This window comes from Curtobacterium sp. NPDC090223, from assembly GCF_044746585.1.
Lineage (GTDB): Bacteria > Actinomycetota > Actinomycetes > Actinomycetales > Microbacteriaceae > Curtobacterium.
In genome coordinates, this window is record NZ_JBIVCN010000004.1 from 392472 (window position 1) to 502233 (window position 109762).

Annotated in this window: 124 protein-coding genes and 3 tRNA genes (2 of these 127 only partly in view); 72 read left to right on the top strand and 55 right to left on the bottom strand. The window is 71.7% G+C overall.

Annotated features, from left to right (window positions below; all coding sequences use genetic code 11):
• The 9 genes from ACIPJY_RS11950 to ACIPJY_RS11990 form a co-directional block, all read left to right on the top strand.
• Positions 1 to 1651, top strand: partial view of an N-acetylglutaminylglutamine amidotransferase gene (locus tag ACIPJY_RS11950; RefSeq protein ID WP_400464203.1) — the 3' portion only. Its footprint begins 146 nt before the window's first position; only the last 1651 of its 1797 coding nucleotides appear in the window; the start codon falls outside the window, past its left edge; it ends in the stop codon at positions 1649 to 1651.
• Positions 1648 to 3531: a S9 family peptidase gene (locus tag ACIPJY_RS11955; protein ID WP_400464201.1), complete on the top strand. Its 1884-nt coding sequence runs from the start codon at positions 1648 to 1650 to the stop codon at positions 3529 to 3531. The genes ACIPJY_RS11950 and ACIPJY_RS11955 overlap by 4 nt, the downstream gene beginning before the upstream one ends.
• A 188-nt stretch (positions 3532 to 3719) precedes the next feature.
• Positions 3720 to 4436 carry a GntR family transcriptional regulator gene (locus ACIPJY_RS11960; RefSeq protein ID WP_400464198.1) on the top strand — a complete coding sequence of 239 codons (717 nt, stop codon included), beginning with the start codon at positions 3720 to 3722 and terminating at the stop codon, positions 4434 to 4436.
• Positions 4437 to 4646: 210 nt separating this feature from the next.
• Positions 4647 to 5666, top strand: coding sequence for a sugar phosphate isomerase/epimerase family protein (locus ACIPJY_RS11965; protein WP_400464195.1), 1020 nt, complete (start codon positions 4647 to 4649; stop codon positions 5664 to 5666).
• The gene (locus tag ACIPJY_RS11970; RefSeq protein ID WP_400464192.1) at positions 5663 to 6616 is read left to right on the top strand and encodes a 3-hydroxyacyl-CoA dehydrogenase family protein; all 954 of its coding nucleotides are present in this window, start codon (positions 5663 to 5665) and stop codon (positions 6614 to 6616) included. Before ACIPJY_RS11965 ends, ACIPJY_RS11970 begins: the two co-directional genes overlap by 4 nt.
• Positions 6617 to 6633: 17 nt before the next feature.
• On the top strand, positions 6634 to 7395 hold the full coding sequence (locus ACIPJY_RS11975) for an SDR family NAD(P)-dependent oxidoreductase (protein WP_400464189.1): 762 nt from the start codon (positions 6634 to 6636) through the stop codon (positions 7393 to 7395).
• Positions 7396 to 7459: 64 nt separating this feature from the next.
• On the top strand, positions 7460 to 8848 hold the full coding sequence (locus ACIPJY_RS11980) for an MFS transporter (protein WP_400464186.1): 1389 nt from the start codon (positions 7460 to 7462) through the stop codon (positions 8846 to 8848).
• Positions 8845 to 10548 (top strand): dihydroxyacetone kinase family protein, encoded by a 1704-nt coding sequence (locus ACIPJY_RS11985; RefSeq protein WP_400464183.1) that lies wholly within the window; start codon positions 8845 to 8847, stop codon positions 10546 to 10548. Before ACIPJY_RS11980 ends, ACIPJY_RS11985 begins: the two co-directional genes overlap by 4 nt.
• Positions 10545 to 11294 carry a triose-phosphate isomerase family protein gene (locus ACIPJY_RS11990; protein WP_400464180.1) on the top strand — a complete coding sequence of 250 codons (750 nt, stop codon included), beginning with the start codon at positions 10545 to 10547 and terminating at the stop codon, positions 11292 to 11294. The genes ACIPJY_RS11985 and ACIPJY_RS11990 overlap by 4 nt, the downstream gene beginning before the upstream one ends.
• Here ACIPJY_RS11990 and ACIPJY_RS11995 read toward each other — a convergent pair.
• The gene (locus tag ACIPJY_RS11995; protein ID WP_400464177.1) at positions 11291 to 11971 is read right to left on the bottom strand and encodes an SDR family NAD(P)-dependent oxidoreductase; all 681 of its coding nucleotides are present in this window, start codon (positions 11969 to 11971) and stop codon (positions 11291 to 11293) included. The genes ACIPJY_RS11990 and ACIPJY_RS11995 overlap by 4 nt on opposite strands.
• 174 nt (positions 11972 to 12145) lie before the next feature.
• Here ACIPJY_RS11995 and ACIPJY_RS12000 point away from each other — a divergent pair, with 174 nt between their 5' ends.
• The 3 genes from ACIPJY_RS12000 to ACIPJY_RS12010 are packed head-to-tail and all read left to right on the top strand — an operon-like array spanning position 12146 to position 13519.
• Positions 12146 to 12328 (top strand): hypothetical protein, encoded by a 183-nt coding sequence (locus ACIPJY_RS12000; protein WP_400464174.1) that lies wholly within the window; start codon positions 12146 to 12148, stop codon positions 12326 to 12328.
• Positions 12329 to 12348: 20 nt separating this feature from the next.
• Entirely contained in the window at positions 12349 to 12888 is a 540-nt protein-coding gene (locus ACIPJY_RS12005; protein ID WP_400464172.1) for a MarR family winged helix-turn-helix transcriptional regulator, read from the top strand.
• 25 nt (positions 12889 to 12913) lie between these two features.
• Positions 12914 to 13519, top strand: a complete 606-nt coding sequence (locus tag ACIPJY_RS12010) for a TetR/AcrR family transcriptional regulator (protein ID WP_400464169.1) — start codon at positions 12914 to 12916, stop codon at positions 13517 to 13519.
• 81 nt (positions 13520 to 13600) lie between these two features.
• On the opposite strand, the gene ACIPJY_RS12015 is transcribed toward ACIPJY_RS12010, so the two are convergent.
• The gene (locus ACIPJY_RS12015; protein WP_400464167.1) at positions 13601 to 14725 is read right to left on the bottom strand and encodes a Gfo/Idh/MocA family protein; all 1125 of its coding nucleotides are present in this window, start codon (positions 14723 to 14725) and stop codon (positions 13601 to 13603) included.
• Positions 14701 to 15501, bottom strand: coding sequence for a sugar phosphate isomerase/epimerase family protein (locus ACIPJY_RS12020; protein WP_400464164.1), 801 nt, complete (start codon positions 15499 to 15501; stop codon positions 14701 to 14703). Before ACIPJY_RS12020 ends, ACIPJY_RS12015 begins: the two co-directional genes overlap by 25 nt.
• Before the next feature lie 218 nt (positions 15502 to 15719).
• On the opposite strand from ACIPJY_RS12020, the gene ACIPJY_RS12025 reads away from it, so the two are divergent.
• The 5 genes from ACIPJY_RS12025 to ACIPJY_RS12045 all read left to right on the top strand — a co-directional run bounded on the left by ACIPJY_RS12025 (position 15720) and on the right by ACIPJY_RS12045 (position 20969).
• Positions 15720 to 17021, top strand: coding sequence for an MFS transporter (locus tag ACIPJY_RS12025; protein ID WP_400464161.1), 1302 nt, complete (start codon positions 15720 to 15722; stop codon positions 17019 to 17021).
• A gap of 14 nt (positions 17022 to 17035) precedes the next feature.
• Complete coding sequence (locus ACIPJY_RS12030; RefSeq protein ID WP_400464158.1) at positions 17036 to 18262, top strand: MFS transporter; 1227 nt, start codon at positions 17036 to 17038, stop codon at positions 18260 to 18262.
• Between the two features lie 24 nt (positions 18263 to 18286).
• Positions 18287 to 18826, top strand: coding sequence for a cysteine hydrolase family protein (locus ACIPJY_RS12035; protein WP_400464155.1), 540 nt, complete (start codon positions 18287 to 18289; stop codon positions 18824 to 18826).
• 122 nt (positions 18827 to 18948) lie between these two features.
• On the top strand, positions 18949 to 20265 hold the full coding sequence (locus ACIPJY_RS12040; RefSeq protein WP_400464152.1) for a carboxylesterase family protein: 1317 nt from the start codon (positions 18949 to 18951) through the stop codon (positions 20263 to 20265).
• A 122-nt stretch (positions 20266 to 20387) separates the two neighbouring features.
• Entirely contained in the window at positions 20388 to 20969 is a 582-nt protein-coding gene (locus ACIPJY_RS12045; protein ID WP_400464149.1) for a TetR/AcrR family transcriptional regulator, read from the top strand.
• Positions 20970 to 21023: 54 nt separating this feature from the next.
• Here ACIPJY_RS12045 and ACIPJY_RS12050 read toward each other — a convergent pair whose 3' ends face one another.
• On the bottom strand, positions 21024 to 21644 hold the full coding sequence (locus tag ACIPJY_RS12050) for a GNAT family N-acetyltransferase (protein WP_400464146.1): 621 nt from the start codon (positions 21642 to 21644) through the stop codon (positions 21024 to 21026).
• A gap of 131 nt (positions 21645 to 21775) precedes the next feature.
• On the opposite strand from ACIPJY_RS12050, the gene ACIPJY_RS12055 reads away from it, so the two are divergent.
• Positions 21776 to 22216, top strand: a complete 441-nt coding sequence (locus ACIPJY_RS12055; protein ID WP_400464143.1) for an NUDIX hydrolase — start codon at positions 21776 to 21778, stop codon at positions 22214 to 22216.
• A gap of 5 nt (positions 22217 to 22221) precedes the next feature.
• Here the strand turns inward: ACIPJY_RS12055 and ACIPJY_RS12060 are convergent, their stop codons facing one another.
• The 3 genes from ACIPJY_RS12060 to ACIPJY_RS12070 all read right to left on the bottom strand — a co-directional run bounded on the left by ACIPJY_RS12060 (position 22222) and on the right by ACIPJY_RS12070 (position 23561).
• Positions 22222 to 22908: a hypothetical protein gene (locus tag ACIPJY_RS12060; RefSeq protein ID WP_400464140.1), complete on the bottom strand. Its 687-nt coding sequence runs from the start codon at positions 22906 to 22908 to the stop codon at positions 22222 to 22224.
• Complete coding sequence (locus tag ACIPJY_RS12065; RefSeq protein ID WP_400468182.1) at positions 22905 to 23090, bottom strand: hypothetical protein; 186 nt, start codon at positions 23088 to 23090, stop codon at positions 22905 to 22907. The genes ACIPJY_RS12060 and ACIPJY_RS12065 overlap by 4 nt, the downstream gene beginning before the upstream one ends.
• A gap of 99 nt (positions 23091 to 23189) precedes the next feature.
• Positions 23190 to 23561, bottom strand: a complete 372-nt coding sequence (locus ACIPJY_RS12070; protein WP_400464134.1) for a VOC family protein — start codon at positions 23559 to 23561, stop codon at positions 23190 to 23192.
• A 33-nt stretch (positions 23562 to 23594) separates the two neighbouring features.
• On the opposite strand from ACIPJY_RS12070, the gene ACIPJY_RS12075 reads away from it, so the two are divergent.
• Complete coding sequence (locus ACIPJY_RS12075; RefSeq protein WP_400464131.1) at positions 23595 to 24230, top strand: nucleoside/nucleotide kinase family protein; 636 nt, start codon at positions 23595 to 23597, stop codon at positions 24228 to 24230.
• 76 nt (positions 24231 to 24306) lie between these two features.
• On the top strand, positions 24307 to 25140 hold the full coding sequence (locus ACIPJY_RS12080) for an SDR family oxidoreductase (RefSeq protein ID WP_400464128.1): 834 nt from the start codon (positions 24307 to 24309) through the stop codon (positions 25138 to 25140).
• A gap of 169 nt (positions 25141 to 25309) precedes the next feature.
• Here the strand turns inward: ACIPJY_RS12080 and ACIPJY_RS12085 are convergent, their stop codons facing one another.
• The 4 genes from ACIPJY_RS12085 to ACIPJY_RS12100 form a co-directional block, all read right to left on the bottom strand.
• Entirely contained in the window at positions 25310 to 26575 is a 1266-nt protein-coding gene (locus ACIPJY_RS12085) for a CynX/NimT family MFS transporter (RefSeq protein WP_400464125.1), read from the bottom strand.
• Positions 26572 to 27312, bottom strand: coding sequence for an HAD hydrolase-like protein (locus ACIPJY_RS12090; protein ID WP_400464122.1), 741 nt, complete (start codon positions 27310 to 27312; stop codon positions 26572 to 26574). The genes ACIPJY_RS12085 and ACIPJY_RS12090 overlap by 4 nt, the downstream gene beginning before the upstream one ends.
• Positions 27313 to 27529: 217 nt before the next feature.
• Positions 27530 to 28225 (bottom strand): endonuclease NucS, encoded by a 696-nt coding sequence (gene nucS, locus ACIPJY_RS12095; protein ID WP_123655101.1) that lies wholly within the window; start codon positions 28223 to 28225, stop codon positions 27530 to 27532.
• Between the two features lie 9 nt (positions 28226 to 28234).
• Entirely contained in the window at positions 28235 to 29554 is a 1320-nt protein-coding gene (locus ACIPJY_RS12100) for an MFS transporter (RefSeq protein WP_400464119.1), read from the bottom strand.
• A 54-nt stretch (positions 29555 to 29608) separates the two neighbouring features.
• On the opposite strand from ACIPJY_RS12100, the gene ACIPJY_RS12105 reads away from it, so the two are divergent.
• Positions 29609 to 30718: a LacI family DNA-binding transcriptional regulator gene (locus ACIPJY_RS12105; protein WP_400464116.1), complete on the top strand. Its 1110-nt coding sequence runs from the start codon at positions 29609 to 29611 to the stop codon at positions 30716 to 30718.
• 140 nt (positions 30719 to 30858) lie between these two features.
• Here ACIPJY_RS12105 and ACIPJY_RS12110 read toward each other — a convergent pair whose 3' ends face one another.
• Positions 30859 to 32169: an MATE family efflux transporter gene (locus ACIPJY_RS12110; RefSeq protein ID WP_400464113.1), complete on the bottom strand. Its 1311-nt coding sequence runs from the start codon at positions 32167 to 32169 to the stop codon at positions 30859 to 30861.
• A 125-nt stretch (positions 32170 to 32294) separates the two neighbouring features.
• Positions 32295 to 33653 (bottom strand): uracil-xanthine permease family protein, encoded by a 1359-nt coding sequence (locus tag ACIPJY_RS12115; RefSeq protein WP_400464110.1) that lies wholly within the window; start codon positions 33651 to 33653, stop codon positions 32295 to 32297.
• A 91-nt stretch (positions 33654 to 33744) separates the two neighbouring features.
• Between ACIPJY_RS12115 and ACIPJY_RS12120 the strand changes: the two genes are divergently transcribed.
• The gene (locus ACIPJY_RS12120) at positions 33745 to 35709 is read left to right on the top strand and encodes a M13 family metallopeptidase (RefSeq protein ID WP_400464107.1); all 1965 of its coding nucleotides are present in this window, start codon (positions 33745 to 33747) and stop codon (positions 35707 to 35709) included.
• Positions 35709 to 36647, top strand: a complete 939-nt coding sequence (locus tag ACIPJY_RS12125; RefSeq protein ID WP_400464104.1) for a serine hydrolase — start codon at positions 35709 to 35711, stop codon at positions 36645 to 36647. Before ACIPJY_RS12120 ends, ACIPJY_RS12125 begins: the two co-directional genes overlap by 1 nt.
• A gap of 28 nt (positions 36648 to 36675) precedes the next feature.
• On the opposite strand, the gene ACIPJY_RS12130 is transcribed toward ACIPJY_RS12125, so the two are convergent.
• The 10 genes from ACIPJY_RS12130 to ACIPJY_RS12175 all read right to left on the bottom strand — a co-directional run bounded on the left by ACIPJY_RS12130 (position 36676) and on the right by ACIPJY_RS12175 (position 42097).
• Positions 36676 to 36867: a hypothetical protein gene (locus ACIPJY_RS12130; RefSeq protein WP_123655108.1), complete on the bottom strand. Its 192-nt coding sequence runs from the start codon at positions 36865 to 36867 to the stop codon at positions 36676 to 36678.
• Between the two features lie 32 nt (positions 36868 to 36899).
• Positions 36900 to 37322, bottom strand: a complete 423-nt coding sequence (locus ACIPJY_RS12135) for an MFS transporter permease (protein WP_400464101.1) — start codon at positions 37320 to 37322, stop codon at positions 36900 to 36902.
• Positions 37319 to 37744: an Asp23/Gls24 family envelope stress response protein gene (locus ACIPJY_RS12140; protein WP_400464098.1), complete on the bottom strand. Its 426-nt coding sequence runs from the start codon at positions 37742 to 37744 to the stop codon at positions 37319 to 37321. Before ACIPJY_RS12140 ends, ACIPJY_RS12135 begins: the two co-directional genes overlap by 4 nt.
• 203 nt (positions 37745 to 37947) lie before the next feature.
• Positions 37948 to 38511, bottom strand: a complete 564-nt coding sequence (locus ACIPJY_RS12145) for a hypothetical protein (RefSeq protein WP_400464091.1) — start codon at positions 38509 to 38511, stop codon at positions 37948 to 37950.
• Entirely contained in the window at positions 38508 to 39098 is a 591-nt protein-coding gene (locus ACIPJY_RS12150; RefSeq protein WP_400464088.1) for a DUF6286 domain-containing protein, read from the bottom strand. The genes ACIPJY_RS12145 and ACIPJY_RS12150 overlap by 4 nt, the downstream gene beginning before the upstream one ends.
• 8 nt (positions 39099 to 39106) lie before the next feature.
• Entirely contained in the window at positions 39107 to 39421 is a 315-nt protein-coding gene (locus ACIPJY_RS12155) for a hypothetical protein (protein WP_400464085.1), read from the bottom strand.
• The gene (locus tag ACIPJY_RS12160) at positions 39418 to 39609 is read right to left on the bottom strand and encodes a hypothetical protein (protein ID WP_400464082.1); all 192 of its coding nucleotides are present in this window, start codon (positions 39607 to 39609) and stop codon (positions 39418 to 39420) included. The genes ACIPJY_RS12155 and ACIPJY_RS12160 overlap by 4 nt, the downstream gene beginning before the upstream one ends.
• Positions 39606 to 40073 carry an Asp23/Gls24 family envelope stress response protein gene (locus ACIPJY_RS12165; protein WP_400464079.1) on the bottom strand — a complete coding sequence of 156 codons (468 nt, stop codon included), beginning with the start codon at positions 40071 to 40073 and terminating at the stop codon, positions 39606 to 39608. Before ACIPJY_RS12165 ends, ACIPJY_RS12160 begins: the two co-directional genes overlap by 4 nt.
• Positions 40074 to 40233: 160 nt before the next feature.
• Complete coding sequence (locus tag ACIPJY_RS12170) at positions 40234 to 41403, bottom strand: helix-turn-helix domain-containing protein (RefSeq protein ID WP_400464076.1); 1170 nt, start codon at positions 41401 to 41403, stop codon at positions 40234 to 40236.
• 31 nt (positions 41404 to 41434) lie between these two features.
• Complete coding sequence (locus ACIPJY_RS12175) at positions 41435 to 42097, bottom strand: DUF4232 domain-containing protein (RefSeq protein WP_400464073.1); 663 nt, start codon at positions 42095 to 42097, stop codon at positions 41435 to 41437.
• Between the two features lie 111 nt (positions 42098 to 42208).
• Between ACIPJY_RS12175 and ACIPJY_RS12180 the strand changes: the two genes are divergently transcribed.
• Positions 42209 to 42505, top strand: coding sequence for a hypothetical protein (locus ACIPJY_RS12180; protein WP_400464070.1), 297 nt, complete (start codon positions 42209 to 42211; stop codon positions 42503 to 42505).
• 33 nt (positions 42506 to 42538) lie between these two features.
• On the opposite strand, the gene ACIPJY_RS12185 is transcribed toward ACIPJY_RS12180, so the two are convergent.
• Positions 42539 to 42958 (bottom strand): NUDIX domain-containing protein, encoded by a 420-nt coding sequence (locus tag ACIPJY_RS12185; RefSeq protein WP_400464067.1) that lies wholly within the window; start codon positions 42956 to 42958, stop codon positions 42539 to 42541.
• Positions 42959 to 42966: 8 nt separating this feature from the next.
• On the bottom strand, positions 42967 to 44283 hold the full coding sequence (locus ACIPJY_RS12190; protein WP_400464064.1) for a glutamyl-tRNA reductase: 1317 nt from the start codon (positions 44281 to 44283) through the stop codon (positions 42967 to 42969).
• A gap of 67 nt (positions 44284 to 44350) precedes the next feature.
• Here ACIPJY_RS12190 and hemE point away from each other — a divergent pair, with 67 nt between their 5' ends.
• The 11 genes from hemE to hemL all read left to right on the top strand — a co-directional run bounded on the left by hemE (position 44351) and on the right by hemL (position 54006).
• Positions 44351 to 45454 (top strand): uroporphyrinogen decarboxylase, encoded by a 1104-nt coding sequence (hemE, locus tag ACIPJY_RS12195; protein WP_400465162.1) that lies wholly within the window; start codon positions 44351 to 44353, stop codon positions 45452 to 45454.
• Entirely contained in the window at positions 45451 to 46767 is a 1317-nt protein-coding gene (locus tag ACIPJY_RS12200) for a protoporphyrinogen/coproporphyrinogen oxidase (RefSeq protein ID WP_400464061.1), read from the top strand. Before hemE ends, ACIPJY_RS12200 begins: the two co-directional genes overlap by 4 nt.
• A gap of 95 nt (positions 46768 to 46862) precedes the next feature.
• A complete protein-coding gene (locus tag ACIPJY_RS12205; protein ID WP_123655123.1) occupies positions 46863 to 47117 on the top strand; it encodes a hypothetical protein in 255 nt (84 codons plus the stop codon).
• The gene (locus ACIPJY_RS12210; protein ID WP_400464058.1) at positions 47114 to 47572 is read left to right on the top strand and encodes a phage holin family protein; all 459 of its coding nucleotides are present in this window, start codon (positions 47114 to 47116) and stop codon (positions 47570 to 47572) included. Before ACIPJY_RS12205 ends, ACIPJY_RS12210 begins: the two co-directional genes overlap by 4 nt.
• A 49-nt stretch (positions 47573 to 47621) precedes the next feature.
• The gene (locus tag ACIPJY_RS12215) at positions 47622 to 47858 is read left to right on the top strand and encodes a DUF3618 domain-containing protein (RefSeq protein WP_123701067.1); all 237 of its coding nucleotides are present in this window, start codon (positions 47622 to 47624) and stop codon (positions 47856 to 47858) included.
• Positions 47859 to 47927: 69 nt separating this feature from the next.
• A complete protein-coding gene (hemQ, locus tag ACIPJY_RS12220; protein ID WP_400464054.1) occupies positions 47928 to 48686 on the top strand; it encodes a hydrogen peroxide-dependent heme synthase in 759 nt (252 codons plus the stop codon).
• A complete protein-coding gene (locus ACIPJY_RS12225) occupies positions 48683 to 49918 on the top strand; it encodes a ferrochelatase (protein WP_400464051.1) in 1236 nt (411 codons plus the stop codon). The genes hemQ and ACIPJY_RS12225 overlap by 4 nt, the downstream gene beginning before the upstream one ends.
• A complete protein-coding gene (gene hemC / locus ACIPJY_RS12230) occupies positions 49915 to 50874 on the top strand; it encodes a hydroxymethylbilane synthase (RefSeq protein ID WP_400464048.1) in 960 nt (319 codons plus the stop codon). Before ACIPJY_RS12225 ends, hemC begins: the two co-directional genes overlap by 4 nt.
• A 35-nt stretch (positions 50875 to 50909) precedes the next feature.
• Positions 50910 to 51686, top strand: a complete 777-nt coding sequence (locus ACIPJY_RS12235; protein WP_400465159.1) for a uroporphyrinogen-III synthase — start codon at positions 50910 to 50912, stop codon at positions 51684 to 51686.
• The gene (gene hemB / locus ACIPJY_RS12240) at positions 51683 to 52675 is read left to right on the top strand and encodes a porphobilinogen synthase (protein WP_400464046.1); all 993 of its coding nucleotides are present in this window, start codon (positions 51683 to 51685) and stop codon (positions 52673 to 52675) included. Before ACIPJY_RS12235 ends, hemB begins: the two co-directional genes overlap by 4 nt.
• Entirely contained in the window at positions 52675 to 54006 is a 1332-nt protein-coding gene (hemL, locus tag ACIPJY_RS12245) for a glutamate-1-semialdehyde 2,1-aminomutase (RefSeq protein WP_400464043.1), read from the top strand. Before hemB ends, hemL begins: the two co-directional genes overlap by 1 nt.
• A gap of 211 nt (positions 54007 to 54217) precedes the next feature.
• Here the strand turns inward: hemL and ACIPJY_RS12250 are convergent, their stop codons facing one another.
• The 5 genes from ACIPJY_RS12250 to ACIPJY_RS12270 form a co-directional block, all read right to left on the bottom strand.
• Complete coding sequence (locus ACIPJY_RS12250; RefSeq protein WP_400464040.1) at positions 54218 to 55003, bottom strand: ABC transporter ATP-binding protein; 786 nt, start codon at positions 55001 to 55003, stop codon at positions 54218 to 54220.
• A complete protein-coding gene (locus tag ACIPJY_RS12255; protein ID WP_400464037.1) occupies positions 55000 to 56355 on the bottom strand; it encodes a hypothetical protein in 1356 nt (451 codons plus the stop codon). Before ACIPJY_RS12255 ends, ACIPJY_RS12250 begins: the two co-directional genes overlap by 4 nt.
• Before the next feature lie 2 nt (positions 56356 to 56357).
• Entirely contained in the window at positions 56358 to 57026 is a 669-nt protein-coding gene (locus ACIPJY_RS12260; protein WP_400464034.1) for a GntR family transcriptional regulator, read from the bottom strand.
• A gap of 88 nt (positions 57027 to 57114) precedes the next feature.
• Positions 57115 to 58092, bottom strand: coding sequence for an acryloyl-CoA reductase (locus ACIPJY_RS12265; protein WP_400464031.1), 978 nt, complete (start codon positions 58090 to 58092; stop codon positions 57115 to 57117).
• A gap of 219 nt (positions 58093 to 58311) precedes the next feature.
• Positions 58312 to 59340 (bottom strand): 6-phosphofructokinase, encoded by a 1029-nt coding sequence (locus tag ACIPJY_RS12270; protein ID WP_400464028.1) that lies wholly within the window; start codon positions 59338 to 59340, stop codon positions 58312 to 58314.
• Positions 59341 to 59414: 74 nt separating this feature from the next.
• Between ACIPJY_RS12270 and ACIPJY_RS12275 the strand changes: the two genes are divergently transcribed.
• From ACIPJY_RS12275 to ACIPJY_RS12285, 3 genes are all read left to right on the top strand, one after another.
• A complete protein-coding gene (locus ACIPJY_RS12275) occupies positions 59415 to 60365 on the top strand; it encodes a DNA-3-methyladenine glycosylase family protein (protein ID WP_400464025.1) in 951 nt (316 codons plus the stop codon).
• A gap of 116 nt (positions 60366 to 60481) precedes the next feature.
• Entirely contained in the window at positions 60482 to 61234 is a 753-nt protein-coding gene (locus tag ACIPJY_RS12280; protein WP_400464022.1) for a M23 family metallopeptidase, read from the top strand.
• A gap of 79 nt (positions 61235 to 61313) precedes the next feature.
• Entirely contained in the window at positions 61314 to 61493 is a 180-nt protein-coding gene (locus tag ACIPJY_RS12285) for a hypothetical protein (RefSeq protein WP_400464019.1), read from the top strand.
• A 74-nt stretch (positions 61494 to 61567) separates the two neighbouring features.
• Here ACIPJY_RS12285 and ACIPJY_RS12290 read toward each other — a convergent pair whose 3' ends face one another.
• On the bottom strand, positions 61568 to 62158 hold the full coding sequence (locus ACIPJY_RS12290; RefSeq protein ID WP_400464016.1) for a hypothetical protein: 591 nt from the start codon (positions 62156 to 62158) through the stop codon (positions 61568 to 61570).
• 139 nt (positions 62159 to 62297) lie between these two features.
• Here ACIPJY_RS12290 and ACIPJY_RS12295 point away from each other — a divergent pair, with 139 nt between their 5' ends.
• Genes ACIPJY_RS12295 through ACIPJY_RS12305 form a run of 3 tightly spaced genes read left to right on the top strand, consistent with a single transcriptional unit; the run spans position 62298 to position 64224 of the window.
• Positions 62298 to 62981 carry a YceI family protein gene (locus ACIPJY_RS12295; RefSeq protein WP_400464013.1) on the top strand — a complete coding sequence of 228 codons (684 nt, stop codon included), beginning with the start codon at positions 62298 to 62300 and terminating at the stop codon, positions 62979 to 62981.
• Entirely contained in the window at positions 62978 to 63493 is a 516-nt protein-coding gene (locus ACIPJY_RS12300; RefSeq protein WP_400464010.1) for a sigma-70 family RNA polymerase sigma factor, read from the top strand. Before ACIPJY_RS12295 ends, ACIPJY_RS12300 begins: the two co-directional genes overlap by 4 nt.
• Complete coding sequence (locus ACIPJY_RS12305) at positions 63490 to 64224, top strand: anti-sigma factor family protein (RefSeq protein WP_400464007.1); 735 nt, start codon at positions 63490 to 63492, stop codon at positions 64222 to 64224. The genes ACIPJY_RS12300 and ACIPJY_RS12305 overlap by 4 nt, the downstream gene beginning before the upstream one ends.
• A 155-nt stretch (positions 64225 to 64379) precedes the next feature.
• On the opposite strand, the gene ACIPJY_RS12310 is transcribed toward ACIPJY_RS12305, so the two are convergent.
• Positions 64380 to 64847 (bottom strand): MarR family winged helix-turn-helix transcriptional regulator, encoded by a 468-nt coding sequence (locus ACIPJY_RS12310; RefSeq protein WP_400464004.1) that lies wholly within the window; start codon positions 64845 to 64847, stop codon positions 64380 to 64382.
• A gap of 115 nt (positions 64848 to 64962) precedes the next feature.
• Here ACIPJY_RS12310 and ACIPJY_RS12315 point away from each other — a divergent pair, with 115 nt between their 5' ends.
• Together ACIPJY_RS12315 and ACIPJY_RS12320 are read left to right on the top strand one after the other, a co-directional pair.
• Complete coding sequence (locus ACIPJY_RS12315; RefSeq protein ID WP_400464001.1) at positions 64963 to 68520, top strand: bifunctional proline dehydrogenase/L-glutamate gamma-semialdehyde dehydrogenase; 3558 nt, start codon at positions 64963 to 64965, stop codon at positions 68518 to 68520.
• Positions 68521 to 68527: 7 nt separating this feature from the next.
• A complete protein-coding gene (locus ACIPJY_RS12320) occupies positions 68528 to 69253 on the top strand; it encodes a tyrosine-protein phosphatase (protein ID WP_400463998.1) in 726 nt (241 codons plus the stop codon).
• Between the two features lie 13 nt (positions 69254 to 69266).
• Here the strand turns inward: ACIPJY_RS12320 and ACIPJY_RS12325 are convergent, their stop codons facing one another.
• On the bottom strand, positions 69267 to 69908 hold the full coding sequence (locus tag ACIPJY_RS12325) for a hypothetical protein (protein ID WP_400463995.1): 642 nt from the start codon (positions 69906 to 69908) through the stop codon (positions 69267 to 69269).
• A 32-nt stretch (positions 69909 to 69940) separates the two neighbouring features.
• Positions 69941 to 70138: a hypothetical protein gene (locus ACIPJY_RS12330; protein ID WP_400463992.1), complete on the bottom strand. Its 198-nt coding sequence runs from the start codon at positions 70136 to 70138 to the stop codon at positions 69941 to 69943.
• A 576-nt stretch (positions 70139 to 70714) separates the two neighbouring features.
• Between ACIPJY_RS12330 and ACIPJY_RS12335 the strand changes: the two genes are divergently transcribed.
• Together ACIPJY_RS12335 and ACIPJY_RS12340 are read left to right on the top strand one after the other, a co-directional pair.
• On the top strand, positions 70715 to 71146 hold the full coding sequence (locus ACIPJY_RS12335) for a hypothetical protein (protein WP_400463989.1): 432 nt from the start codon (positions 70715 to 70717) through the stop codon (positions 71144 to 71146).
• An 11-nt stretch (positions 71147 to 71157) separates the two neighbouring features.
• The gene (locus tag ACIPJY_RS12340) at positions 71158 to 71358 is read left to right on the top strand and encodes a hypothetical protein (protein ID WP_400463986.1); all 201 of its coding nucleotides are present in this window, start codon (positions 71158 to 71160) and stop codon (positions 71356 to 71358) included.
• A 39-nt stretch (positions 71359 to 71397) separates the two neighbouring features.
• Here the strand turns inward: ACIPJY_RS12340 and ACIPJY_RS12345 are convergent, their stop codons facing one another.
• The gene (locus ACIPJY_RS12345) at positions 71398 to 71730 is read right to left on the bottom strand and encodes a hypothetical protein (RefSeq protein ID WP_400463984.1); all 333 of its coding nucleotides are present in this window, start codon (positions 71728 to 71730) and stop codon (positions 71398 to 71400) included.
• A gap of 61 nt (positions 71731 to 71791) precedes the next feature.
• On the opposite strand from ACIPJY_RS12345, the gene ACIPJY_RS12350 reads away from it, so the two are divergent.
• Positions 71792 to 72403, top strand: a complete 612-nt coding sequence (locus tag ACIPJY_RS12350) for a hypothetical protein (RefSeq protein WP_400463981.1) — start codon at positions 71792 to 71794, stop codon at positions 72401 to 72403.
• Between the two features lie 36 nt (positions 72404 to 72439).
• Here ACIPJY_RS12350 and ACIPJY_RS12355 read toward each other — a convergent pair whose 3' ends face one another.
• Genes ACIPJY_RS12355 through ACIPJY_RS12365 form a run of 3 tightly spaced genes read right to left on the bottom strand, consistent with a single transcriptional unit; the run spans position 72440 to position 74438 of the window.
• Positions 72440 to 73222 (bottom strand): YqjF family protein, encoded by a 783-nt coding sequence (locus ACIPJY_RS12355; RefSeq protein WP_400463978.1) that lies wholly within the window; start codon positions 73220 to 73222, stop codon positions 72440 to 72442.
• Positions 73219 to 74049: a nitroreductase family protein gene (locus tag ACIPJY_RS12360; RefSeq protein WP_400463975.1), complete on the bottom strand. Its 831-nt coding sequence runs from the start codon at positions 74047 to 74049 to the stop codon at positions 73219 to 73221. The genes ACIPJY_RS12355 and ACIPJY_RS12360 overlap by 4 nt, the downstream gene beginning before the upstream one ends.
• Before the next feature lie 17 nt (positions 74050 to 74066).
• Positions 74067 to 74438, bottom strand: coding sequence for a hypothetical protein (locus ACIPJY_RS12365; protein WP_400463972.1), 372 nt, complete (start codon positions 74436 to 74438; stop codon positions 74067 to 74069).
• A gap of 82 nt (positions 74439 to 74520) precedes the next feature.
• Here ACIPJY_RS12365 and ACIPJY_RS12370 point away from each other — a divergent pair, with 82 nt between their 5' ends.
• Positions 74521 to 75519, top strand: a complete 999-nt coding sequence (locus ACIPJY_RS12370) for a DUF418 domain-containing protein (RefSeq protein ID WP_400463969.1) — start codon at positions 74521 to 74523, stop codon at positions 75517 to 75519.
• 39 nt (positions 75520 to 75558) lie between these two features.
• Here ACIPJY_RS12370 and ACIPJY_RS12375 read toward each other — a convergent pair whose 3' ends face one another.
• From ACIPJY_RS12375 to ACIPJY_RS12400, 6 genes are all read right to left on the bottom strand, one after another.
• The gene (locus ACIPJY_RS12375; RefSeq protein WP_400463966.1) at positions 75559 to 76275 is read right to left on the bottom strand and encodes a hypothetical protein; all 717 of its coding nucleotides are present in this window, start codon (positions 76273 to 76275) and stop codon (positions 75559 to 75561) included.
• An 11-nt stretch (positions 76276 to 76286) separates the two neighbouring features.
• Positions 76287 to 77693 (bottom strand): hypothetical protein, encoded by a 1407-nt coding sequence (locus ACIPJY_RS12380; protein ID WP_400463963.1) that lies wholly within the window; start codon positions 77691 to 77693, stop codon positions 76287 to 76289.
• Positions 77686 to 77976 carry a hypothetical protein gene (locus ACIPJY_RS12385; RefSeq protein WP_400463960.1) on the bottom strand — a complete coding sequence of 97 codons (291 nt, stop codon included), beginning with the start codon at positions 77974 to 77976 and terminating at the stop codon, positions 77686 to 77688. The genes ACIPJY_RS12380 and ACIPJY_RS12385 overlap by 8 nt, the downstream gene beginning before the upstream one ends.
• Positions 77973 to 78791, bottom strand: coding sequence for an ABC transporter ATP-binding protein (locus ACIPJY_RS12390; RefSeq protein WP_400463957.1), 819 nt, complete (start codon positions 78789 to 78791; stop codon positions 77973 to 77975). The genes ACIPJY_RS12385 and ACIPJY_RS12390 overlap by 4 nt, the downstream gene beginning before the upstream one ends.
• Before the next feature lie 4 nt (positions 78792 to 78795).
• Positions 78796 to 79059, bottom strand: coding sequence for a hypothetical protein (locus ACIPJY_RS12395; RefSeq protein WP_400463954.1), 264 nt, complete (start codon positions 79057 to 79059; stop codon positions 78796 to 78798).
• Positions 79060 to 79215: 156 nt separating this feature from the next.
• The gene (locus tag ACIPJY_RS12400) at positions 79216 to 79653 is read right to left on the bottom strand and encodes an Lrp/AsnC family transcriptional regulator (RefSeq protein WP_400463951.1); all 438 of its coding nucleotides are present in this window, start codon (positions 79651 to 79653) and stop codon (positions 79216 to 79218) included.
• Between the two features lie 213 nt (positions 79654 to 79866).
• Here ACIPJY_RS12400 and ddaH point away from each other — a divergent pair, with 213 nt between their 5' ends.
• Positions 79867 to 80772, top strand: coding sequence for a dimethylargininase (ddaH, locus tag ACIPJY_RS12405; RefSeq protein ID WP_400463948.1), 906 nt, complete (start codon positions 79867 to 79869; stop codon positions 80770 to 80772).
• Positions 80772 to 82001, top strand: coding sequence for an ornithine--oxo-acid transaminase (gene rocD, locus ACIPJY_RS12410; RefSeq protein ID WP_400463945.1), 1230 nt, complete (start codon positions 80772 to 80774; stop codon positions 81999 to 82001). The genes ddaH and rocD overlap by 1 nt, the downstream gene beginning before the upstream one ends.
• A gap of 159 nt (positions 82002 to 82160) precedes the next feature.
• Here rocD and ACIPJY_RS12415 read toward each other — a convergent pair whose 3' ends face one another.
• Positions 82161 to 83159, bottom strand: coding sequence for an NAD-dependent epimerase/dehydratase family protein (locus ACIPJY_RS12415; protein WP_400463942.1), 999 nt, complete (start codon positions 83157 to 83159; stop codon positions 82161 to 82163).
• A gap of 79 nt (positions 83160 to 83238) precedes the next feature.
• On the opposite strand from ACIPJY_RS12415, the gene ACIPJY_RS12420 reads away from it, so the two are divergent.
• A complete protein-coding gene (locus tag ACIPJY_RS12420; protein ID WP_400463939.1) occupies positions 83239 to 84249 on the top strand; it encodes an aldo/keto reductase family protein in 1011 nt (336 codons plus the stop codon).
• Positions 84250 to 84481: 232 nt separating this feature from the next.
• Here ACIPJY_RS12420 and ACIPJY_RS12425 read toward each other — a convergent pair.
• The 3 genes from ACIPJY_RS12425 to ACIPJY_RS12435 form a co-directional block, all read right to left on the bottom strand.
• Positions 84482 to 84554: transfer RNA gene (locus ACIPJY_RS12425), tRNA-Phe, on the bottom strand.
• Position 84555: 1 nt separating this feature from the next.
• Positions 84556 to 84632, bottom strand: a tRNA-Asp gene (locus ACIPJY_RS12430).
• A gap of 53 nt (positions 84633 to 84685) precedes the next feature.
• Positions 84686 to 84758 (bottom strand) — tRNA-Glu (locus ACIPJY_RS12435).
• Positions 84759 to 85059: 301 nt separating this feature from the next.
• Here ACIPJY_RS12435 and ACIPJY_RS12440 point away from each other — a divergent pair.
• Both ACIPJY_RS12440 and ACIPJY_RS12445 read left to right on the top strand, forming a co-directional pair.
• Positions 85060 to 86346, top strand: a complete 1287-nt coding sequence (locus ACIPJY_RS12440) for a M23 family metallopeptidase (RefSeq protein WP_400463936.1) — start codon at positions 85060 to 85062, stop codon at positions 86344 to 86346.
• A 32-nt stretch (positions 86347 to 86378) separates the two neighbouring features.
• Positions 86379 to 87800, top strand: coding sequence for an NlpC/P60 family protein (locus ACIPJY_RS12445; RefSeq protein ID WP_400463933.1), 1422 nt, complete (start codon positions 86379 to 86381; stop codon positions 87798 to 87800).
• Positions 87801 to 87929: 129 nt separating this feature from the next.
• On the opposite strand, the gene ACIPJY_RS12450 is transcribed toward ACIPJY_RS12445, so the two are convergent.
• Positions 87930 to 88421 (bottom strand): inorganic diphosphatase, encoded by a 492-nt coding sequence (locus ACIPJY_RS12450; protein ID WP_070417329.1) that lies wholly within the window; start codon positions 88419 to 88421, stop codon positions 87930 to 87932.
• A gap of 50 nt (positions 88422 to 88471) precedes the next feature.
• Here ACIPJY_RS12450 and tilS point away from each other — a divergent pair, with 50 nt between their 5' ends.
• From tilS to ACIPJY_RS12525, 15 genes are all read left to right on the top strand, one after another.
• Positions 88472 to 89491 carry a tRNA lysidine(34) synthetase TilS gene (gene tilS, locus ACIPJY_RS12455; protein WP_400463929.1) on the top strand — a complete coding sequence of 340 codons (1020 nt, stop codon included), beginning with the start codon at positions 88472 to 88474 and terminating at the stop codon, positions 89489 to 89491.
• A gap of 19 nt (positions 89492 to 89510) precedes the next feature.
• Positions 89511 to 90062: a hypoxanthine phosphoribosyltransferase gene (gene hpt, locus ACIPJY_RS12460; protein ID WP_123655162.1), complete on the top strand. Its 552-nt coding sequence runs from the start codon at positions 89511 to 89513 to the stop codon at positions 90060 to 90062.
• Between the two features lie 115 nt (positions 90063 to 90177).
• Entirely contained in the window at positions 90178 to 92166 is a 1989-nt protein-coding gene (ftsH, locus tag ACIPJY_RS12465) for an ATP-dependent zinc metalloprotease FtsH (protein ID WP_400463926.1), read from the top strand.
• Positions 92167 to 92172: 6 nt separating this feature from the next.
• Entirely contained in the window at positions 92173 to 93057 is an 885-nt protein-coding gene (folP, locus tag ACIPJY_RS12470) for a dihydropteroate synthase (RefSeq protein ID WP_400463923.1), read from the top strand.
• Positions 93054 to 93437, top strand: coding sequence for a dihydroneopterin aldolase (gene folB / locus ACIPJY_RS12475; RefSeq protein ID WP_400463920.1), 384 nt, complete (start codon positions 93054 to 93056; stop codon positions 93435 to 93437). The genes folP and folB overlap by 4 nt, the downstream gene beginning before the upstream one ends.
• Entirely contained in the window at positions 93434 to 94012 is a 579-nt protein-coding gene (folK, locus tag ACIPJY_RS12480; RefSeq protein ID WP_400463917.1) for a 2-amino-4-hydroxy-6-hydroxymethyldihydropteridine diphosphokinase, read from the top strand. The genes folB and folK overlap by 4 nt, the downstream gene beginning before the upstream one ends.
• A complete protein-coding gene (locus ACIPJY_RS12485) occupies positions 94009 to 94488 on the top strand; it encodes a DUF3180 domain-containing protein (RefSeq protein ID WP_123655167.1) in 480 nt (159 codons plus the stop codon). Before folK ends, ACIPJY_RS12485 begins: the two co-directional genes overlap by 4 nt.
• 18 nt (positions 94489 to 94506) lie before the next feature.
• Entirely contained in the window at positions 94507 to 95028 is a 522-nt protein-coding gene (locus ACIPJY_RS12490) for a PH domain-containing protein (RefSeq protein ID WP_400463914.1), read from the top strand.
• Between the two features lie 9 nt (positions 95029 to 95037).
• Positions 95038 to 96810, top strand: a complete 1773-nt coding sequence (locus tag ACIPJY_RS12495; RefSeq protein WP_400463911.1) for a PH domain-containing protein — start codon at positions 95038 to 95040, stop codon at positions 96808 to 96810.
• Positions 96807 to 97499, top strand: coding sequence for a Rossmann-like and DUF2520 domain-containing protein (locus ACIPJY_RS12500; protein WP_400463909.1), 693 nt, complete (start codon positions 96807 to 96809; stop codon positions 97497 to 97499). The genes ACIPJY_RS12495 and ACIPJY_RS12500 overlap by 4 nt, the downstream gene beginning before the upstream one ends.
• Positions 97500 to 97713: 214 nt before the next feature.
• The gene (gene lysS / locus ACIPJY_RS12505; protein WP_400463906.1) at positions 97714 to 99243 is read left to right on the top strand and encodes a lysine--tRNA ligase; all 1530 of its coding nucleotides are present in this window, start codon (positions 97714 to 97716) and stop codon (positions 99241 to 99243) included.
• Between the two features lie 28 nt (positions 99244 to 99271).
• A complete protein-coding gene (locus tag ACIPJY_RS12510; RefSeq protein ID WP_400463903.1) occupies positions 99272 to 99475 on the top strand; it encodes a hypothetical protein in 204 nt (67 codons plus the stop codon).
• Positions 99476 to 99532: 57 nt separating this feature from the next.
• Positions 99533 to 99685: a hypothetical protein gene (locus ACIPJY_RS12515; protein WP_400463901.1), complete on the top strand. Its 153-nt coding sequence runs from the start codon at positions 99533 to 99535 to the stop codon at positions 99683 to 99685.
• 52 nt (positions 99686 to 99737) lie between these two features.
• Positions 99738 to 99869 (top strand): hypothetical protein, encoded by a 132-nt coding sequence (locus ACIPJY_RS12520; RefSeq protein WP_400463898.1) that lies wholly within the window; start codon positions 99738 to 99740, stop codon positions 99867 to 99869.
• Between the two features lie 336 nt (positions 99870 to 100205).
• On the top strand, positions 100206 to 101267 hold the full coding sequence (locus tag ACIPJY_RS12525; protein WP_123655174.1) for a sigma-70 family RNA polymerase sigma factor: 1062 nt from the start codon (positions 100206 to 100208) through the stop codon (positions 101265 to 101267).
• A 137-nt stretch (positions 101268 to 101404) separates the two neighbouring features.
• Here ACIPJY_RS12525 and ACIPJY_RS12530 read toward each other — a convergent pair whose 3' ends face one another.
• Positions 101405 to 102337, bottom strand: a complete 933-nt coding sequence (locus ACIPJY_RS12530; RefSeq protein ID WP_400463894.1) for an NAD(+)/NADH kinase — start codon at positions 102335 to 102337, stop codon at positions 101405 to 101407.
• Positions 102338 to 102408: 71 nt separating this feature from the next.
• On the opposite strand from ACIPJY_RS12530, the gene ACIPJY_RS12535 reads away from it, so the two are divergent.
• Both ACIPJY_RS12535 and ACIPJY_RS12540 read left to right on the top strand, forming a co-directional pair.
• Complete coding sequence (locus ACIPJY_RS12535) at positions 102409 to 102888, top strand: Clp protease N-terminal domain-containing protein (protein WP_400463891.1); 480 nt, start codon at positions 102409 to 102411, stop codon at positions 102886 to 102888.
• A gap of 286 nt (positions 102889 to 103174) precedes the next feature.
• Positions 103175 to 105697, top strand: coding sequence for an ATP-dependent Clp protease ATP-binding subunit (locus ACIPJY_RS12540; RefSeq protein ID WP_400463888.1), 2523 nt, complete (start codon positions 103175 to 103177; stop codon positions 105695 to 105697).
• A 91-nt stretch (positions 105698 to 105788) separates the two neighbouring features.
• Here ACIPJY_RS12540 and ACIPJY_RS12545 read toward each other — a convergent pair whose 3' ends face one another.
• Positions 105789 to 106241: an SRPBCC family protein gene (locus ACIPJY_RS12545; RefSeq protein ID WP_400463886.1), complete on the bottom strand. Its 453-nt coding sequence runs from the start codon at positions 106239 to 106241 to the stop codon at positions 105789 to 105791.
• 75 nt (positions 106242 to 106316) lie between these two features.
• On the opposite strand from ACIPJY_RS12545, the gene ACIPJY_RS12550 reads away from it, so the two are divergent.
• Positions 106317 to 106859, top strand: coding sequence for an amino-acid N-acetyltransferase (locus ACIPJY_RS12550; RefSeq protein WP_400463883.1), 543 nt, complete (start codon positions 106317 to 106319; stop codon positions 106857 to 106859).
• Between the two features lie 108 nt (positions 106860 to 106967).
• Here the strand turns inward: ACIPJY_RS12550 and ACIPJY_RS12555 are convergent, their stop codons facing one another.
• The gene (locus tag ACIPJY_RS12555) at positions 106968 to 107231 is read right to left on the bottom strand and encodes a hypothetical protein (protein ID WP_400463880.1); all 264 of its coding nucleotides are present in this window, start codon (positions 107229 to 107231) and stop codon (positions 106968 to 106970) included.
• Between the two features lie 22 nt (positions 107232 to 107253).
• Between ACIPJY_RS12555 and ACIPJY_RS12560 the strand changes: the two genes are divergently transcribed.
• Positions 107254 to 107619: a hypothetical protein gene (locus tag ACIPJY_RS12560; RefSeq protein ID WP_400463877.1), complete on the top strand. Its 366-nt coding sequence runs from the start codon at positions 107254 to 107256 to the stop codon at positions 107617 to 107619.
• Positions 107620 to 107637: 18 nt separating this feature from the next.
• Here the strand turns inward: ACIPJY_RS12560 and ACIPJY_RS12565 are convergent, their stop codons facing one another.
• The gene (locus tag ACIPJY_RS12565; RefSeq protein WP_400463874.1) at positions 107638 to 108072 is read right to left on the bottom strand and encodes a hypothetical protein; all 435 of its coding nucleotides are present in this window, start codon (positions 108070 to 108072) and stop codon (positions 107638 to 107640) included.
• 116 nt (positions 108073 to 108188) lie between these two features.
• Positions 108189 to 108395, bottom strand: coding sequence for a cold-shock protein (locus tag ACIPJY_RS12570; RefSeq protein WP_123655181.1), 207 nt, complete (start codon positions 108393 to 108395; stop codon positions 108189 to 108191).
• A gap of 282 nt (positions 108396 to 108677) precedes the next feature.
• Here ACIPJY_RS12570 and ACIPJY_RS12575 point away from each other — a divergent pair, with 282 nt between their 5' ends.
• Positions 108678 to 109061 (top strand): SseB family protein, encoded by a 384-nt coding sequence (locus tag ACIPJY_RS12575; protein WP_400463871.1) that lies wholly within the window; start codon positions 108678 to 108680, stop codon positions 109059 to 109061.
• Between the two features lie 36 nt (positions 109062 to 109097).
• Here ACIPJY_RS12575 and radA read toward each other — a convergent pair whose 3' ends face one another.
• Positions 109098 to 109762 carry the 3' portion of a DNA repair protein RadA gene (radA, locus tag ACIPJY_RS12580; RefSeq protein ID WP_400463868.1) on the bottom strand. It continues 697 nt past the right edge of the window, so 665 of the gene's 1362 nt are visible here — the last part of the coding sequence; its start codon lies beyond the right edge, outside the window; it ends in the stop codon at positions 109098 to 109100.

Here is a 109762-nt window from a genome sequence, read left to right on the forward strand (position 1 = left end):
GCTGTCCATCGTCGACCTGTCGACCGCCGGTGCGCAGCCGATGGTCGTCACGCGGCTCGGACTGACGATCGCCTACAACGGCATGGTCTACAACTACCGGCAGCTCCGCGACGAGCTGCACGGCAAGGGCCACCGGTTCGACTCGACCTCCGACACCGAGGTGATCGTCGCGGCGTACGCCGAGTGGGGCACGGCCTTCGTCGACCACCTCATCGGGATGTTCGCGATCGCGATCTGGGAGCACGCCAGCGGACGGCTCGTGCTGGCCCGCGACCGGCTCGGCATCAAGCCGCTCTACGTGGCCGAGGTCCCCGGCGGACTCCGGTTCGCGAGTTCCCTGCCGGCGATCCTGGCGGGGAACGGTCCCGGCGGCAGCGTCGACACCGCGGTGGACCCGGTCGCCTTCGCGTCGTACATGAGCTTCCACTCGATCGTCCCGGCACCGCGCACGATCCTCTCCGGCGTCGGCAAGCTGCCGCCCGCCACCGTCCGGGTCGTCGAACCGGACGGCACGGCGACCGACACCACCTACTGGGCGCCCCGCTTCGAACGGGACCCCGCCAGGGCCGACTGGTCGGACCAGGACTGGGAGCAGGCCTTCATCGACTCCCTCCGTACCGCGGTCGAGCGGCGCATGGTCGCCGACGTCCCGGTCGGCGTGCTGCTCTCCGGCGGGATCGACTCCTCGCTCGTGGTCGCCCTGCTCGCCGAGGCCGGCCAGCAGGACCTCGCCACGTTCAGCATCGGCTTCGAGTCGGCCGGCGGTGAGTCCGGCGACGAGTTCGAGTACTCCGACCTGGTCGCGCAACACTTCGGCACGGACCACCACCGCATCCGGATCCCGTCGTCGCGGCTCCTCGACGGCATCGACGGTGCCGTCGCCGCGATGAGCGAACCGATGGTCAGCCACGACTGCGTCGCGTTCTACCTGCTCTCCCAAGAGGTCTCCCAGCACGTCAAGGTCGTCCAGTCCGGACAGGGCGCCGACGAGGTCCTCGGCGGGTACGACTGGTACCCGCCGCTCGCGGACGTCCCGCGCGCCGACGCCGCCGAGGCGTACCGGTCGGTGTTCATGGACCGCAGGTGGTCGGCGCTGCAACCGATGCTCGGGGAGCGCTGGCGCAGCGACGACGACACCCCTTCGGCCTTCGTGGACGCGTCGTTCGCGGTGCCGGGCGCCGAGACGAGCGTGGACGCCGCACTCCGCAGCGACACGATGACGATGCTCGTCGACGACCCGGTGAAGCGCGTCGACAACATGACGATGGCCTGGGGGCTGGAAGCACGGGTCCCGTTCCTCGACCACGAGTTCGTCGAGCTGGCCGGAGCCATCCCGCCGGCGCTCAAGCTCGCCGACGGCGGCAAGGGCGTGATGAAGCGCGCCGCACGTGGGATCGTGCCGGACGCCGTCATCGACCGGTCGAAGGGGTACTTCCCGGTGCCCGCGATCCGGCAGCTCGAGGGCCCCTACCTGGAGCGCGTCCGCGACGCGCTCACCGCGCCTGCGGCCCGGGAACGCGGGCTGTTCGACCCGGGTACGGTCGAGCGGATGCTCCAGGACCCGAACAGCACACGGACCGAGATCGGCGCGAACGCGCTCTGGCAGCTGGGCCTCATCGAGATGTGGCTGCAGCAGCAGGGGGTGCGGTGAACCAGCCGGGAGGCTCCGCTCCCGTCGTCCCGCCGGCGGCGGTCCGGCAGACGGACACCACCAGGACCGCGGTCGGTCTGGGCGAGCAGCTCACGGCCGCATGGGGGTCGTGGGGCCCGACCATGACGCGGAACGCACGCCGGGTGGCGTTCGTCAGCGACCGGCACGGCACGCCGGAGGTCTTCGTGCAGGACGTCGTCGTCGACGGTCCCCAGCCCGAACCCGTCCGGATCACGCTCTCCGACGACCCCGTCATCCGGGTCACGTGGTCCTCCGATGGCGAGTGGCTGGCCGTCGCGATCGCGACCGACGGCGGTGTCAAGCAGCAGGTCTGGGTCGTCCGGCCCGACGGCACCGACGCCGCGCAGATCGCCGGGTCCCGCTACCAGCACGCCGAACTCGGCCCCTGGAGTCGCAGCGGGCACCGCGTCGTGATCACACTGCCCTCCACCGAGGCCGACCAGCCCGCACGCTCCTACCTGGTCGACCCGGTCTCGGGCGACCGCGGTGACCTGGCGGTCGGCGAGCTCATCCACATCCTCGACCTCTCGGTGGAGGAACGCCTCGTCGTGCTGCGCGACGGGCAGCGCGGGCACGAGTTCGTCGTCGTCGTGGACCGCCTCACCGACGAGAGCCACCCGCTGCTCATCGACCCGCCGTCCGGGTCCGCGGAGATCGCGTTCCTCCGCCCGTCACCGGCGAGCGAGACCAGCCCGCTCGTGGCCTACGTGGCGACCGAGGCCGGCGCACCCCGTCGGCAGCTCATCGCCCAGCCGGTCGGGCCGCACGGCTGGCGCGGGAAGCCCCGGCTGATCATGGGCCGGCCGGACGCCGAACTCGAGTTCCTCGACGCCGACGACGCCGGCCGGACGCTGCTGCTCGGCTGGAACGTGGACGGCCGCAGCGAACTCGACCTCATCAACACGCACTCCGCCTCCCGGACGCCGGTGCCGGACCTGCCCGGGTACGTGGTCACCGACCCGGTGCTCAGCCGCGACGGCCGGAGCGTGATCCTCACCGTCGAGGGACCCACCCGACCGCGTGAACTCTGGCGCCTGGACACGAACGAGCTGACCTGGAGCCGGGTGACGGACGTCCCGACGCTGCCCCACGCCACGCTCGTGGAACCGACGCTCGAGCGCTTCGCGGCGCGGGACGGCCTCGAGCTGACGGGGTGGCTCTACCGGGCGTCCGTGCCCGGCGCGGCGATGGTCCACCTGCACGGGGGGCCCGAGTCGCAGGAACGCCCGACCTTCTCGCCCCAGCACCAGGCGCTCGCCGCGGCCGGCATCACCGTGTTCGCGCCGAACATCCGCGGGTCCTCCGGGTACGGCACCGAGTTCGTGCACGCCGACGACCTCGGGCTGCGCTGGAACGCGCTCGCCGACGTCGTGGACTGTGCGCGGTGGCTCGTCGCGAACGGGCTCGCCGACCGGGAACGCGTCGCGGTCGAGGGCCGTTCCTACGGCGGCTACGCCACGCTCGCCTCGCTCGCGTTCACCCCGGACGTGTTCGCGGCGGGGGTCGCGGTGTGCGGCATGAGCGACTTCGCGACGTTCTACCGGGACACCGAGCCGTGGATCGCCTCCGCGGCCGCGACGAAGTACGGCCACCCCGTGGACGACGCCGACCTGCTCGCGTCGCTCTCGCCGATGCGCGCGGTCGACGACGTCACGGCGCCGCTGCTCGTCGTGCACGGCGAACTCGACACGAACGTCCCCATCGGCGAGGCGCACCAGGTGGTCGCCGCCCTGCGCGAGCGGTCCCACGACGTGGAGTACCTGGAGCTCGAGGGCGAGGGCCACGAGTACCGCCGCGCCACCTCGCGCGAGCGGCTCGTGCGGCACATGGTCGAGTTCCTGGCCGCCCGCCTCGGGTAGCGCGGCGCGCGGCCTGCACCTGCGCCCGCCCGCCCGCACCTGCGCCCGCCCGCAGCGTGCGAGGCTCCGTACACCGTGCGAGCCGCGCGCCCTGCCACAGTGTCCGGAGCCTCGCACAGTGCGGAGTCGCCTCGCACCGTGCGAGGTGCGCAAGGGCGGCGCGTCGTCGATTCTCTAGGATCGAGGGTGTGACGACCACGGTGCCCGGCTTCCACGCGCAGCCCATCACGCAGCGCGGCCTCCGTGACCGCGTCTACGACCGGGTGCTCGACGTCCTGATGGGCCACGACGTCGAACCCGGGATGCGCCTGTCGATCGACGGCCTCGCCCGGACCCTCGGCGTCTCGCCCACCCCGGTGCGCGAAGCCCTCGTCCAGCTCGAACGGACCGGACTCGTCGTGCGCGAGGCGAACAAGGGCTACCGCGTCGCACCGCCGCTCGCCGGCGACCAGCTCGAAGCCCTCTTCGACGCCCGGCTCATCGTCGAGAGCGGTGCCGTCGAGCTCGCGGCCCGCGGGGACGTCGCCGCGTTGCGGGAACGCCTGGGTGCGGCGCTCGCGGACCAGGCGGCCGTCGCCGAGGAGATCGCGACGATCGGGGTCGGTGCCGCGTCCGAGGAGTTGATGGCCCGGTTCTTCCGGAGCGACTGGCAGTTCCACCAGCTCGTGTTCGACGCCGCCCGGAACCCGTTCCTGCTCGAGATGTCCGAGATCATCACGACGCGCGTGCACCGGATGCGGCAGATCGTCGAGGGTGGTGGCGACGACACGGACCGCGCTGTGCACGAGCACCGCGCGATCCTCGACGCGCTCGCCGAGGACCCCGGATCGGCCGTGGCCGCGATGCGTGTGCACATCGACGCCGTCCGGTTGCGGTCGCGGGCCGACGCGTCGCACGCGGGCTGACCCTCCGCCCGCGTGCGTTTCATGAGGGCACGGACGCCCGTACCGAGGTTCGGGTCAGCGGTACGGGCGTCCTGATCCTCCGAGCCCGATCTCCTTCGGAGCCCCCGTACGGGGGGTTTGGTCGAGATGGTTGCGCTCTGCCGTGGAGCATGTATCTTTCCTATAGGAAAGAGGTTCATCGCCGAACCGCGACATGCAAGGGAGCATTCCGTGAACCACGTACAGGACTGGGTCCAGCAGGACTGGGACACCGCGACCTGGACCGCCGAGACGTGGCCGATCGCCGCGTGCCTGCACGGCTTCCCCGCGGTCGGTCCGGACGGCGTCGCCGTGCACGACGCCGCACCCGAGGTCTGGGACGACATCCTCGGACAGGTCGCCGCCGCGGGCTTCTCGCTCGCCGAACTCGCCGACAGCCACATCCGCCCCGCCGACCTCGAGGCATCCCGCCGGGACGAGTTCCTCGCGATCGCCGCATCGCACGGCATCGGCATCCCGTCCGTGCACCTGCAGCGGAAGAGCGTCATCCAGCCCGGGCACGAGGAGGACAACCTCGCCTACGCCCACCGCACGATCGACGCCGCCGCGGAGTGGGGCATGCAGGTGTTCTCGACCGGGCTGCACCAGCCGTTCAACGAGGCCCAGCAGCGGGCGCTCTGGTTCTGGACGGCGCAGGGGCCGAAGGACCCGGACGACCCGGAGGTCTGGGCCGCCGCGGTCTCCCGGCTCCGCGAACTCGGCGAGCACGCCGCCTCGGTCGGGCTGCCGATGGCGCTCGAGCTCTACGAGGACACCTACCTGGGCACCGGTGACAGCGCCGTCCGCCTGGTCGAGGAGATCGGCCTGGACAACGTCGGGCTGAACGCCGACGTCGCCAACCTCATCCGCCTGCACCGCCCGGTGGAGGACTGGAAGGAGCTGTTCGCGACGACCATGCCGCACACGAACTACCTGCACGTGAAGAACTACACGCGGGACGAGGCCGCCGACGGCAGCTGGGCGACGAGCGCGCCGAGCACGATGGAGACCGGCCTCATCAACTACCGGCAGGTGCTGCGCGATGCCGTGGCGAAGGGCTTCCGCGGCATCCTCATGACCGAGCAGTACGGCGGGGACAGCCTCGGCGTCTGCGCCACGAACCAGCAGTACATCCGATCCGTCCTCGCGACGACGAAGCTCGGCGGGACCGCCGTGACCGCCGGGACGACCACCGAAGGAGCAACCCGATGAGCACCCTCGACATCGCCGTCGTCGGATCCGGCTACATGGGCGGCGGGATCGCACAGGTCCTCGCCCTCGCCGGCCACACCGTCCGGATCGCGGACGTGTCCGCCGAGATCGCCGCAGCCAACCGCGCGCGGCTCATCACCGAGACGGAGCAGTTCGTCGCCGACGGGCTGTTCCCCGCGGACGCCGTGGCGCGCGTCGACGCACACCTCAGTGCCGCCGACTCCATCGAGGAAGCGGTCGCCACGGCCGACTTCATCGAGGAGGCCGTCCCGGAGAAGCTCGAGATCAAGCACGACACCCTCCGTCGGATCAGTGCGGCTGCGCGACCCGACGCGGTCATCGGGTCGAACACGTCGACGATCCTGATCCAGTCCCTCGCCGAGGCCGTCACCGGTCCGGAGCGCTTCCTCGGGGTGCACTTCTCCAACCCGGCACCGTTCATCCCCGGCGTCGAGCTCATCCCGCACCCGACGACGAACGACCACGCGGTCGAGGTCGCGGAGACCGTCGTCGCCGCGACGGGCAAGCAGTCGGCGCGCGTGAAGGACGCCACCGGCTTCGTGCTGAACCGCCTGCAGTACGCCCTGTTCGAGGAGGCGACGAAGATCGTCGACGAGGGCATCGCGACCCCCGACGACATCGACACGATCGTCCGGACGACCTTCGGGTTCCGTCTGCCGTTCTTCGGCCCGTTCGCGATCGCGGACATGGCCGGGCTGGACGTCTACGCGTTCTGCTTCGAGTCGCTGCAGACCCGTTGGCCGGAACGCTTCGCGACCCCGTCCTCGCTGCAGCAGCACGTCGACGCCGGCGAGCTCGGCACGAAGTCCGGTTCCGGCTACCTCGACGTGCCCGCCGACCGGACGCCGGAGCTCGTCGCCTACCGCAACCGCGCCTACGTCGCCATGCAGAAGCTCCTCGACGAGCTCGGCCCGGCACCGATCCACTGAACCCGGAGGGAACGACCATGAGCAACCAGAGCAAGACCGTCGTCCTCACCGGAGCAGCGTCACCGCGCGGCATCGGCCGTGCCACCGCGCACCACCTGGCCGAGGCCGGCTGGGACGTCGGCGTCATCGACCTCGACGACGACGCCTCGAGGGCGGTCGCTGCCGAGATCCGTGAGCAGCACGGCGTCCGGGCCGTCGGCGTCGGCGCGGACGTCGCGGACGAGTCCGCCGTCCGGGCCGCCTTCGACACGATCGAGGCCGAGCTCGACCCGATCGTGGCACTCGTGAACCTGGCCGGGGTCTCCTCGGCGCACGCGTACCTGGACCTGCCGGAGGGCGAGTGGCACCGCGTGCTCTCGATCAACCTCGACGGCGTGCACTTCGCGAGCCTGCGGGCCGCGGAGTCGATGGTCCGGAACGGTTACGGCCGGATCGTGAACCTGTCGTCGGTGTCCGCGCAGCGCGGCGGCGGGACGTTCAGCAAGACGCCGTACACGGTCGCCAAGGCCGGGGTGATCGGGCTCACGCGCGGCCTCGCCCGCGAGCTCGGCCCGCAGGGCGTCACCGTCAACGCGATCGCCCCCGGGCCGATCGACACCGACATCATGGGCGGCACGCTCACCGAGGAGCGGAAGACCGCGATGGCCGCCGACGGCGTGCTCCCGCGCATCGGCACCCCGCGCGACATCGCCGCCGCGGTCACCTACCTGATCAGCGAGGACGCCGGGTTCGTCACGGGCCAGACGCTCAACGTCGACGGCGGCCTCTACATGCACTGACGCATCGCCGCTGCGCCGACCGTCACCCCCACCGAACAGCACCGTGCTCGCAAAGGAGCGAACCGTGTCCCTCCCCAACGCCCCCGCGCTCGGGTCGACCAACGACCCCGGCCTGCAGTCCGCCATCGCCAAGGCGACGAAGCACCTCATGCCGATGCTCGTCATCCTGTACTTCGTCGCCTTCCTCGACCGCACCAACGTCGGCTTCGCGGAAGAGGCGCTCAGCGTCGACCGCGGCATCTCCGACGCGGCCTTCGCGCTCGGCGCCGGCATCTTCTTCATCGGCTACGCGATCTTCGAGATCCCCTCGAACCTGCTCCTCAAGCGGTTCGGCGCCCGGTTCTGGCTCGCCCGCATCGCGATCACGTGGGGCATCGTCGCCGCGCTGTTCGCGTTCACGACGAACGACACCATGTTCATCGTGCTGCGGTTCGTCCTCGGCGTGACCGAAGCGGGCCTGTTCCCCGGCGTGATCATGTACCTGTCGGAGTGGTTCCCGAACAAGGTCCGCGTCCGGATGTTCGCGATCTTCTACCTGGCGCAGCCGTTCTCGCAGATGATCGGCGCACCGCTGTCCGGCGGTCTCCTGAGCTTCGGCGACAAGGCGACGCCCTTCCACGGTTGGCAGGTGATGTTCGCGGGCGAGGGCATCCTCGCCGTGCTCGCCGGCATCGCGGCGCTGGTGTTCCTGACGAACAGCCCCCAGCAAGCGAAGTGGCTGGAACCGGGGGAGAAGCAGTCCCTGACCGCGGCGATGGCCCGGGAGGACTCCGCACGCAGTGAGGACGGCCCGAAGGGCATCTGGCGGGCGATGGCGAGCGGCCGCGTCTGGTACTTCACGATCATCTACTTCTGCCTGCAGGTCGCGGTCTACGGCACCACGTTCTACCTGCCGCAGCAGGTCTCGTCCCTCCTCGGGCAAGCGGTGGGCTGGCAGGTCGGCCTGGTCTCGGCGATCCCGTGGCTGGTCGGACTCGTCGCCTGCTACCTCGTCGGGTCGCGTGCGGACACCGTCGGTCGTCGGCGTCGCTGGGGAACGATGTTCTACATCACCACCGGGCTGTCGATCCTCGGGTCGGCGTGGGCCGGTGCGAACGGCCAGCCGGTCCTCGGCATCGTGTTCATCACCCTGGCGGTCGCGAGCTTCCTTGCCGTCGGACCGATCACGTGGGCCTACCCGACCGCGTTCCTGACGGGGGCAGCGGCCGCCGCCGGGATCGGGCTGATCAACTCGCTCGGCAACCTCGGCGGGTTCGTCGCCCCGATCATGCGCACCGCGATCAACGAGGTGGTCCCGACCGACAGCGGCGCCTTCGGGATCGTCTCCCTCGGGGTGCTGGCGTTCGTCGCCGCCGTGATGATCTTCTGCACCAAGTACTTCCGGGGGTCCCGCGCCGACGACCTCCTCGACACGAGCCACGTGCGCACGACCGATGCGGAGGCAGGACGATGACCCGACTGTTCAACGACCCGGCGGACTTCGCCGACGAGGCGGCGGACGGCTTCGTCGCCGCGAACCAGGCCTGGGTCCGACGCGTGCACGGCGGTGTCGCCCGCGCGACCGCCAGCCCGGACGGCACGGTGGCCGTGGTGATCGGCGGTGGCTCCGGCCACTACCCGGCCTTCGGCGGCCTGGTCGGACACGGCCTCGCGGCCGGTGCCGCGATGGGCAACCTGTTCGCCAGCCCGAGCGCACAGCAGGTGGCCGCCGTCGCCCGCGCGAGCGAGCACGGCGGCGGGGTGCTGCTGTCCTACGGCAACTACGCCGGCGACGTCCTCAACTTCGACGCCGCCACCCGCGCCCTGAACGACGAGGGCATCGACGTCCGCACCGTCCGGGTGACCGACGACGTGACGTCCGCGCCCGCGTCCGAGATCGAGCGGCGCCGCGGCATCGCGGGTGACCTCTGCGTGTTCAAGGTCGCCGGTGCGGCCGCCGAGCGCGGGGACTCCCTGGACCAGGTCACCGCGATCGCGAACCGCGCCAACGACCGCACGCGCAGCTTCGGCGTCGCGTTCTCTGGCTGCTCCCTCCCCGGCGCCGACGAGCCGCTGTTCACCGTGCCAGAGAGGCGGATGGCCATCGGCATGGGCATCCACGGCGAGCGGGGCATCGACGAGACCGAGGTGCCCACCGCGTCCGGGCTCGCGTCGATCCTGGTCGAGAAGCTCCTCGGGGAGCTGCCGGACGGCGTCGAGGTCCGGGGCGCGCGGGTCGTCCCGATCCTGAACGGGCTCGGGTCGGTGAAGTACGAGGAGCTCTTCGTCGTCTACGCGACGGTGCAGCGGCTGCTCGAGGACGCCGGTGTCGTCATCGTGGAGCCCGAGGTCGGCGAACTCGTCACGAGCTTCGACATGGCCGGGGTCTCGCTCACCCTGTTCTGGCTCGACGCCGAACTCGAGGAACTGTGGGCAGCACCGGCGGACACCCCCGCGTACCGGAAGGGCGGCGCCGTCCCGCAGGAGCGCCTCCCCGAGGACGTCCTCACCGCGGACGTCGCGGCACCCGTCGGCCCGGCATCGGAGGACTCCCGTGCGTTCGCCGCCAGGATCGCCACCGCCCTCGGCACGGTCCGGCAGGTCCTCGACGAGCACGCCGACGAGCTCGGGCACATCGACGCCGTCGCCGGCGACGGCGACCACGGCATCGGCATGCAGCGCGGATCGGCCGCCGCCGACGCCGCGGCCGCGGACGCCGTCGCGCGCGGCGCCGGAGCCGGCACCACCCTCGCGATCGCCGCGGATGCCTGGTCCGACAAGGCGGGCGGCACGTCCGGTGCGATCTGGGGTGCCGGCCTGGAGGCCATGGGTCGCGTCATCGGGGACCAGGAGCGCCCGGCACCGGCCACCGTCCAGGGCGCGGTGCACGCCGCCGTCGAGGCGGTCCTCGCCTTCGGCGCGGTCGTGGGCGACAAGACCATGGTCGACGCCATCGTCCCGTTCGACGACGTGCTCGGCGACCGGATCGACGGCGGCTCCCCGGTCGCGGAGGCCTGGCGTGCCGCGGCCGACGCCGCTCGCGAGGCGGCCGACGCCACGGCCGGCCTGCTCCCGAGGATGGGCAGGGCCCGCACGCACGCCGAGCACGCGGTCGGCACGCCCGACCCGGGGGCGGTGTCGTTCGCGCTCATCGTCGACGCGGTCGCGCCGTGATCACGATCGGCGTCTCGTTGAAGACGTACCTCGGCCACGCGCAGACGATCGCGTGGGCCGAGGCCGTCGCCGACATCGCGCGCGACCACCCGGCGGTGACCAGCGGCGCGGTCGAGCTCTTCGTGGCCCCGACCTTCCCGTCGCTCGTCCCGGTGCGGGCAGCGCTGGCGGGATCGGGCGTGCTGCTCGCTGCCCAGGACCTGGCGGAGGAGGACGCGGGGCCGTTCACCGGCGAGGTCTCCGGCGCCGAGCTGGCCGAGATCGGGGTCGACCTCGTCGAGATCGGGCACGCCGAGCGCCGGTCCCTGTTCCACGAGGACGACGCGACGGTCGCGCGGAAGGTCCGTGCGGCGTTCCGCAACCACCTGCGGCCGCTCGTCTGCGTCGGGGAGGCGACCCGGGCCTCCCGTCCGGCCGCGATCGAGGACGTGACCGGACAGCTCGACCGGGCCGTCTCGCCGGATGCCGCCGGTCCCGTCGTCGTTGCCTACGAGCCGGTCTGGGCCATCGGCGCTGCCGAGCCCGCGCCGGACGACCACATCGTCGGCGTCCTCGCCGGCATCACGGAGCACCTCGAGCGGCGGCCGGAGCTCGCCGGCTCCGTCGTGGTCTACGGCGGCAGCGCCGGACCGGGGCTGCTCACCCGTGGGCGGGGCCGCATCGGCGGGCTCTTCCTCGGGCGGTTCGCGCACGACCCCGCCGCGGTCCGGACGATCCTCGACGAGGCGCTCGCCCTCACGCGCTAGATCGTGACGGAGCCGAGCACCCGGTGCGCGATCGAGATCGACTCGCCCGACACCGCGGACAGCGGCGAGGACAGGAACGCGACGAGGTCGGCGATCTGCTCCGGGCTGGACTCGCCACCGGAACCGCGCTGGACCTCCGTCGCCGGCTCGTCGGTGACCGTCCCGGGGTTGACCACGTTCACGGTGACACCGGTGCCAGCGAACTCGTCGGCGAGGTTCTTCGCGATGACGCTCACGGCCGTGTTGCGGAGGGATGCGGTGATGTTGCCGGAGAAGTAGGCGTTCTGCCCGCTCACCACGACGACCCGACCGAAGCCCTCGTCCCGCTGGCCGGGGAGCACGGCGTTCGCGACCCGGAGGAACCCGAGGGCCTTGCCGTCGATCGCGGACGCGATCTGCTCCGGGTCGGACTTCTTCGCGGGGTCGAGCGTGCCGGCGCTCGGGGCGGCCGTCACGACGAGGACGTCGATGCGCCCGTGCTGCTCGAGGACCGCGGCGACACCGGCGTCGACCGAGGCCTGGTCGGCGGTGTCGATCGCGACGCCGTCACCGCCGGCGCTGCGCGATGCCACGACGACGGTCGCCCCTTCGGCCCGGAGCCGGTCGGCGACGGCGCTGCCGATGTAGCCCCTCCCTCCGACGACGAGCGCGACACGGTCCGTGAGCTGGAGATCCATGCCCCCGACGCTATCCCCGCGCGCTCGCCGAGCACCCGTTCGTACACCGCTCTGTACAGTTCACTGCGCGAAACGTACATCCGCTGAATCGTTCATTGCGTGAATGGTTCATCTTCTGAAAGACTTCCCTCGTCCAACCCGGACACGTAGGCGATCAGGAAAGTGGAAGACGACATGCGCAGCACGTACCACGGGGCTCAGCGGAACCCCCGCCTCTTCGGCTCCCACCCCCGCGTGGGCCTGACCGCGCCGGCTGTCATCGCGGCGTACGTCAACGCACGCGTCGAGGACCCGTCGCTCCTGTCCCAGCAGACCGAGCCGTCCTACGCGGACTTCTTCACCGTGCCGCAGGCCTGACAACCGGAGTTCATGACCACATGCCGTTGACCGTCGTCCGCCGCGAGCACGTCCACCTCTACGCTCACGAGCCCCGCTCCACCGCTGCGAAGGGCGCCGTCGACGCGCTGCTCAAGCTGCAGCACGCCGAGGACCGGCAGATCGAGCAGGCCCGGACCGAGAGCGGCCTGTCGAAGAACGAGTTCCTCGCCGTCCGCTACATGCTGCAGGCGCACCGCGACGGTCGCGCGATGGGGCCGAAGGACCTCGCCGTGATGCTCACGGTGTCGAACGCGTCGGTCACGAAGATCGTGGACGGTCTGGTCGAGAAGGGCGACCTGGTCCGGACGGCCCACCCCACCGACCGCCGGGCCCAGGTGCTCGAGCCCACGGAGCAGGCCGCGGCGAAGATCGACGCCTCGTACGCGCGCTTCCACGAGATCGTCGTCGAGGTGCTCGACCGCCTGCCGGACGCCGACAACGAGGTCGTCGCGAGCGCACTCGGCGAGATCGTCGACGCGCTCACCCGGGCGGTCCCGGAGCCCGCTGACGAGTACACGGTGGACGACACCAGCGCCTGAAACCTTCCAGCGGTAAGTTGTCTGCATGACCGCCGCCGAGGACGCCGACACCGCGCCCCGGCGCGGGTACCGCAAGGGCGCCGAGCGGCGGGTGCAGATCCTCGACGAGATGATCCGCATGGTCGCGGAACAGGGCGTCGACGCATCCTCGCTCCGCTCCGTCGCCGAGGCGCTCGGCATCACGCACGCCGCACTCCGGCACTACTTCCCGTCGCGGGACGAACTCCTGCTCGCCGTCTACCGCGAGCACGAGGTCCGCGAGCAGGGCGCCCCTGACCGGCTGGAGTCCGCGATCGGGGACATGCGGGAGAGCGCCGGTCGGAACCGGGAGATCCCGGGCCTCGTGCAGCTCTACACGACGCTCTCGGCGGACGCCGTGAGCGAGGGCCACCCGTCCACCCGGGAGTTCATGCGGGAGCGGTTCGCCCGGCTGCGGAGCGAACTCGCCGACCTCATCCGGCGCGACCAGGAACTCGGGCGCATCCGGGCCGACCTGGACCCGACGGACCTGGCGTCCCTCAGCATCGCGGCGTCGGACGGGCTGCAGGTCCAGTGGTTGCTCGACCCGGACGCGGTGGACGGCGAACGGGTCCTGAGCCTGCTCGAGCACATCGTCCCGCCGGCGGACTGACCCGAGCACCCCGTCGTCCCCGGGAACGCCGGAACGGCCGGCTCCGGGAGAGGAGCCGGCCGTTCCGGTGGTGCTGCGCCGTCAGGCGGTGAGGACCGCGGCCGCGGGGTCGAAGTCCTCGGGGAGCGGCGGGATGTCGGCGACGGTCGACGTGATGTCGACGGCCGACCCGTTCGCCGCGGCGTCGCGGATGCCGAGCAGCACGTCGAGGACGTGCAGCGCGGTCGCACCGGAGGCGCGCTCGGGGCGGTCCTCCGCGATCGCACGAGCGAGCTCGACGACACCGGTGCCACGGCCCCAGGTGGAACCGACGGCGCTGATCGTCTCCGGCTCGTCCTGGCCGTAGCGCCAGAGGGTGGAATCGCCCTCGAACGTGTTCGGGTCCGGGAGCGAGATCGTGCCGAGCGTGCCGTTGATCTCGACGAAGCCCATGCGCGGGAGCGCGTGCTGGAACGAGAACGTCGACTGGGCGGACTGCCCGCCGGCGAACTCGATGAGCGCCGCGTGGTGCGTGGGGACCTCGACCGGGAACGTCTCGCCCGCGCGGTCGCCGGACGCGATGGTCCGCCGGTCGAGCGACTTCGACGAGACCGCCTGCACGCGGGTGGCGGCACCGAGGGCGTGCACGAGCGTGGTCACGTAGTACGGGCCCATGTCGAACAGCGGACCGGCACCGGTCGCGAACAGGAAGTCCGGGTTCGGGTGCCACGCCTCGGGGCCGGGCACGTGGAACATCGTCGTCGCGGTGAGCGGCTCGCCGATGTCACCGCGGGCGATGGCCCGGAGCGCCGTCTGGATGCCGGCGCCGAGCACGGTGTCCGGCGCCGTGGCGACGCGGAGGCCCTTCGCCTTCGCCGACTCGAGCACCGCAGCGGCGGAGTCGTGGTCGGTGGCGATCGGCTTCTCGCTCCACACGTGCTTGCCGGCGTCGATGATCTGCTGGTCGACCTCGGCGTGTGCGGCCGGGATCGTCAGGTTGATGACGATCTGCACGTCGTCACGGGCGAGGAGTTCCTCGACCGTGCCGGACGCCGCGACCCCGTAGGCGGACGCCTGCGCGGCGGCCCGGTCGAGCAGGACGTCGGCGACGAAGCGGACCTCGACGTCGGCGAACTTCGTCAGGTTCTCCAGGTACTGCGTGGAGATGTTGCCGGCACCGATGATGCCGATCCCGACACGACTCACTTGTCGTTGTCCTTCAGCCATGCGAGCGACTCGGTGATGCCCTCGAAGACGTCGCCCTTGTACGCGTCGAACTCGACGACGCGGATGGCGTTCGGCGCGGCGGCGAGGATCGCCGGCACGTCGACGTCGCCCTGGCCGGCGGGCGTCTGGTTCTCGAACGCACGCTGCAGCGCCTCGGGGACGATGAGGGCGCTCTCCGAGGAGGGCAGCGCGGTGCGGATGTCGCCGTCGACCTTGCCGTCCTTCACGTGGATGGCGACGACGCGGTCACCGAGCGACTGCAGCACGGCGGGGGCGTCAGCGCCGCCGACGGTGGCCCAGAACGTGTCGAGCTCCAGGACGGTCTCCGGGCTGATCTGCGAGACGAACAGGTCGTAGACGGTGCGACCGTCGACCTTGTTCGTGAACTCCCACTGGTGGTTGTGGTAGCCGAACTGCAGGCCACGGGCGGTCGCCTCGGCGGTGAGCACGTTGACGCGCTCGGCGATCTTCGCGACGTCGTCGGCGGTCTGCCAGCGGTCCGTCGGGATGAACGGGTCGATGACGGTGTGGATGCCGAGGCGCTCGGCGGCGTCCCAGATCGGAGCCGTGTCCTCGGCGTCGATGACGGCGACGTGGCCCGACGGTGCCTGCAGGCCGGTCGCGGCGAAGGCGCGCTCGAGGTCGGTGGCGCGCTCGACGAACGCGTAGGGCTCGACGTTCTCGTAGCCGATCTCGCGGACGCGGGCGATGGCGGCGTCGAGGTCTTCGGCGATGGCGTCGCGCAGCGAGTACAGCTGCACAGAGGTGGTGGGCATTGCAGAGGCTCCTTCGATCCTGGCTGGGGTGGTGCCGACCCGCCGGGACGCGATGCTCCGCGGCGAGACCGATCACGACGCTACACGGAAAACCATCCGCTGTGTAGTTTTTGCTGCGCCGTGTTTCGTCGGGCATCGCCATGTCATGACGTCTCGATGTATGCTCGCCTCTGTCAAAACCTTGCCATACAAGGTTTTCATCGACTCAAGGAGGCGTCATGAGCACACCCGAACCCGCGGAGACCCCGGTCCTGCTGCACCCCGAAGAGGGCATCACCCAGCCGGTCAGCACCATGCGGGTCGGGCTCGGCTACCAGATCGCGCTGTTCCTCGGACAGTTCGGCCTGTTCGTGGCGCTCATGGCCCCGGTCTACGTCAGCATGCAGCTCAAGGCCGAGGCGCTCGTCGGTTCGGACGCCGCCAACGTCATCGGATCGGTCCTGCCGATCGGTGCGTTCGGTGCGCTCATCATGAACCCGCTCGCCGGCGCGCTGTCCGACCGGACCCGCACCCGCTGGGGTCGTCGTCGCCCGTGGATGCTCACGGGTGTCGTCGTCTTCGCGATCGCCCTGGCGTGGATCGCGTACGCACCCGACACCACGCAGCTCACCCTCGGCTGGCTGCTCGCCCAGCTCTCGGCGAACACGGTCCTCGCCACCCTGACCGCGAGCTTCGCGGACAACGTGCCGCAGTTCCAGCGCGGGAAGTCGTCGAGCATCATCGCGCTCGCGCAGAACATCGCGGTCCTCGCCGGCACCTACCTGTCGGTGTTCTTCGTCGCGAACCTGCCGGTGCTGTTCATCGCGCCCGGCATCCTGGCGATCATCCTCGTGGTGGTCTACGCCGTCGTGGCTCGAGACGACCTGCCGACCTACAAGCTCAAGAAGTTCACCTTCCTCAACCTGGTCTCCTCGTTCTGGACGAACCCGATCAAGAACCCGGACTTCGCGTTCGCCTGGTGGTCGCGCTTCCTCATCATCTTCGCGACGTTCATGTTCACGACGTACCGCCTGCTCTACATGAAGGAGCACATCGGCATCACGAGCGACAAGCAGGCCACCGCGGCCGTCGCGTTCGGTGTGCTGCTCTACACGATCGCCCTGCTCGTCAGTGCGGCGCTGTCCGGCTGGCTGTCCGACCGGCTCGGGCGTCGCAAGGTCTTCGTCGGCGGGTCCACCGCCCTGTTCGCGATCGGGCTCGTCGCCCTGGCACACGCCGACACCGTGCACGGGTTCTACGTCGCCGAGGTCATCATGGGCTTCGCGTACGGCATCTACTCGGCCATCGACACCGCCCTGGTGGTCGACGTCCTGCCGAACGCGGACCGCCCGGGCAAGGACCTCGGCGTGATCAACATCGCCAACGCGCTCCCGCAGTCGCTCGCCCCGGCCGCGTCGCTGTTCTTCCTGAAGTTCGGGACCAGCGGCTCGCCGGACAACTACGAGTTGATGTGCTGGGCCGCCGGGATCGTCGCCATCATCGGTGCGCTCGTGGTGATCCCGATCAAGCGCGTGCGCTGATACGTTCTGGCGTCATGACGCACGCGCCGGTCGACGTCGACCAACGCCACCTCGCCCGCTGGCGGAACGCGATCATCGTCGCGTTCGGCCTCGGTGGCATCAGCCTCGCCGCCTGGGGCCCACGCCTGCCGGAGATCCGTGCCGAGCTCGGCGTCGACACCGGCACCATCGGCCTGATGCTCGGCGGCGTGACGATCGGCTCGATCGGCGGGCTGCTGTCCGCGGCGCCGCTGCTCCGGCGGTTCGGCGGTCGGAGCGCCCTGACCGCCGTCGTCGTGCTCGTCCCACTGGCCATCGCCGTGCTCGGCCTGGCGGCCGCGCTGCACTCCGTGCCGCTGGCCGCGGTCGCGTTCGTCGTCGCCGGCGCCGGGATCGGCTCGCTCGACGTGATGGCGAACGTCGAGGGCACGGCCATCGAGGCGCTCGCGGGGCGCACGCTCCTCCCGTTGATGCACGCTGCATGGTCGGGAGGCGCGGCGCTCGGAGCCGGGATCGCCGCACTGTGTTCGGCACTCGGCATCACGGTCTCCACCCAGTTGGTCGTGGAGGCCGCGGTCCTGCTGGTGGTCGGCGTGGTCGCCATGCGCGCGGTGCCGGACGGCACCCGCGCCGAGGACCACGACGACACGCTGACACCGGGGCAGCGCATCCGCGCCTGGGCCAGGGGCTGGGCGGACGTCCGCCTGCTCATGATCGGCGTCGTGATGCTCGGCGTCGAGCTCGGCGAGGGGTCCGCGAACAACTGGCTCGCGCTCGCCACGACCGACGGGCACGGGCAGTCGGCGACGATCGGGGCCCTGTTCTTCACGGTGTTCGCGGTTTCCGAGGCGGCGACCCGCGTCTTCGCCGGGCCCGTGGTGGACCGGCTCGGCCGGGTCCGCACCGTGCGCTGGACCACGGCGCTCGGCATCGTCGGGGCGATCCTGTTCATCGTCGGCGGCTCGTGGTGGATCACCCTCATCGGCGTCGTGCTGTGGGCGGTCGGCGTCTCGATGGGCTTCCCGCTCGGGATGTCCGCGGCGGCGCAGAGCGGACCGAACCCGGCCGCCCGCGTGAGCGTCGTCGCGTCGATCGGGTACTTCGCGAACTTCGCCGGGCCGCCGGTCATCGGCGCGATCGCCGAGCACGTCGGCGCACTCGGCGCGCTCTGGCTCGTCGCGGTCCTCTTCGTCGCCGCGTTCGCCGCGTCCGGCTCCCTCCGTCCGGTCCCGGCGGCCACGGACCGAGCCACATCGCAGTGACGCCGGAACGGCGATACTCATGGGATGACCCGTGCTCTCGTCCTCGTCGACATCCAGCGTGACTACTTCCCCGGCGGGGCGTTCCCGCTGGTCGAACCGCTCGCCGCAGCCGCTGCCGCACGCGCGGTCCTCGACGCGTTCCGTGCATCCGGTGAGCTCGTCGTGCACGTCTTCCACGTCAGCACGGACCCGGACGCGACGTTCTTCCGGCCGGGGACGACCGGTGTCGACTTCCACGAGCTGGTCGAACCCGCGCCCGGAGAGACCGTGCTCGAGAAGCACCGTCCGAACAGCTTCATCGACACGGGCCTCCAGACCGTCCTCGACGACGCCGGCGTCTCGGAGCTCGTCATCGTCGGGATGATGAGCAGCATGTGCATCGACTCGACGACCCGGGCCGCGCACGAGCTCGGGTACACGTGCACGGTGGTGTCCGACGCGTGTGCTGCACCGGACCTGCGGTACGGGGACACGGTGGTCCCCGGGGCGAGCGTGCACGCCGCGTTCATGGCGGCGCTGGACGGCAGTTTCGCGACCGTCGCCAGCAGCAGCGCCGTCGCCTGACACGGCGCACCGGGCGGGGCGCGAGCGGCCGCGGGACGCGAGCCGGCGCCGGACGCGAGCCGGCGCCGGACGCGAGCCGGCGCACCGGGCCCGCACCGAGCCTCCAGGGCTAGCGTGGCCGGGTGAGCGACGACGGAACCAGGACCTTCGACAGCCCCGCCGGACGCATCCGCGGATCGCTCGACGGTGACGTCGTCCGCGTGCTCGGCGTCCCGTACGCGCAGGCGGACCGCTTCCGCCCGCCGCAGCCGATGCCCGTCTTCGACGACGTGTTCCACGCCGACTTCCCGGCCCCGGTCGCACCGCAGCCCGCTGCGACCGTCGTCGACCAGCTCCTGCACGTCATCGAGGCCGAGGTCGACGAGCGCTGCCAAGCGCTCTCGATCACCATCCCGGCGGACATCGGCGCGGACGAACGGCTGCCCGTCATGGTGTGGATCCACGGCGGCTCCTACGTCATCGGCGGGGGCGACGTGCCGATCAACGACCCGTACAACCTGGTCCGCGAACAGCGCGTGATCGTCGTCACGGTCACGTACCGGCTCGGGGTGCTCGGTTTCCTCGGTGACGGGGAGCGCACCCCGGCGAACCTCGGGCTGCTCGACCTCGTCGCGTCACTGCGCTGGGTGCGGGAGAACATCGCGGCGTTCGGCGGCGACCCGGACCTCGTGACGCTCTTCGGCCAGTCCGCCGGGGGCGACGCCGTCGCGCACCTGATGATCAGCGACGGCGCCGAGGGGCTGTTCCGTCGGGCGATCGTGCAGAGTGCGCCGCTCGGACTCTCCCGGAACCGCGCGCGCATGAACCGCGCGATGGTCGACGCGGTCGGCGTGGTCACGGAGGACACCCCGCTCGAGGACCTGCTCGACCGGCAGGCGCTCGGTACCAAGGTCGCTGCTCCGTACGGCCTCCGCGGCGGGATGCCGTTCGGCACGCAGTACGGTCACGCCCCGCTGCCCGCCGAACGTGACCTCGCCGACGCGTGGCGCCGGGTCGCTCCGCGGATCGACGTGCTCATCGGCTCGGCATCGGACGAGGCCGGCATGTACGTGCCGGTGATCCCCGTCCTGAAGCGCATCGTTCGGCACCGGGTGCCGCGCGCACTCGTGCGGTGGTGGCTCGTCCGCCCGCTGACCGCGGTGATCTACGGGCGGGACGCCCGCGCGTTCGCCGCTCGGCACCGCGACGCCGGCGGGAACGCGACCGTCTACCGGCTGCTCCGCGGTGCCACCGTCCGGCCGACGGGTGCGGTGCACATGAGCGACCTGCCGCTGATCCTCGGAGGCAAGGAGGCCTGGGCCGGCAGCCGGTTCGTCCCGGAGCGGGACTGGGCCGAGGTGGAGCGGCGCGGGCCGCGCGTGCGCGCGATCTGGGCGGAGTTCGCCCGGACCGGCCGGGTGACCGCGGCGGACGACGAGACGCTGGTGTTCGAGCGCTGACCCTGCGGGGCGCCGCCCGGGCCCGTCCCGGCGCCGCCCGGGCCCGTCCCGGCTCCGGGCGGCTGCGAGTCCCCAGAACGGGCGGTCGCGCCGCACCCCGGCCGCACCGGACAATCGACGTCATGCCCGCGTCCGACCACGACCTCCGCGCCCGCATCGTCGCCGCCGGCATCGCCGCGTACCGCGAGGCCGACTTCCACGACGTCGGCCCCACCGATGTCGCGCGGCTCGCCGGCATCTCCGAGAGCGAGCTCCGCCGCGTCTTCCCCCTCTGGGAGCTCTTCGTCGTGGCCGTCGTCGACCGCTGGAACAACGGCGTGCGCCGGACCCTGTGGGCGCTCGCCGAAGAGCACGGCGCGGTCGCGTACGTCCGCGCCCGCCTGGAGTCCGGGATCGAGGACCCGGCACTCGTCCGACTCCGCATCGCCGTGATGAGCGCCGCCTCGAACCCCTCGCACGCCGCGGCCGGCTGGTTCCGCGGGCAGTACACGCGATCGTTCGAAGACCTCACCCTCGCACTCGCACGGGACGTCGTCGCCGGACGCGAACCGCGGGGCACGTCCCCTCGGCACGGCGCCGAGCAGCTCTTCGCCCTCTTCGAGGGACTGCAGCTCCAGGCGATGCTCCGCGACGACGTCGACCTGCTGCCGGGCTTCGACCGCGCGGTCGCACGGATGCGGGTCGGCTGGGGCGCCGGCGTCTGACCGGGGCCGGCGTCGTCGTCTGACGGGCGCCGGCGTCGGCGTGACCGGGGCCGGTCAGAAGTCGAGCCGCATCACGTACCGCCGCGCCGTGGGGTGCGTCAGCTCCCGGAAGCCCGCGGCCACGAACGCCGACCTCGGGCCCACGAAGAGCTCACCCCAGACGTCCTCCTTCCCGGGCGCGAACTGCATCGGGTAGCCCTCGACCGCGCTGGCGCCGTTGCGTTTCGCGTGCTCGACGGCGCCGAGGACCAGCGCGCGGCTGATGCCCTGCCGACGGAACCCCTTCCGGACGACGAAACACGCGATCGCCCACACGCGCTCGTCGGTGCGGTCCTCGTCGCGTCCGGCCCACGCCACCCGGGTCCGCCGCAGTCGGACGAACGCGGGTCGTGGCTCGACAGCGGCCCACCCGACGGGTTCGCCGTCGCGGTAGGCGACGATGCCGGTCGTGTCGCGGGCATCGGGGTCGTCGCAGCCGACCTCGGCCCGGAAGCGCCGGGTGCGCTCGTCGTTCGGCATGTCGGTGAACTCACGGTCGAACGTCTTCAGCCACTGGCAGTGGCACGTCGCGGGGTCGCCGCGCTCGCCGAACACGAGATCGAGGTGCTCCCACGAGACCTCGTTCGCGGGGCGGAACGTGACCGCTCCGTCCTGGGTCCTGACCGTCGTCGCCATCGCGCGTCGCCCCTTCCCGCGCCGTCCGCGCTCGGATGGCGCTCACGATAGCGCGTCGGGTTCCGTCAGGACGGCCTGGAGGCCCGGCGCGGCATGCGAGCGACGGGTCGCCTTGCTGGGATGGTCGGGTCATGGAGTACACGGAGTACGACACCAGGGTCGCTGCGTACGGCGTGGTCACGCACGAGGGACGGGTCCTGCTCGCGATGCAGCGGTTCCCGGAGGCGGGGACGTGGGCGCTGCCCGGCGGCGGCGTCGAGTACGACGAGAGCGTCGAGCAGGCCGTCGTCCGCGAGTTCATGGAGGAGACCGGGCTCGAGGTCGCCGTCGACGGGCTGCTCGGCGTCCGCCACCACCTCGTCCCCGCGGAGCGACGGATGCACGAGAACGGTCGGCCGATGAAGGCGCTGCAGGTCGTGTTCCGCGTGACGATCACGGGCGGCGAGCTGCGGGACGAGGCGGACGGCTCGACGGAGCGGGCGGACTGGATCACGATCGCCGACCTCCCGCACCACCGGCACGGTCTGATCGTCCCGATCGCCCTCGGGTGGGCGGGCGCCATCGCCCCCTGAGGCCGTCAGGCGCAGACGCGGTCACGCTCGGGTGCCTCGACGACCCATCCGAGGCCGCGCAGTTGTGCGGCGACATCCCGCGGATGCTCCCGCGCGACGAGTGCCGCCTGCGTCGAGGCCCACCGAGCCCGCCCGCTGGCGATGACCGAGCGCCATCCGGGCACCGTGTCCACGCCGCACTCCTCCGCGAGGAACGCCAAGAAGTCTTCGATGGACGGCCGGAACCGGGTGCCGCCGACCGGGAAGTGCAGTGTCGACAGGCGTGACGGGTCTCGCTGCCGTTGGCCGGCGGCGGACGCCGTTGCGAGCATCGTGGTGAAGGCGCCGCGCTCGGCATGGACGTGCCAGTGCGCGACAGGTGCGCCGGATCCTGAGCGCACGTACTCGAGTCGCGCCAAGGGCTCGCGGTCCGGACGCATCAGCAACCGGAACTGTGACGTGTCTGTCCGGAACCGCGCGGTGGCCGGTTCGATGGAGAGTGTGAACCGCACGTCGAGATCGGCGACCGCGGCTCCGTCTACCCGCAGCGGGATCGTCGAGTGCTCCCCGTCGTCACGCCTGGTACGGACGAGGACCGTGCTGCCCGAACGTCGTTCGAAGAAGTGCACCCCATGGTCCGGGAGCACGCCGTCGATCAGCTGCTGGAGATCGCGCACGAACCCGAAGGCCGTCGCGGCCGTGACGGTTCTCACCGTGCGTCGTCGAGCTCGAAGTCGATCGCGTCGAGTTCGGCCTCGGCCTGCCACTCGTCACCCTGGAGTTCCCGCAACTCCATCACGGGTGCGAACCCCCTGTCGTCGAGACCCCAGTACTGCAGGATGAGTGCTCGGCGCTCGCGGAGCGCGACTGCTCTCGTCGGGTCGGTCTTCGTCATGCGCATCGTCTGCTCCTTCTTCGTCTGTGGCGAGAAGCTAGATCGGTCGCATTCCAGAGCGCAACCTCCCCGTATACGACATGTCGAGCGATGGACGGGTCACTCCGCGATCACGCTGAAGACGTTGCCGGAGGGGTCCGTGAACCACGCGATGAGCGGGCCGCCCTTGCGGTTGACGCCCTTCTCGTCGGTCATGCCCTCGTAGTGCAGGAACTCGACGCCCTTCGCGGCGAGCTCGTCCACCGCGGCGTCGACGTCGGGCACGGGGAAGTTCAGGACGGTGAACGACGCCGGCTCGTGGCCGGGGCCCTTCGGGTACGCCAGGACCCACCGGCCGCCGCCGAGCTGGATCGCGAGCATGCCGTGGTCCTCGGTCACCTCGAGCCCGAGGACGTCCGTGTAGAACGCCTTCGCCTCGGCCGGGTCACGAACGGAGAACCCGCTGAACGCCTTCGTCGCATCGATGCTCATGCCGACAGTGAACACCTCTGGGAGGATGGGGGCGTGCGCGCGGAGGGAACGGTCGAGCAAGCCGTCGAACGAGCGGTCGAGCTGGCGTCGTCGCGCCGCGCGGTACTCGGCATCGCGGGGGCCCCGGGCGCGGGCAAGTCGACCCTGGCGCGACGGATCGTCGCCGCCGTGGACGAGCGTCTCGGCGTCGGCACCGCCGTGCAGGTCCCGATGGACGGCTTCCACCTGGCGAACGCCGCACTCGACGCGCTCGGCCGGCACGATCGCAAGGGTGCGATCGACACCTTCGACGCCGACGGCTACGTGGCACTCGTCCGACGGCTCGCCGCGGCGCAGGAGTCGGTCGTCTGGGCACCGGACTTCGACCGCCGTGTCGACGAACCCGTGGCGGGCAGCATCGCCGTCCCGCGGGACACCCGGCTGGTCGTGTCCGAGGGCAACTACCTGCTCGACGACACCGCACCGTGGAGCAGCCTGCTGACGCTGTTCACCGAGACGTGGTTCTGCGCCGTGGACGACCGGGTCCGCGTCGACCGTCTGGTCGGGCGGCACATGCGGCACGGACGCGACCACGAGGCGGCCCGCAGCTGGGCGCTCGAGGTCGACGGTGTGAACGCCGCACGTGTCGCGCCCACGGCGACCCGAGCCTCCTGGACCGTCCGGACCTGACCACCCGCGGGCCGTGACCCGACCACGCACCACCTGCGGGTCGCGACCCGGACCGCGCACCACCGAGAGGACCACCATGACCATCGCCATCACCGGTGCGACCGGCAACATCGGCGGCGCCGTCGCCCGCTCCCTCGCCGCGGACGGGGTGCCGTTCCGGATGATCGTCCGGGACGCCTCGCGCGCCCCGGACCTGCCCGGTACCGAGGTCCGGACGGCGACCTTCGCCGACGCGGACGCTGCTCGCGCGGCGCTCGACGGTGTGGACACGCTGCTCATGGTCTCCGCGGCCGAGGCCGAGGACCGGCTCCAGCAGCACCGGACCTTCGTCGGCGCTGCCGCGACGGCCGGGGTCCGGCACGTCGTGTACACCTCCTTCGCGGGTGCCGCTGCGGACGCGACCTTCACGCTCGGGCGCGACCACTGGGCCACCGAGCAGGCGATCCGGGCGACGGGGATGACGCACACGTTCCTCCGGGACAACTTCTACCTGGACTTCGTGGAGGACCTCGTCGGCGAGGACGGCGTGATCCGTGGGCCGGCGGGGGACGGCGCGATGGCGGCGGTCGCGCGCGCGGACGTCGCCCGGGTGGCGGCGACGGTGCTCGCGGACCCCGCGGCGCACCTCGACCGGACGTACGACCTGACCGGCCCCGTGGCGATCACGCTCGAGCAGGCGGCCGCGATCGTGAGCGCCGAACGCGGGACGACCGTGACGTACCACCCGGAGACGGTGGAGGAGGCATACGCCTCGCGGGCGCGGTGGGAGCCGGCGCCGTGGCAGGCCGACGCGTGGGTGAGCACCTACACGGCCATTGCCGAAGGGGCCCTGGCGACGGTGTCGGGCGACGTCGAACGGGTCACCGGCCGGGCGCCGATGACCCTGCAGGACGTGCTCCGCGCGGGCTGAGGCGCGTCACCGTGCACGGTGCTTCCCATCGCGCCCGCGCTGGGAAGTGGAATCGCGCGTACGGGGTCGGAAGGACCGACCCCGTACGCGCGAAACGACCCCTTACGCGCGAAACGACCCCTTACGCGCGAAACGACTTCCTCCGCGCGACCGGCCTCCCGCGGGGCGGTCAGGGGACGCGGCGCGCGGCCAGCGTCCCGACGACACCGAGCACCAGGACCGCCACGAGCACGACCAGCAGCGGCGCGGTCCAGTCCCCGGTCGCACCGTGCAGCGCACCGGCGACGATGGGCCCCGCCGAGCCGATCAGGTACCCGCCGCCCTGCACGAACGCGGACATCCGGCGGGCGTCGTCGTCGTTCGACACCAGCCGCACGATGATGATGAAGATCACGGTGATCCCGCCGCCCTGGGCCGCACCACCGAGGATCGACCAGAGCAGCCAGAGCTGAGGCGCGAACAGCAGTCCGAGGGGCATCGCGAGCCAGAGGAACGCGACGAGGGACAGGATCGCGCGGGGACGCCACCGTGCGGCGAGCACCGGGACGCCGAGCGCACCGACGACCGCGAGGATCTGGAACACCGACGAGCTCGCCCCGGAGGACGCCTTCGAGAAGCCGATCTCGTCGTGCAGCAGCGTCGGGATCCAGGCGGTGAGCGCGTAGTAGGAGAACGCCTGCCCGCCGAACGCCAGCGTCAGCCCGATGGTCACCCAGAGCGCCGGGCGGCGGGACGGTGCCGCAGCAGGCGCGTCCGGCGTCGAACCGGGCAGTCGGATCGCACCCGTCCCGAGCACCTGGTCGATCGGCCCGGTGACGGGGAGCGGCTCAGCGGGCGCGCCGACGGCCGGCCGGAGCCACGCGGCGCGGGGCCCGACGGCGTACGACCAGGCGAGTCCCGCGACGACCGCGAGGACACCCCACACCGCGATCGCGACGGGCCAGCCCCACACGCCGGCGATCGGCGCCGTCCCGAGCGAGGTCGTCATCGACCCGACGTTGAGCGCCGACGTGTAGACGCCGGTCACGATGCCGACGCGCTCGGGCGAGGTGTCCCGGCGGATGACGACGGGGATCACGACGTTGCCGATCGTGATCCCGATGCCGATCACCGCGGTGCCGATCAGGAGCGCAGCGGCACTCGGGAGCGACCGGACGACCGTGCCCGCGAGCACGATCACCAGCGAGAGCGACAGCGCCCGCTCCGGGGTGGCCTTCGCGATCACCCAGCTGGCGAGCGGGGTCGCCAGGGCGAAGCAGAGCACGGGGATCGTGGTCAGCAGCCCGGCGACCGTGGAGGTCAGACCCAGGTCGAGCCGGATGTCCCCGATCACCGGCGCCGGGGCCACGATCGGCCCGCGCAGGTTCAGTGCGACGAGGACGATCGCGACGGGCAGCACCCAGCCGGCGCGCCGGACGACCGTTGCACCGCTCACGGACGAGCAGCGGCGTCGGCGGCGGCCTCGGCGGCGGCTGGCGAGCTCGACGGCTCCGTCGCGCCCGTCGCGTCCGTCGAGCCCGGCAGCAGGATCGGCAGCAGGTCGAGCGGCGTCGCGGCGGAGGCGATGGTGCCCTCGGCCTCCGCGGGGGAGCCGTAGCCCCACTCGGCGAAGACCACCGGGACGCCGTGCACCGCCGCGCCCTCGACGTCGTGCAGCCGGTCGCCGACGAGCACCGGGCGCGAGATGTCGAAACCGCGGGCGTCGAGCCGCTTGAGCGCTTCCTCGACGACGTCGGCCTTCGAGGACCGCACCTCGTCGTCGCTCGCGCCCGTGATGATGTCGATGTCCCCGGTCAGGCCGTAGTGATCGAGGATGTACGTCGCCGGGGTCTCCGGCTTGCTCGTCGCGGTCGAGATGGGCAGCCCCGCCTGGTGCAGGGTGCGGAGCACGACGTCGATCCCCGCGAACATCGTCGAGTCGAGGGCGCCGTGCGAGAAGTAGTGCTCGCGGTAGACGGCGAGCGTGCGGTCAGCGAGTTCCTCGTCCATGCCCATCGCGATGCGGAACGTGTCGAGGATCGGCGGGCCGACGAACGACATCAGCGTCGCGTGGTCCGGGACGGGGACGCCGACCTGGCGGAACGTGTAGGTCAGGCTCTCCAGGATGCCCGGCGCCGAGTCGCTGATGGTTCCGTCGAGGTCGAAGAGGATGGCGCTGAACGGGCTTGTCATGACGTACCCACCCTAACCGGGGCGGTGGACGGGACCCACCTGTGGGTCGTGGCACCCGTGGCGGAGCGGACCCGGGCCTCCAGGCCGGTGCGTTCCTTCCCATCGCGCCTGCGGTGGGAAGTGGGATCGCGCGTAGCGGGTCCGAAGTTCCGACTGCCGACGCGCGAAACAACTGCCCACGCGCGAAACGACCCACCACCCCCGCGCGCCGCCTCGCTCAGAACAGGCGGGTGTGCCCGCCCTCGATGCCGCGCATCGCGTCGTAGTCCAGGACCAGCACGCGGATGCCGCGGTCCTCGGCGAGGGTGCGCGCCTGCGGTGCCACCGTCTGCGCGGCCAGCACGCCCTGCACCGGGCGCAGCAGCGGGTCCCGGTTCATCAGCTCGAGGTACCGGGTGAGCTGCTCGACCGCGTCGATGTTGGCGTTGCGCTTCATCTCGACCGCGACGCTCGCACCCGCGTCGTCCCGCGCCAGGATGTCGACCGGCCCGATGGCGGTCATGTACTCGCGGCGGACCAGGGTGTGGCCGTCCCCGAGGAGCTCGATCTGCTCCGACAGGAGCTGCTGCAGGTGCGCCTCGACCCCGTCCTTGACGAGGCCCGGGTCGACGCCCAGGTCGTGGCTCTCGTCGGCGATGACCTCGTAGATCGAGACGACGAGCTTGTCCTGTGTCTTCTTCTGCGTGACGGTCCAGACCTGCTCGATGCCGTTCTCGGCCTGCTCCTCGGAGGGGTCGCCGATCTCGATCGAGCACGGCGGGCTCATCCAGTTGAGCGGCTTGTAGCTGCCGCCGTCCGAGTGGACGAGCAGCGAGCCGTCCGCCTTCAGCATGAGGAGCCGGGTCGCGAGGGGCAGGTGTGCCGACAGGCGACCGGCGTAGTCGACGGAGCAGCGGGCGATGACGAGACGCACCCCGGAAGCCTAACCGGCGTCTGGCCGGGTTCCGGACGTCGCCTTGTCGGCCTGGAGGCCCGGCTCGACTCCGCCGCGTGGGTCCCGCCCGCCGCTGGCCGGGTCCACCGCCCCGGCGGTCGCGCCCGGCGTCCGCTCGCGTGCCGCACCCGATGCCAACCCGGCCGCGATGATGAACACGAACACGATGAGCAGCCCGTTCAGCAGCCCGAAGTGCTCGCCCACGAGCCCGATGATCGGCGGTCCGGCCAGGAACGCCACGTACCCGATGGTGGCCACGGCGCTCACCCGGGCGGCCGCCGTGCGGGGGTCGTCGGCGGCGGCGGACATCCCCATCGGGAAGCCGAGGCTCGCGCCGAGTCCCCAGAGCACCACGCCGACGATCGCGAGCGGCACGCTCGGGACGAAGATCAGCATGCCGAGACCGACGACGGCGACCGCGGCGCTCGTGCGGAGCACCGGGACCCGGCCGAACCGGTCGATGAGGGGACTGCCGGCGATCCGACCGACGGTCATCGCGGCCAGGAACACGGTGAGCACGGCGGAGCCGCCGTCGTTGGCGAGCCCGTGCCCGTCGATCATGGCGAGGGGGAGCCAGTCGTTCGCGGAGCCCTCCGCCAGGGCCATGCCGAGGACGATCACGCCGATGAGCAGCGTCGACGGCTGCTTCCAGATCGCCCAGCGGGAGACCGGCAGCGTGACGGGGCTGGTGTCGGTCGGTTCCGGGTCGGACACCCGCTCGTCGCCGAACCACCGGACGACCGTGGTCAGGGCGATGCTGGTGACGACACCCAGGACGATGAAGTGCAGGGCGACGGGGACCTCGAAGCGCTCGGCCAAGGCACCGAGGCCGGCGCCGGCCAGGGTCCCGACGCTGAACGCTGCGTGGAACAGCGGCATGATCGTCCGGCCGCCGAGGCGTTCGGCGGTGGCGCCGGTGACGTTCATCGACACGTCGCACAGGCCGTTGCCGAAGCCGAACGCGATGAGGCTGATCCAGATCGCCGCGAAGCCCCAGCCCGCGCTGACCGAGATGCCCGCCATCACCAGGCCGAGCGCCAGGCAGGCGGCGGCGATCTGCACGCCGCGCTTGGCACCGAGTCGACCGACGATGTGGCCGGCGAAGGTGAGCCCGGCGATCGAGCCGACGGACATCCCGACGACGAGCAGGCCCATCTCGAGGGTGCTGGCGCCGAGTTCGTCGCGCACGCTCGGGATGCGCCCGAGCCAGGTGGCGATGTCGAGCCCGGAGAGCGTGAACACGACGAACACCGCGTTGCGCCAGGCGCGGGTGCTCGGTGCGGTCCAGGTGGGTGACGCCGTCGTCATGGGAGTTTCCGATCGAATCGATTCGAGTGAGGTTCTCGGATACGCTAACCGGCGATGGACGACACGGCAACAGACAGCGGCGAGTCGGGCGCGGCCCGGACGGCACGGCCGACGCTCGTCGCCGTCGCGCGTGCGGCGGGGGTCGCACCCTCGACCGCGTCCCTCGCCTTCAGCGGCAGCGGTCCGGTGTCTGAGGAGACCCGGGCCCGGGTCCTCGCCGCCGCGGCCGCACTCGGGTACGACGGCCCCGACCCGCGCGCCCGTTCGCTGCGGCGCGGGCGCTCCGGTGTGATCGGCGTCGTGATGGACGAGCGCCTCAGTGACGCCTTCCGCGACCCGGTCAACGTCCTGACGCTCGACGGCATCGCCGAGGTCGCGGGTGAGGCCGGGGCGTCCCTGCTCCTCGTCCGCAGCCCCCTCGACGACGAACGCGGCGCGGGGCCGCTCGTGGACGCCCCGATGGACGCGGTGGTGCTCGTCGGCTGCAACGTGCGTGTCGACCCCGCGGTCGCCGTGCTCCGGCGTCGCGGCATCCCGGTCGTCGCGATCGAGGCCGACGACATCGAGGGCGCCGTCCCCATCCAGCTCGACAACCGTGAGGCCTCCCGGCGCGCATCGGCGTTCCTGCGGGACCTCGGGCACACCTCGGTCACGGTCGTGACCCTGCCGCTCGACGCCAAGCGGCAGCGCGGTCCGATCTCGCCCGAACGGTTCGACGCGGGCACGGCGTTCACGACCATGGAACGGCTCCGTGGTGTCCGCGGGGTCTTCCCGGACGCCGTCGCGATCGAGGCCGGCGGCAGCTCGGTGGAAGAGGGCCGTGCCGCGGGCGCCGCGCTCTTCGGCCCGGACGGCAGCCGCCCCACCGCGGTCGTGGCGCAGAGCGACCTGCTCGCGGTCGGGGTGATCTCCGCCGCGCTCGAGGCTGGGCTCCGCGTGCCGGAGGACGTCAGCGTCGTGGGCTTCGACGGCATCCAGGTCGACGACAGCCTGTTCCACCGCTCCCCGATCCGGCAGCTGACGACCCTGGTGCAGCCGTTCGTGCAGAAGGGGCAGGCGGCGGCACGTGCTGCGCTCGCCATGCTCGAGGGCGCCGCACCCGCACCGGCGTCCTTCCGCTCGGAGCTCCGCATCGGCGACACGACGGCCGCGCCGCGCGCGTAGCGCCGCCCGCCCGCCCGCCTCCCGCCGCCCGCCGCCCGCGGCCCGCACTGTGCGAGGTTGCGGACACGGTGGGACCCCGCGCGCCTCGCACAGTGTCCGGAACCTCGCACACTGCGGTGCGCCCGCCCTCGCCCCCGCGCTCAGCGCGCCATCGCCACCGCGATCCACCCCGGCCGGTGCGCCCGCACCCCGAGCGTCACCGCGCGCACGCCGATGTACCCGAACGAGAACACCGCCCAGAGCGCCGCGAGCCCGTCCCCGAACAGCCAGAGCAGCGGCAGGTACACCACCAGGTTCACCCCGCCGGCGATGGCCAGGTAGCGAGCGTCCCCGGCGCCGATGAGCACCCCGTCCAGCACGAACACGTACCCGGCGATCGGCATCCCCGCGGCGATGAGCACGAGCACGACCGGCAGCGACGACCGCACCGCCGCGGAGTCCGAGAACACCGGCCCGAGCACCCCGCTGACCGCCAGTGTGAGTACCCCGAGCACCACCCCGCCCGCGATGCCGAGCACCACGAGCCGTCTGGTCACGAGCCGTACCCGGTCGACGTCCCCGGCGCCGAGCGCGTGCCCGACGAGCGCCTGCCCGGCGATCGCCAGCGCGTCGAGGGCGAAGGCGAGCGTGCCGAACACCGTCAGCCCGACCTGGGTGGTCGCGAGCCCCGTGGTGCCCAGCCCGGCCGCGACCGCGATGGTCGCGAGCATCGCCACGCGGAGCGACGCCGTCCGGAGGAACAACCACGCCCCCGACCGCAGCGCGCGCGCCACGCCGGACGCACCGGGCCGGAGCGGCGCACCGACCGACCGCGCGGCCCGCACCGCGATGACCACGTACACCGCCGCCATCGCCCACTGCACGATCACGGTGCCGGCGGCGGAGCCCTCGACACCCCACCCGAGCCCGTAGATCAGGAACGCGTTGAGCAGCCCGTTCGCGACGAAGCCGATCGTCGCGACGACCAGCGGGGTCCTGGTGTCCTGCAACCCGCGGAGCAGTCCGGTGGACGCCGTCACGACCAGGATCCCCGGCAGGCCGACGAGCGAGACGAGCAGGTACGCGGTCGCGGCGCTTGACACCGGGGCCGCCGCACCGAAGAGCGACACGAGCGGCCCGGCGAGCGGCCACCCGACCAGCGCGAGCACGACGCCGAGTCCCAGGGCGAGCCACATCCCGTCGATGCCGGCGTGCACGGCGCCGCGCCGGTCCCCGCCGCCCAGGGCACGGGCGACGGCCGGCGTGGTCGAGTACGCCAGGAACACGAGCAGCCCCGTGACGGTCTGCAGCACGGCGGCCGCCAGCCCGACGGCCGCGAGCGAGGTCGCCCCGAGGTGCCCGACGAGCGCGGTGTCCGTCATCAGGAAGAGCGGTTCGACGACGAGCGCGCCGAGCGCCGGCAGCGCCAACCGGACGATGTCGCGGTCGACGGCGCGGCGGGACGATGGCATCAGGACATCATGCCGCGGACCGGCGGTCAGCGGTCACGTCCGACCGGACGGGAGGCCCTGGTCGCCCCGCCCGCGCACGGTGCGTGGCGCGTGGGTCCGGACCACGGCCTCCAGTCCGGTCCGTGTCAGTCGGCGCGCGGTTCCGCCGGGACGCCGCCGGTGGCGGCGTGCGCCGACTCGGACGCCGGCGACGCCGACTCGGACGCCTCCGGCGTCGCCGGGTCGGTCCCGCGGGCGCGACCGACGAGGTCCATCAGGTGGTACACGACGATCGCCGCGACGGTACCGACGATGATGCCGCCGAAGCTCGCCTGCCCGAACGAGAACGTGAAGTCCGCGATGCCGATGATGAGCGCGATGCCCGCCGTCAGCTGGTTCTTCGGCTTGGAGAAGTCGACGCGGTTCTCCACCCAGATCCGGATGCCGATGACGCCGATCAGGCCGTAGAGCGCGGTCGTCGCGCCGCCGAGCACCCCGGCGGGCACGGACGAGATGACCGCGCCGATCTTCGGGGAGAGCCCGAGCATGACGGCGACGATCGCGGCGACCCAGTACGCGGCCGTGGAGAACACCCGGGTGGCGGCCATCACGCCGATGTTCTCGCCGTAGGTCGTCGTGGCGGACCCACCGCCGACGCCCGCGAGCACGGTCGAGATGCCGTCGGCGAAGAGTGCCCGACCGGTGAGCGGCGTGAGGTCGCGGCCGGTGAGCTGCCCGACGCCCTTCACGTGCCCGACGTTCTCGGCGATGAGCGCGAGGACGACCGGCACGAACGCCAGGTAGATCGCGAGCTGCGACGGGTCGAACGCCGGCGCCGTGAACTCCGGCAGACCGATCCAGGCGGCGTCGCCGACGGCGGAGAAGTCCACCTGTCCGCCGATGAGCGCGGCGACGTACCCGATGACGACGCCGATCACGATGGAGAGCCGCCCGATCAAGCCCTTGAACAGGACGGTCACCAGGATGATCGCGAGCAGCGTGATCAGCGCGACGACGGGCGCCTTGGTGAAGTTGTCCCGCGCCGCCGGAGCCAGGTTGAACCCGATGAGCGCGACGATCGCCCCGGACACGATCGGCGGCATCAGCCGGTCGATCCACCCGGCGCCGGCGAGGTGCACGACGAGACCGATCACCGCGAGCAGCGCACCGACGACGATGATGCCGGAGAGCGCCAGCGGGATCCCGCCGATCTTCGTCGCGGCACCGATGGGCGCGATGAACGCGAACGACGAGCCGAGGTAGCTCGGCAGGCGGTTCCCGGTGATGAGCAGGAACAGGATCGTCCCGATGCCGCTGAAGAGCAGGGTCGTGGACGGCGGGAACCCGGTGAGGAGGGGGACCAGGAACGTCGCACCGAACATCGCGACCACGTGCTGCACACCGAGCCCGATCGTGCGGCCCCAGGTGAGGCGTTCGTCCGGTGCCACGATCGTCGTCGCCGAGACGGTCGCGCCGTCTCCGTGCAGCTTCCACGGGAGTCCCATGCGACGACCGTACCGGCAGCCGTGCGCCCGTGACGGCGCCGGTCGGGGTCCCGGGGTGGACGCCAGGGGGTCGGTGACTATCGTGGAACGCATGACCGACGTCGCAGGCACCACCGGAATCCAGACCGACGAACTCGATGCCACGGTGCAGCCGAAGGACGACCTCTACCGGCACGTGAACGGGCAGTGGATCCGGGCGACGCCGATCCCCGACGACAAGGCGCGCTACGGGTCGTTCACGGTCCTGGCAGAGGCGGCCGAGGTCGCCGTCCGGGACATCATCGAGCGCTCCCAGCAGGCCGCCCCCGGCACCGAGGAGCGCAAGGTCGGCGACCTGTTCACCTCGTTCACCGACGAGACCGCCCTCGAGTCCCTCGGCACCGCGCCGATCGAGCCGCTCCTCGCCGAGATCGCCGCGATCGAGACGAAGGACGAGGTCGTCCGGATGGTCGGTCGGTTCGAGCGCCTCGGCCTGCCGAGCTTCATCCAGCTCTTCGTCGACAACGACCCGGGCGACCCCGAGTCCTACGTGGTGTTCCTCGAGCAGTCCGGGCTCGGCCTGCCCGACGAGTCCTACTACCGCGAGGAGCGCTTCGCCGACATCCGGGACAAGTACCGCGAGTTCGTCGGCGCGATGTTCCCGCTCGCCGGCTACGACGAGAGCGCGGACCGCACCGAGCACGTGATCCGGCTCGAGACCGAGCTCGCCGGCAAGCACTGGGACAACGTCGCCACGCGCGACAGCCAGAAGACGTACAACAAGCTGCCCTGGGCCGAGGTCGCGGCGCTCGCGCCCGGCGTCGACCTGCAGCTCTGGTGGGAGGCGATCGCCGCGCCGGCCGGTGCGTTCGAGACCGTGGTGGTCCGCGAGCCGTCGTTCCTGACCGGGCTCGCCGAGCTGCTCCGCGACGAGAACGTGAGCACCTGGAAGGACTGGCTCGCCTGGCAGGTCATCCGCGGGTCCGCGCCGTACCTGACGAGCGCCTTCTCGGCCACGAGCTTCTCCTTCTACGGCACCGCCCTGACCGGGGCGCCCAAGCAGCGCGAGCGCTGGAAGCGCGGCGTCTCGCTGGTCGAGGGAGCCATGGGCGAGGCAGTCGGTCGGATCTACGTCCAGGAGCACTTCGACGAGACCTCGAAGGTGACCATGGACGACCTCGTCGCGAACCTGGTCGAGGCGTACCGGCAGAGCATCACGGCGCTCGAGTGGATGACCGACGAGACCCGCGCCCGCGCGCTCGACAAGCTCGACAAGTTCACGCCGAAGATCGGGTACCCGGTGAAGTGGCGCGACTACTCCGCCCTGCCCGTCGCCGCGGACGACCTGCTCGGCAACGTGCGCGCGGTCGCGAGCTTCCAAGTCGACCGCGAGCTCGGCAAGATCGGCAAGCCGATCGACCGCGACGAGTGGTTCATGACCCCGCAGACGATCAACGCGTACTACAACCCTGGCTTCAACGAGATCGTGTTCCCGGCCGCGATCCTGCAGTTCCCGTTCTTCGACGCCGGCCGTGACGCCGCGGCGAACTACGGCGCGATCGGTGCCGTGATCGGCCACGAGATCGGCCACGGCTTCGACGACCAGGGCTCGCAGTACGACGGCGACGGGCGGCTCGAGAACTGGTGGACCGAGGCCGACCGCCTGGCGTTCGAGGAGCGCACGAAGGCTCTCATCGCGCAGTACGACGCGCTCGTGCCGACCGAGGTGCCGGACGGCCACGTCAACGGTGCCCTGACGATCGGCGAGAACATCGGCGACCTCGGCGGGCTGTCCATCGCGTGGAAGGCGTACCTGCTCTCCCTCGACGGCCAGGAGCCCGCGGTGATCGACGGCCTGACCGGCGCCGAGCGCTTCTTCCTGAGCTGGGCGCAGGCCTGGCGGATGGCGATCCGTCCGGAGGAGGCGGCGCGTCTGCTGACGATCGACCCGCACTCGCCCACCGAGTTCCGCTGCAACCAGGTGGTCAAGAACATCGACGTGTTCTACGACACCTTCGGCGTGACCGAGCAGGACGCGATGTACCTCGACCCCGCCGAGCGCGTCTCGATCTGGTGATGGTCGAGCCCGACGCGGCACCGTCCTCGCGGCGGCGACGCCACGACGGTCGTGCCGCGGCGGGCGACCGCGCGCGGGGTCGCCACCGTGGCGGCGGCGAGGACCGGTTCTCGGCGACGGTCGAGGCGCTCGGCGCGCTCGCCTTCGACGGCGCGGGCGTGAGCGCCTCCGTGATCGACACGTCCAGCGGCAAGGCGCTGCTCGCGATCGACGACCGACTCGTGCAGCCCGTCGCCGGGCTCGGCCGGGTGCTGCTCCTCATCGAGGTGGCCGCGCGGCTCGAGGACGGTCGGCTGCACGGGGACCGGCTGCAGCGGATGGCACGGGACACGGCCACCGGGCCGGGCCTGTGGCAGTTCCTGCAGGAACCGACGATGCAGGTGTCCGACCTCGCCACCCTGGTGGGCGCGACGGCGGACGCGTGGGCGACGAACGCCCTGCTGTCGACCGTCGGCATCGACGCGGTCCGGGAACGTGCCGAGTCCCTCGGGGTCGAGCGCTCGGCGTTCATCGACCGCGTCCGGGACCGCCGTGGTCCCGACGACGCACCCGACGTGGCGGTCGCGGCGACCGGTGAGCTCAGCTGGGTGATGCGCGGCCTGGCCCTCGGGGAGGTCGTCGACGAGGGCGTGTCGAACCGGGTGCTCGGGTGGCTGTCGCTCGCCGGGGACCTCACGCTGGTCGCCGGGGCCTTCGGGCTCGACCCGTTCGCGCACCGGGCACTCGACCACGGGCTGCAGGCGGTCGCCGTGACCGGATCGGGCCCCGGCGTCCGTGCCGAGGCCGGCGTGCTGCGCGGACCGGGCTCGTCGGTGAGCTACGCGGTGACCGTGACGTTCGACGACGAGACCCTCGACCGGCGGCTGGCTGTCGTCGAGGCGATGCGGACGATGGGCACCGAGGTCCTGGACGCCGTGCACGTGGTCGCGACCCGCTGAGACGCGGGCCCGCGCCACGGACGCCGCCTCAGCGGTGCTTCTTCGCGGCCTTCGCGATCTTCTTGCCGAGCTTCTTCCGCGACTTGCGGGCGTGCGGGTCGTTCCACATCTTCCGGGCGGTCTCGCCCTTCGACTGCTTGATCACGGGGCGGTTGGCCCGGGATCCGAACCAGAACGCGACGAGCACGATTGCTCCGATGACGATGATGCGGTTGCGCATGGTGTTCCCTTTCGGTGTCGGACCCCGGCCGGTCAGCCGGTGATCCGTCGGAGGAGGTCGGTGATGATGGGCCCGACGTCGCCGGCCCGGTCGGCGGAACCGATCGCGACGGTGACGAGCGGGTAGACCGTGACCGCGAGGGTGACGACCACCGCGAGGACGACCGGTACCCACGCCGCCACCGTACGTCGCCGGGTCACGGCGAGGATCAGCAACGCGAGCACCACGATGCCGCCGAGGACGGTCACGAGGGTGACGCGGACCACCGGGAACGGCACGAGCCCGGCCGTCGTGGCCGTCACACCGCCCAGGAAGCCCACGAGCGGCAGGAACCCGGCGACGAACACCAGGACGACGACGAGGACCCCGACGACCGTCGCGACCCAGACGCCCCTGGCCCGCGGCGGGCGCTCGCGGGCGAACCGACGGCCGCCGCGGCCGGACCAGACGGTCACGAGTCCGCGGGTGCGTCGTCGAACGGCCCGTGCACGTCGGTCACGCGCACGTCGACGCGGACCGGGAGCGTCGCGAGCTGCCCGAGGGCGTGCCCGACCTGGGCCCGGACCTCGTCCGCGACGGCGGTGACGTGCTCCGGGTAGGTGACGACGAGCGACACCCGGACGTCGAGCGTCCCGTCGGTGTCGTCGACCTGCACACCGGGCGCCGATGCCGAACGGCCGAGCCGGGAACGCAGCTGGTCGGCGGCCCGGTCCAGGAGCCCGCCCAGGTGGTGGACGCCGTCGACCCCGAGCGCGGTGGTCGCAGCGGTGCGTGCCGCGACGTCGAGCGGGCTCGCGTCCTCGGGCAGTGGTGTGGTCAGGGACGCCGGCAGCGTCACCTCGGTCACCGACGTGCGTGCGTGTGTCTCGTCCTGCATGGTCTCCTCCTCGGTCCGGACAGCCGACGACGGGGCACCCGGATGCGGCTGCCCCGTCGTCGTCACTGCGGTCGCGCTGGTTCTTGAAGACGTCCTTGACGTCCTCGCCGGTCTGCTTGACGCTCGCCCGGAGCGCTCGTTGCAGTCGTGTGGGTGGTGGAGCGCGACGGCCTGGAGGCCGTGGTCGCCCCCGGCGGGCAGCGTCAGTGGACGCGGCTCGCCTTCGCGAGCACCGAGCGGGTCCCGCCCGTCAGGTGCACGAGCACGGGGACCGAGCGGCCGAGCGTGCGGTCGAGGACCGCGAGTGCGCGGTCGACGGCGTCGAGCACGGCGACGGCGTCGCCGCCGCGGCGCACGGCGACCCGGATGCGGGCGGCACGCTGCCGACGGACCTGGAAGACGTCGACCTTGGACCCGACGACGTCACGGACGTCGCTGAGCTCGTGGTCGACGACGTCCCGGACCAGGGCGACGTTGATCGTGACGGCGTCGTCCCCGGAGCGCTCGCGGACGGCGACGGACGTGCCGCCGCGGCCTCGGGTGAAGACCCAGACGAGCGCCAGGACGATGACGACGGCGCAGGCGACGGCGACGATCCAGAGCGAGGCCGCGGGGACGTCGAGGCTGCGGGGCAGCTCGAGGTACGGGCGGACGGCGTCCCGGACGACCGGCAGGACGCCGGCGCCGATGGTCAGACCGACCAGGACGGCGACGATCCCGAGCACGAACAGGATGATGCGGTTGAGCGTGCGGTTGCTCCTGGTCATGACAGCGTCCCCTGTTCTGCGATCCGCACCGTCACGCGACGGCCGAACCGTTCGTCGAGCTGGCCGAGGCGTTCCTCGACGGCAGCGCGGACCGCTCCCTCGTCGACGGGCATCCCGGAGACCGGGACGACGCGGACCTGGGTGCGGTTCCCCCGCGACGTCGCGGTGGCGTTGCCGTCGGGCACACCGGCCACGGTCCCGGCGGCGTTGGCGGCCGTCGCGGCGATGATGCGGGTGTCGATCACGACGGCGCCGCGGTCGTGCGGAACCGGCGACCGGTGCTGCCGGCCGGGCTTCAGCGCGAGGACGACGAGCACCACGCCGAGGACGACCAGGACGACCGCGATCACCTCGGCGATCGTGACGAACGCGGCGTCCGGGCGGAGGGCCGCGTCGACGGCGGTCTGCGGGTCGGCGAGCAGCGGTGCTGCTCCGACGGCCCGCAGGACCGACTCCGTGCCGATCCAGGCCGCGACGAGGACGAGGACCACGAGCGCGACGGACACGGCGGTCGATCGCGAGCGGTGCACGCTCCGTCGCCGGATGCGTCGCTCGACGGCGTTGCCGCCGACGGTGTTGCTGCTCATGACGTCTCCTACCGGACCCGGTTCGTGCGTTCCCGCACGATCCCGGTCAGTTCGATGTGGGCGCTGCCGACCCGACGGCCGGTCAGCTCGCTGACACGGTCACGGACCTCGACGGCGGTGGTCGTCGCGCGGCCGACGAGGTCGTCGGCCGCGGCGATCGGACCGGTGATGTCGAGCGCGAGGGAGCCCCGGTGGTCACCGAGGGCGACGCGGACGTGCTTGACGGGTGCTCCGAGGTGCTCGGCGGCGACGGCGCGGGCGCAGGAGGTCAGGGCCCGCGCCGAGATCTCGACGCGGCCCGGGACCACCGGGCCGCCGGTCACCGGGAGCTCCGGCGCCCGGTCAGCACGTCGGTCAGGGCGCCACGGTCGATGCGCCCGGACACGAGCGCTGCCACGAGGGCACCGACCGCGGCGAACACGACGACCAGGACGAAGCCCCAGAAGCCGAACTGGAGTGCGACGACTGCGAGGACGGCGCCGATCAGGGCGCCGGAGAGGGTGGCGCTCATGCGACTCGCGACTCCTTCTTGTCATCGTCGTCGTCGTCACCGGGGATGAAGACGTCCTGGACGGTGACGTTGACCTCGGTGACGTCCATGCCGACGATCTGCTCGAGGGCACGGCTGACGGAGGAACGGACGCCCTCGGCGACCTGCTGGAGCGGGACCGGGTACTCGGCGACGATGACGACGTCGGCCGCGATCTGGGTCTCGCCGACCTCGACCTTGACGCCCTGGCTCAGGTCGCGCTGGCCGATGGCGTCACGGATGGCGCCGATCGCGCGGGCTGCGCCGCCGCCGAGGGAGTGGACGCCGGTGACCTCACGGGCGGCGATGCCGGCGACCTTCGAGACGACGGTGTCGTCGATGACGGTCTTGCCGGTGGTGGCGACGCCGCTCGAGTTCGAGGTGGCGATCGTCGCGCGGGACGAGGTCGCCGCTGCGGTGCTGGGGGTGGACGTGGTGTCGGCCATGGTGGCTCCTTCCGAGATGCCCGCCGGGTGTTCCCAGCGGTTGCTGTTCACGGATGAGACGGGCTGGGGTCGACAGAAGTCACACCGCGGCACCGGATCCCAGGAAGCTGCCAGACAAGGGCCGATCGGGGGGCGATCTGTCCCCCGGAATGCGGACAACTCAGTCGTCGATGCCGATTCCGGCCGTGGGAGTGCGTTCCGCACGGGACCGGACGGCACGCACGTGGGCCATCGGCGTGGTGCCGCGTTCGTCGCGGAAGCACTGCTGCAGCCGCCGGGGTCGGACGCCGGCGGCCGTGGCGATCAGCTCGACCGTCAGGGGCTCGTCCGCGTGCGCCTCGATGAACGCGGTCGCGCGCTGGACGACCCCCGTCGACGCCTGGGCGGACCGCAGGGTCGCCCCGGGGCTCTCGTCGAAGCGCTCGCGGTAGGTCACGGTGAACCGGCCCGTGTTCGTGAACCCCCACTCGCGTGCGACGTCCCCCGCAGCGTCGTCCGCCCGGCCCCGGAGGAGCTCCCGCCGGACCTCGTCGAGGCGGTGGTCGCGGAGGAACCGGCTCGGGGTGGTGCCGAGCGTCCGGACGAAGACCTCCTGCAACCCGCGCTCGCCGAGGCCCGCGGCGTCCGCGATCGCGCGCACGGGCGGCCGCTCCCGCGCGTGCTCCTCGATGAAGCGGATCGCGTCCCGCAGCCGGTTCGCCACCGGGACGTCGTCGCCGACGTCGCGGAGCGGGAACGTGTCGAGGACGACGACGGCCAGGCGCCGGTTCAGCGCCGTCCGCATCGCGCCCTGCACGCGGTCGTCGAGGAGCGCCGGGCCGAGCTCGCGGATCAGGCGACGGAGCGGCTCGCGTCGGGCGATCACCTCGTCCTGCTGCGCGAACAGGAGCGGACCGTCCGGTTGCCGGAACCCGAGCTCCTTCCCGACCTTGCGCAGGAACCGGTCGGCGACGTGCACGCCGTTGTAGACGGTCTCCTCGGACTCGAAGCGGTACGCCTCCGACGCGGACGCGATGTACGGCGCACCCGGACGGACGACCCGGCTGCGGTCGGCGAAGTGCATCTCGAGGTGCCCCTGTGCGAGCCAGAACACGACGTGGTCCTCGCGTGGACCGATCACACCGCCGCGCCGGCCGCCGGTCGCGCGCATCGTCCGCAGGGACAGGTCGTCGTCGCCGACGATCGTGTACTCGTACCGGGCCTCCGGCGCGGCGGTCGTCTCGGAGGCGAAGTCCGACCCGCCGTACTCCGACGTGAAGATCGCGGCGTAGTCGGTGCCGTCGTGATCGGTGAACCGCTGCCTGCGGAATCCGTTCGACGACGAGCTCACCTCGACATCATGACACCCGGGCGACCCGCTGTCAGGAGGTCGCCTGACCCTCCGGGACGAACGCCTGCACGGAGAGCAGCGGTGCCTCGGGGTTGTCGCACGCAAGGTACGACTTCCCCGCGATGAAGAGGGACTGCTTCGATCCGGGCGGGTACACCCGGAAGCCGTCCGGCGTGCGGGGCGCGCACGTGGCGTTGTCGTAGGCCTCACCGTTCGCGATCTTCAGCGGCGCGACCGCGGTCTGCCCGGCGGCCAGCGTGACGGTGGTGTGCGGTCCGCCCTGGTCCTCGGTCGCCGCGGCACCGATCTGGGTGCCGTTCCCGCCGCCGACGAAGGAGACGCCCGGCCACCCCTGCAGCGCGCACGTCGCCGAGCCGGTGTTCCGGAGGGCCAGGTGCACGATCGTGCTGCCGGCCGCTCCACCGCTGCCGGGCTCGATCGATCCAGCGAGGTCGGCGGTCGCGCACCGCACCGGGGCGGCCGACCCGCTCCCGGAGCCGCTCGCGGGTGGTGTCGCTGACGGTGTCGTCGTCGGGGTGGCGACCGCCTGCCCGGCGGAGGGCGTCGCGGTGACGGTCCTGGTCGCCGTGGCCGTCGGGGTGGTGTCCCCGCCGGACGAACACCCCGCCAGGGCCCCCGTCACCAGGAGTGCGACGCCTGCGGACACGATCATCGGTCGGCTGCTGCGGTGCATGCCGCCAGGCAACCACTTCCATGTGCGAACTGGTTCGGGCACCACTCAGGGACCGCGAGCACACTCACCCAGAACGGCATCGGTGCCGTTCCGAGCACCCGGAGGACGGACATGGCAGGCAAGCACGAGCAGATCCGCGGCGAAGCCGATCGCGCTGACGGCGTCGAGCCGGTGGCGGGCGCCTTCGTCGACAGCGACATCCCCGGCGACGACCCGGTGCACACGGACGAATCCGTCGGCGAGTTCGTCCAGAGCGACATCCCGGGCGAGGACGTCCCGACCGCGACCGAGACCGACGGCGAGTACGTCGAGTCGGACATCCCGGGCGAGGACGAGCCGCGTCCCTCCGGAGAGGTCGGCCACTACGTCGACACCGGCGCCGGCACCGACGACACCGAGAACGGCTGACTCCGAGAAGGGCTGACGCCGGACGGCTGACCGCTAGTCGATGAGCTCCGCCTGCACCAGCAGGCGGAGCGTCGTCACGCCCGCGGGCGGGCAGCGGTCGGCGTCCGCCGAGGTGACCCACTCGACCTCGTCGACCTCGGCTGCGGCGACGGGCACCGCGGTGTCCAGCACGCCGCCCGGCCGGGCGCGGAAGAGCGTCATCGCGACGATCGTGCCCGGTGCCTGGCCGTGCGCGGGCTCCGTGACGACGGCGAACTCGTCGACGTCCGCGGCCGTCAGCCGCAGACCGGTCTCCTCGTACGCCTCGCGGACGACCGCCGCGACCGCGGTCTCGCCGGGCTCCGTCTTGCCGCCGGGCAGGTAGAGCACGTCGCGCTGCCGTGCGCGCACCATGAGGACCCGTCGATCGCGCACCAGCAGGAGCGCGGAGACCTGCAGGACGGCCGAGGGCACGGGGAGGCTCAGCTCGCGTCCGCTTCGTCGTCGTTGCGCGGGCAGGCGGTGCGGTCCGCCAGCGGCACCACCGGGGCAGGCACGTCCAGTTCTGCCTCGGGTTCGGGGCGGACGCCGAAGAGCGCGTCGAGCGCGCCGACGAACTCCTCGCCGCGGCCGGCGCGTCCGAGCTCGCGGGCGCGGACCGACGGCCGGTGCAGCAGGACGCCGACCAGGTGCCGGAGCGCCCGTTCGGTCTGCTCGGCGGACTCCGGCGTGACGTCGCCACGGCGGGTGGACCGCTCGATCTCGGCGTCGAGGATGTCGAAGACGTGCTTGCGGAAGGACACGAGTGCCGGTGTCGTCGACTGCTCCAGCGCCTGCGCGCGGAACCGGGACACCGCGTCGTCGACCATCGCGCGGGCCTCGGACTCGGCGTTCAGCTCGGACACCGGGGCGTGGATGCTGATGGTCTCGAGGTCGAGCAGTTCGACGCCCTGGACCGCGGCGGCGTCCGGTGCGACGTTCCGGGGGAGACCGAGGTCGATGACGATCCGACGGACGCCGTCGTCGAGGTCGGCCGCACCGATCACCGGGAGCTCGCTCGAGGTGCAGGTGATCACGACGTCGCTCGACACGATCGCCTGGTGCAGGTCGTGCGCGGCGACCAGGTCGTGCTTGGCGGCGAACCACGGTGCGCGACCGGACGGCGAGTACACCTGGATGCGCTGTGCGCCGCGGTCCCGCAGGGCGGCGATGGTGGTGGCCGCGTAGCTGCCGGTGCCGACCAGGAGCACGTTCGTGCGGGCCCAGTCGGTCACCCGCGACGACGCCAGTTCGAGACCGAGCCGGACGAGCGATCGACCGGCCGCACCGATGCGGGTGCGGGTCTTGACACCCCGGGAGGTGTGCGCTGCTTCCTGGAAGAGCCGCTCGAGGTCGGAGGTCGTCGTGCCCTGGGCGCGGGCGTCCTCGAGCGAGCGGCGGACCTGCCCGGAGATCTCGGTCTCGCCGATGACGACGGACTCCAGGCCGCTCGAGACGGCGAAGAGGTGCTGGACGACGTCCTTGCCGTCGAGCACGGACACGGAGTCGAGGACGTCGGAACCGACGAGGCCGCTGGCGGAGGCGACCGCCTCGACCGTGGCGGCGACGGCGGAGTCGCTGTCGTCGCCGGCGATGTCGAGGTAGGCCTCGAAGCGGTTGCAGGTCGCGAGGACCACGGCGCCGTCGAGGACGTCCGAGTCGGTGACCAGTCGGGAGGCGGCCGCGGGGGCGCCGATGCTCAGTCGCTCCAGGAGGTCGAAGCTGGCGTTGCGATGCGACGCCGTGAGACAGATGAGCACGTACTCCATGGTACCGCGCAGTTCACGATGCCGCTGCTGCGAGAATCAACGGGTGACCGACGCACCCATCTCCGCCCTCCCGTCCTCGCACCCGCTGGCCGACGGGCGCACCGCCGGATCCGCACTGGTCCGCGCCCTCCGCGGGGACCGGCCGGAGACCCTGCCGGTGTGGTTCATGCGCCAGGCGGGCCGTTCGCTGCCGGAGTACCGGGAGCTCCGGGTGGGCACGGCCATGCTCGACGCGTGCCTGGACCCCGCGATGGCGTCCGAGATCACCCTGCAGCCGGTGCGCCGGCACGGGGTCGACGCCGGCATCTTCTTCAGCGACATCGTCGTGCCGATCAAGCTCGCCGGCGTGGACGTCGAGATCGTCCCCGGCCGCGGCCCGGTGCTCGCTTCGCCGATCCGCACGGTCGCCGACGTCGACGCCCTCGAGGCCCTCGACCCGGCGGCGCTCGCCCCGATCGCCGAGGCCGTCGCCCGCACGGTCGCCGAACTCGGCGCGACACCGCTGATCGGGTTCGCCGGGGCGCCGTTCACGCTCGCCGCGTACCTGGTCGAGGGTGGTCCGTCGAAGGACCACATCCGCGCCCGCACCCTGATGCACGCCGACCCGGAGACGTGGTCCCGGCTGCTGGCGTGGGCCGCCGAGGTGTCCGGCACGTTCCTCCGCGCGCAGGTGCTCGCAGGCGCCTCGGCCGCGCAGCTCTTCGACTCGTGGGTCGGCTCGCTGTCCCGGGCGGACTACGTCGAGCACGTGGCCCCGCACTCGGCACGGGCGCTGGCCCACGTGGCCGACCTCGGCGTCCCGCGCATCCACTTCGGCGTCGGCAGCGGCGAGGTCCTCCGCGACATGACGACCCTCGGCGACGACGCCGCCGGCCCGCGCGTCGACGCGGTCGGCGTGGACTGGCGTCTGCCGCTCGACCAGGCCGTCGAGCGCGTCGGCACCGGCGTCACCCTGCAGGGCAACATCGACCCGGCCATGCTCGCCGCCCCGTGGGAGGTCCTCGAGGCGCACGTCCGCGACGTCGTCCGCCGCGGTGGTGCGGCCCGAGCGCACGTCGTGAACCTCGGTCACGGGGTCCCGCCGGAGACCGACCCGACCGTGCTCACCCGCGTCGTGGAACTCGTGCACGGGCTCGGCAGCGGCGCGGGAGCGTCGGCGTGACCGACGCGGTCGTCGTCGGCGGCGGTGTGGCCGGGCTCCTCGCGGCCAGGGACCTCGCGAAGGCCGGCGTGCACGTGGTGCTCGTCGAGGGCTCGGGCACGCTCGGCGGGATGATCCGCCGGCACACGGTCGCGGGGATCGACCTGGACATGGCCGCGGAGTCCTTCGCGACCAGGACCGACGCGGTCGCGTCGCTGGCGATCGAGCTCGGTCTCGGCAACGAGCTGGTCGACCCCGATCCCCGCGGGGCGTGGCTGATGACCAGGGACGGCCGCACCGCACCGATGCCGGCCACCGGACTGCTCGGCATCCCCGGTGTCCCGATGGCGGCCGACGTGCTCGCGGTGGTCGGGCAGCGCGGCGGGTTGCGGGCGCAGATGGACTCGCTGCTGCCGTCGCTCGTCGGGTCGCGGGCGTCGAGCCTCGGCGAACTGGTCCGGAAGCGGATGGGCGCGACGGTGCTGGACGACCTCGTCGTGCCGGTCGTCGCCGGCGTGCACTCCACCCACCCCGACGACCTGGACCCGGACCGCGTGGCCCCGGGCCTCCGCGAGGCGCTCCTGCGCGAGGGCTCCCTCGCCCGTGCGGTCGTGGCGCTCCGGGAACGCGCGACCGCCGGCTCCGCGGTGCGCGGGATCCGCGGGGGCATCGTCCGGATCGTCGACGAGCTGATCGCGGACCTCGAGACCTACCGGGTCGACGTCCGCATGCACACCAGGGCCCTGCGGATCGAGCGGGCCGCGGTCGAGGTGGCCGGGCCCGACGGCGCGGTGGAGCGGCTCGTCGCGGACCACGTCGTCGCCACCGTGCCCGACCCCGAGCGCACCGCATCGCCGTCCCGCACGGGCATCGAGCTCGTCACGCTCGTCGTGGACCAGCCCGAACTCGACGCCGCCCCGCGCGGCTCCGGGATCCTCGTGCACCCGGACGCCACCGGGGTCCGCGCGAAGGCCCTGACGCACGCGACGGCGAAGTGGCCGTGGCTGGCCGACGCGGCGGACGGCCGCCACGTCCTGCGGCTCAGCTACCGGACGGACGGAGCCGACGGGGCGGACGTCGCCACGAGCCTCCCGGTCGACCCGGCGGGCGAGACGGGCGCACGCGCGACGGCGGACGCGACCGCCCTGCTCGGCGTCCGCGTCGGGCCGGACCAGGTCGTCGGGGCCGCGCGCGTGCGCTGGTCCGGACCGGACACCGAGCCCGCCGGACTGGCCGAGGGCGTCGTCGGGACGGGCGAGGCCTCCACCGGACGGGGCCTCGCGGGCATCGTGGGGACGACCCGGTCGGCCGTCAGGGACCTCCTCGCTTCCTGAGCGGACCGCCGACCCCCCGAGGGCTACTGTTGGTGGAACGCCGAGACATTCCGTTCGGCGCATGACCACCGCACACACTGACAATCGGAGGAACCATGCGAGGCAGGCTCCTGTTCGTCGCCGGCGCAGCACTCGGGTACGTCCTGGGATCGCGAGCCGGGCGGGCGCGGTACGAACAGATCAAGACCGTCAGCGGCAAGATCTGGAACAGCAACGGCGTCCAGAAGGGCGTCCACAACGTCGAGGAGTTCGTCGCGGACAAGACGCCCGACGTCGCCGAGTTCGTCGGTGAGCAGACCAAGAAGGTCGTCCGCAAGGTCGGCCAGAAGAAGGACGCCCAGGCCTCATGACCGACACCCGTGACCGGAAACCGCGATCGCTGTTCGGTCTCGTCGGGGACGTGCCGCAGCTCGTCAAGAACCTCGTCAAGGGTGAGATCGCGCTCCTCAAGGCCGAGCTGGTCGGCAAGGCGAAGGTCTTCGCCATCGCCGCCGCGCTGCTCGTCGTGGCCCTCGTCATCGTGCTCTACGCGATCGGCGTGCTGCTGACCGCCGCCGTGATGGGCCTCGCGACGATCATGCCGGCGTGGCTCGCCGCGCTCGTGCTCGCGTTCGTGATGCTCGTCGTCGCCGCGATCCTCGGGTTCGTCGGCTGGAAGCGGTTCAAGAAGGGGCTGCCGATCACGCCGAAGCGCACGATCGACAGCGTCAAGAACGACATCAACGCGGTCAAGGGCATGGGCAAGAAGCCGACGCCGGAGACCCAGCACGCGTCCCGCAACCCGGACGTCGGCGGCCGGTTCTGACGTCGCCGCACCCGCGACGCACACCCCTGCACCACCCCACGGAGGACCAGTGACCGACCAGCACCCGCACGACGAGCTCGCCGACCAGGTCGCAGCGACCCGCGCGCAGCTCTTCGACACCCTCGACGCGATCGAGGACAAGCTCAACGTCCCGAAGCAGATCGGGATCGCCGCGTCGAAGGTGAAGCGGGGCGTCGTCGAGAAGCGTCCCCCGTACCTGGCCGGTCTCGCAGCGGGCGTGGCGGTGGTCGGGGGTATCGTCGTGACGGTGCTCCGACGGCGGTAGATCCGATCGGGGGTCAACGGCGGTCCAGGGGCGCGACCGTTCCTTGCAACCGATAGGACAATGGACCACATGAGTTCCACCGTGCCCGCTCCGCACAACGGCTCCGGGCAGCACGACAGCACCTCTCCCCACGAGACCTCCCCGGACTCGGGCATCGACCCGAACCTCCTCACGGCGTACGCGCTGTGGGCGGTGTTCCGTCGGCCGCTCGGCCCGATCCACCGACCCGGCCCCGACGCCGTGGCGGAGCTCGACGCCACGGTCGCCCGTGCCGCCGAGCGCGGTGTGACCATCCGCGGGTTCTACGACGTCTCCGGCTTCCGCGCCGACGCCGACGTGATGGTCTGGCTGCACGGCGACGACGCCCAGGCCATCCAGGCCGTGCTCCGCGAGATCCGGCGCACGGGCCTGTTCCAGGACGCCGAGCCGGTGTGGCACGCGATGGCGATGCACCGCGAGGCCGAGTTCAACAAGCGCCACACGCCGGCGTTCCTGCGCGGCAAGGACCCCGAGGCCTGGATCACGGTGTACCCGTTCGTCCGGTCCTACGAGTGGTACCTCCTGCCCGAGGAAGAGCGCTCGAGGATGCTGCGCGACCACGGCATCCAGGGCGCGAAGTTCCGCCGCGTGCTGACGAACACCATCGCCTCCTTCGCGCTCGGTGACTACGAGTGGATCCTGCCGCTCGAGAGCCCCGACCTGGTCGACCTCGTCGACCTGATGCGCGACCTCCGCTACACCGAGGCGCGCATGCACGTGCGCGAAGAGGTCCCCTTCTTCACGGGTCGTCGGGTGACGACCGCCGAACTCCCGGAGGTGCTGTCGTGACCGACACCAGCAACATCACGAACGGTCAGCTGGTCATCGGGGCGACCCCCGCTGCCGCGTCCGGCCCCGAGCACGTCGAGACCCCGGTCGCGTACGACGCGATCCTGCTCGCCGGCTTCGGCGGGCCCGAGGGCCAGGACGACGTCATCCCGTTCCTCCGCAACGTCACGCGTGGGCGCGGCATCCCGGACGAGCGTCTGGAAGAGGTCGCCCACCACTACCGGCACTTCGGCGGCGTCAGCCCCATCAACGACCAGAACCGTGCCCTGAAGGCCGCACTCGAGGCCGAGCTGCGCGAGCGCGGACTCGACCTGCCGGTGCTGTGGGGCAACCGGAACTGGGACCCGTACCTCGAGGACGTCGTGAAGGAAGCGGGCGAGCGCGGCTACGGCAACCTCATCGCGATCGCCACGAGCGCCTACTCGTCGTTCTCCAGCTGCCGTCAGTACCGCGAGGACTTCGCGCGCGTGCTCGACTCCACCGGGCTCATCGACACGGTGAAGATCGACAAGGTCCGGCAGTTCTTCGACCACCCCGGCTTCGTCCGTCCGTTCGTGGACGGCGTCCGTGACGGTCTCGCGAAGGCCATCGCCGAGAACGACGGCCTCGACGTCGCGACCGAGGTCACGGTGCTGTTCTCCACGCACTCCATCCCCTCGTCCGACGCCGCGAAGTCCGGTCCGGACTTCCGCGGGTTCGGCCCCGACGGCGCGTACGCCGCGCAGCACGAGGCCGTCGCGCAGGTCGTCCTCGACCAGGCCTGGGCAGAGCTGCTCGAGCAGCCCGAGCACGCCGCACTGCAGGGCACGTCGAAGCCCGCCTGGAAGCTCGTCTACCAGTCGCGCTCCGGCCCGCCGAGCATGCCGTGGCTCGAGCCCGACATCAACGACTACATGAACGACGAGCTCAAGGGCGGTCCCACCCGCGCCGTGCTCATCGTCCCGCTCGGCTTCGTGAGCGACCACATGGAGGTCATGTGGGACCTCGACGAAGAGGCGACGGAGACCGCCGAGGAGCTCGGCTTCTGGTCGGTCCGCACGCAGACGCCCGGCGTCGACCCGGCGTACGTCGCCGGCCTCGTCGACCTGGTGCTCGAGCGCGTCAACGGCACCCCGACCGCCGAGCGCCCGCACGAGACGGACCTCGGTCCCTGGTACGACGTCTGCCGTCCGGGCTGCTGCGAGAACGAGCGCGCCGGGTTCAAGCCCGCCGCAGCGGGTCTGGCACCGTGACCGACGCCACGGCGCCGATCCGCCTGGGCACCCGCGCCAGCCGCCTGGCCGTCGCGCAGTCCCAGGACGTCGCCGACCGGATCGCCAAGGCGTCCGGCCGGCCCGTCGAACTCGTCACGGTGACGAGCGAGGGTGACACGAACCGGGCGTCCCTGGCGTCGCTCGGCGGCACCGGCGTGTTCGCGTCGGCGCTGCGCGAGGCGCTCGTCGCCGGCGAGGTCGACGTGCTCGTGCACTCGCTGAAGGACCTGCCCACCGCGCCGTACCCGGGGCTGACCATCGCCGCGGTGCCGAAGCGCGCCGACGCCCGCGACGTCCTGGTCGCCCGGAACGCCGGCACCGTCGAGACCCTCCCCGAGGGCGCGAAGGTCGGCACCGGGTCGCCCCGCCGGGTCGCGCAGCTGAAGGCGAAGCGCCCGGACCTCGACGTCGTCGACATCCGCGGGAACATCGACACCCGGCTCGGCCGCGTCGAGGACGACCTCGACGCCGTCGTGCTCGCCGCCGCCGGTCTCGGACGCATCGAGCGCCTGGACGCCGCCACCGAGCTGCTCGACCTCGGCTTCTGGCCGAGCGCTCCCGGCCAGGGCGCGCTCGCGGTCGAGACCCGTGCGGACGAGACGGACCGCACGCTGCTCGCCGCCCTGCGGAAGATCGACCACGCCGCGACCCGTCTGACGGTGACGGCCGAGCGCGAGGTCCTGGCCAAGCTCGAGGCCGGCTGCTCCGCTCCGATCGGTGCGACCGCGATCGTCGACGCCGACATGCTGCTCGTCTCCGCCACGGTCTACCGCCCGGACGGCTCCGAGTACCGCACCGCGTCGCACGCCGCGGTCCTCGACGGCTCCGCCCAGGACCGCCTCGCCGAGGCGCTCGAGGTCGGCGGCCGTGTCGCGGCGGAACTGCTCGAGAACGGCGCCGGCGACCTCGCCGACCTCGCCGACTCCGTGAAGTAGGCCCCGTCACGGACACCCACCGACCCGTCGTCGTCATCCCCCGCGGTGGCGAGTGGGGGGAGCGTGTCGCCGCGGCGGCGCGCGACCGGGGGCTGGACCCCCGGATCGTGCCGCTGATCGCGGCACAGCCGCCCGCCGATCCGGCACCGCTCGACCGTGCGGTCGCGCAGCTGGTCACCGCCGTCCCGGACAGGAGGCCGGGCTCGCGTCCGCACGCCGCTGCGGCCGGGCAGACGGCCGGGTACGCCTGGCTCGTGGTGACCAGTGCGACGGCCGTGACGGTGATCGCCGGACGGGTGCCGGGCCTCCCGTCCGCCCTCCGGGTCGCCGCGGTCGGTGAGCCGACCGCCCGGGCCGCTCGAGCTGCGGGCTGGGTCGTCGACCTGGTGCCGCCGGACGCCTCGGCGGCGGCGCTCGTCGCGGCGCTGCCGGACACCGACGGCACGGTCCTGGTCCCGCGGTCCGACATCGCCGCACCGACCCTGGTCGACGGCCTGCGCGCCCGCGGCATCGACGTCGACGACGTGGTCGCGTACCGTACCGTGGGGACCGGCGACGAGCCGGTCGTGCTCGACGCGGTCCCCGACGCGGTGCTCGTGACGAGCGGCAGCGTCGCCCGTGAGGTCGCCCGCCGGATGGCCCCGCTCGATCCCCGCACCGTCGTCGCCTGCATCGGCCCCGGGACCGCGAGCGAGGCCCGCGCCGCCGGCCTGCACGTGCACGTGGTCGCCACGACGCGGAGTGCCGACGCGCTCCTCGACGCCGTGGTCGACATCAACCGAACCGCCCCCGAACAGGAAGGCACCCCGTGACCGGCCGCTTCCCCCAGGTCCGCCCCCGCCGACTCCGAGCCACCCCCGCGATGCGACGACTGGTGGCCGAGACCCGGCTGCACCCGGCCGAGCTCGTGCTGCCGATGTTCATCCGCGAGGGTGCGACCGAGGCCGTGCCGATCTCGAGCATGCCCGGTGTCGAGCAGCACTCGCTCGACTCGTTCCGCCGTGCGCTGGTCGAGGCCGCGTCGGCCGGTGTCGGCGGCGTGAACCTGTTCGGCGTCCCGGAGGCCAAGGACGCCACCGGGTCCGGCGCGACCGACCCGGACGGGATCCTCAACGTCGCGATCCGCGTCGCGCGTGCCGAGGTCGGCGACGCCCTGGTCGTGCAGTCCGACCTGTGCCTCGACGAGTTCACCGACCACGGGCACTGCGGGGTGCTCGCCGCCGACGGGTCGGTCGACAACGACGCGACGCTGCTGCGCTACCGGGACATGGCCGTCGCGCAGGCCGAGGCGGGCGCCGAGCTCGTCTGCATGAGCGGGATGATGGACGGCCAGATCGCCGCCGCCCGCGACGCCCTCGACACCGCCGGGCACTCCGGCACGGCGCTGCTCGCGTACGCGGCGAAGTACGCGTCCGCGTTCTACGGCCCCTTCCGCGAGGCCGTCTCGTCGTCGCTCGTCGGGGACCGGCGGACCTACCAGATCGACGCGGCGAACGGGCGTCAGGGCCTCCGCGAGGTCGCGCTCGACGTCGACGAGGGTGCCGACATCGTGATGGTGAAGCCGGCGATGAGCTACCTCGACGTGCTCGCCGAGACCGCCGCCACGTCGCCCGTGCCGGTCTGGGCCTACCAGATCTCGGGCGAGTACGCGATGATCACGGCGGCCGCGCAGAACGGGTGGATCGACCGGGACGCCGCCGCGATGGAGTCGCTCGTCGGCATCAAGCGCGCCGGGGCCGACGCGATCCTGACCTACTTCGCGACCGAGATCGCGCAGGCGCTGCGCCAGGAAGGCCACTGATGAGCACCAACGACCACCTGTTCAGCCGGGCGAAGAACAGCATCCCGGGCGGCGTGAACTCGCCGGTCCGCGCCTACGGTTCCGTCGGCGGGACCCCGCGCTTCCTGGTGTCCGCGAAGGGCCCGTACGTCACCGACGCCGAGGGCCGCGAGTACGTCGACATGGTCGCGTCGTGGGGACCGGCGATCCTCGGGCACGCGCACCCCGGGACGGTCCAGGCCGTCCAGGACGCGGCCGCCCGCGGGCTGTCGTTCGGGGCGTCGACCCCGGGGGAGACCGAGCTCGCCGAGCTCGTGAAGCAGCGGGTCTCGGTGGACGGCGACGGTCCGATCGAGAAGATCCGGATGGTGTCGACCGGCACCGAGGCGACCATGACCGCGATCCGGCTCGCCCGCGGGTACACCGGCCGGGACCTCCTCGTGAAGTTCGCCGGGCACTACCACGGGCACTCCGACTCGCTCCTGGCCGAGGCGGGATCGGGCGTCGCGACGCTGGCGATGCCGGGCAGCGCGGGCATCACGGCCGAGACCGCCGCGCAGACCCTGGTGCTGCCGTACAACGACCTCGACGCGGTCCGCCGCGCCTTCGACACGCACTCCGAGCGCATCGCCGGCGTCATCGTGGAGGCGGCCGCGGCGAACATGGGCGTGCTGGCACCCGATCGCGGGTTCAACCGGGCGCTCGCGCAGATCACCCAGTCGCACGGTGCGCTGCTCATCGTGGACGAGGTCCTCACCGGCTTCCGCGTCGGATCCGCCGGGTGGTGGGGCCTCGAGGCGTCGAAGGTCGTCCCCGACGGTGCCGGGTGGAAGCCCGACCTCATCACGTTCGGCAAGGTCATCGGCGGCGGCATGCCCCTCGCCGCACTCGGCGGCCGGCGCGAGGTGATGGACTTCCTGGCCCCGCTCGGACCCGTGTACCAGGCGGGCACGCTGTCCGGGAACCCGCTCGCGGTCGCCGCCGGCATCGCCACGCTCCGCGCCGCGACGCCCGCCGTCTACGAGTCCCTGAACCGCACCGCGTCGGTGATCTCCGCGGCGACGAGCGACGCGCTGTCGGCCGAGGGCGTCGCGCACACGGTGCAGCGCGCCGGGAACCTGTTCTCGTTCGCGTTCACCGACCGTGCCCCGAGGAACTACGACGACGTCCGTGCGCAGGACACCTGGCGGTACGCGCCGTTCTTCCACAGCATGCTGGACGCCGGGGTCACGCTGCCGCCGAGCGTCTTCGAGGCGTGGTTCGTCACGGCGGCCCACGACGACCGTGCCGTCGACCGGGTGCTGCAGGCGCTGCCCGCTGCCGCGAAGGCGGCGGCCGCCGCGGCCGCGTAGCGCGGCGGCGCCGCTCCGCGCGCGCGGCGCCGCTCCGCGCGCGCGGCGCCGCTCCGCGCGCGCGGCGCCGCCGAATTCGGCGGCGTCTCGGCCGCCCGGCGGTGTCTCGGGAACTGAGCGGCGCGAGCCGGGCACGGGGCGGGCGGCGCCTGCGCGTCGGACCCGACCCCGGCCTCCCGAGGGACAGCACCGTGCCCGTCAGCCGGTGGTGCTACGCCGCCCGGCGAGCGTGCCAGCGGCCCTCGTTCCGCGTGATCGCGAGCGGGAAGTCGAAGGCGTGCGACACCGCTGACGACGTGATGACCTCGTCCGCCGTGCCCTGTGCGACCGCCGCGCCGTCACGGAGCAGCATCGCGTGCGAGGTGGAGGCGGGCAGGTCCTCGAGGTGGTGGGTGACCATCACGCTGCCGAGGTCCGGGTGCCGGTGGCGCAGGGCGTCGACGGTCTCGAGCAGGTGCTCGCGTGCCGCGACGTCGAGTCCCGTCGCCGGTTCGTCGAGGAGCAGGAGCTGCGGCTCGGACATCAGTGCCCGGGCGATCAGTGCCCGTCCGCGCTCGCCCTGGGAGAGCACCGGCCACCGGGAGTCCCGGCGGGCCGCGAGGCCGACGGCGGCGATGTGCTCCTCGGCGAGGGCGACCTCGGCCGTGGTCGGCTCCCACCGCATCATGAGGTCGGTCGTCCCGGTGAGCCCGGTCAGCACGGTCTCGAGCACGGTCAGCGGGGAGAGCATCCGGTGACGCGGGTCGACGTGGCCGATGTGTTCACGGAGTTCGCGGACGTCGACCCGGCCGAGTCGGCGGCCGAGGACCTCGACGGTCCCCGCGGTCGGGTGGCCGGTGGCGCCGAGCACGGCGAGCAGCGTCGACTTGCCGGCGCCGTTCGGGCCGAGGAGTGCCCAGTGCTCGCCACGCCGGACCGTCAGGTCGATGTCGTGCAGCAGGTCGCGCCCGGACCGGGTCACACGGACGCCGGTGGCGTGGATGAGGACGTCGTTCACGGCTCCATGCTGCCGTACCTGGTGCGGACGTCGAGGACGTGGGCGTCGAAGTGCACCGCGAGCGCGTGGTGGGCGTCCGACGCGATCTCCGGGTCGCGGGACCGGACCGCCTCCTCGAGGAGCTGGAGGTAGTCCTCGACGGCCCACTGCCGGACGGGCGGCGGCTCGGGGAGGATGTACGCCAACCGGGAGATCGTGACGACCGTGGTCTGGCGCATCGCCCGGTTCGGACTGCGGAGCCCGAAGAACCGGGTGAGCTCGAGCAGCGTGGTGGTGTACGCGTAGTCCCGGACGCGCGCCTCGCGCCGCGCCCTGGCGACGAGTGCCGAGAACTCGTCGACGTCCGCGTCCGTCAGCACCGGCAGGCTGGTCCTGGCGCACATCTCCTGGAGTCCGATCAGCAGGGTGATCGTCTCGGCCCAGTCGTCCAGCGTCGGCGTGCTGACGAGGACGCTCCCGGCGCGGTCCGGCCCGGCCTCCAGCAGGCCCATCACCTCGAGTCGGCGGACCATCGGCAGCAGGCGCTGCATCGGGACGCGGAAGCGGGCGGTCAGCTCCCGCAGCGCGTACTCCCGGCCACGCACCAGGGAGCCGTCGCGGATCGAGCCGAGGAACTCGAGCCAGTCGTGGTCCGGACGCCAGTCCGCCCAGTACAGCTCCTCGGACGCGGGGTCGGCCCGACGATCGAGATCGGCACCGAGCTCGCGCCCGCTCGACGCGAGGTAGCGGTCCCACAGCCGGGCGAAGACGTGGGCCGCCCGCTCGGCGCTCCCGGTGTCGCGGAGGCGGAGCGCCCGCAGCGAGGACGCGAGCCACGCTTCGTTGTCGAGCTCGTGCCAGCGGGGCCGGTCCGCCAGGCCGTAGCGCATCTGTTGGATCGTGCGGACGAGGAGCCGGGCGGTGAAGGACTCCGGCGTGCGGTCCGCCCAGAAGTCGATGGTCGCGAGGATGCTCGTGTCGAGACCGTCGGCGCGCTCCGCCGACACCCGACGTGCTGCGGCGACGAGCCCGGCGTACGCCTCGACGTCGTCGTCGGTGGCGACGGGCACCAGCGTGCGCATGGCCACCTCGACCAGCCCGACGAGCATGCGCGTGCCGTCCGCCCACGTGACGGGGTCGAGGCGGGTGAACCGGACGGCGTCGCCCGGCAGCACCTCCGCCAGTCCGATGTCGGCGAGCCGCTGCAGGGCGCCGCCGAGGACGGCCGGGTCGACGTCGAACCGTTCGCACAGCGCCAGGACGTCGTACGTGGTGTCGTCCCGGAGCGTCCCGTCCCGGATCCCGGCGATCACCAGCGTGAACGCGTCGCCGAAGACCGGTTTCCGGGCCGTGCGCGCGCTCGTGCCGGCCACGGTCAGGCGCGCGCGGCGCGCACCGTCTCGATGTGCTGCTCGAAGTTGCGGGTCAGGGCGCGGCCGGCCTCGGCGGCGGTCTCGCCGTCGCGGTCGCTGAGCGCCTCGCGGAGGATCGAGAAGAACGCCTCCGACTCGTACTGCTCGAACGGCGGGGTCGGGTTCAGCGTGAACCGGACGCGCTCCAGGGCACCGGCAGCGGCGACCTGCACGAGCGGGTTGCCGGAGTGTGCGATGGCGAACTCGATGATCTCGGTGAGCGCTCCGCTGAACCCGTAGTCGCGGACCTTCCGCAGGCCGTCGGCGCGGTCGAGGAGCTTCTCGAGCTGCGCGGCGTCGGCGTCGCTGTACTCGGGGACGCCCCAGCGCAGGCTGAGCTCGAAGAACCCGGTCATCGCCCGGGTGGCGGTGACCCAGTCGTCGATCGTCGGGGTCGCGACGCGCGTGTACCGGTTCGCCTCCATCTCGACGAGGCCGATGTCGACGAGCTTCGCGATCGCCTCGCGGATCGGGGTGCGACTGACACCGAGCCACTGCACGAGCTCGTCGTCGTTGAGGCGCTCGCCGTGCTGCAGCGTGCCGTCCCGGAGTGCCGCGAGCATCTTGTCGTAGACGACGTCGCGCAGAAGCTTCCGCGGCGAGTTCTCGACGGTGGACTTGGGTACCGGCATGCGGGGCTCCTCACGATCCGAGCGTTTGGTACTCCAAACCTAGCGTGTCAATATGCAAACGCTTGTAAAATAACAGTATGCTGGAACCTCAGTGTGACGTGTCGACGATCGTGCGTCCGTGGACGTGTCCAGCGACGATCTCCGGCCCGAGTGCGATCGCTTCCTCGAGCCCGACGGTCCGGGTGATCGGGGTGAGCAGAGCCGGGTCGAGTTCGGCGGCGAGCACCTCCCACGCCCGCTGCCGGATGTCCGCCGGGGCGTCCACCGAGTTGATGCCGAGCAGGGAGACCCCACGCAGGATGAACGGCAGCACCGTGGTGTGCAGTTGCACGTCCTGCGCCAGGCCGCACGCGGTGACGGCCCCACCCCAGCGCGTCGAGGCGAGCAGGTTCGCCAGTGTCGTGCCGCCGACGCTGTCGACCGCACCCGCGAGCGTCGCCCGCTGCATCGGCTTCCCCCGTTCGGCGAGGGTCGCCCGGTCCACGACGTCCGAGGCCCCGAGCGCCCGCAGCGCGTCCGTGTTCGCCGGGCGCCCGGTGGACGCGGTGACCCGGTACCCGCGACCGGCGAGCAGCGGGATCGCGACCGATCCGACGCCGCCGGAGGACCCGGTCACCAGGACGGTGCCGTCCCCGGGCGCGACGAACCGGGCGAGCGCGATGACGCTGAGCGCCGCGGTGAACCCGGCGGTGCCGATCGCCGCCGCGAAGTCCTCGTGCACCGTGTCGGGCAGCACGACGAGCGACGCCGAGGGCACGACCGCCTGGGTCGCCCACCCGCCGTGCCGCGTCTCGCCCGCACCGGCGCCGTTCAGCACCACGCGGTCGCCGATCGCGACGTCGTGCACGCCGGGGCCGAGTGCTGCGACGGTACCCACGACGTCGATGCCCGGGACGAGCGGATCGACCCGCGCGACGCCGGGGTCGCCGGCGAGCGCGAGTCCGTCCTTGTAGTTCAGGCTCGAGTACGCGACGTCGACGAGGGCTTCGCCCGCACCCGGGTCCGGGACGTCGACCTCGGCGACGGTGGGGGCAGCGGCACTGGAGACGAGGACGGCGCGGGTCATGCGTCGGACGCTACCCCGGGCGCCGGGCGCCGGGTGCCGGGCCCCGCCGCCGGGCGCCGGGCCCTGTGGCGCCCCCGACCTGCCATGGCGCCCCTCAAGTCCCGAGACACCGCCGAAAGCTGCGGCGTCTCGGGCACCCCGGGGCGCCTCGGGGAGAGCGGGGCGCCTCGGGGAAAGCGGGGCGCCTCCGCCCGCCGCGGGGCGCCGCGCCCCGCGTGCTCAGCCGAACAGGATGGCGGCCTCGTCGAACCGCGACTGCGGCACCGTCTTCAGCTCGCCGAGCGCGTCCTCGAACGACACGTGCACGATCTCGGTCCCGCGCAGCGCGACCATCCGCCCCCACCGCTCCGCGACCACGGAGTCGATCGCGGCCAGGCCGAGCCGCGTCGACAGGACCCGGTCGTAGGCGGTCGGCGTGCCACCGCGCTGGATGTGCCCGAGCGTCGTGGCGCGGGTCTCGATGCCCGTCATCTCCTCGATGAGCGGTGCGAGGCGCTCCCCGATGCCGCCGAGCCGCGGCCGGCCGAACGCGTCGAGCCCGCGCTCCGAGTGCGCGTTGTCCTCGTGGTCCGGCACGAAGCCCTCCGCGACGACGACGAGCGGTGCGCGTCCGCGGTCGTAGGCGGACTGCACCCACGCCGCGATCTGCTCCATGCTCGTCTTCTGCTCGGGGATGAGGATCGCGTGCGCCCCGGCGGCCATGCCGGACTGCAGGGCGATCCAGCCGACGTGTCGGCCCATCACCTCGGCGACCATGCAGCGGGAGTGCGACTCGCCCGTGGTGCGGAGCCGGTCCATCGCCTCGGTCGCGATCTCGACGGCGGTGTCGAAGCCGAACGTGTAGTCGGTGGCACCGAGGTCGTTGTCGACCGTCTTCGGGACCCCGACGATCTTGAGCCCGGCGTCGGTGAGGCGCTTGGCGGCCGCCAGCGTGCCCTCGCCGCCGATCGCGATGATCGCGTCGATGCCGTGCCGCTCGAGGACGCGCTGGATGTTCTCCACGCCGCCCTTCTCGCCCTCGAACGGGTTCGTGCGGCTCGTGCCGAGGATCGTCCCGCCCTGCTTGGCGATGCCCTGGATGTCCTTGCGGCCGAGCGGGACGATGTCGCCCTCGACGACGCCGCGCCACCCGTCACGGAACCCGACGAACTCGTACCCGTGGATCGCGATGCCCTTGAGGACCGCGGCCCGGATGACCGCGTTGAGACCGGGGCAGTCGCCGCCGGAGGTGAGGATGCCGATGCGCATGGGGGAACTCCGTTGTCGGGTGGGTGGACCTGGACCCATCTTGGCCGACGGTGGTTTCGCTTACCATCCCTGTCATGCACCAGGTCCGTCTCGATCCGCCCCCGACGGGTGGCGCGCGTCTCGACACGGTCTACCGCCCTGGAGGCCCGGTGCACGTGGCCGCGACGCTGCGGCCCCTGCAGCGCGGCTCCGGCGACCCGGCCTTCCGGGTGGTCGGGTCCGACGTGTGGCTCGCCCTCCGCACGCCACAGGGTCCCGCGTCGGTCGCGCTCCGGCCCGCCGGGGACACGATCGCGATCTCCGCGTGGGGGGACGGCGCCGCGTGGGCGATCGAGCACGGGCCGGACCTGGTCGGCCGCGGGGACGACTGGTCCGACCTCGACGTCTCGGGGCACGCGTTCCTGGCCGACGCCCGGCACCGGCAGCCGGGGCTCCGGCTGTGCCGCACGAACGCCGTCGTCCAGGCGCTCGTGCCGGCGATCATGGAGCAGAAGGTCACGTCGCGCCAGGCCTGGGGCGCGTGGCGGTACCTGCTCCGCAAGTACGGCACGCCGGCACCCGGCCCGGCACCCGTCGGCATGATCGTGCCGCCCGCCGCGGACGAGTGGGCCAGGATCCCGAGCTGGGAGTGGCACCGGGCCGGCATCGAACCCGGGCGGTCCGCCACGGTGATGCGGGCGGTGAAGGTCGCGCCGGCACTCGAGCGGACGCTGACGCTCGGCCGCGGCGGGACGGTCGTCGCGGCCCGGCTGCAGTCCGTCCCGGGCATCGGCGTGTGGACCGCTGCCGAGACGACCCAGCGGTCCCACGGCGACCCGGACTCGCCGAGCGTCGGGGACTTCCACGTGCCGGCGCTCGTCGGGTGGGCGCTCACCGGTGGCCCGGTCGACGACGACGGCATGCTCGAGTTGCTCGAGCCCTTCCGTGGGCACCGGCACCGGGTGGTCAGGCTGATCGGCGGCAGCGGCTTCCGGAAGCCCGCGTTCGGCCCCCGCATGACGATCGAGGACCACCGATACCACTGAACCGGAACCTGTACAAGGGTACAGACAGGTCGGTGGACTTGCCGACTTCCTCCGCTCCACGGCCCTGACTACCGTCGGCGGAGGGGGCGAAGGGGTCGTCCCCTGAGAGGGGAAACGTGGACAGCACAGACCACGTCCAAGGGCCCACGAGGCGCCAACTACTCGCGTACGCCGGGGTCGCGGCCGGAGCCGCCGCACTCGGCGGCGTCGCGTTCGATGCGTCATCGGCCAGGGCGGCCGTGTCGTGGCGGTACCCGTTCGATCGCGAGTACCCGGTCTCGAGCGGCTTCGGTCCTCGACCGGTGCCCGTGGAGGGTGGGAGCTCGAACCACCAGGGGATCGACTTCGCCGCGGGGGAGGGCGTCCCGATCCACGCCGTCGGGTCGGGCACCGTCGTGACGGCGGGTCCGTTGGCCGGCTGGGCCTTCGGCAACCTCACCAGGATCCAGCACGACGGCTACATGAGCTGGTACGGCCACCAGAGCTCGATCGCGGTGAAGGTGGGGCAGACGGTGTCCGCCGGGCAGTACATCGGCAAGGTCGGGTCGACGGGCATCTCGAGCGGGAGCCATCTGCACCTCGGCATCTCGACCGGGTCCAGCAGCTCGTTCATCGACCCGTCGTCGTTCATCCTGAACGCGCCGAAGGCCAACGACTCCAGCGCTCCCGACGCGCCGCTCGACGACGACTTCCGGCTCATCAAGTCTCCGGGGCGCGGGGCGGCCATCGTCGGCGCCGGCTACTTCCGGGCGCTGCCGACGGCGGAGTTCGAAGCCTGCGCGCTGTCGCTCGCCGGGAGGCCGATCGAGGGCAACGACCGCCAGTTCGACGTGTGGAAGGCCATCGCTCTCCAGGGCACCGCAGCCTGAGCACGCACACGCACACGCACACGCACACGCACACGCACACGAGCACGAACACCGACACGAACGTCACGAGGAGAACACCATGAAGCTCATCCAGTCCACCAACCGAGGCATCGCCGTCGTCGGCCCGGGCTACTTCCGCGGCCTGAAGAACCAGGAAGAACTGCAGTCCGCGATCAAGGTCTGGGGCAACCCGGTGGAGGGCAACGACCGCCAGTTCGACGTGTGGAAGGCCATCGCCCTGCAGGGCACCACGGCCTGAGCCCCACGGTCGCACGCCGCGACGCACATCGCGCCCCGCAGTGTCGGGGCGCGATGTGCGTGCAGGGGGAGCGACTACCGCTGCTCGGTGCCGTCCGGGTTCACCACGTACCAGACCCCGCCGACGCCCTGGCCGGTGACGTCGCCCGGCTTCGCGTCCTCGGCGTAGGTGTAGACCGGGCGGCCGTCCACCGTGACCTGGAGCTTCCCGTCCGTGCCGGTGATCGTCCCGACGGACCCGGTCACCCCGGACACGGCAGGCTTCGCCGCATCCGACTCGATCGCTGGCCACGCCGCGGCGCACCCGCCCGTGCAGGTGCTCGTGCCGGAGCCCTTGACGTCCTCGTCGTAGAAGTACGCGGTCATGCCCTTCCCGTCGACGACGATCGTCCCGAGGGAGGTCGCTGCCGTCGCGATGCCGTCGTCGGCACCGTGCCCGCCGCTGTCGCCACCATCGTCGTCCGTGCCGTAGGCGCCGGCAGACGATGACGCAGAAGACGACGCCGACGCTGACGACGACGGAGCAGCGGACGCGGACGCCGAGCTCGGGGTGTCGCCGCCCCCGGACGATGTCGGGGACCCGGCGGAGCACCCCGCGAGCGCCAGCGCGGCGAACGCGACCCCCACTGCCAGCAGGCCGGTACGGGTGGAACGTGTGGTGCGCATGGGGTGCCCCTGTCCTGCGGAGCCGCGCCGGGCCTCCCGGCATCGACGGATCCGCTCACCGGTGACACGGCCCGACGGGCCGGATCGTTCGATCTCGGCCCGGATCGAACGATCCCGTGCGCTGTCTCGTTGACTGGGTGTGCGGAGAAGAACGAAGGTCCTCATCGGCGTCGCCTCGGGTGTCGTCGTCCTCGGTGCCGCCGGCGTCATCGGCGGCCCCGTCATCTACGCGAACGTCGTGAACGGTGCGGCCGACGCAGCGCCGACGCTCGCCCCGACCGGCGGGGCCACCCTGGACCCCGCCCAGGCGGACGGCGACTGGACGTCGTCCGCCGACTCCTTCGCCGGCTACCGGGTGCACGAGGTGCTCCGGGGCCAGGATGTGACCGTGACCGGTCGGACGAAGGACGTCGAAGCGCGCGCCACGGTGGCCGACGGATCGCTCACCGGAGCGACCGTGACCGTGCAGGTGGCCTCGATCGCCACGCCCGAGTCCGCCCGCGACGAGTACTTCCGGTCCCAGGCGCTGCAGACCGACCGCTTCCCGACCGCGACGTTCCGCGTGACCGACCCGGTCGACGTGCGGACGGCGCTCGCCGGGACGGACCGTCAGGTCACGCTCCGGGGCGACCTGACCATGCACGGCGTCACGAAGCCGGTGTCCGCCGACGCCCAGCTCGGCGTGGACGGCTCCGGACACGTCCAGGTCGCCGGGTCGATCCTGGTCACGTTCGAGGACTACGGCGTCCAGGCTCCGGACCTCGGGTTCGTGACCGTCGACGGGCACGGCGCCGTCGAGTTCTCGCTCGAGCTGGCGAAGTGACCGTGGCCGCGCGACCGGCCGACGAACTGCTGGCGGCGCTGCACGCCGCACACGGCGACGCGCTGTCCCGGTACGTGCGGCACCTGACCCCCGACCGCGCGCTCGCCGATGACGTCGTGCAGGAGACCCTGGTGCGCGCGTGGCAGCGCCCCGCGGTGCTCGAGCGCGAACCAGACGCGGCACGGGCGTGGCTCTTCACGGTCGCCAGGAACCTGGTCGTCGACGACGCCCGATCGGCACGGCACCGCCGCGAGTTCGGGTCCGACGACCCCGTCGACGAGCCGCAACCCGACCGCACCGACGCCGTGCTCGACGGCATCCTGGTCGCCGACGCGCTCGCCGCCCTGTCGCCCGAGCACCGCCGGGTCGTCGTGGACGCGTACTGGCTCGGCCACACCGTGCCCGAGATCGCCCGCCGCCACGGCATCCCCGAGGGCACCGCGAAGTCCCGCCTGCACTACGGACTCCGCGCACTCCGACTCGCACTGCAGGAACGAGGGGTGACCCGATGACCGACGACCGCTACCGGGACTGGGACGCCGCGTACGTGCTCGGATCGCTGCCGAACGACGAGCGGCTGGAGTACGAGCGGCACCTCGAGACGTGCGCCGCGTGCCGCGCCGCCGTCGCGGAGCTCGCGGGGGTGCCGGGACTCCTCGGTCGGCTGCCGGCCGAGGACGCGGTCGCGCTCACCGATCCGGACGGGAGGCCCGGGCCGGCTCCGGAACGGACGCTGGCCTCGGTCGCGCACCGCGTCCGCGTCCGGCGTCGGCGTCGTCGGGTGCTGGTCGCGGTGACCGCGGGGCTCGCCGTCGTCGCCGCGGTGCTCGGCGGGGTGGCCGTCGGGGGCGCACGCGTCGATCCCGCCGCACCCTCCGCATCGGTGCTCGCCGGGGGGTCGTCCTCGTCTCCCGGGGGTTCGTCCTCGGAGCGCTACGCGATGACGTCCGGGTCGGCGACCGGGCTCCGGGTCGACCTCGACGTCACCGGGAAGGCGTGGGGGACCCGGTTCGACTGGGGCTGCACCTACGGCGGCCGCGACTGGGGGAGTGACAGCGCGGTGATGTACGACCTCGTCGTGGTGCGGACGGACGGCACCGACGAGACCGTGGCGTCGTGGACGGCCTCGGGTCGTGCAGCGGCCGGGCTCGCCGCGGCGACGGACGTGCCGCTGCACTCGATCGCCTCGGTCGAGGTCCGGCTGCACGACGACCCGCGCGCGTTGGCGTCCGTCGCGCTCTGACGGCTCGGTGCCGGCGTGCGCGTGGTTCGGCGCGCGCGTGCGCGGGCTCGCCCGCCGTACTTGCACGGCCTGACGACGACTGCGCATGCGCCCGCGTGCGCAGTTGTCGTCTGTGCGAGCACGTACGCGCGGAACGACCGCGCGCGACGCAGCGCTCAGCCGTGGACCGGGTCGACCGGGCCGATCGCGCTCTGCACCCGGGCGCTCACGGACCGGAGCGTGACGGCGTCGGCGCCGACGGGCTCCCAGAACAGGTGCTCGAGCGCCGCGGTGTGCGCACGGATGCCGGCCAGCACCGCGCGGCGACCGTCCGGGGTCATCACGACCCAGCTCCCGCGGCCGTCGGTCGGGCAGTCGGCCCGCTCGACGAGCCCGCGCGAGACCATCCGCGTGACCTGGTGGCTGACGCGGGACTTCTCCCAGCCGATGCCCGCGGCGACGTCGCGCACGCGCAACCGGTGGTCGGGCTCACGGTGCAGCCCGATGAGGATCTCGAACTCCGGGATCGAGATCCCGGCGCCCTGCTGGACGGCGTGGTCGAGCGCCCGGTCGAGGCGCCGCCAGACGTCGTGGTACGCGTCCCACGTGGCCCAGTCATGGCCTGCCCCACCCTGTTTCGACATCGCACCAGCGTATCCACCGGGGGCCCACTCGGCCGGGCGCTGACACATTGCTGACTCTTGGACGGTGCTCGGCGCGCTCCGAGGTCAGGTCGGTGGCGCGGCATACGATCGGAGCATGCCGAGCGCCCGCATCCAGGACTGCACCGACGACGCCGTCGCCCTCGTGCGACGGTGGCTGGCGGCGTCCGCGGACGTCAAGCCCGACGCCGGCGCAGCCCGTCTCGCCGGGGTCCTCCGCGACGAGCAGGGCCTCGACTTCACGCTCGGGTTCGTCGACAAGGTCATCCGCCCCGAAGACCCCAGGGTCGCCGCGCGGAACCTCGAGAAGGTCAGCCAGGACGTCCCCGATGCCCTGGCCTGGTACCTCCGCGGTGCGGTCTCGTTCGGTGGCGGGTTCGCCACGATGGCGCCGTGGGCCGTCATCCCCACCGCGCGCCGCATCCTCCGCCGGATGACCGGACACCTGGTGATCGACGCCAGCCCGGCGAAGCTCGGTCCGGCCCTCGCGAAGGTCGGCGGCGAAGGCACGCGGCTCAACGTCAACCTGCTCGGCGAAGCGGTGCTCGGCAGCGGGGAGAGCGACCGCCGCCTCGAGGGCACCATGGACCTCCTCGCACGGGACGACGTCGACTATGTCTCGATCAAGGTCAGTGCCGTCGTCCCGCAGATGTCGATGTGGGCGTTCGACCAGACGGTCGAGCGCGTCGTCGACCGTCTCGTCCCGCTCTACCGGCTCGCGGCCTCCAGCCCCACGCCGAAGTTCATCAACCTCGACATGGAGGAGTACTGCGACCTCGACGTCACGCTCGCCGTCTTCCAGGAGCTGCTGGGTCGCGACGAGTTCCTCGGGCTGCACGCCGGCATCGTGCTCCAGGCGTACCTGCCGGACGCCGCCGGTGCGCTCGAGTCCCTGACCTCGTGGGCCACCGAGCGACGAGCCCGTGGCGGGGCGCCGGTCAAGGTGCGGCTCGTGAAGGGCGCGAACCTCGCGATGGAGCGCGTCGAGTCGATCGTGCACGACTGGCCGCTCGCCACGTGGGGCAGCAAGCGCGAGACCGACACCGCGTACCTCCGCATGCTCGACGCCGCCCTGACGCCCGAGCGCACCGACGCCGTGCGTATCGGCGTCGCCGGCCACAACCTCTTCGACCTCGCGACCGCCTGGGTGCTCGCCCAGCGCCGCGGTGTCACCGACGCGGTCGACGTCGAGATGCTCCTCGGCATGGCCGCCACGCACGCCGACGCCGTGCGCGCCGACGTCGGGCAGATCCTGCTCTACACGCCGGTGGTGCACCCGGACGAGTTCGACTCCGCCATCGCCTACCTGGCCCGTCGCCTGCAGGAGAACGCCAGCCCGGAGAACTTCATGTCGGCGGCGTTCGACATCGACCACGACGAGTCCGTGTTCGAGCGCGAGCACCAGCGCTGGCTCGCATCCGTCGCGGCACTCGACGACCCGGTCCGCCCGACGAACCGCACGCAGGACCGCCGACTCTCCCCGGGCGACCCGATCCCGCGCGACGCCTTCCGGAACGCCCCGGACACCGATCCCGCCATCCCCGCGAACCGCGAGTGGGCCGCCGACGTCCTCCGTCGGGTGCCCCGCTCGCAGCTCGGGGCGCAGACGATCCGCGGTGCCCGGGTGCTCGACCGCACCAAGCTCGAACGGATCGTCCGCAGCACCGCACAGGCCGGCGTGAACTGGGGCCGTCAAGACCCGGTCGACCGTGCCGAGCTGCTCGAGCTCATCGGCCACGAACTCGAGACCCGCCGCGCCGACCTGGTCGAGGTGATGGCCACCGAGACGGGCAAGACCATCACCGAAGCCGACACCGAGGTGAGCGAGGCGATCGACTCCGCGCACTACTACGCGGACCGGGCCCGCCACCTCGCCGACATCACCGGGGCCGTCTACGTCCCGCCGCGCCTGACCGTGGTCGTGCCCCCGTGGAACTTCCCGATCGCTATCCCGGCCGGCGGTGTCCTGGCGGCGCTCGCCGCGGGCAGCGGTGTGCTGTTGAAGCCCGCGCCGGAAGCCAAGCGCTGCGGTGCCGTGCTGGCCGACATCCTCTGGGACGCCGGCGTCCCGCACTCGCTGCTGCAGCTCATCGACCTCGAAGAGGACGTGCTCGGCCGGCAGCTCATCGCGCACCCCGCCGTCGACCGGATCATCCTCACCGGTGCGGCCGAGACCGCCCGGTCGTTCACGTGGTGGCGCGCCGGACTCCCGCTCACCGCGGAGACGAGCGGGAAGAACGCCATCGTGGTGACCCCCTCGGCCGACCTCGACCTCGCCGTGCAGGACATCGTGCAGTCCGCCTTCGGGCACGCCGGGCAGAAGTGCTCCGCCGCGTCGCTGGTGATCCTGGTCGGGTCCGTGGCAGAGAGCGAGCGCTTCCGCAGGCAGCTCGTCGACGCCACCCGCACGCTGCGTGTGGCCTGGCCGGACGACCCGACCGCACAGATGGGACCGCTCATCGCCGAGCCGACGGGCAAGCTCCGCGCCGGGCTCACCGAGCTCGGGCCGGGGGAGTCCTGGCTCGTGCAGCCAGTCCCGCTCGACGACTCCGGCCGACTGTGGTCCCCCGGCATCCGTGACGGCGTCCGTCCCGGCAGCGACTTCCACCAGACCGAGTACTTCGGCCCGGTGCTCGGCATCATGCACGCCGAGACCCTCGACGACGCCATCGCGATCCAGAACGGCACCGACTTCGGCCTGACCGCGGGCATCCACTCCCTCGACATCGACGAGGTCGCCGAATGGCTCCACCAGGTCCAGGCCGGCAACCTGTACGTCAACCGCGGCATCACCGGGGCGATCGTCGGCCGCCAGCCGCTCGGCGGGTGGAAGCGGTCCGCGGTGGGCACCGGCACGAAGGCCGGCGGACCGATGTACGTCGCGACCCTGGGCCGCTGGGAGCCCGCACCGCGCAAGGTGCACAAGAGCATCCAGCTGCACGGGCTCTCGCAGCGGGTCACCGCCGTGATCGAAGCGGCGCGCAGCGGTCTCACGTTCGAGGAGTTCGACCAGGTCCGCGCCGGAGCCACGAGCGACGTGCACGCCCGCGAGACCCAGTACGGCGTCTCCCACGACCCGTCGGCCCTCGTCGTGCAGCGGAACGTGTTGCGCTACCGACCGCAGTCGGTCATCGTGCGCCAGGCCGAGGGCGCACCGAGCGGCGACCTCGTCCGCTCGCTCGTCGCCGCGACCGCCGCACGCGCGCACGTGCTCCTCAGCACGGCACGCCCACTGCCCGGTCCGCTCACCCAGCTCTTCGCGTCGAGCCGCTCCCCGCTCGACGTCGTCGACCACGTGGTGGAGTCCGACCAGGAGTTCCTCCGTCGTGCGGCGTCGGGCGCGGTCTTCCAGGACGACTGGTCGAACCCCTCCGACGAACCACAGGACGCGATCGAGGTCGTGCTGTCCCAGGGCCAGGACCGACCGAAGCACACGGCGTTCGGCGGTCCCGGTGCGCGCATCCGCCTGATCGGCGGCGACCACCTCGCGCTCGAGGAAGCCCTCGGCGCCAGCGTCGACGTCGCGGTGTTCGCCGCACCCGTCGTCGAGGGCGGCCTGATCGAGATGCTGCCGTTCATCCGCGAGCAGTCGGTGTCGATCACGGCACACCGCTTCGGCGACCTCGACGCCGAGTTCACCGAGTTGCGCGTCTGACCGTCCGATGCACGACGACCGCACCCTCGTTGCCGACGGGCTCCGGAACGCCCGGGACCTCGGCGGACTCGGCACCCGTGACGGCGACACGACACCACGGGGCCGGTTCTTCCGGTCCGAGTCGGTCGACGGGCTGACCGAGGACGGCTGGGAAGCGCTCCGCGCGGCGGGCATCCGGACCGTCGTCGACCTCCGGACGGAGTCCGAGCGGTCGCGGGACACCGGCGTCCGGCCGGCCTGGCTGACGACCGTGTCCGTGGACCACGACGACCTCGACGACCGGGCCTTCTGGGCGGACTTCTGGGACAACGGGCTCGTCGGCACGCCGCTGTACTACGCCGAGCACCTCGCGCGGAAGCCCGAGCGCACGGTCGCGGTGCTCCGGGCGTTGGCCGGCGCCGAGCCCGGGGGCGTGCTCTTCCACTGCGCCGGCGGCCGGGACCGCACCGGGATCGTCGCGCTGGCGCTGCTCTCCATCGCCGGCGTCGAACCCGCCGAGGTGGTCGCCGACTACCTCCGCACGATCGACGTGTCGGACGCGATGTACGCCGCCATGGGCGTCGAGGGGCAGGAAGCCCGCATCGAGGCGCTGTGCGCCGAGCACGGCACGACGGTCGCCGACGCGTTCCGCGACGTCGTCGCGGCGTTCGACGCGGACGCGTTCGTCGCGCGGTCCGGCCTGACGGCGTCCGAACTGGAGGCCCTGCGCACGTTCCGGACGTCGCGCACCTGACCAGGGCCTCCCGTCAGGCGGTGCGGTGCAGCACCGCGACGAGACCGGCCGGGTCCGGCCGGTAGCCGGGTTCGACCTCCGCGCGCCAGCGCCCGTACGACTCGTACGCGCGCAGCGCGACGGTGGGCTCGAGCGCGCCCGCGGTGAGCGCGGCCACCTCGGCGGCACGAGCGTCATAGGGCGTCGGCAGCCGGTGGTGGACAGTTCCCGTTGCCAGGTCCGCCCGCTCCATGGACCGGACCAGGGCCTCCCGTCCGATGCCCATGACCAGGTGGAGCCCGATGAGCAGGTTCTCGCGGCCGAGCCGCACGGCGGCGAGAGCCGCGTCGAAGCGGACGTCGTTGTCGGCGGGCGGACTCGGCAGGACCGCTGCAGGCCCCTCGATCGTCAGGTCCACCCGGCGGCCGTCGAGGGTCACCAGGCGGAGCTGCTGCCCGATGTCGGTGTGCGACTCCTGCCACGCCCAGAGCGGCACCCCGAACACGCGCTCGACGTCGAGCGGTTCGGCCGCGACGACACGGACGTCGAGGTCACTCCAGGCGTCCACGACACCGGCGCCGGCACCGGCGCCCGCGACCGAGCCGTACGGTCGCACGGCCCCGGTCGGCAGCGCGGTGCGCAGCTGTGCGAGGGTCTCGTGCCGCCAGTCGCCCATGCGGCCAGCCTGCCACCCGCGTGCGCGGCGGGTCAGTCCTCGGTGTCGCCCTCGTCCTCGGCCTCGACGCCGGTCTCGTCCATGCGGTCGCGGAGGTGGTCGGCCATCGATGCCGCGCCCTCGTCGCCGTGGTCGTGGTTCACCTGCTCGATGAGGCCGGACAGCTTCTCGTGGTTCGTCGCTTCGGTGGCACCGTCCATGACGGGCTCGGTCTGCTCGTTGTCGCTCATGGCTCGGACGCTACGCGGCACCGCCCGGGCGCCGACGGGTCCCGGTCCGCAAGCCGTACCCCGAAGTGGGGGAAAAGAACGGTCTGTCCCCCTTTCTGCGGACCCGCTAGGCTCTGGGACAACGAGCCACACCCGATCGGTGGAACCCCTGACCACCGCAGGCTCGTACAGGGCATCGACGCTCCGGCCCTCGAGCGTCCCCTGTGCTCGGGCCGGGGCGCGATAGCCCGATCATCGTCGTCGGATCTCGGTGACCGCGCCTGCTGCCCGATAGTGCAGCTCCACGGCACCGCCACGGAACGGGGTCGTGCCGACGAGTTCGAACACCGACGTCGGCGCGGCGACGGGGCGCAGCGGCAGAAGCAACGCCGTGATGCCGTTGACCTGCTGATATGCAAAACGCTAGTGTTTCGTAGACGGGGCCATCCACGCTCACAAATCGTCCAGAAGGGGTTGACGGTGTCAAGGTCTCACAGGTCGCTGACCGGAATCATTCTGAGTACGACGCTCGTCGTCGGAGGAGTCTTCTGGGGCTCAAGCGCTCATGCAGCTGAAGTCCCACGGTCGGCATCGACCGTGGTCGACGTCTCGAACAGTCGGATCACGCCCGACACGATGCGTCGGGCAGTGTCCGAGGCTCGGGCGGCCGGTGCGATCAGGGACGAGCGGATCAACGCTGATGGCGCGCTGTCGGTCGTCGTCGAGGGCACGAACGGGGCAACACTGGAACTGAGTGCACTCGGTCAAGATGCTCGCCTCGGAACCGGATCCGACAGCTACGGCGGCATGTACGTCGCCTTCAATGCATTCGACCAGAACCTGGTCATCAGCGGCGCGATGACCGCGATCGCGGCTGGGATGTGCGCGCTCGGACCGGCGGTCTGCGCAGTTGCGACCGTCGCTGGACTGCTCGCCAGTACTGCAATCGGAAACGCGGGCGGGGTCCGTTGTGGGACGAAGTCGCTGCGGGTGTACCCCATCTCTCACAAGACACCTCGCTGCGCATAGGGCCGGGCACGATGAAGAAGATCGTCACGAGTGTGACCTTCGCAACGGTCGTCGCGGTCGGGCTGCTGGTTGCAGCCTCGGCGTACTTCGCTGCAACGAGGGGCACCCCCTGGCAGTGGAGTGGCGCTCTCGCCTCCGGAGTCGCCGTCGGGCTGAGCGGGATCTACGTCGGGACAATGGCGCGCCGTCGTCATCGGGACCGGTTGCGCTGATCGTCAACGAGAACGCCCCGTGTCGTCTGGCTCGGGGCGTCAGCGCTTCCGGCCGGCCCCGACCAGCGCGATCTCGGCGACCGCGAGCCCGGTCGCGATCCAGAGCTGGCTCGCGCCGATCGCCCGCCACCGCGGATTCGCCATCAGCAGCGGAACCATGGTCACCGCGTGCGTGGCGTCGACGGCGGCGCCGAGGGTGTGTGCGTCCGCCGACCCGGACCGGAGCAGCAGCGCCGCCTGCGCGAGCTGCCGGAACCCCAGGATCCGGTGGAACGCCGTGGTGCCGCGCGTCGTCCCCGACCGGCTCAGGTGCAGGATGCCGAGCGCCGCGCGCCCGACCTCGACGGCGACCGCCGCGCTCGTTCGTGTCATGCCCTTCGTTCTACCCGGGTCGCCCGGGACGCACCCGTGCGGCGACGGGCAGACTGCATCTGTGGAGACGGACGAGGAGCGTGCAGACGAGGCGCCGCCGGGGTGGGTCCTCCGGACGCCGAACCGGGCGAGCGAGGTCTGGCTGCCGCCGTTGCTCGCCGTGGTCGTCGCGGCGGCGCTGGTCGTCGGCGGTGTCCTGCTCGGTGACCGGGTGACCCTGGTCTCGGGCGTCGCTGCCGGAACGTGCGTCGCCGTCGGAGCGGTCGTGCTCGGGGCGGCGGGCCGGGCCGCGTACGTCGAGCAGTCCCGGGCGGCGTCGTGGCGACTGCACGTGGTCAGCGTGGTCGTCGGGTCCGGCTCGTTGCTGGTCGTCGCGCTCGGCAGCCTGGTGAGCGGCGTCCTCTTCGGGGTCTCGGCCGGCGTCGTCGTGACCGCCGTCCAGTTCGTCTACACGGCCAGGACGGTGGCGTGGATCGACCGTGTCGCACTCGGGGTCGTGTCGTCGGTGCTCGCTGCCGGCGCGGCGGTTCTGGTCGTCCTCGGTCTCACGGTCCCCGGCGTCCCGTCGCACCGGGTCGCGGTGTGGGTGGGTGCCGGGTGGCTGGTCGCGGTCGTCGCGGCCGTCGTCGCCGTCGTCCAGTTCCGTGCGGCAGCGCGCACACCGCGCGACTGAGCCGTCCGACGACGGCCGGAGTGAGCGGCCGAGCCGTCAGCGCCCCGCGCCGAACCGCGTCGTCACCCCCGGCGAGTACAGCACCGAGTCCGGCGGGAGCTCGGTGAGCGCGAACGGCAGCCCGGCCGCGCCGACGAGGTCGTCCCGCAACGACACCACCGACGCCCGGTGCAGCTCCCACGACTCGTGCTCGTTCGGCCAGAACCGTGTGGCACCCGCACGGTGCACGTGCATGCCCCACCGCGCCGTGAGGAACGTCTCGAGCGCGCTCGGCTCCCCGATCGCGGGCCCGACCCGCACGTCGAGCATCGATCGCAGGTGCGTCCCGTGCCGCCGCATCGCGTAGCCGACCCGGCCGTCGCCCTTCCGCGCAGCGGCGTCCGCCCAGCGGTACGGCAGGCCGGTCGCGACCCGCGCGCCGATGGTCGGCAGGAGCTTCCCGGCGTCGAGCGAGAGGAACACGACCCCCCGCTGCCCTTGCTCGTCCACGGTGTAGACGCGCACGTTCAGCTCGACGAAGTCGCCGATCCGCCCGGTCCGGCCGAGCCGTCCGAGCGGTGGGAACCGGGTGTCCTCGAAGCGGAAGGCGATGAGGCCGACCCACGTGGTCGCGCCGTCGTCGGTGCCGTCGACGGCCATCGTGTCGGGGCGGGTCCCGGCCGGCAGCAGCGGCGCCACCGCCGACGCGTCCACGCGCCAGTGCAGGAAGACCACGTCCAGCCAGTCCTGGGAGATCCAGGGCCGGCCCGGAAGTCCGGGGGCGACGGATGCGACGGCCGGGAGGCCCGGTGCGGCTCCGGTGGGTCGGCTGTCGGTCACGAGATCGTCGCGTCGTCGATGTGGGTCGCGACGGGTGCGTCGTCCCACCCCTGCTGCGGCGTGTCGCAGGTCCCTCGGAAGACGTACTGCGACGGCCGCTTCCGCTCGCTCGAGGTCCAGTCGATCGCGGGACGTCGGCGCTCCGGCGGCAGGTACCCGATCCGGTACACCGCCATCAGCTCGAGTTCCGGCGGCACTCGCAGCAGCCCCTCGATCTCCTCCCACGCACCGGGGGTCTCCATCGGGAAGGACACGAACTGGATGCCGAGACCGAGCTCGGTCGTGGACAGCCAGATGTTCTCCATCGCCGCGCCCATGCTGAACACCGAGTAGAAGCCGGAGAGTTCTTCCTTCCGGTACTCGTGCCGATCGAGCATCACCCCGAGCAGCAGCGGCGACCCCGCGACGAGCTTCCGGTTCTCCTCGCCGAGGGTCTGCGGCACCCGGAGCGTGTTCATGAGCACCTGCCCGCGCTTCGTGAACACCTGCTTCGTGAACGGCTTGAGCGGACCGGGGAGCTTGTCGAAGAGCATGCCGTCTCGTCGCTCGTCCATCTCCGCCTGGCTGAACCGGAAGTACGGCTTGTACCGCTGGAAGAACGTGCCCTCGGCCATCGTGCGGGTCATCGAGCGCCCGCTGATCTCCGCGACCCGTTCGATGGTCGGGCGCTCCTCGACCAGGACGAACCGCCACGGCTGACTGTTCAGCTGCGACGGAGCCCGCCCGGCGAGCTCGACGAGGAGCCGCTGGTGCTCCTCGGACACCGGGTCGGGCAGGAACGCCCCGTTCGTCGTCCGTCGGCGTCGGATGGCCTCGAAGAGCTCCACTGCTGTCCTCTCACCGGTCAGCGCCGGAACAGCAGCGCCCCGAGGTAGGACGGCGCGGCGGCGACCGCGACTCTCCAGTGTGCTCCGGTCCGCGGGTTCGTGCGCGGTGCCATCGCCAGCGGCACGAGCGCCGGCAGCAGGAACAGCGCCGACCTCGACCGGGTCCAGAGGGGGGTCGTGGCGGCCACGCCCGTGAGGGTCGCCGTGACGACGAACAGTCCGTGGTGCACCACCCGGAGCTTCTTCGTCCGGATGAGCCGAACGGCCACCGCGGTGCCCCAGAGGCAGTTGACGACGTAGGCGGTCGATGCGGCGGTGACCATCCGCCGGGCCTTGCGCGATCCCGTGGGAGGTGCGCCGAGCCTCCAGTCCGCCGTCTCACGTCGCATGACGGCAACCTACCCGGCCGGCACCGACGATCTCCGTTGTCGGGATGATGTGTGAAATACCGACGCCCGCCATCATGGGTGCATGACCACCACGCCATCCGCTCGGTTCGAGTTCATCGACGTCCTGCGCGGCTTCGCGCTGTTCGGGATCCTCTTCGTGAACGCGATCGACATCTCCCGCGTGGGGATGGGCTGGATCGTCCTGAACAACGGCCCGCTCCCCGACGACCCACTGCGCGACTTCCTCTACGCCACCACCCAGACCCGGTTCGTCCCGATCTTCAACACGCTGTTCGGGGTGAGCCTGTTCTTCGTGCTGTCCGGTGCCCGGGCCCGCGCTGCCCGACCCTGGCTCGTGATGGTCCGTCGTCTGGTCGGACTCGTCGTCATCGGGGCACTGCTGATCGTGGTCTACCCCGGCAACGTGCTGTACGAGTACGGCATCGCCGGACTCGTCGTCCTCCCCGTCGTCGTGCTCGCGCCGCGGTGGGTCACGCTCGCGGGTGGCGTCGCGCTCACGATCGCCGCGTACGCGGTGGCCGGCGGTGGACTCGCGGCGACGCCGGGGCTGATGCTCCTCGGCGCCGGGCTCGCCGCGTACGGCCTCCCGAAGGCCCTCGGTTCGGCAGGCAGGGGAGTCACGGCGGTGTTCCTCGTGTCGGCAGCGGCGAGCGTCCCGCTGCTCTGGTGGCAGGTCTCGGCGGACATCGGTGACCCGAGGTTCTCCGATCTCGGCGGCGTCACGGGCATCGTCATGGCGGTGGCGTACACGACCGGGCTCGCACTGCTCTGGAGGACCCCGTTCCGACGCGCGCTCTCCGCGTTCTTCGAACCGCTCGGACGGATGGCCCTGACGAACTACGTCGCGGCAGCCGTCGTCTTCGCCGGGCTCGCCACCGTCGTCGACTTCGGGATGATGACCGCGGTGTGGCCCGTCGTCCTCACCGCCCTCGCGCTGATCGTGGTCCAGTCGGTCCTGAGCCGGATCTGGCTCGCCCGCTTCGTCTACGGCCCCGTCGAGTGGCTCTGGCGGAGCGCCACGTGGCTGCGGGTCGCACCCGGCAGGCGGGTCGCGCGCTGAGCCGCCGACGGGCCACGGGCCCCGGGGCGTGCCCGGTCATCAGTCCGTCGTCCCCCGGAGCAGGGCCCGTCCGTCCGCGGTGACCGGGGTCAGTCCGACGACGTTGACCACGAGCAGCACCAGCGCCGTGAACTGCGTGACGACGTCCGGCGGCGGCAGCACCAGGCACGCGCACGCCAACGCGCATCCGGCGAGCGGGCCCGCGGCTGCGACCACGCGAGCCCGCCACCCCGTGAGGGGCGGGTGCAGGACCGCGGTGGTGCGACGGGTGGCGATCACGGTGCCCGCGTGCCGGCCGAGCAGCGACCGGACGACCAGCAGGTGGCCGGCCTCGTGCACCGCGACGCACGCCGCCGTCGTGCACGGTGCCAGCACGGCCGCCCCGGTGGTCTGCACGGGGGCGGCGATCGCCCCGAACAGGCACCCGAACACCGCGGCGGTCAGCGCGGTGGGAAGGGCCCACTGCCGGACGACCGCCGCGAGCGGAGCCGTCACGGCGCCGACCCAGCCGGGTTCTCCGTGTCTGCGGCGCGCGCTGCCGAGCGTGTGGATGCGCCGCGCCGTCGACGACCCACCCACCCCCAGGGCACGGACGAGCTCGCACCGGTCCGACCTCGACGCGGTGGCGAGTCCGTTGCCGAGGAGCGTCGCGGCGTTCTCGAGCGCCGAGCCGGGCAACACCTCGTCGAACCCGGTCGGGACGTCCGTGACCCGGAGCCCGGTCGGGACGACCCGGACGACGACGCCGGGGTGCACCCGGAAGGTCGTCAGGCGAGGATCGATGCGGTCCTCCTGCGGCTGATGACCACCGGGAGCACGAGTACGAGGACGAGCCCGGCCGCCACGGGGAGCCCGACGGCAGCGGCCCCGGAGCCCAGCCGGTCGGCGATGAACGGCGGGACCGAGGTCAGCGCCGCGGCCAGGATCGCGGCGAGGACACCGCCGCCGGGCAGGTCGAGGTCGCTCGGGAACACGACGCCGGAGAACCCGGCCGCGCAGATGCACAGCCAGACCATCGGCAGCGACGGCGTCCAGGCCCAGCCCGCTGCTGCCTGGGTTCCGCCGAACGACAGGACGACCCCGGCGGCGACGACCAGCCCCGCGCCGACCATCGTGACGACCCGGCCCGGGTTCCACGGGTCCGTGCGGACGGGGACGACGACCGCCCGTCGCCACGAGGTCCGCCGGTCCGTCGCGTAGAGCGGGAGCAGGACCGCTGAGGGAACCGCGAGCAGGGTGACCTGGAAGAGCAGTCCCTGGACGGCGGGGTCGTCGTTCAGGCCCGAGCCCACGCGCGCCCCGACGACCAGGCCAGCCGCCAGGACGAGCGTCGAGACCGTCATCGGGTCGCGCAGCGGGAGCAGCACGGCGGCGGGGAGGGGCCGACCGGTCCGGGGCCGCAGCCAGCGGACGACCGCCGGTCGGGGGCCGATGGTGACCGTCCGCGCGACCAGTGCCATGAGCGCCCCGGCGAGGAGCGCGGCGGTCAGGGCGGCCACGGCCACGAGCACTGGCGCGGAGCGGTCCGAGCCGGCGAGGAGCTGCGCCCACGGGGTCCGGACCGCCGCGCGGTACCCGAGGGCCGCGCCCGCGACGGTGGCGGCCGCGGCGACACTCGTCGCGGTCGTCTCGTCGATCCCCAGCGCGGTGCCGACTCGCGCTGCCAGACGGATGACCGACGACGTCACGGCGGACGCTGCGAACGCGGTGGCGATCGCCGCGGTCGTGCTCGCCCCGGCCTGCGCGCCGTCCATGAGTGCGGCACCCGAGGCGATCAGCGGTGCCAGGACCACGGGTGCCAGAGCGGTCGCCGTCACCACGGTCGGTAGCGTGACGGCCATCGACCTCGTGGTGCGGCTGATCGGGGCCACGGCCAGCAGCGGCTCCAGGACGCGGTTGGACGGCAGCAGCACCGCGAGGACCCCCGTGATCGACGCGCTCGCGAGCCCGGTGCCGAGCGCGCTCTCGACGAGGACCTGCAGCTGGAGCGCGTCCGGGACGCCGCGTTCTCCGCCGTGGGCCGAGACGACCGCCAGGGCGACCCAGGCCGCCGCCAGCACCCCGACGCCCCAGACGACGGCGAGCGTCCGCCACCGTGCCCCGGTCACGCTCCGGGTGAAGTCGCCGACCCAGAGCGCGGCGAGCAGCCGCCCGACCGCGACGGCGTCAGCCACGGCGTGCGGTGCGCCGCGCCGTGACGAGCCGGTCGCCGGACACCGTCACGGCGAACACGACGGCGGACGTCACCAGCCACCACACCAGGACACCGGAGCCGTCGAGGCGCGCACTCGCGATGTCGTCGCCGGCGCCGGCCACGACGTGCACCAGGCCGGGCAGGGTGACGTCCACGCCGCGTGCGGTCGTGACGACGAGGGCCGCGGCGGCGACCAGGAACAGGAGGATCGGGGCGCTCACCATCGCGGAGACGGCGGCGACCAGCAGCTTGATCGGGGTCATCGAGGGGTCCTTCGTGCGTCGGGGCCGAGGGCGGTGCCCGGGCCGGGTGCGAGAGCGAGTGCGAGGTCCGCACGGACGGTCGCCGTGTCGTCGAGGCCGGTCATCGCGATCATGACGTCCTCGAGTGCGGCCACGCCGGCGTCGGTGATCAGCCGCTGGGGACGGTCGTCGGCGATGATCCGGCCGTGGTCGAGGATGACCACGCGCTCGAACCAGTGCTCGGCGGCGAGGACGTCGTGCGTGGCCACGAGCACCGAGGTGCCGTCCTGACGCAGGGCGTCCACGAGCGCGCGGATGACGACCACCGCGTGCGGGTCGAGCCCGCGGAACGGCTCGTCCATGACCAGCAGTCGCGGCCGGTGGGCGACCGCACTGACGATCTGCAGCTTCTTCTTCGTGCCGTGGGACATCTCGCCGATGAACTTCCGCATGTGCGGGGTCAGCCCGAGACGCTCGGTGATGGTGGCACGCCACCGGAGGTGGTCCCTCCCGCCGCGCAGCCGGTCCACGTGGGCGAGGAACTCGGTGCCCGTCAGGGAGAGCGGGATCGGGAGCTCGTCGGGGACGAAGCCGACGTGCCGCTTCGCCACCCGGGAGTCGTGCGGGATCCCGTCGATCTCGATGGCGTCGCTGTCGAGGTCGTGGATCCCGACGAGGCCGTGCACGAGCGTCGACTTGCCGCTGCCGTTGGGGCCGAGCAGTGCGACGAGCTCTCCGGGGGCGACGTCGAGATCGACCTCGGAGAGCCCGCGTGCGCCGCCCCGGTACTCCTTCGAGCAGTGCAGCGCGAGGAGTCGTGATCGAGGTGCGCTCATCGCGCTACTTGAAGCAGTTGAACTTGACGGTCGCGTTGAGCGGGTTGTTCCAACTGATGTCCACGACGGCGTTGAACCCGCGGTAGCCGTGCGAGATGCACGACGCGGTCAGGTAGGCGACGAGACCGAGCCCGACGACGATGGCGGCCGCGAGCACGATGACGAACACGGGGTTCTGGCTGGCCGCCACCCGTTCCACGACTCGGTCCCGCGCGTCTGACGCGGCGATCGACGCGCGGGCGGGGATGGTTGCGATGGCAAGGGACATGTCTGGGTCCTCCGTTCGGCCGGTGACGAACCGGCTGCGACCCGGGCTGCGGTGCCCGGCACCGGACAGCCCCTGTCCGGCATGTGCAACGTAGCATCGGGAATACCAGTTGTCAGTCGATATCGCCGAACGACATCCGCGGGCCGGTTCCGGGTGTCAGGCGCCTTCGCGGGAGACCAGGCGGGACAGCACGATCGCACTGCGGGTGTGGTCGACCTGCGGCGCCAGCCGGACGCGGTCGAGGGCTTCCTCGAGCGCCGGGAGGTCCTTCGACCGCATGTGCACGACCGCGTCGGCGCTGCCCGTGACGGTGCCGGCGTCGACGACCTCCGGGACGGAGTCGAGCAGCGCGCGGAGCTCGTCGGGGGAGACGGTGCCGCGGCAGTAGAGCTCGACCCAGGCCTCGGTGCCCCGGTCCTCGACCGCGGGGTCGACCTTGATCGTGAACCCGCGGATGACGCCGTCGGCGACGAGACGGTCGACACGGCGTTTCACGGCGGAGGCGGAGAGGCCGACGACCGAGCCGATGTCGCCGTACCCGGCGCGGGCGTTGTCCCGGAGCTGATCCAGGATGCGGTGGTCGAGCGAATCCATCGTGACCCATCGTACGCGGGGTTCTTGCGAGAACGCCGGTCGAACGCACGAAACGTGCGCGCTCGCCTGGTGCGGAGAGCGCGCCGGAATCCATAGACTGGCCACGGCGTCGACCTGGTCCGCCGCGGAACACGGTGAGTGAGCCTGCATCTCACCGAGATCTCTCGAGGTGGTTCCTGGCAGGCTCGGGCCCGAAGTCCCAGGAGGACTCCCGTGTCGACCCAAGCACCGTCGAACCCCGCAGCCGCCAGCACGACTGCTCCCGCCCGCACCGCCACCAAGCGCACGATCCTGATGTGCAAGCCGGACTTCTACACGGTGAGCTACCGGATCAACCCGTGGATGCACCCCGAGGACCCCACGGACACCGCGAAGGCCGTCGCCCAGTGGCAGGAGCTCCACGACGTCTACCAGGGCCTGGGCTTCGAGATCCACCTGATCGACCCGATCCAGGGGCTGCCGGACATGGTCTACGCCGCGAACGGCGGGTTCGTGCTCGACGGTGTCGCGTACGGCGCGAAGTTCCAGTACCCGGAGCGTCAGCCCGAGGGCCCCGCGTACATGGACTGGTTCCGCGGCGCCGGCCTGCAGGTCGCCGAGCCCGTCGAGACGAACGAGGGCGAGGGCGACTTCCTGCTCGTCGGCGACGTCATCCTCGCCGGCACCGGCTTCCGGTCGGACAGCACCTCGCACGAGGAGATCGCGAAGGTCTACGGCCGCGACGTCATCACGCTCAAGCTCATCAACCCGAGCTTCTACCACCTCGACACCGCGATCGCCGTGCTCGACCCGGAGCCCACGGCCGACGGCACTTCGAACATCGCGTACCTCGAGTCCGCGTTCGACGAGCCCTCCCTGGCGATCCTGCGCGAGCGCTTCCCGGACGCGATCATCGCCACCGAGGAGGACGCCGCCATCCTCGGCCTGAACTCCTACTCCGACGGGTACAACGTCGTGATCGCCGCTCGCGCGACCACCTTCGCCGAGCAGCTCCGCGAGAAGGGCTACAACCCGATCGGCGTCGACCTCTCCGAGCTCCTGCTCGGCGGCGGCGGCGTGAAGTGCTGCACGCTCGACCTGCACCCCGTCGGCACCGGCAACTCCGTGGCACGGTCCTGATGAGCGCCACCGGCACGCTCGGCGCCAACACCACGGCGGCGCTCGCCGTCGAGGACCGCGCACTCGCGCACAACTACAGCCCGCTCCCGGTCGTCATCGCCTCGGGTGAGGGCGCCTGGGTGACGGACGTCGACGGCGTGCGCTACCTGGACGGCCTCGCCGCGTACTCCGCCGTCAACTTCGGCCACGGCAACGCCCGACTGGTCGCCGCCGCGAAGGCACAGCTCGACCGCGTGACCCTGACGAGCCGCGCGTTCGTGAACGACCAGCTCGGCCCGTTCGCCTCGACCCTGGCGGCACTCACCGGCACCGAGATGGTCCTGCCGATGAACACCGGCGCCGAGGCCGTCGAGTCCGCGATCAAGGTGTCGCGGGCCTGGGGCTACCGGGTGAAGGGCGTCCCGGCTGACCGGGCGACGATCATCGTGGCGAGCGGCAACTTCCACGGCCGGACGACGACGATCATCTCGTTCTCGGACGACCCGGACGCCAAGGACGACTTCGGCCCGTACACGCCGGGCTTCCGCACCGTGCCGTACGGCGACGCGGAGGCGCTCCGTGCCGCGATGGACGAGACGGTCGTCGCGGTGCTGCTCGAGCCGATCCAGGGCGAGGGCGGCGTCGTCATCCCGCCGGCGTCCTACCTGCCTGCGGTGCGCGAGATCTGCGACGAGTTCGGCGCGCTGTTCGTCGCCGACGAGATCCAGTCCGGGCTCGGGCGCACCGGCCACACCCTCGCGGTCTCGCGTGTGGACGTCCGACCCGACCTCGTCACGCTCGGCAAGGCACTCGGCGGCGGCATCGTCCCGGTGTCCGCGGTCGTCGGTTCCGCCGCGGTCCTGGGCGTCCTGCGCCCCGGCGAGCACGGTTCGACGTTCGGCGGGAACCCGCTCGCCGCGGCCGTCGGGGCCGAGGTCGTCGCGATGCTCGGCGAGGGCACGTTCCAGCAGCGCGCCCTGGCCGGCGAACCCGTCCTCCGTGGGCTGCTCGACGACCTCGTCGGCCACGGCGTCGTGGAGCACCGCGTCGCCGGGCTCTGGGCTGGCATCGACATCGACCCGGCCATCGGCACCGGCAAGGAGGTCGCGAAGGCGCTCGCCGGGCGCGGTGTCCTGGTCAAGGACACCCACGGGTCGACGATCCGGTTCGCCCCGCCGCTCGTCGTGACCGACGACGAGATCGCCGTGGCGATCGACGCACTCGGCGCCGTCCTGCGCGACCGCAGCTGACCCATCGGACCGGCACCGGGCCTCCAGGCCGTCGGTGTCGTGTGGACCCGCTCAACCGGAACCGGCTCGCACCACGTGATCACGTGGTGCGAGCCGGTCCGCGTTGTGCGTCGACGTGTCGAACCGCGGCCTGCAACTCCGCGAACCGCGGCCCGCGGCTCAGACCGCCCAGCGCTCCGCGAGCTGGTCCATCAGCGCGTCGAGCCGCTCGTCGACCACCTGCTCCTCGGGGTGGGCCTCGTACCAGGCGATGACCTCGCGCACGCCCTGCCGGTACGGCGTGCGCGGCCGGTACCACGGCACGAGCGAGCGGATCTTGCTGTTGTCGAACACCGAGCTGTTCGCCTTGTCGCCGAGCAGCGCGGCACCCCAGTCGGCGTCCACGGCGTTGATCGCGTCCGCAGGCACATGCACGATCCGCAGGTCCTCGACGCCGGCCGCGGCCGCGATCTCGTGCGCGATGGCGTTCCAGGTCGGGGCCTCGTCGCTCGTGATGGTGAACGCCTCCCCGATCGCCGACGCGTTGTCGAGCAGGCCGGTGAACCCGACCGCGAAGTCGCGGCTGTGGGTGAGCGTCCACAGCGAGGTGCCGTCACCCGTGATGATGACCGGCTTGCCGGCCCGCATCCGGGCGATGGCCGTCCAGCCGCCCGTCAGCGGCAGCTTGGTCTCGTCGTAGGTGTGCGACGGACGGACGATCGTCACCGGGAAGTCCTGCTCCCGGTACGCCGTCATGAGCAGTTCCTCGCACGCGATCTTGTCCCGCGAGTACTGCCAGAACGGGTTCTTCAGCGGCGTCGACTCGGTGATGGGCAGGTGCGTCGGCGGGGTCTGGTACGCCGAGGCCGAGCTGATGAACACGTACTGCCGCGTCCGCCCGGCGAAGAAGTCGATGTCCGCCTGCACCTGGTCGGGCGTGAAGGCCACCCAGTTCACGACCGTGTCGAAGTGACGGTCGCCGAGTGCGTCCGCCAGGGCGCTCCGGTCGGACACGTCGGCCTGGAGGCGCGTCACACCCTCCGGGATCGGCCTGCCCCCGGTGGTCCCACGGTTCAGGACCGTGACCTCCAATCCCTGCGTGGTCGCCTCGGTGACGCAGGCGGCGCTGATCACGCCGCTCCCGCCGATGAACAGGACGCTCGCTCCGTTGCTCGTCATTCCTCCACGTAACCACGTTCCGGCGGGGCTAGCGTCGATGGGGACGCCGCACCGACGCGGCACGGGAGGAACACCGCACATGGAGTACCGCTACCTCGGCAACTCGGGCCTCAAGGTCTCCGAGATCACCTACGGCAACTGGCTGACCCACGCGTCCCAGGTCGAGAACGACGCCGCGATCGCCTGCGTCCGGGCAGCGCTCGACGTCGGCATCTCGACGTTCGACACCGCCGACGTGTACGCCAACACCGGCGCCGAGACCGTCCTCGGCGAGGCGCTCAAGGGCGAACGACGCCAGTCGCTCGAGATCGCGACGAAGGTGTTCGGGCCGACCGGTCCGAAGGGCCACAACGACACCGGGCTGTCCCGGAAGCACATCCTCGAGTCGATCGACGGCTCGCTCGGGCGGCTGCAGACCGACTACGTCGACCTGTACCAGGCGCACCGGTTCGACTACGAAACCCCCCTCGAAGAGACCATGCAGGCCTTCGCCGACGTGGTCCGCGCGGGCAAGGTCCTGTACGTCGGCGTCTCGGAGTGGACCGCCGAACAGCTCCGTGCCGGCGCCGCACTGGCGAAGGAGCTCGGCTTCCAGCTCATCTCGAACCAGCCGCAGTACTCCGCGCTCTGGCGGGTCATCGAGGAAGAGGTGGTGCCCACCTCGAAGGAACTCGGCATCTCGCAGATCGTCTGGTCGCCGATCGCCCAGGGCGTGCTCACCGGGAAGTACAAGCCCGGGCAGCCGCTGCCCGAGGGCTCCCGCGCGACCGACGACAAGGGCGGCGCGGACATGATCAAGCGGTTCATGCGCGACGAGGTGCTGTCCTCGGTGCAGGAGCTCGAGCCGATCGCGAAGGAGCTCGACCTGTCGATGGCGCAGCTCGCGGTGGCGTGGGTCCTGCAGAACGAGAACGTGGCGTCGGCGATCATCGGCGCGTCCCGGCCGGAGCAGGTGCACGACAACGCCGGCGCTGCCGGGGTGACGATCCCGGCGGAGCTGCTCTCGCGCATCGACGACGCGCTCGGCGCCGTCGTCGAGCGGGACCCCGCGAAGACGAACGACAGCAGCCCGAAGACCCGCGAGGCCTGACGGCCGCCGCCGCGCCCGCGCCGCAGGGGCACGGCCGGTGTTCGCACAACCGAAACCGCTTCGAACCGCGTACGTCGGCGGTGTCGGGCGGTTTCGGTTGTGCGAACCCGAGCGGCACCACGGGCGGAACCGCGGGCGGAACCACGGGCGGAACCGCGACCGTCCAGCGCCGCGGCCGCACGCGCCGTAGAAACGGAGAAGGCCCCTCACTCGCGTGAGGGGCCTTTCACCGTGGCTGGACACGGCATCGATCCGTGGACCTTTCGATTTTCAGTCGAACGCTCTACCAACTGAGCTATCCAGCCGTGGCGACCCTGACGGGACTTGAACCCGCGACCTCCGCCGTGACAGGGCGGCACGCTAACCAACTGCGCTACAGGGCCATATTGACTTGCATCCGGTGCTGTTCTGTTCCTGCTTGCTGTCTCACGAGGAGTGACCCCAACGGGATTCGAACCCGTGCTGCCGCCGTGAAAGGGCGGTGTCCTAGGCCACTAAACGATGGGGCCGCAAGCAGTACATCCCTGCACCGGAGGTCAAGCATACGGAAGCCCCGCGCGGATGACAAATCGGCGTGCCAGCACCGGTCCTGCCCGGCGTGTCGCAGGGACACGGGTGGGGCGCGCAGGCTTCACTCACGGTGGAGGAGTGCCTCCGATTCTGCGCCGTCGGTGTTCGAGTGCGAGCATCGTCGTCGGCCCGTGTCCCTCGTGCGAGGGGCTGCACCGGTCCGGCACCTGTTGTTACTGTTGCGTCTGTTAACAGTGTTACGTGCGTGAGCCTTGCCGCGCTGTTACGAAATCGAGATGTATGTCGACCTCACCATCGCAGTCCCTCAGCCACCGCCGCCGCGTGATCGCCGCCGCGGTGGCTGTCGTGCTCACGGCCGGGGCGATCGCCGCGATCGCACCCGCTGACCGGGCGTCGGCAGCGATCTACCCGAGCTGGAGCGAGGTCCAGGCCGCCAAGGCGTCCGAGGCCGCCCAGCAGGAGCAGGTCTCCGAGATCAAGAGCCTCATCGCGAAGCTCACGGCGGACGCCACGGCGAAGCAGAGTGCCGCCGCCGCTGCCGGGACGGCGTACCAGATGGCGCAGACGAAGTACGACGAGGCGACGCTCAAGCAGCAGAAGCTCCAGGACCAGGCGGACGCGGCCGAGAAGACCGCGGCGGCCTCCGAGGAGCAGGCCGGTCAGCTCGCCGCGCAGCTCGGTCGGGCCAGCTCCAACGACGTCACGACGGACCTCCTCACGCACCCGACGGACTCCAAGGACTACCTCTACGAGCTCGGCGCGATGTCGAAGCTCAGCGAGCAGGCGGACGGCATCTACTCGCAGGCGACCCAGGACCGGGGGACGGCGCAGGCCCTCGCGGACAAGTCGGCCGTCGCGAAGAAGGCGCTCGGTGCCCTCGCCGACGCTGCACAGAAGAAGATGCAGGCGGCGCAGACCGCTGCCGACGCGGCACAGACGGCCGTCGACGCGCAGGCGGACAACCAGGAGCGGCTCGAGGCGCAGCTGACCCTGCTCACGACGAACGCCACCAACGTCGAGGCGAAGTACAACAAGGGCGTCGCCCAGGCCGAGGCGCGTGCGAAGGCCCGGGCGAAGGCGCGTGCGGAGGCCGCCGCGAAGGCAGCCGCCCAGGCACCCGCGTCGAGTGGCGGTGCCGGCGGCGGCACCGCGAACGCCTCCGGCTGGGTCCGCCCGAGCGCCGGCTACCAGACCAGCCCCTACGGCTACCGGGTCGACCCCTACACCGGCGCGCACGCCCTGCACGCCGGCGTCGACCTGGCCCCCGCCTGCTACTCGCCGATCTACGCCGCGCACGACGGCACCGTGACCTTCGCGGGCAACGGCGGCGGCTACGGCAACGAGGTCGTGCTCGACAACGGCGGCGGCATCTCCACCGCCTACGGGCACATCGTCGACGGCGGGATCATGGTCGCGAACGGCCAGCACGTCACCGCGGGGCAGCAGATCGCCCAGGTCGGTTCGACCGGGTGGTCCACCGGGTGCCACCTCCACTTCGAGACCCGGGTGAACGGCGCCGCCGTCGACCCGGTCCCCTTCATGGCAGCGCGGGGGATCTCGGTATGACCGTGTGCGCGCCCGAGAGGCCCTGACACCACATGAAGAAGCCTGCGCGTTCCCTCGCCTGCGGCATCGCCACCGTCTCGTTGCTCGGCATCGGGCTCTCGGTGGGGATCGCCGGACCGGCAGGGGCGACCCCCGCCGAAGCCCCGTCGTGGGCGGACGTGCAGGCGGCGAAGGCCGACCAGGCAGCGTCGCAGCAGACCGTGAACGAGCTGGCCTCGCGCCTGTCGTCGCTGCAGGACGACGCCGACGCGGCCGGTGTCGTGGTGCAGCAGGCCGGCCAGACCTACGCGCTGGCCGCCTCGAAGCAGCAGGAAGCGCAGGCGACGCTCGACGACCTGACCGCCCAGGCGAAGCGCGCGAAGGCCGCCGCCGACGAGTCCGCCGGGCAGGTCGCAGCGCTCGTGGTCGAGCTCTCACGGACCGGCGGCGGCGACCTGTCGACGAGCATGCTCGTGGACTCCGCCGACGCGAAGGACCTGCTCTACCAGGTCGGCACGATGTCGCACCTGTCCGAGCGATCGGCGACGGTGCTGGCACAGGCGAAGGCCGACCAGAAGACCGTGGACTCGCTCGCGGCGCAGAAGAGCCAGGCGGCCAAGGCGCTGACGAAGGCGACCGACGCCACGAAGACCGCGCTCGACTCCGCGAACGACACCGCTGCCGCAGCGAACGGCAAGCTCGCGGCGGGACAGAAGCAGCAGGACGAGGTGCTCGAGCAGCTCGCCTACCTCAAGGGCACGACCGTCGCGACCGAGAGCGCGTACTACACCGAGCAGCGGGCGAAGCAGGCCGAGGCCGAGCTCGCCGCCCAGGCGACGACCGACGACGACGGCACGACGCCGTCGACCGGTGGCGGCACGACGACCACCACTCCGTCCACCACGACGCCGTCGACCGGCAACCCGACCACCACGAAGCCGTCGACCAGCAAGCCGTCGACCACGAAGCCGTCCACGACGAGTCCGTCCACGACGACCCCCGTCACCCCGTCGAAGCCGAGCACCCCGGTCACGACGACCCCGACCGCGCCGGTCACCACGCCGACCGCGCCGAGCACCCCGTCGAAGGCGGCCGGCGCCATCGCCTACGCCCGGGGCCAGCTCGGCAAGGCCTACGTCCTCGGTGGCGCCGGTCCGAACACGTGGGACTGCTCCGGCCTGGTGATGATGGCCTACAACTCGCAGGGCATCGCGACCGGCGGCCACAACGTCGTGTGGCAGTACAACTACTTCAAGTCGATCGGTCGCCTCGTGCCGCTCTCGCAGCGTCAGCCCGGCGACATCCTGTTCTACTCGTCGAACGGAACCGCGTCAGGCGGTTACCACGACTCGATCTACACGGGCGGCGGCATGATGGTCGAGGCCGCGCGCCCCGGCGTCGGCGTCGTCGAGCGGGCCGTCTGGACCCCGAGCGCGCTGCTGCCCTACGTCGCACGCCCGTCCGGCTCGCTGTAACTGCTCGAACAAACGACAAGTGCGCACGCGGAAGCGTGCGCACTTGTCGTCACGGGGTGCACCCCGCCGGAGCACGGCCCGCCCGAGCAAGGCCCGCCGGGAGCGAGCCCCGCCGGAGTGAGGCTTGCGTCAGTGACCGGCGGGCACGTACGCGGCCTGGCCGGCCGTGACGATCGCCTCGGCCTCGGCGGCGTCGCCCCAGCCCTCGGCCTTGACCCACTTGTTCGGCTCGAGGTCCTTGTAGCGCTCGAAGAAGTGCGCGATCTCCGCCTTCGTCTGCTCGTCGACGTCCGAGATGTCCTGGATGTGCGCCCAGCGCGGGTCCTTCGCGGGGACCACGAGGACCTTCGCGTCGTTGCCCGCCTCGTCGCTCATCTTGAAGACGCCGACCGGGCGGACCTTCACGCCGACACCCGGGAAGGTCGGGTACTCGAGCAGCAGCAGTGCGTCCACGGGGTCGCCGTCGTCCGCCAGGGTCTTCTCGAAGAAGCCGTAGTCGGTCGGGTACACGAACGACGTGAACAGCACGCGGTCGAGGTACACGCGACCGGTCTCGTGGTCCACCTCGTACTTGTTGCGGCTGCCCTTGGGGATCTCGACGACGACGTCGTACGCGGCCATGTGTGCTCCTGGTCTGTTGGATGAACGGAAAGCGCGGCTAACGTTACCGGGTGAACTCTCCGCGCCCCCGGCTGGACCCCGCGGTCGCCGACACCCGTCGCGCGGTCCGCGACCTCCTCGGCCGTGCGCGCGACGACCAGGTCGTCCGCGACGGCGACCTGGTGCTGGTCGCCCTGAGCGGCGGACCGGACTCGCTCGCACTCGCGGCAGCCACCGCGTTCGAGGCACCGAAACACGGACTCCGGGCAGGCGCGGTGGTCGTCGACCACGCGCTCCAGGCGGGCTCCGAGGCGGTGGCGAGCCGAGCCTCCAGGCAGGCATCCGAGCTGGGTCTGGACCCGGTGACGGTCCGCAGGGTCGCCGTCGGCTCCGACGGTGGCCCGGAAGGCGCCGCCCGGGAGGCCCGGCACGCGTCGATCGCCGAGGTCGCGTCCGCCACCGGGTCACCACTCGTCCTGCTCGGTCACACCCTCGACGACCAGGCCGAGACGGTGCTGCTCGGCCTGCTGCGCGGCAGCGGTCCGGACAGCCTGTCCGGGATGCAGCCGCTGGCGCGGCGGGACGGCGGGCCGGCCTACGGCCGGCCGCTCCTGGCGGTGCGGCGGCACACGACCCGGCAGGCCTGCGCTGCCGCCGGGCTCGCACCGTGGCACGACCCGCAGAACGAGGACCCGGCGTTCGCCCGCGTCCGGGTACGCACCACCCTGATGCCGGTGCTCGAGCAGGAACTCGGCGCCGGCGTGCAGGAGGCCCTGGCGCGCACGGCCGACCAGCTGCGCGAGGACTCCGCGGCGCTCGACCACTTCGCCGAGGAGATGGCCGAGGACCTCGCCGAGCACTCGGAAGCCGGGATCTCGCTGTCCGTGCGGGAGCTGCACGCGAACCCGCCGGCGCTCCGGCAGCGGCTGGTGCGCCTCGCCGTGGAGAGCGAGTTCGGCGTCACGCTGTCCCGCGTCCAGACCCTCGAGGTCTGCCGGCTCGTCACCGACTGGAGCGGGCAGGGGCCGATCGACCTGCCCGGCGTCCGGGCGTCGCGTGACGGCGACCGGCTGTCGTTCTCGGCCGCGTAGTCCCGGTTAGGCTGGACCGGTGGAACTCTCCGACGTGCAGGACGACCTCTCCGAAGTGCTCTTCACCCCCGAGCAGATCGACGACAAGATCGCCGAACTCGCCGCGGCGGTCGATCGTGACTACGCCGACAAGGACCCGCTGCTCGTCGGCGTCCTCAAGGGCGCGGTCATGGTCATGGCCGACTTCTCCCGCCACCTGACGCTGCAGGCGAAGATGGACTGGATGGCGGTGTCGTCCTACGGGTCCGGCACGAAGTCGTCCGGCGTGGTCCGGATCCTCAAGGACCTCGACACCGACCTGCACGGCCGCGACGTCATCATCGTCGAGGACATCATCGACTCCGGCCTGACGCTGTCCTGGCTGAAGCAGAACCTCGAGTCCCGCGGTGCCGCGAGCGTCGAGATCGTCGCACTGCTGCGCAAGCCCGAGGCCGCCAAGGTCGAGGTCGACGTGAAGTACGTGGGCTACGACATCCCCGACGAGTTCGTGGTGGGCTTCGGCCTGGACTACGACGAGCGCTACCGGAACCTGCGCGGCATCGGCGTCCTCGCGCCGCACATCTACTCCTAGTCCAACGGGGAGTTCGCCCGCAGAGGACACCCATTCTCGCCACAGAATCGCCGCCGTATGCTGATCAGCACGCAACTTCGGCAGAGAAAGGTGTCGGGCGCTCTGCCCGGATCACATGGACTTCAAGCGCATCCTCCGCGGGCCGTACATCTACGTGCTCATTGCGATCGTGGGGATCTGGATCGGGTGGGCCTTCATCAGCCAGTCCGGCACGCAGCAGATCGACACGCAGAAGGGCCTCGAACAGCTCTCTGACGGCAAGGTCTCCTCCGCGGTGGTGAACTCCACCGAGCAGCGCGTGGACCTCACCCTCAAGGACGGCGGCACCACCGAGCAGTTCTACTACTCGACCCCCCGTGGCACCGAGGTCGTCGAGGCGATCGCCAAGGCCGACCTGCCGAAGGGCTACAACGACACCGTCCAGCAGTCGAACTGGTTCGTCTCGCTGATCCTGACGCTCCTGCCGTTCCTGCTCATCCTCGGTCTGTTCTGGTTCCTGCTCTCGAGCGCCCAGGGCGGCGGCTCGAAGGTGATGCAGTTCGGCAAGTCCAAGGCGAAGATGAACAACAAGGAGAACCCGCAGGTCTCCTTCGCGGACGTCGCCGGTGCGGACGAGGCGATCGAGGAACTGCACGAGATCAAGGAGTTCCTCAAGGAGCCGGCCAAGTTCCAGGCCGTCGGCGCCAAGATCCCGAAGGGCGTGCTGCTGTACGGCCCTCCCGGAACCGGCAAGACCCTGCTCGCACGCGCCGTCGCCGGCGAAGCGGGCGTCCCGTTCTACTCGATCTCCGGTTCGGACTTCGTCGAGATGTTCGTCGGTGTCGGTGCGAGCCGTGTCCGTGACCTCTTCGAGCAGGCCAAGGCGAACTCGCCGGCCATCGTCTTCATCGACGAGATCGACGCCGTCGGTCGTCACCGCGGCGCCGGCATCGGTGGCGGCAACGACGAGCGCGAGCAGACGCTGAACCAGCTCCTCGTCGAGATGGACGGCTTCGACGGCAAGACGAACGTCATCCTGATCGCCGCGACGAACCGCCCCGACGTGCTCGACCCCGCCCTGCTCCGTCCGGGCCGCTTCGACCGTCAGATCGGTGTCGACGCACCCGGCCTCGCCGGCCGCAAGCAGATCCTCGAGGTGCACGCGAAGGGCAAGCCGCTCGCCGCGAGCGTCGACCTCGAGCTCCTCGCCCGCAAGACGCCGGGCTTCACCGGCGCCGACCTGGCGAACGTCCTGAACGAGGCCGCGCTGCTCACGGCCCGGTCGAACGCGCAGCTCATCGACAACCGTGCCCTCGACGAAGCCGTGGACCGCGTGATGGCCGGCCCGCAGCGACGGACCCGGATCATGTCCGACCAGGAGCGCCTCATAACGGCCTACCACGAGGGCGGTCACGCGCTCGCGGCAGCGGCGATGCGGCACACCGACCCGGTCACGAAGATCACGATCCTGCCGCGCGGCCGTGCCCTCGGCTACACGATGGTGCTCCCGCTCGAGGACAAGTACTCCGTCACGCGCAACGAACTGCTCGACCAGCTCACCTACGCCATGGGTGGCCGCGTCGCCGAGGAGATCGTCTTCCACGACCCGACCACGGGTGCGTCGAACGACATCGAGAAGGCAACCGGCACCGCCCGGAAGATGGTGACCGAGTACGGCATGAGCCGTGCGGTCGGGTCCGTCAAGCTCGGCGCCGGGTCCACGGAGCCGTTCGTCGGTCGTGACATGAGCGGCGGCACCGGTCGCGACTACTCGGAGAACATCGCCGAGACGGTCGACGCCGAGACCCGCGCCCTGCTCGAGGCCGCGCACGACGAGGCTTACCAGGTGCTCAACGACAACCGCGACATCCTCGACCGCCTGGCCGGTGAGCTCCTCGAGAAGGAGACGCTCGACGCCCCGGAGCTCGTGGAGATCTTCAAGGACGTCCGCAAGCTGCCCGAGCGCCCGCAGTGGCTCTCGAGCGACAAGCGCCCGGTGAGCAACCTCCCCGCGATCGACGTCCCGGGCAAGGCGGCGAACACCGCGTCCGAGTCGAACGACCGCGAGGCCTCGAAGACCCCGCGCCACCGTCCGTTCGGCAACCCGGGTATCGCCCCCGCGTAGGCCGGGATGACCGACCTCCCGACGAGACGGGACCGCCGCCTCGCCGCGACCGGCCGTCGCCGTGACCCGGGTGTGCTCCAGAGCGAGCACACCCGGGTCATGGGCATCCTCAACGTGACGCCGGACTCGTTCTCCGACGGCGGCCTGCACGACGCGTACGACACCGCCCTGGCCCACGCCCGTGACCTGGTGGCCTCCGGCGCCGACATCGTCGACGTCGGTGGTGAGTCCACGCGGCCCGGTGCCGAGCGCGTCCCGGTGTCCGTGGAACAGGACCGCGTGCTGCCGGTCGTCCGCGAGCTCGTCGCCGAGGGCATCGCCGTGAGCGTGGACACCATGAACGCGTCGACGGCGGAGCGCGCGGTGGAGCTCGGCGCCGCGATCGTCAACGACGTCTCCGGCGGGCTGGCCGACCCGGACATGGCCCGGGTGGTCGCGTCCACCGGGACCGGGTTCGTGGTGATGCACTGGCGCGGCCACAGCGACCGGATGTACCGCGACGCCGTCTACGAGCACGCCGTCGACGAGGTCCGGCGCGAGGTCGAGATGCGCGTCGCCGAGCTCATCGTGCTCGGGGTCCGCCAGGAGCAGGTCGTCATCGACCCGGGGCTCGGCTTCGCGAAGCAGGGCGTGCAGAACTGGGAGATCCTCGCCGGCTACGAGCGGTTCGCCTCGATCGGCCTGCCCGTGTTGGTCGCCGCGTCGCGGAAGCGGTTCCTCGACGGCATCGGCAGTCCCGAGGGCGCCCCGCCGAAGGACCGCGACCTGGCCACGGCGGCCATCAGCCTGTTGTCAGCAGAGCGCGGCGCCTGGGGCGTCCGCGTGCACGACCCGGCGCCGACCCGCGCCGTGCTCGACGTCTGGGAAGCCTGGAGGGCAGCTCGATCGTGAACGACACCATCCGCCTCGTCGGGGTCCGTGCCCGTGGCCACCACGGCGTCTTCGACCACGAGCGCGCCGACGGCCAGGACTTCGTCGTCGACGTCGCCGTCGAGGTCGACGCCCGCGCGGCCGCCGGTCCGGACGACCTCGAGCAGACCGTGCACTACGGGGTGCTCGCCGAGCAGGTCGTCGCGGAGATCGAACGCGATCCGGTCGACCTCATCGAGACCCTCGCGGAGCGGATCGCCGCCGCGGTGCTCACCCACCGGGCGGCGCTGGCGACCGAGGTGACGGTGCACAAGCCGCAGGCCCCGATCACCGTGCCGTTCACGGACGTCTCGATCACCATCCGCCGCGAGCGACCCGCGGACGAGCAGGAGCCGGCGTGACCCGCGCCGTCGTCGCCCTCGGCGCGAACCTCGGCGACCGGGGCAGCACGCTCCGGTCCGCCGCTGCCGCCGTCGCCTCGATCCCCGGCGTCACCGCGGTCGCGTCCAGCCACGAGGTCGAGTCCGTCGCACTCACGCTGGACGGGCTCGACACGTCGAAGCCCCGGTACCGGAACGCTGTCGTGGTCGTCGACACCGAGCTCGCACCGCAGGAGCTCCTGGACGCGCTGCACGGCGTCGAGGACACCCTCGGCCGCACCCGCGAGGTCCGCTGGGGTGACCGCACGCTCGACCTCGACGTGATCGCCTACGGGGACGAGCACATCGCCACGGCGACGCTCACCGTGCCGCACCCGCGCGCGCACGAGCGGGCGTTCGTCCTCGCGCCGTGGCTCGACGCCGACCCGTCTGCCGTCCTGCCCGGCGCCGGACCGGTGGCCGACCTGCTGGCCGCACTCGGCGACGACACGGAGCGCGTCGACGAGCCGCGCCTGCTCGACGAGCCGACCCGGGCCTCCCGTCCGGTCCGGACGGACCCCACGAACGACGCAAGCCGATCCGGAGCGACCCCGTGAAGACCACCCGCGCCTCCACCCTCGTCAGCCTCGCCCTCGTGGCCGGCATCGCCGGCTTCGCGCTGAACGCCGCGCTGGCCTCGCGCCAGGCGCCGGCGCTGATCCTGGTGACCCCGCTCGGGTTCACCCTGGCGTTCATCGGCATCGTCCTGATCGCGCTCGCGCTGCCGGTGCGCCGGCACGTCCGCGGCGGGGCGGACCGGCGCGTCGACCCGATCTACGCGACCCGCGTGGTGGTGCTCGCGAAGGCCTCGAGCATCTGCGGGGTGCTGTTCGGCGCGTTCGCGCTCGGGCTGCTCGTGTACCTCCTGACCCGCTCGGTGGTGCCTTCGCTAGGCTCGACCCTGCCGAGTGCCGTGGCGGTCGGCGGTGGGATCGTGCTGACCGTGTGCGCCCTCGTCGCCGAGCGCATGTGCATCGCTCCGCCGGACGACGACGACCGCGACGACCCGCGGAACGGCACCACGGTGAACTGACACAGCAGGAGGGCCCCGATGCCGCGCGAACGACTCGACGAGCCCGCCCTGGGACTGACCGGCATCGAGTGGACCCGGGTGTCCGCGAAGCTGGTCTGGACCGAGCTCATCACGACGGTGCTCGCGGGCGCGGTGGTGACGGTCGGCTGCGTGCTGATCGGCCTGGCGACGGGTGGGGTCGGCGAGACGACCGGTCTGGTCTGGACCCTCATCGCCGCGGTCATCGGGATCGTCACGCTGATCACCGCGATCCTCACGCCGCGACGGGTGCGTGCCATCGGGTACGCCCTGCGCGACGACGACTTCGTGCTCCGCCGCGGGCTGATGTGGCAGCGCTTCACCGCCGTGCCCTACGGCCGACTGCAGCTCGTCGACGTGAACCGCGGCCCGCTCGACCGGGCGCTCGGGATGAGCGAGCTGAAGTTCGTGACCGCCGCGGCGTCGACGAACGTGCGGGTCCCCGGGATCCCGGCCGAGCACGCCGACGAGCTCCGCGACCGACTCGTCGAGCTCGCCGAGACCCGTCGCGCCGGGCTGTAGGCGGTCGCCGTGACGTTCCGACCCGGACCACCGCCGCCGGCACCGCCGCGCAGCGGGAACGCCGCCGCTGCCGCGCCCCTGACCGACGGCGAGTGGCACCGCCTGCACCCGCTGACCCCGCTGCTGCGCGGTGGGATCTTCCTGATCGTGGTGCTCGGCATCGTGCTGAACAACCTCCGCGACACCCTGTTCGACATGATCATCCCGGGGGGCGGCGGCCCCTCGGAAGAGGGCGACCCCGTCCGCTACGTGTACGAGCACGGCGCGGTCGGCTGGGTACTCCTCGGCATCGCGGGGTTCGTGATCGTGCTGATCGGCCTGTTCTACCTGTCCTGGCGGATGCACGAGTTCCGGGTCACCGGCGAGATCGTCGAGGTCCGGTCCGGCGTGCTGTTCCGGAGCCACCGGAAGGCGCGGCTGGACCGGATCCAGGGGATCAACATCACCCGGCCGCTCGTCCCGCGGATATTCGGGACCGCGCGGCTCGAGATCGCGCAGGCGGGCAACGACGCGAACGTGCAGCTGGCGTACCTCGGGGCGAAGGCGGCCGACGACCTCCGGCAGCGCATCCTGGTGCTCGCGTCCGGCGCGCAGGAGGACGAGTCCGAGTCGCGCGAGCAGCCCGGCACCGGCCGCGTGCAGGACCGTGTGAACGAGTTCCTGTCACCAGAGCTCGACCCGTCCGCCGTGCACGCGACGCGCATCGTCAAGGTGAAGCCCGGACGCCTGATCGCGTCGATGGTGCTGTCCGGCACCACGGTCTTCATCCTGCTGGCGGTCGTCGCGATCATCGTCAGCATCGCCATCACCGGCCAGTACTTCCTGCTCGTGTCGCTGTTCCCGGCCGTCATCGGCGCCGGCGGGTACTACGTCCGGAAGTTCTCGAAGTCGCTGCAGTACACGATCGCGGACACCCGGGACGGCATCCGGATCGGCTTCGGGCTGGTCTCCACCACGAACGAGACCCTGCCCCCTGGTCGCATCCACGCCGTGAGCGTCGCGCAGCCGCTGATGTGGCGGCCGTTCGGCTGGTGGGACGTCCGCATCAACCGTGCGACGAACGCCGGCAACGGGGCGTCGAACAACCAGCAGGTCTCGTCGATCGTGCTGCCCGTCGGTGACGCGGCCGACGTCCGGCAGGTCCTGGAGATCATCCTGCCGTCGCTCGTCGGCAGCGCCGTGGTCGGTCCGGCGGCGTCGAAGGACCTGCTCCGTGAGGGCTCCGCCGAGGCCGTCAGCGTCGTCGACGACAGCCTCACCACGACCGGCGACCAGGGCGGCTTCCGGTACTCGCCGCGGCGCGGGCGGTGGCTCCGGCCGTTCTCCGCGCGCCGCAACGGGTACCGCTTCGTCCAGGGCGCCGTGCTGCTCCGTCTCGGGGCGGTCTGGCGGTCGCTCGTCGTCGTGCCGCTGCCGCGTGTGCAGAGCGTGAAGGTGTCCCAGGGGCCGGTGGAGCGGCTGCTCCGCCTGGCGTCCGTGCACGTGCAGACCGTGCAGGGGCCGGTCACCGCGTCCGTGGGTGCGCTCGACGCCCGGGATGCCCAGCAGCTGTGGTCGGAGACCGCGCACCGTGCGGTCGAGGCGGCGGCGACCGACACGTCGCACCGGTGGCGGGCTGGGGCTGCGGCTGGTGTTGGTGCTGGTTTTGTGGGGCCTGGCGGGTACCGCGCGCCTGGACGACATGTGGACACGCGCCCGACCGAGCAGTTGTCGTCACCGCGAGCAGGTGGCTCCGTGCCTCCCGGGTGGGGCGACGTGCCACCGACCGGAGCCGTGCGGTGAGGGCGGGACGACTCGGGGTCGGCGTCGTCGGTGCCGGGCGCGTCGGACCGGTGCTCGGCGCCGCACTCGCGAACGCGGAGCACGCCGTCGTCGGCATCACCGCCGTGTCCGAGTCGAGCGTGGACCGCGCCGAGGCACTGCTGCCCGGCGTCCCCGTGCTCGAGACGCCCGACCTCGTCGAGCGGAGTGAACTCGTGCTGCTCGCGGTGCCGGACGACCAGCTCGCGGGGCTCGTGCAGGGGCTCGCGGACGCCGGGATCTGGCAACCGGGGCAGCTCGTCGTGCACACCAGCCCGGACCACGGCGTCGGGGTCCTCGCACCCGCGTTGGCCGCCGGCGCGATCCCGCTCGCGATCCACCCCGCGATGGCGTTCACCGGCACCAGCGTCGACCTGTCCCGGCTGCGCGACGCGTACTGCGCCGTGACCGCTCCCGCCCCCGTGCTCCCCATCGCGCAGGCGCTCGTGGTCGAGATGGGAGCCGAGCCGTTCGTCGTCTCCGAGGCCGACCGGCCCGCGTACGCCGATGCCGTCCGTGCCGCGGTGAGCTTCTCGACCGCGATCGTGGACCAGTCCGCCGGGACGCTCTCCGGGATCGGGGTGGAGCACCCCGGCCGCGTGCTCGGGGCACTCGTGCGGTCCGCCGTCGACAACGCGCTCGCCGCCGCCGACGGCCAGTCGACGCTGTAGCGCGGGCGGGCGGGCGCGCGGGCGCGCGCCGTCCCGCAGTGTGCGAGTTTGCGGACACCGTGCGGGGCCCGGCGCCTCGCACAGTGTCCGGGACCTCGCACACTCGGGCGGCGCCTCGCACCGTGCGAGGTCGCGCGGGCCCGGGATTCCGGGGGAGCACGCCCGGACGGGTAGCATCGACGCCATCCCCCACGACCCTCGGAGCCGCACCCGCATGACCGACGAGACCGCCGCCACCACCGACACCGCGATCGCCGACGCCGCCGCACTGGCCGAGCAGGAGACGAACGAGCAGCGTCAGGTCCGGCTCGACAAGCGCGCGCGGCTGCTGGAGTCCGGGATCGAGGCCTACCCGGCCGAGCTCCCGATCACCACCACGATCCCCGCGGTCCGCGCGCAGTACGCGCACCTGGAGACCGGGCAGGAGACCGACGACGTCGTCGGCATCGCCGGGCGCATCGTGTTCTCCCGCAACACCGGCAAGCTCTGCTTCGCCTCCCTGCAGTCCGGCGACGGATCGCGCATCCAGGCGATGGTGTCCCTCGCCGAGGTGGGCGAGGAGTCGCTCGCACGCTGGAAGGAGTTCGTCGACCTCGGCGACCACGTGTTCGTGCACGGGCGGGTGATCTCCTCGCGCCGCGGCGAGCTGTCGATCATGGTCGACGAGTGGGCGATCGCGGCGAAGGCGATCCTGCCGCTGCCGAACCTGCACAACGAACTCAACGAGGAGACGCGGGTCCGCCAGCGCTACCTCGACCTCATCGTGCGCGACCAGGCCCGCGAGACCGTCCGTGCCCGGGCCGCCGTGATGGCGTCCCTCCGCGCGACCTTCACCGGGCACGAGTACCTCGAGGTCGAGACGCCGATGCTGCAGACCCAGCACGGCGGTGCCTCGGCCCGGCCCTTCGTCACGCACTCGAACGCGTTCGACACCGAGCTGTTCCTGCGCATCGCGCCCGAGCTCTTCCTGAAGCGGGCCGTCGTCGGCGGGATCGACCGTGTCTTCGAGATCAACCGGAACTTCCGGAACGAGGGCGCCGACTCGTCGCACTCGCCCGAGTTCGCGATGGTCGAGGCCTACCAGGCGTACGGCAACTACGAGCAGATGGCCGACCTCACCCAGGAGCTCGTGCAGAACGCCACGCGCGCGGTGACCGGCGGCCCGCTCGAGGTCCCGCTGCCCGACGGCAGCACGTACGACCTCGGCGGCGAGTGGCCGCGCATCGACATGTACGGCTCCTTGTCCGAGGCAGCCGGCCGCGAGATCACGCCGGAGACCCCGTTGTCGGAGCTGCAGGAGCTCGCCGCGGCCGAGGGTGTCGAGGTCGCGCACGCCACGCACGGCAAGTACGTAGAAGAGCTCTGGGAGCACTTCGTCATCGACTCGCTCGACCGCCCGACGTTCGTCATGAACTTCCCGGTGGACACCTCGCCGCTGACCCGGGAGCACCGCACCCGGCCGGGCATCGTCGAGAAGTGGGACCTCTACGTCCGCGGGTTCGAGCTCGCCACGGCGTACTCCGAGCTCGTCGACCCCGTCGTGCAGCGCGAGCGGTTCGTCGAGCAGGCGAAGCTGGCCGCGGGCGGCGACCCCGAGGCGATGCGCGTGGACGAGGAGTTCCTGCGTGCGCTCGAGCACGCGATGCCCCCGTCGGGCGGCATGGGCATGGGTGTCGACCGGCTGCTGATGGCGATCACCGGTCTCGGCATCCGTGAGACGATCCTGTTCCCGCTCGTCAAGTAGGCCCAGGCGCCGGGGTTAGGATGCTCGGGTGCCGCATGGAGTCGTGACCGGGATCATCTTCGCCCTGACGCCGACCGTCGTCGTCGGCCTCGTCTTCTGGTTCGTCATGCGCGCGATCATGCGGGCCGACCGGACCGAGCGTGCCGCGTACGCCAAGGTCGAAGCAGAAGAGCGCGCGCGCTTCGAGCGTGAGCACGGCGTCAGTGCGCCGGCACCTGCCTCCGCCGAGTAGCGCCGAACCCGCACCAGACTTCACCGGTCGTTCACGCGACGGTGGCATCGTGCGCGCATGGAGCCGACAGCACCCCTGCCCGACGAGCCGACCGGCCTCGACCCGTCGGACCTCGACGCGCTCGACGCCTTCGGCCACGCCGCGCTGACGGACGCCGGCCGCGACGACGCCCCGTGGACCGACGACGACGATGACGACATCGACGTCTGAGCGTCGCCGCCCGTTCACGCGGTCGTTGCCGACCGGTGTGACGATCGACCTCATGTCCATCACCCAGATGTTCCGTTCCCGCAGCCTCGTCGGCGACATCGAGAGCGAGTACGACGAGTACGACCGCGACGCGGACCTCGAGGTGTCCAAGCGCCGATCGGGATGGCTCGAGCCGTCCTGGTGACCCACGCCCACTCGGTTTTCGGGGTACGGAGGCCGGATCGTGACGATCCGGGCCGACGTACCCCTTTTGTTTGTCCGCCAAGCGCTGCACCCCGGGGTACATGCTCCGAAACGCGCCAGAAACACCGATGCAATCCCGGAAACACGGCGACATCCCCTTGATCTCGGGCGAGCAGCGGGGTCAGACTGTTCCCACGCTGTACCCCGTGGGGGCCAGTCGCAATGACGAAGCACGGAGAACCCTGGGAATCATTCGGTTCCGTTTGTGGGGTACACCTCTTGCCCGCTCTACTAGTGACACCCCACGAGGCCATACGTCGAATGCAGGGAGAGTCACATGACGATCGCAACGGCAGCACCGAGCACCAGTTCACGCCGCACCAAGAAGGCAACCGCCAAGACCGACAGCGCCAAGGTCGAGAGCACCACGCTCGACACCGCCGCAGCGGAGGTCGAGGCGGACGAGCAGCTCGCCGGCGTCCGCGGCGCATCGGTCGACCAGGTCGGTGACTACCTCCGCCACATCGGGCGTCTCTCGCTCCTCACCGCCGAGGAAGAAGCAGACATCGCCCGCCGCATCGAGGTCGGTCTGTTCGCCGGCGAGAAGCTCGCCACCGAGCAGGGGCTCCCCAAGGCACTGCAGCGCGAGCTCAAGTGGCTCGTCCGCGACGGTGAGCGCGCCAAGGAGCGCATGATCACGTCGAACCTGCGCCTGGTCGTCAGCATCGCCAAGCGCTACTCGCAGCGCGGCCTGCCCTTCATGGACGTCATCCAGGAAGGCAACCTCGGCCTGGTCCGCGCCGTCGAGAAGTTCGACTTCACGCAGGGCTACAAGTTCTCGACGTACGCCACCTGGTGGATCCGTCAGGCCATCTCGCGTGGCCTCGCCGACAAGGCCCGCACGATCCGCATCCCGGTGCACACCGTGGAGCTCATCAACAAGATCTCGCGCACCGAGCGCGACCTCACCGTCGATCTCGGCCGTGCGCCGATGCCGGAAGAGGTCGCAGCCGAGCTGAGCATGTCGGTCGAAGAACTCGTTGACCTCAAGGGCCGCTCGCACGAGCCGGTGTCGATCCACACCGTGGTCGGCGACTCGGACGACAGCGAGCTCGGCGACTTCATCGAGGACGAGGACGCAGCGTCCCCGAACGAGCTCACCGAGACGACGCTCCTGCACCGCGACATCCGCTCCATCGTCGCCGAGCTCCCGAGCGACGAAGCCAACGTGATCCGCATGCGCTACGGCCTGGACGACGACAAGCCGATGACGCTCGACGAGATCTCGAAGATCGTGCACACGACGCGTCAGGCGGTCAGCCGGGTCGAGTCGCGTGCGAAGCTGCGCCTGTTCGCCAAGGCGGTCTCGCAGGACATGCAGCTCTACCTGACCGAATAGGTCAGCAGCACTTCGGCCGGCGCCTCACCGCGTCGGCTCGGGGAACCGGGTCGTTCTGTGGGAAGTCGATCCGGTGGGGTGATGGGACGGCCCGTCCGAGCACTGCTCGGACGGGCCACACTCATGTCCGGCGCGGTTCAGTCCTCGACCTCGCGCCGCAGCTTCTGCCGCAGGTCGCTCGGGATGAGTTCGACGAGCTGGTCCGGGCGCACCGGCAGGTCGAGCAGGCTGAGCTTCACGCGGCCCGTCCGCCCGTGCCGTTCGGCGTCGAGACGCACCACGCTGCCGGCGTCCTTCCGCAGACGCATGTCGATCTGCGCGCCGGTCGCCACTTCGCCCACGACCAGGCCATCGACCTCGAGCGCCGCGCTCCTGGTGCCCTCCGCGATCTCGAAGCGGTAGCGCTCGCGAGCGGCGAGCACCACCGAGCGGTCGATGCCGGCCATCGGGGCGACCGGGGTGACGACCGAACCGGAGAGCGCGGGGGAGAGGACCGGACCGCCGGCCGCGTAGTTGTACGCGGTGGACCCGGCGGGCGTCGAAGCGACGATGGCGTCCGCGCGGTAGTACCCGTACCCGAGGCCGCCGACGCTGAGGTCCGCCGACACCTGCCCGGCCCCTGGGCGCCGCACGATGGTGAGGTCGTTGAAGGCGAGGTGGTCGGTGCGCGCGCCGCTCCAGGACAACCGGGCCTCGAGCGCGTGGTGCGGCTCGAGCTGGTAGTCCCCGGCGGACAAGCGGTCCAGCGCGGCCTCGAGCTCGGGCGGTTCGATCTCCACCAGGAACCCGACGTTGCCGTAGTTGACCCCGAGGACCGGCACCGGGCGCTTCGCGACGAGGCGCATGGCACCGAGCATGGTGCCGTCCCCGCCGAGTGCGACCACGAGGTCGACGGTCCCGGTGAACTCGTCGTCCTCGATGACGTCGATCGAGCCGCCGATCCGGACGGCGTCGATGCGCCGGGCGACCAGGCGTCCGCGGCCGGAGGCGTTCCACCGCTGCAGGGTGCTGACGGACTCCTGCACGTTCTTGGTCGGGTGCACGACGAGGCCGACGACGGGCTGATCCATGCGCCGGATGCTACCGGGCGCACCTGATCTGAGGGCTGTTCAATGTCGGCGGTGTGCGATATTCTGTATACATGCAACCCGACACGCTCTCCATCGCTGTGCCCGTCATCCAGCACGGTCGCGAGATCGTCCTCCTCGCCCAGCACGAGTCACGCGAGTCCGGCTTCGGGTTCGTCGACGCGGAACACCTGCTCGTCGCGGCCGTGGTCCTCTGCGGTGGGATGCCGCGCTTCCGCAGGCTCCTCGATCCCCACGGCGTGACGCCCGGTCGGCTCCGTGACGCGATCCGCGTGTTCGTCGGCGCCGGCACCGCGCCGTACCCGTCCGACCCGGACGCCGTCACGTGCACCCCGGCAGGTGCCCGGATCCTCGCCCGCTCGGCGCAGGTCGCGGGCCCGGGTGAGCGCGTCCGGCCGCACCACGTGCTCATGGCCGTGCTCGACGGGGTCGACGACCCGTTCATGGGTGCCGCGCACGACGTCCTCGACCGACTCGACGTGGACCCGCGCCGGTTCCGCCGTGCCCTGATGCGCGCCGCCCGACGCGCCTGACGCGCTGCGCGCCGTGCCGGCAACGCGCCGCCCGACGCGCCTGACGCGCTGCGCGCCGTGCCGGCAACGCGCCGCCTGACGCGCCTGACGCGCTGCGCGCCGTGCCGGCAACGCGCCGCCCGACGCGCCTGACGAGCCGATCGGCGCACCCAGCGCCCCGAGGTCACGCCCACGGCGAACAGGGGCAGACCAGGGGGTGAGCGCTGGTTACTCTCGAAGTACGTGACCGGACTCACACGAGCCCGGTGCAGCTGTCGGCCCGGTACGAAGGGCCAAGGGAGAGCACATGTTCGAGAGATTCACCGACCGAGCCCGTCGTGTTGTCGTCCTCGCTCAAGAAGAAGCGAAGATGCTCAACCACAACTACATCGGCACCGAGCACATCCTCCTCGGCCTCATCCACGAGGGCGAGGGCGTCGCCGCCAAGGCGCTGGAGTCGCTGGGCATCTCGCTCGACGCCGTCCGCGAGCAGGTCCAGGACATCATCGGGCAGGGCCAGCAGCAGCCGACCGGGCACATCCCGTTCACGCCGCGCGCCAAGAAGGTCCTCGAGCTGTCCCTGCGCGAAGCGCTGCAGCTCGGCCACAACTACATCGGGACCGAGCACATCCTGCTCGGCCTCATCCGCGAGGGCGAGGGTGTCGCAGCCCAGGTCCTCGTGAAGCTCGGCGCCGACCTGAACCGGGTCCGCCAGCAGGTCATCCAGCTCCTGTCCGGCTACCAGGGCAAGGAAGCGGTCGCCGTCGGCGGCGAGCAGCAGCAGAACGCGCAGCAGGGTTCGCAGGTCCTCGACCAGTTCGGTCGGAACCTCACCCAGGCCGCGCGCGACGGCAAGCTCGACCCCGTCATCGGGCGCGAGAAGGAGATGGAGCGGGTCATGCAGATCCTCTCCCGCCGCTCCAAGAACAATCCCGTCCTGATCGGTGAGCCCGGCGTCGGCAAGACCGCCGTCGTCGAGGGCCTCGCCCAGGCGATCGTCAAGGGCGACGTCCCCGAGACGCTCAAGGACAAGCAGCTCTACTCGCTCGACCTCGGTTCGCTCATCGCCGGGTCCCGCTACCGCGGTGACTTCGAGGAGCGCCTCAAGAAGGTCACGAAGGAGATCCGCACCCGCGGGGACATCATCGTCTTCATCGACGAGATCCACACGCTGGTCGGTGCCGGTGCAGCGGAGGGTGCGATCGACGCCGCGTCGATCCTCAAGCCGCTGCTGGCTCGTGGCGAGCTCCAGACCATCGGTGCCACCACGCTCGACGAGTACCGCAAGCACTTCGAGAAGGACGCCGCGCTCGAGCGTCGCTTCCAGCCGGTGCAGGTCAACGAGCCGTCGCTGCCGCACGCGATCAACATCCTCAAGGGCCTCCGCGACAAGTACGAGGCGTTCCACAAGGTGTCCATCACCGACGGTGCGATCGTCGCCGCGGCGAACCTGGCGGACCGCTACGTGCAGGACCGCTTCCTGCCCGACAAGGCCATCGACCTGATCGACGAGGCCGGCGCCCGCCTGCGCCTGTCGATCCTGTCCGCGCCGCCGGAGCTCCGCGAGTTCGACGAGAAGATCTCGACGGTTCGCGGGTCGAAGGAAGCCGCCATCGAGGAGCAGGACTTCGAGAAGGCCGCGAGCCTGCGCGACGAGGAGAAGAAGCTCCTCGGCGAGCGTCTCCGCCTCGAGAAGCAGTGGCGTGCGGGTGACGTCGCCGCGTCCGGCACCGTCGACGAGGGCATCATCGCCGAGGTCCTGGCCCAGGCAACGGGCATCCCGGTGTTCAAGCTCACCGAAGAGGAGACCTCGCGCCTCGTCTTCATGGAGAAGGCCCTGCACCAGCGCGTCATCGGTCAGGAAGAGGCCATCTCGGCCCTCTCCAAGACCATCCGCCGCACCCGTGCCGGCCTGAAGGACCCGAACCGGCCCTCCGGCTCGTTCATCTTCGCCGGCCCCACGGGCGTCGGGAAGACCGAGCTCGCCAAGGCCCTCGCGGAGTTCCTGTTCGACGACGAGGGTGCACTGATCTCCCTCGACATGTCGGAGTTCGGTGAGAAGCACACCGTCTCGCGCCTGTTCGGTGCCCCTCCCGGGTTCGTCGGGTTCGAAGAAGGTGGCCAGCTCACCGAGAAGGTGCGCCGCAAGCCGTTCTCCGTGGTCCTGTTCGACGAGATCGAGAAGGCCCACCCGGACATCTTCAACTCGCTCCTGCAGGTGCTGGAAGAAGGTCGTCTGACCGATGGTCAGGGCCGCGTGGTCGACTTCAAGAACACCGTCATCATCATGACCACGAACCTCGGTTCGCAGGGCATCGCCGGTGGCCCGGTGGGCTTCCAGGTCGAGGGTGACTCGGGCGTCGGCTACGACCGCATGCGCGCGAAGGTGAACGAGGAGCTCAAGAAGCACTTCAAGCCGGAGTTCCTGAACCGCGTCGACGACACGATCGTGTTCCCGCAGCTGTCGCAGCCCGAGCTGCTGCAGATCGTGGACCTGTTCGTGAAGCGTCTGTCGGACCGCATGCTCGACCGCGACATGACCGTCGAGCTCACGCTGCCGGCCAAGGAGCAGCTCATCAAGGTCGGGTTCGACCCGGCCCTGGGTGCTCGCCCGCTGCGCCGCGCGATGCAGCACGAGGTCGAGGACCAGCTCTCCGAGCACATTCTGCAGGGTGAGCTCACCGCGGGTGACCACGTCAAGGTGGACTTCCGCGAGGGCAAGTTCGAGTTCGAGACCGGGCGTCAGCCCGGCCGCGAGGAAGTCCTCGCCGGAGCCGCTGCCGTGGAGTCCGGAACGGACGCCGCCCCGCAGGGCGAGATCGAGTCCTAGAGTCCCCACCAGACAGACGGGAGGCCCGGTGCCAGCTGGCACCGGGCCTCCCGTCTGTCTGCGGTCACGTCACGGACGCGACCCGGCCTGGTCAGGCCTGCACGTCACCGCGCCATCCGGTGTCCGTGGGAGCCGCCTCGACGCGCTCCTTGTAGTTCTGCAGGTCCTTCTTGATGGCGTGTCCGCCGACGCCGACCGCGGCGCCGAGCTTCTCGAGGAAGCCGGAGGGCTCCCAGTCGATCTGCGCGGTCACGCGCGTCTCGGCGTCGGAGAGCTTGTGGAACGTGACGACGCCCGCGTGGTCGGTCTCGCCGTCCTTGACGGCCCATGCGACACGCTCGTCGGGGTGCTGCTCGGTGATGACCGCACGGAACTTGCGCTCCTGGCCGGCCACCTTCACGGTCCAGTCGGTGGTGGTGTCGTCGACCTGGTCGATCTTCTCGACCTCGTCGAGGAAGTGCGGGAACTCTTCGAAGCGGGTCCACTGCCCGTAGGCAGCGCTGACAGGGACGTTGACGTCGATGGTCTCGATGATCTGGGGCATGTCCCGGACGGTAGGCCGGAGCGGCTGGGCGCGACCCATGGGGCGCTGTCCCCCGACCGCACTATGGTGGGGGAGATGACTGAGCACGGGAAGCACGCGTTCCACGAACGGGACGACCACGGCATCCTGGTGCGACCCGCGCTGGCGTCGGACGTGCCGCACATCCAGCGGCTCATCGCCCCCTACGTCGACCGGCGGATCCTGCTCGGCAAGGAGAACGTCGCCCTGTACGGCTCGATCCAGCAGTTCCGGATCGCCGAGGGGCCGGACGGCGTGCCGATCGGGTGCGGTGCCCTCGCCGTGTTCTGGGACGACATCGCCGAGGTGCGCACGCTCGCCCTCGACGCGGACTGGATCCACAAGCGCGTCGGTCACCGGATGCTCGAGGCGCTCGAGCACGACGCCCGGGCGCTCGGCGTGGCGCGCATCTTCTGCCTGACGTTCGAGGTCGAGTTCTTCGCGAAGCACGGGTACCTGGAGATCGGTGAGCAGGTCGTCGCGCCGTCCGTCTACGCGGAGCTCGTGCGCTCGTCGGACGAAGGCGTGGCGGAGTTCCTCGACCTGGCCCGGGTGAAGCCGAACACCCTCGGCAACACCCGCATGCTGAAGATCCTCTGACGCTTTCGCGCCCGGTTCGGCGGGGTTCCCTCGTGGCGTGCCCGGCGTTGTCTACCCTGTGCGCATGTCGTCGTTCCGTCACCCCGTCGGCCCGCAGAAGCCGGGCGTCTACTGGCGCCGCCGTGCGACCGTGGCGGGAGTGATCCTGCTCATCGTGATCGTCGTCGTGCTCATCGTGGTGGGGCGTGGGAACGGGGCGCCGGCGGCGGCGCCATCTGCTTCGGCTTCGCCTTCTTCGTCGTCTGTTCGGTCGTCGTCGTCGTCGCCGTCCGCTTCCTCGGCGCCGTCGTCTTCTGGCTCGCCCTCTGCGTCGCCGTCCCCTTCGGCATCGTCGTCTTCTGCGTCGTCTGCTTCCGGTTCGACCTGCTCCAAGAGTCAGATCACGCTGACGCCCGTGCTCGACAAGAGCGCCTACGGGCCCACCGAGGACCCGAAGATCGCGATGTCGATCGAGAACACCGGGTCGAACTCGTGCCACATGGACCTCGGGTCGTCGCAGCAGGTGCTCACGATCAGCTCCGGTGAGGAGCAGTACTGGTCCTCGAAGGACTGCCAGACCGGTGGGACGAACCAGGACGTCACGATCAAGGCCGGGCAGACCCTGACCACGCCGGCGATCGCGTGGGACCGCACCCGGTCGTCCACGTCGACGTGTGACTCCTCGCGCCCGTCGGTGACCGGTGGGGGAGCGAGCTACCACCTGCAGGTCGCGGTGGGGAACATCACGTCGAAGGAGTCGGCGCAGTTCATCCTGAACTGATCGCCGGCGCGGTCCCGGTCAGCTGAAGTCCGGGGTCGTCGCAGCGCACCGGACCGGCTCACCCGGGTGGCCGAGCTCCTCGGCGATGACCTTCTCGCCGTCGAGCAGGATGCGACAGCTCGCGGTCCGCCCAGCCGGAGGAGTGGCGCGCACCGAGGCGTCGTCCTGGGTGAGCACGATGGTGTCCCGCGTCCAGCTGGTGTTCCCGCCAGTACCCGCCTTCGTCGACGTCGACGTGACGGTGTGCGTCTCGGGTGCCGCACCACGGCGCTCGGCGCCGTCGTAGCGGACGTCGTGGAGCGGTGTCGCGTCCGGCGAGTCGACGGTGACCTCGTACGTGACGGACCAGGCGTCACCGACCTGCTGGTGGATCTGTGCGCACCCGGTCAGTCCGACGACGGTCAGGGCGAGTGCTGCTGCTGCGGTGGTCGCTGCGATGCGTGAACTGGTCATACAAACACAATCGCGGCCGGCCGATCGATCCTCGTCATGACGAGGTATCGATCGAGTCCGACCGCGGTCGTGTTCGGGGTCAGCCGACCGGATGACGGTCAGCGTTCCCCTGGGGTTCAGCCGATGACGGAGATGTTCTCCGCCTGCGGGCCCTTGCGGCCCTCAGTGATCTCGAACTCCACCTTCTGGTTCTCCTCGAGGCCGCGGTAACCGCTGCCCGAGATCGCCGAGAAGTGGGCGAAGACGTCGGCGCTGCCGTCGTCCGGGGCGATGAACCCGAAGCCCTTTTCGTTGTTGAACCACTTGACGGTTCCAGTTGCCATGATGGCGTTTCCTTAACTGTTCTTGCTTTCCATCGCGGTATGACACGCAGACGGAGCCTCGACGTATGTCGACGAGGGTGATGCGCCACGCGGGCAGGTGCCGGCGGGACGGGTTCGGGGTCAGGCCCGTGGGCCAGTGACCCGTGAGCCCGGATGAGGGAGTGAAACCACCTCGTCCGGACGTTGGGCGCCGCAGAAGCGGTGTCCTCAACCTACAGGGTCTTTGGCCCCACGACCAGACAGTTCGCCTCCTCGGGGCGAAATCTGATGAACTTGATGGTGATGGCAGACAAGGAACAGCGCTTCCGGAGTGAACAGCTCGAGGAAGCCCTCGCGAAGCAGGACGTGGCGGCGGTGGCGTACGCGCTGCGGAACGACATCGTGATCGTGCCCAGGCTCGTCACCGGCAAGAAGGACATGCAGGTGCGGGTGTTCGGCCGGGAAGGCTCGGACAAGCGCATCCTGCTGCTGTTCTCGTCCGCGGACGCGTACACCGCGATGGTCCCGGACGAGAAGATCCGGCAGGTCATGGTCTACGACGCAGCACGGCTCGAGGAGTTCCTCGCCGCGCACCTCGACTCGCTCGAGGGTGTGTTCTTCGACATCGCGGGGCCGCACACGATGCAGTCGGATCCCGCCGACCTGCTGGCCGCATTGCGCGCCTGACGACGGCCCCGCGCGTGTCGGGGCTGCTGTCTGGGGTCAGAAGGCGGCGTCGAGTTCGCGTTCCCGGACGGACTTCGTCATGGAGAACGCGACGCGGAGTGCTTCACGGAGGTGTTCCGCATCCGCTCCGAGCACGGTCGTGAACCCGAGCCGACGGGCTTCACCGGCGCGTTGCTTCGCGCCGGTGGCCTGACGGATCTCGCCGGCCAGGCTGATCTCCCCGATGGCCGCCAGGGTGTGCGGGTACGGACGGTCCCGTGCAGCACTGGCGAGCGCCAGCACGATCGCCAGGTCGGCGCCGGGCTCGGTGAGCTTCATGCCGCCGACGGTCGAGACGTAGACGTCCGCGTCGGAGAGCTTGATGCCCGCGCGACGTTCGAGGACGGCGAGCAGCATCGCGACGCGCGACGAGTCGACCCCGTTCACCACGCGGCGCGGCTGCGGTGCGGAACTCGGGACGACCAGGGCCTGTACCTCGACCGGGAGTGCGCGGCGGCCCTCCATCGTCACCGTGATGCAGGTGCCCGACACCGGTGTGCCGTTGCGTGACATGAACAGGCCGCTGGGGTCCGGGACCTCGTGGATGCCGTCGCCGGCCATGTCGAAGCAGCCGACTTCGTCCGTGGGACCGAACCGGTTCTTCAGGGCGCGGACGAACCGGAGTGCGGTCTGGCGGTCACCCTCGAAGTGGCAGACGACGT

What these genes read in the sequence shown, in the direction of transcription:
- ACIPJY_RS11970 (WP_400464192.1), top strand. Translation starts at nt 5,663, where the DNA reads ATGAGCACCCTCGACATCGCCGTCGTCGGATCCGGCTACATGGGCGGC.
- ACIPJY_RS11975 (WP_400464189.1), top strand. Translation starts at nt 6,634, where the DNA reads ATGAGCAACCAGAGCAAGACCGTCGTCCTCACCGGAGCAGCGTCACCG.
- ACIPJY_RS11985 (WP_400464183.1), top strand. Translation starts at nt 8,845, where the DNA reads ATGACCCGACTGTTCAACGACCCGGCGGACTTCGCCGACGAGGCGGCG.
- ACIPJY_RS11995 (WP_400464177.1), bottom strand. Translation starts at nt 11,971, where the DNA reads ATGGATCTCCAGCTCACGGACCGTGTCGCGCTCGTCGTCGGAGGGAGG.
- ACIPJY_RS12000 (WP_400464174.1), top strand. Translation starts at nt 12,146, where the DNA reads ATGCGCAGCACGTACCACGGGGCTCAGCGGAACCCCCGCCTCTTCGGC.
- ACIPJY_RS12005 (WP_400464172.1), top strand. Translation starts at nt 12,349, where the DNA reads ATGCCGTTGACCGTCGTCCGCCGCGAGCACGTCCACCTCTACGCTCAC.
- ACIPJY_RS12010 (WP_400464169.1), top strand. Translation starts at nt 12,914, where the DNA reads ATGACCGCCGCCGAGGACGCCGACACCGCGCCCCGGCGCGGGTACCGC.
- ACIPJY_RS12015 (WP_400464167.1), bottom strand. Translation starts at nt 14,725, where the DNA reads ATGGCTGAAGGACAACGACAAGTGAGTCGTGTCGGGATCGGCATCATC.
- ACIPJY_RS12020 (WP_400464164.1), bottom strand. Translation starts at nt 15,501, where the DNA reads ATGCCCACCACCTCTGTGCAGCTGTACTCGCTGCGCGACGCCATCGCC.
- ACIPJY_RS12025 (WP_400464161.1), top strand. Translation starts at nt 15,720, where the DNA reads ATGAGCACACCCGAACCCGCGGAGACCCCGGTCCTGCTGCACCCCGAA.
- ACIPJY_RS12030 (WP_400464158.1), top strand. Translation starts at nt 17,036, where the DNA reads ATGACGCACGCGCCGGTCGACGTCGACCAACGCCACCTCGCCCGCTGG.
- ACIPJY_RS12035 (WP_400464155.1), top strand. Translation starts at nt 18,287, where the DNA reads ATGACCCGTGCTCTCGTCCTCGTCGACATCCAGCGTGACTACTTCCCC.
- ACIPJY_RS12045 (WP_400464149.1), top strand. Translation starts at nt 20,388, where the DNA reads ATGCCCGCGTCCGACCACGACCTCCGCGCCCGCATCGTCGCCGCCGGC.
- ACIPJY_RS12050 (WP_400464146.1), bottom strand. Translation starts at nt 21,644, where the DNA reads ATGGCGACGACGGTCAGGACCCAGGACGGAGCGGTCACGTTCCGCCCC.
- ACIPJY_RS12055 (WP_400464143.1), top strand. Translation starts at nt 21,776, where the DNA reads ATGGAGTACACGGAGTACGACACCAGGGTCGCTGCGTACGGCGTGGTC.
- ACIPJY_RS12065 (WP_400468182.1), bottom strand. Translation starts at nt 23,090, where the DNA reads ATGACGAAGACCGACCCGACGAGAGCAGTCGCGCTCCGCGAGCGCCGA.
- ACIPJY_RS12070 (WP_400464134.1), bottom strand. Translation starts at nt 23,561, where the DNA reads ATGAGCATCGATGCGACGAAGGCGTTCAGCGGGTTCTCCGTTCGTGAC.
- ACIPJY_RS12080 (WP_400464128.1), top strand. Translation starts at nt 24,307, where the DNA reads ATGACCATCGCCATCACCGGTGCGACCGGCAACATCGGCGGCGCCGTC.
- ACIPJY_RS12090 (WP_400464122.1), bottom strand. Translation starts at nt 27,312, where the DNA reads ATGACAAGCCCGTTCAGCGCCATCCTCTTCGACCTCGACGGAACCATC.
- ACIPJY_RS12100 (WP_400464119.1), bottom strand. Translation starts at nt 29,554, where the DNA reads ATGACGACGGCGTCACCCACCTGGACCGCACCGAGCACCCGCGCCTGG.
- ACIPJY_RS12105 (WP_400464116.1), top strand. Translation starts at nt 29,609, where the DNA reads ATGGACGACACGGCAACAGACAGCGGCGAGTCGGGCGCGGCCCGGACG.
- ACIPJY_RS12110 (WP_400464113.1), bottom strand. Translation starts at nt 32,169, where the DNA reads ATGCCATCGTCCCGCCGCGCCGTCGACCGCGACATCGTCCGGTTGGCG.
- ACIPJY_RS12115 (WP_400464110.1), bottom strand. Translation starts at nt 33,653, where the DNA reads ATGGGACTCCCGTGGAAGCTGCACGGAGACGGCGCGACCGTCTCGGCG.
- ACIPJY_RS12120 (WP_400464107.1), top strand. Translation starts at nt 33,745, where the DNA reads ATGACCGACGTCGCAGGCACCACCGGAATCCAGACCGACGAACTCGAT.
- ACIPJY_RS12125 (WP_400464104.1), top strand. Translation starts at nt 35,709, where the DNA reads ATGGTCGAGCCCGACGCGGCACCGTCCTCGCGGCGGCGACGCCACGAC.
- ACIPJY_RS12130 (WP_123655108.1), bottom strand. Translation starts at nt 36,867, where the DNA reads ATGCGCAACCGCATCATCGTCATCGGAGCAATCGTGCTCGTCGCGTTC.
- ACIPJY_RS12140 (WP_400464098.1), bottom strand. Translation starts at nt 37,744, where the DNA reads ATGCAGGACGAGACACACGCACGCACGTCGGTGACCGAGGTGACGCTG.
- ACIPJY_RS12145 (WP_400464091.1), bottom strand. Translation starts at nt 38,511, where the DNA reads ATGACCAGGAGCAACCGCACGCTCAACCGCATCATCCTGTTCGTGCTC.
- ACIPJY_RS12150 (WP_400464088.1), bottom strand. Translation starts at nt 39,098, where the DNA reads ATGAGCAGCAACACCGTCGGCGGCAACGCCGTCGAGCGACGCATCCGG.
- ACIPJY_RS12160 (WP_400464082.1), bottom strand. Translation starts at nt 39,609, where the DNA reads ATGAGCGCCACCCTCTCCGGCGCCCTGATCGGCGCCGTCCTCGCAGTC.
- ACIPJY_RS12165 (WP_400464079.1), bottom strand. Translation starts at nt 40,073, where the DNA reads ATGGCCGACACCACGTCCACCCCCAGCACCGCAGCGGCGACCTCGTCC.
- ACIPJY_RS12175 (WP_400464073.1), bottom strand. Translation starts at nt 42,097, where the DNA reads ATGCACCGCAGCAGCCGACCGATGATCGTGTCCGCAGGCGTCGCACTC.
- ACIPJY_RS12180 (WP_400464070.1), top strand. Translation starts at nt 42,209, where the DNA reads ATGGCAGGCAAGCACGAGCAGATCCGCGGCGAAGCCGATCGCGCTGAC.
- ACIPJY_RS12205 (WP_123655123.1), top strand. Translation starts at nt 46,863, where the DNA reads ATGCGAGGCAGGCTCCTGTTCGTCGCCGGCGCAGCACTCGGGTACGTC.
- ACIPJY_RS12210 (WP_400464058.1), top strand. Translation starts at nt 47,114, where the DNA reads ATGACCGACACCCGTGACCGGAAACCGCGATCGCTGTTCGGTCTCGTC.
- hemQ (WP_400464054.1), top strand. Translation starts at nt 47,928, where the DNA reads ATGAGTTCCACCGTGCCCGCTCCGCACAACGGCTCCGGGCAGCACGAC.
- hemL (WP_400464043.1), top strand. Translation starts at nt 52,675, where the DNA reads ATGAGCACCAACGACCACCTGTTCAGCCGGGCGAAGAACAGCATCCCG.
- ACIPJY_RS12260 (WP_400464034.1), bottom strand. Translation starts at nt 57,026, where the DNA reads ATGCCGGTACCCAAGTCCACCGTCGAGAACTCGCCGCGGAAGCTTCTG.
- ACIPJY_RS12265 (WP_400464031.1), bottom strand. Translation starts at nt 58,092, where the DNA reads ATGACCCGCGCCGTCCTCGTCTCCAGTGCCGCTGCCCCCACCGTCGCC.
- ACIPJY_RS12270 (WP_400464028.1), bottom strand. Translation starts at nt 59,340, where the DNA reads ATGCGCATCGGCATCCTCACCTCCGGCGGCGACTGCCCCGGTCTCAAC.
- ACIPJY_RS12275 (WP_400464025.1), top strand. Translation starts at nt 59,415, where the DNA reads ATGCACCAGGTCCGTCTCGATCCGCCCCCGACGGGTGGCGCGCGTCTC.
- ACIPJY_RS12285 (WP_400464019.1), top strand. Translation starts at nt 61,314, where the DNA reads ATGAAGCTCATCCAGTCCACCAACCGAGGCATCGCCGTCGTCGGCCCG.
- ACIPJY_RS12290 (WP_400464016.1), bottom strand. Translation starts at nt 62,158, where the DNA reads ATGCGCACCACACGTTCCACCCGTACCGGCCTGCTGGCAGTGGGGGTC.
- ACIPJY_RS12305 (WP_400464007.1), top strand. Translation starts at nt 63,490, where the DNA reads ATGACCGACGACCGCTACCGGGACTGGGACGCCGCGTACGTGCTCGGA.
- ACIPJY_RS12310 (WP_400464004.1), bottom strand. Translation starts at nt 64,847, where the DNA reads ATGTCGAAACAGGGTGGGGCAGGCCATGACTGGGCCACGTGGGACGCG.
- ACIPJY_RS12315 (WP_400464001.1), top strand. Translation starts at nt 64,963, where the DNA reads ATGCCGAGCGCCCGCATCCAGGACTGCACCGACGACGCCGTCGCCCTC.
- ACIPJY_RS12320 (WP_400463998.1), top strand. Translation starts at nt 68,528, where the DNA reads ATGCACGACGACCGCACCCTCGTTGCCGACGGGCTCCGGAACGCCCGG.
- ACIPJY_RS12325 (WP_400463995.1), bottom strand. Translation starts at nt 69,908, where the DNA reads ATGGGCGACTGGCGGCACGAGACCCTCGCACAGCTGCGCACCGCGCTG.
- ACIPJY_RS12330 (WP_400463992.1), bottom strand. Translation starts at nt 70,138, where the DNA reads ATGAGCGACAACGAGCAGACCGAGCCCGTCATGGACGGTGCCACCGAA.
- ACIPJY_RS12340 (WP_400463986.1), top strand. Translation starts at nt 71,158, where the DNA reads ATGAAGAAGATCGTCACGAGTGTGACCTTCGCAACGGTCGTCGCGGTC.
- ACIPJY_RS12345 (WP_400463984.1), bottom strand. Translation starts at nt 71,730, where the DNA reads ATGACACGAACGAGCGCGGCGGTCGCCGTCGAGGTCGGGCGCGCGGCG.
- ACIPJY_RS12365 (WP_400463972.1), bottom strand. Translation starts at nt 74,438, where the DNA reads ATGCGACGTGAGACGGCGGACTGGAGGCTCGGCGCACCTCCCACGGGA.
- ACIPJY_RS12370 (WP_400463969.1), top strand. Translation starts at nt 74,521, where the DNA reads ATGACCACCACGCCATCCGCTCGGTTCGAGTTCATCGACGTCCTGCGC.
- ACIPJY_RS12385 (WP_400463960.1), bottom strand. Translation starts at nt 77,976, where the DNA reads ATGACCCCGATCAAGCTGCTGGTCGCCGCCGTCTCCGCGATGGTGAGC.
- ACIPJY_RS12390 (WP_400463957.1), bottom strand. Translation starts at nt 78,791, where the DNA reads ATGAGCGCACCTCGATCACGACTCCTCGCGCTGCACTGCTCGAAGGAG.
- ACIPJY_RS12395 (WP_400463954.1), bottom strand. Translation starts at nt 79,059, where the DNA reads ATGTCCCTTGCCATCGCAACCATCCCCGCCCGCGCGTCGATCGCCGCG.
- ACIPJY_RS12400 (WP_400463951.1), bottom strand. Translation starts at nt 79,653, where the DNA reads ATGGATTCGCTCGACCACCGCATCCTGGATCAGCTCCGGGACAACGCC.
- rocD (WP_400463945.1), top strand. Translation starts at nt 80,772, where the DNA reads ATGAGCGCCACCGGCACGCTCGGCGCCAACACCACGGCGGCGCTCGCC.
- ACIPJY_RS12415 (WP_400463942.1), bottom strand. Translation starts at nt 83,159, where the DNA reads ATGACGAGCAACGGAGCGAGCGTCCTGTTCATCGGCGGGAGCGGCGTG.
- ACIPJY_RS12420 (WP_400463939.1), top strand. Translation starts at nt 83,239, where the DNA reads ATGGAGTACCGCTACCTCGGCAACTCGGGCCTCAAGGTCTCCGAGATC.
- ACIPJY_RS12440 (WP_400463936.1), top strand. Translation starts at nt 85,060, where the DNA reads ATGTCGACCTCACCATCGCAGTCCCTCAGCCACCGCCGCCGCGTGATC.
- ACIPJY_RS12445 (WP_400463933.1), top strand. Translation starts at nt 86,379, where the DNA reads ATGAAGAAGCCTGCGCGTTCCCTCGCCTGCGGCATCGCCACCGTCTCG.
- ACIPJY_RS12450 (WP_070417329.1), bottom strand. Translation starts at nt 88,421, where the DNA reads ATGGCCGCGTACGACGTCGTCGTCGAGATCCCCAAGGGCAGCCGCAAC.
- ftsH (WP_400463926.1), top strand. Translation starts at nt 90,178, where the DNA reads ATGGACTTCAAGCGCATCCTCCGCGGGCCGTACATCTACGTGCTCATT.
- folP (WP_400463923.1), top strand. Translation starts at nt 92,173, where the DNA reads ATGACCGACCTCCCGACGAGACGGGACCGCCGCCTCGCCGCGACCGGC.
- ACIPJY_RS12490 (WP_400463914.1), top strand. Translation starts at nt 94,507, where the DNA reads ATGCCGCGCGAACGACTCGACGAGCCCGCCCTGGGACTGACCGGCATC.
- lysS (WP_400463906.1), top strand. Translation starts at nt 97,714, where the DNA reads ATGACCGACGAGACCGCCGCCACCACCGACACCGCGATCGCCGACGCC.
- ACIPJY_RS12515 (WP_400463901.1), top strand. Translation starts at nt 99,533, where the DNA reads ATGGAGCCGACAGCACCCCTGCCCGACGAGCCGACCGGCCTCGACCCG.
- ACIPJY_RS12520 (WP_400463898.1), top strand. Translation starts at nt 99,738, where the DNA reads ATGTCCATCACCCAGATGTTCCGTTCCCGCAGCCTCGTCGGCGACATC.
- ACIPJY_RS12525 (WP_123655174.1), top strand. Translation starts at nt 100,206, where the DNA reads ATGACGATCGCAACGGCAGCACCGAGCACCAGTTCACGCCGCACCAAG.
- ACIPJY_RS12530 (WP_400463894.1), bottom strand. Translation starts at nt 102,337, where the DNA reads ATGGATCAGCCCGTCGTCGGCCTCGTCGTGCACCCGACCAAGAACGTG.
- ACIPJY_RS12535 (WP_400463891.1), top strand. Translation starts at nt 102,409, where the DNA reads ATGCAACCCGACACGCTCTCCATCGCTGTGCCCGTCATCCAGCACGGT.
- ACIPJY_RS12540 (WP_400463888.1), top strand. Translation starts at nt 103,175, where the DNA reads ATGTTCGAGAGATTCACCGACCGAGCCCGTCGTGTTGTCGTCCTCGCT.
- ACIPJY_RS12545 (WP_400463886.1), bottom strand. Translation starts at nt 106,241, where the DNA reads ATGCCCCAGATCATCGAGACCATCGACGTCAACGTCCCTGTCAGCGCT.
- ACIPJY_RS12550 (WP_400463883.1), top strand. Translation starts at nt 106,317, where the DNA reads ATGACTGAGCACGGGAAGCACGCGTTCCACGAACGGGACGACCACGGC.
- ACIPJY_RS12565 (WP_400463874.1), bottom strand. Translation starts at nt 108,072, where the DNA reads ATGACCAGTTCACGCATCGCAGCGACCACCGCAGCAGCAGCACTCGCC.
- ACIPJY_RS12570 (WP_123655181.1), bottom strand. Translation starts at nt 108,395, where the DNA reads ATGGCAACTGGAACCGTCAAGTGGTTCAACAACGAAAAGGGCTTCGGG.
- ACIPJY_RS12575 (WP_400463871.1), top strand. Translation starts at nt 108,678, where the DNA reads ATGGCAGACAAGGAACAGCGCTTCCGGAGTGAACAGCTCGAGGAAGCC.